Source organism: Neolewinella litorea, assembly GCF_004803465.1.
GTDB lineage: Bacteria > Bacteroidota > Bacteroidia > Chitinophagales > Saprospiraceae > Neolewinella > Neolewinella litorea.
Window position 1 is genome coordinate 1 of sequence record NZ_SRSF01000010.1, and the last position, 109,522, is coordinate 109,522.

The window sequence follows — 109,522 nt, forward strand, 5'->3', positions numbered from 1 at the left end:
TGGCGTCGCCGGTAATCCCCTCCTGCGGCGGTGAGCACCGCAGATTGATAAATCCGTCGCGACCTACTACCGCTGGCTCCGGTTGCGGACTGTCTCGCCGCCGCCGCCGGCGGCGCCAGTAGTGAAAGGTGGCGTAGCTGATACCTTCCGTGGTACAGAAGTCTTTGATGGTCTTTCCCGAAGTCGCTTGCCGGTCCAGCAGGGCGTACATGCGGCTGGCTTTGTCCATGGTTGCTGTTTCCAGCAAAGGTCAGGCCGACCAATCAGCAGAGAAAGACGCGGTTGCTCGGACGCTTACCCTTCTTCCACTTGTAGAAGGTCGCGGCGCTGATCTGGTGCTGTCGGCACAGATCGGCTACGGGAGTGCCGGCGTCGGCCTGGGCCAGGATCTCGAGCCGCTGGGTGGGGGTGAACTTGCTTTTTCGCATGGTGAAACCACTTTGGGAAGATGAACTAATTTAGGGTCAGTTCTACTAAAAAGTGGTTGCGGGGAGGGGGAAGCGTACAATAGCTTTTTCCGGTCCTGCGGGCTCAGAGTGCGCGGCAGCTTTTCTGTGGCTGGGGGTGAGGTAGTTTGCGGTAGCTTTTTCTATTCCTGCGGGCTCAGCAGTGCGCGGTAGCTTTTCTCTGGCGTGCGGCGGGGTAGCTCGCGGCAGCTTTTTCCGGTCCTGCGGGCTCAGTGACGCGCGGTAGCTTTTGTCAGCCCCAGCGTTGGACTGATTGTCGGTTGATTCTGTGTCGGTTCTGGCATTTCCGCCAACGGGTGCGCCCACGCAGCCGGGGCACCGATAAGTTAAAGGTAAAAACTCTAACCCCACCCACGAGGGCGCGGCGCGGCGGCATGGACCGAAACCGACCACCGTGAGCTTTCGGACCATTGACGACGGGACGAACCCGGGCACTGTTAGCACTAACCAGCACATCAGCTACCCAGCCCCGGTTGACGTTGGGCGCGGTGTTGGGCGAATTTCTTTTTCCACTTTGGATTGCTACTATTGCATCTCCACTGCCATTCACTCTACCGCATCATTTCGTCCCACTAGGCACCTTACAATATGGAGCTCGCTAGAGATGGTAATTAATTTAAAGGGAGTCTATCTCATCCATCCTTCTACAATAAAATTTTTCGCGATGATTAATGAATCCTTACCACCTTTATCTGACCGAAACAGAAGTTCAAACCTTGCCCCGTACTTATCACCCCAGGATCCTTCATAGATCGTAAATTCTTTGGCGTAAAGGATTGTGTCACTATGAGATACTACCATCTTGGTGTCCTCAAGGATTGATTGACTAGATAGCCGTTCGTTAGTTTGAATATCGAACACCTTGAGATGTAACTCTCCTTCCTGATAAGGTTTGAAATTAGTGGTATAGTAGTATATGCCAGGCTGGAATGAGTTAACTAGTTGCAGCTGTACGCCCTCCTCATTCGCGAAAGCAGGAAAGGAGTCAATAGGTTCGTAGATATCAATCCCCTCCGGGATTTCTTTGTGTGCACCATAGTAGTCAGGAGTAGCGAACGTCAATATAAATGATACAAGTACAAATAATCCAACTGCCATACATAGACTTAAACCTATTGCTAGCAACTTTCTCTTTGGTGATCTGAGAGCAATTATAAAACTGAGCACTGCATTTATCAAAAACAACCACAATGCTACGTCAATCATCCAGTCATACCTGAACCCAGCTCCAAGAATGAAGACTAGAATTGGAACTGCGTATACTGTGATTGCGATTCTGTATCTGCTCATACTTAATTATCCCTCTTCTCTTCGATCCGCTTCTATCTATATCGACGGTGCTTGAAGTTTACTGCTTACGCTCGGGGAGCGTGATTATTTGTTTAAGGGTTTGTGGTAAATGTAGTGACCGCCTCTGATGGCGGTCATTTCGCCCAACGATTACATCTGCGCCGTGCGTCCCGATAGGGCGCATGGACATCAGATGTGGTGTTGGGCGAATATTCATCTGATAATTTGGTAGGTGCCAGATTGTAGCTTCACATACTCTCTTCCATTTGACTTGAAATAATTCCACAGTGGCTCATCAAATATGTGATCTAAATTTAGGCCTTCGCGTGTAGCATCTAAAGTAAATAGTTTGTTGTTTCCCATATTTGGAATGTACAACATCCCTTCATCATCTATCCACAAAGATTCTGGATATGCTAAAAATTTATTGCTTTGCGAATCAGTATCCTGCCATTCAAATTGACCATAAGTATCTTCGACTACAGAAGTTGATAAATTTATTCTTGCAATCGTATGGCCAGTAGGAAATGTTAACCACAAATGGTCAGGGTTTTCTATTTTTATATCGTAACATGTGTGTCCATTACTGAAATGGATAGGGATTTTATCTATTAATTTTCCGTTGCTATCAAACTTGAATACATCCCACTCCTGATAGAAATGCAAATATAAAAAACCATCAGAACTTCGCTGAATTGAAAAATGCTCAAGCCCAACCGAAAAAAGCTTTTGCATTTCAGTGTAGCTCGGACCAACTAAATCAATCAGTAATTCGTGTGCTTCTATTTCTGTTATGCCATTATCACTGTTTAATACAAATATTTTGGTAATTTCATTGTAATTGCCATACGTACAAACGCAATATACATCTGATTCTTTTTTGTGGACTACAGATAAGCTATCTAAGCCCACAATCTTTTCTAATTTCACAATCCATTGGTTTTGTCCAAGTAAAGGAGACTGACCTTGACCAGGATATTTAATGTACTTCTAGGTCTCTAGATGGACTAGCATGTGTTGTTATGTGCCGGCCTAAATGTCGGCATTTCGCCCAACGAATGCGCCCACGCAGCCGGGGCTCCAATTGCTCGAAGGTATCAATTTTGACTCCACCCACGAGGGGGCGGCGCGGCGGCATGGACCGAAACCGACCGCAGGGAGCTTTCGGTCCATTGACGACGCGACGAACCCGGGTGCCACAAGCACGCACCAGTACTAAACTTACCCCAGCCCCGGTTGACGCTGGGCGCGGTGTTAGGCACAGTATTTTTTTCTATAAATATCCACATTCGTTTGTAGACTTCAGCAATAAATTATTAATGATTTTTATATAAATTAATAAGGAACTAAATTTTACGTTTGGTATAATATGGTGTGATTTCATTTAGAAGAGATTCAATCTCATTAGGAGAATAGTATCCAAATTTTGGATGCCATCCAAACCCAAAATTACTTGGAGTTATAAATGCAGGTATCCTTCCGTTCTCTGTAATGATAATAAGACCTATAGTATAGTTATTAACCCCATTTTGTTTTTTATATTCAAGATCTAAATCGATCAATTTGTCTTCAGGAAATTTATGTGAAACATCAATTATATATATTGATTTGACAGTAGTATTCGTGTCAATAATTTTATACCAGTACTTTGATGAGTCATTCTCAAACTCTATAGCCTCCTCAAGCGCAAAAACTTTGCAATAGTCTATTTCGTCATATTGTGACCTAGCCCCTTCAGGTAATTCAGTACGACATTCCAACTTATAAGTAGCGGTCTGAGTATTGAAATAAAACGCATTAATGTCCCAAACTATCTTTACGCAATTTCCAATCAGACAACGTAATAATGCAACCTGATCTACATTAACTCGTAAATCGATCATTTGGTTTTACTTTAATTTGAATTAGACTATGTTTTTAGTTTTGGCAGCCAGAATAATTATCATTCTTACCAAGTCTGGATTTCCCGCTACATTTGCATCACTCAAAGTAGTTATTCGCAATCATTCCAGCACGTATTAGAGGTCCAACTTGAATCCAGTTAAACTAGCCAGCGGTTTTACAAATAAAACGATCTTTTTTCCATCGCGCTAGTCCTTTTTTGAATTTTGTTGTCTGCCAACGATCCGATATTACAGACTAGTAAGACTGCCGAGATCGATTTTCTCTGTATGAACATCGAGCACAAAATTACTTGACTTCGCAATACGGAGTTTTGATAACTGTTTCAGTGATTGTGCCTAACGTTTAGTACATGCGGCGTGCGACGTCAGGAGCATGACCGTTATGTACATTGTTATCGGTATACCTTTTACTTTTCTACTTTAATTTTGTTTTTTTCAAGTATTCTAATTTGATAGGGGATAATTTGAATCTTTTTTAGACCTAAATGTCCAAATCCTAATTCTTCCTCTGTGTTTTCAATAATACCAATTATTTCTAATTTAAGCGAATATTTCCAATAATTTTCATACAAATGCGAGAACTTTTTGCTTAAATTTACATTTAGACGTTCTTGGTAATTTTCTTCCGTATTCAAATATACTTGATAGTCCAATTCGCACGGTGTTTTAGATGTTAAGCTCCAGTACTCTTCAACTCCCGTATAGTATGCGATTGTTGAGATGTATTCTCCTGATTCTATTCGATATAATTCGCAAAAATCAGTCAATTCAAGTTCCGGTGGTCCATCATAGGGTTTAATTATATAAGTCTTTGAACAGCTCTGAAAAGCGATTAAACTTAACAATACTCCAATAATTTGTAGGTTATCCATTTCTTCTGGTTACCGATAACGGTTGGTGTATGTGGCGTGCCGACCGAATGGGAGGCATGAACATCATACACATTGTTCTGCGTTCGTTTTTATTTTTTCAATTTCTTCCAATCAGGTTTACCTTGTTTCCTGTACTTTTCAATTGCATCATTCCAAAAATCAATCATTCCACTATCTGCAGGTCGTTTTATTCCTGTTCCATTCCAATCCATAGGTTCAGAAGCACTTAGTATATCACTAACATCAAATGTGTTTTCTGATAATTCATAATGTTCTTGCAAGAAGTAGAACATTACCCAAAATGCATCTTCTGATGTTAAATCCTCATTTTTGAATTCAGCCATTTTTATTTTTCAAGTAATTTAAAAGGTTAATCAAATGTTGTTGAGTGTGACTATAAAACATTAGTTCAAAAAACCACCAAGCATCATTTTCACTATTATTTTCACTTCTCCACTTAATTTCCAACAAGTCATAAATTATATCTGATAAATCATCAATTGCATCTCCGGTCCCTGTTTCAGGTTGTTTGAGTATTTCTTCTAAATTTAGAATTGAGTGATACCAACCGAAATCTTTAAAATTGCTTTTTACACTTTCAATTACATTTGGATAAATTTTCTTCTTGTTGAAATCTTCGTATTCATTTTCATCAAATACATAATCTATTTGGAAGTATTTAGAGTATAATTTAACAAGGTTTATTTCTAAATCTTTTTCCTTATCCTCAATTTCAATATTAGGATTTAAACCATATTTGATAATTTCATTTATTATTTCGATTAACTCTTCCACTTTTGGTTTCTTTTATTCTTAATGACGCAGAACATTAATACACCCGCATTGCACTTGCGCACGCAATGGCGGTGAAATTATTGACGGGTGTGCGCCACCCGCCCGCCAATAATACGTAATGTCCCGGGGTTGCGGGGGGCGGAATTGACGGGTGTGCGCGGGTTGACGGGTGTGCGCACCTGGCAACCCCGCCGCGCCACCCCCCGCAGCGCCTCCATTACAACGTTCTGGCCGTCTCTAGCCTATACCCCATCCCGCCTTTAAGGGTTTTCCTCCCCCCCGCCCCCGTCGGTTAGCCGGTCGAGCGGACTGATGATGCGCTGCCGCTCCTTACTGGAGATGTGGGTATAGATTTCGGTGGTCCGACTGCTGTTGTGACCCAGCAATTCCTGGATGTGGCGCAGACTCGTCCCCTGCTCCAACAAGTGGGTGGCGTAGCTGTGGCGCAGGGTGTGTACCGTGGCGTGAGGATTTACCCCGCTCCGCTTCACCGCCCGCTTGAGGATGGCCTGTACGCTGCGGGGGGAATACTGTCCCCCGTGCTGCCCCTCGAACAGCCAGTAGTCCGGTTGGTAAGCTTCCACGTACCGGTTCAGTTCGGCTATCAGCGATTGCGGCAGCGTGGTATACCTGTCCTTGTTTCCCTTGCCGCTGCGGATGTAGATCTGCAAGCGGTCCACGTGTATATCCGCCAGCCGCAATCGGCACACTTCCCCCAGCCGCAATCCGCCGCCGTAAATCACCTTTAATATGCACCTATGCTTCGGATTCTCCACGGCGGCGAACAGCCGGCTCACCTCCTGGGTGCTCAGCACCTGGGGCAGCTTGTGCTCCTTCCGGGGTCGCAGTTCAATAAAGGTCTTCTCCCGCCCCTCAATGTGCTCCATCCAGAATTTCAGGGAATTCAACAGCTGGTGCTGACTACTGGAAGAATACCCACCCGCGCCCGAGCGCCGCAGGATATACTGCTTCACCGTTTCAGTGGTCACGTCCCCTGGCTCCAGATTCGCGCATGCCCGGAAGAAACCGCGCAGGTGCGCCATATATCCCTTCACCGTCCTCCACGAGTACCGCTGCACGCGCAAGGCTTCCTCCGTTCGCAGGAGCCGTTCCTGCCACCGCGCCGGCAGCGTCCTGGTTTCTCCTTCAGAACCACCTTCCCCCCGCCGCTTAGCCCTATCCGGCGCTTCCACTAGCGTATACGTCCATTCCAGTCGATCCCGTCCCACTGCATCACTTAATCCCCGAAGAGTTGCCGCGACCGCGGGTGCCGACCAATACCGTTGTTCCATATGATACCTCACGCCCGCAATGTGCCCGCAAGCCGCCGGGAAGTTTTCAATGTATCCCTTCGGCCGAAATACGTAGCGCGTCCCCGTTCGCCCCACCACCTTCTGAATTAAGACCATATTTCCCATCGTTTTGCTCCAAAGGAAACCGGTCCACCGCAAACCATCCGTTTTTATCCGTATATAATCGAATATATGCGTTTACATACGGCTCCGCCTCCCATGCGTCGCAGCCTTCCGCAACCCGGCATCCATATACCCTGATCGTGGGACGAACCCATGCCTGAATATAAAGTATGTACCCAAACCCATGGGCCTTCGTCCCTTCCCCGGCACCCGCGCCCCGCCGCCCGAATAAGACCGGACACAGAAACCAGGCGCTATTGCCCCCCAACCCCTACCTTCCCCTACCCGAGCGAAGCAAGGGACAAAAGTCGTACCCCGAAACGCCCCTACCCGAGCGAAGCAAGGGATAGGATGCCACCCAGTAACGCCCCCACCCGAGCGAAGCGAGGGACAAATGCCACACCCCATTCACTCCTTCACCCATTCACTCCTTCACCCCTTGACTCACCCGAGCAAAGCGAGGGGCAAATGTCACACCCCATTCACTCCTTCACCCATTCACTCCTTCACCCCTTGATTTCCATAGCCCAAATAGGCCTAGGCGACATAGCCCAAAAAGCCTACCTACCCCTCCTGGCCACCCGCGCCGACGTAGAACCTTGGCTCTGTACCCGGGACACGGCGGTGCTGGAGCAGTTGTCGCGGCAGTACCGGATCGCGAACACCTTCCCCAGTGTCCGGGAAGTCATCGCGCGGCGGCCCGACGCCGCTATGGTGCACAGTGCTACGGAGAGTCACGCCGACATCGTCGGGGCGCTGCTGGACGGGGGGATACCGGTGTTCGTGGACAAGCCCCTTTCCTACTCCCTCATTGAATCGGATCGCTTACTCCAATTGGCGGCCCAACGCGGCGTCCCCCTCATGGTGGGCTTCAACCGGCGGTATGCCCCGCTGGTCAGCGCCCTGCGGCGGCAAACCAACCCGTTACAGGTAACCTGGCACAAGAACCGGGTGGACCTGCCGGGTGAGGTGCGGACTTTCGTCTTCGACGACTTCATCCACGTAGTCGACGGGCTCCGCTTCCTCGCCCCCGGACCGGTGGAAGACCTCAACGTACACGCCCGGCTACGCGACGGACGCCTCACCAACCTGCAAGTCCGCTGGCGCACCGGCGAAACCCTCCTCACCGGCGGTATGAATCGGGTGAGCGGCCGCACGTCTGAAACGATCGACTACCACACCCCGGGGCAACAGTGCACCCTCCACGACCTCCACTCCGGCGTCCACTACCGCGCCGCAGAGCGCACCGACCTCTCCTTTAACCACTGGACGCCCACCCTGGAAAAGCGCGGCTTCGTGGCCATGATCGACGACTGGCTGGAGGTCGTCCGCCGCGGCAACCACGATGCCCCGCGCGCGGCAGACATTCGGGCTACCCACGCGCTCTGCGAAACCATTGTAGAACGTATTGAATTGGGTGATACAATGGGTAGGTAGCGGCTGGCGTCGGCACGCTTCGTATGGCCTTCGATTTACCACGGATGACCACCAATTTTGTCTTACGGATTTACCTAAATACTGCCCACGCGGCGCGTGGGCGATCCGACGTGCGGAGCACATCTCCCAAAAATCCGCGCCCGAATCCGCGTGATCTGCGGTGAAAAAAACGAAAGCTTCCGAAGGAAGCGAAGCTCAGAGTTCCATGCTTTACACGCTTCGCGTGCGGGGTTTTTACCGCAGAGGTACGCAGAGGGGTTTCACAGAGATGCACAGATTCTCCACGGTGAATACCAAATAGCAGGAAGGTCGCCCTTACAGCCGGCCGGATGCCGGGCCGCGGCAGGGCGTATAAAAATACACACTGTATGAGCCGGGACGGAGTCGTGTGGTGTAACGAAACACTATTCGGATCCCCGGCAATGAGGCCTTACCTGGGAACGTGCGAGTTTGTGGATTTTAGCCCTGACGTGGTTTGGCAGCCGATCAAGCCGGATGTAGAGGCTTGATTTTTTGTTTCTTTTTTATCAAGAAAAAAGAAAAAGCACCAGAGCATCAAATGCCCACACGGCGCGTGGGCGGTCCGGGGTGAGCAGCACATAACCAAAAAATCCGCGCCCAAATCCGCGCCCAAATCCGCGCCCAAATCCGCGTGATCTGCGGTGAAAAAAACGAAAGCTTCCGAAGGAAGCGAAGCTCAGAGTTTCATGCTTTACACGCTTCGCGTGCGGGTTTTTTTACCGCAGAGGTACGCAGAGGGGTTTCACCGAGGCACACAGACTTTGCCAATGCGTCGCGGGGGCAGCCCCGGGCCACCCGGAACTTTCACTCGCCGAGTGAAAGTCAGCAATAGACAGGAGAACCCCACGGAAAACACTCTGTGATACCTCTGTGATGCACTCTGAGTACTCTGTGGTAACCTACCTAAAAACATCTTCAAAAACCAAAAAACGGGTGCCGGCTGTAACACAGCCGGCACCCGTCCGAAGCAAAAACAGGCGTCTCTACTCGAAGCCGATCTCCTCCAGCGCGGCGTGGCTGATCTCAATAGCCTCCAGGGGGGTCTCGTCGAAGGTCATGTCCTGCTCCACCAGGTAGAACTCCATGCCGGACTGGTCCTTCGCCGCCAGAATGCGATCGAAGTCGATCGATCCGGTGCCTACGGGAGCAAAGCGGCCCTGATCGTCGATGTCCTTCACGTGCCAGGCCTTGAAGCGGCCGGGGTACTTGTTGAAGTAGTCGACGGGGTCGGCGCCGGCCTTGGTGACCCAGTAAAGGTCCATCTGGAAGTTCAGGTGCTCGGGGTTGCTGTGCTCGATGAAGTAGTCGATGGGGATGATGCCTTCGTTATTGGCCACGAACTCGAAGTCGTGGTTGTGGTAGAGGGTCTGCATCCCCTGGGCCGCGGCTTTGGCGGCGATCTCGTTGATGATGTCGGAAGCTTCGGCCACCGTGCCGCTCATCCCGAGGGTACGCGTCGCGGGGTCAAATTTGAAGCGACCTTCCGGCGGAACCGGAATGACGAAGTACTGGAACCCGGCCTCCTTGGCGGCGGCAATCATCTCGTCGGCGTTCTCTCGGGTGACGTCGCCGTGGTGGCTGCTCATGGGTTTCAGGCCCACTTCGGCGAGGTAATTCTTGAATTCCGTTGGTGTCATGCCGTAGAACTTGCCATCGCTGTAGCCGGCCGCCTCGATGTAGGCGTAGCCCAGATCAGCTACTTCCTGCAATACGGCTTTCGGGTCCTGGGACATGGTATCCCGCAGGGTGTAGAGCGCGAGTCCGCCGAATGCATTTGCGGATTCAGGTACCGCCGTGGCACTGCTGGAGTCGGCCCCCTCCCGGGTGCCGCCGCACGAAATCAGGCCAAACAGGAGGACAAACCCCAGTAAAAAGGAGATGGAACGGAACATAGCGGGTAAATTTTGTACAAGGATACCACATTCGGTGGTGGTGACCCAATCATTTTGTGGGGAATGTGGTGGGTCTGGTAGTTGGTATTTCGAGATAAGCGCTATTCGATCCCCGGGTAGTCGGGCCTGCGTCTCCCGGGTAGTCGGGCCTGTGGCCCGACCGATAAATGACCGACGAGCGGACAGCTACAATTATCCACTATACAGACGTGAAGCTGATGCGCACCCCAGAGAGAATTGCCGGGTAGTCGGGCCTATGGCCCGACCGATAAATGACCGACGAGCGGGCAGCTACAACTATCCACGATTAACATAAATCTGATGCGCACCCCAGGGAGAATTGCCGAAGCAATGAGTACAGTCATAAGCTGGGGCAGCGGTCCAACCCGACTACTCCGAGCCACAAATCCGGAGACCCATTACCCGCTCCGGCACCCGCGCACGCGCCCACAGTCCTACCTACACCTCCTGGGCAATCTGCCAGCCCGTATACGCGATGTAGACCAGCAAAAGCAACCCCGCCTCCCAGCGGTCGAGCCGGCGATGCCCCCCGGAAAACATGGCGACGAACAGAACGAGCGTGCCCCCGATGAGCAGGTAGATCTCCCGGTTAAAGCTCGCGTTGTAGCCGATGGGGTTGACGGTGGCGCTGACCGCAATGATGAAGAGTACGTTGAAGATGTTGGAACCCACTACGTTGCCGATGGCAATGTCGCTGTTCTTCTTGAGGGCCGCCACGGCGGAGGTCACCAGCTCGGGCAGCGAGGTGCCCGCCGCGATGATCGTCAGGCCGATGATCTTTTCACTAACGCCAAGGTTGGTGGCGATGGAGATCGCATGGTCGACCACCAGTTTGCCGCCGAAGACCAGTCCGGCCAGACCGAACAAGATCAGAAAGGTGATCTTGAGCGTCGTGGGTTGATCCCCGGCGACGGTCTCCACGGGCGGAGCCTCGGCCCGCATCTGCCGAAAGACGTACCACAGGAAAGCTGCAAAAAGCAGCAGAAGTACGAAGCCGTCCAGCCGGGAAAGGCTCAGCGCGCCGCCCAGGAAGAAGTTATTCGACAACGACAGCAGTACGGCGGCGGCAGCCAGCGACATCGGGATTTCCTGCCACACCGTGCTGCGCTGCACCGTGATCGGATAGATCAGCCCCGCAATACCCAGAATGAAGAAGAGATTGAAGTTGTTGCTGCCCACCACGTTGCCGTAAACGATGTCGGAATGGCCGTCCAGAGAGGCTATGAGGTTCACGACAAGTTCCGGAGCGGAGGTGCCGAAAGAAACGATCGTGAGGCCGATCACGAGGTCGGAAACCCCGCGTTTGCGCGCCAGGGCGGAGGATCCGTCCACGAGCCAGTTGGCACCGAAGATCAGCAGGACAAAGCCCAGAAGGATGAAGGCAATGGAAAGTAGCATAGGCCAACGGGATTATCGGGGGCGAAGCCGCGGGAAATTCACCGAGTCTTCACCGGGAAATCGTTAGCGAAAGTAGGGTGGCCGCAGAATGGATGGCGATTTATTTTTGGATGTTTGCAAACGGATTACAGGCTATAGATTCCTCAGCCACCGGGCCCGCTAATCATTTCCACATCCTTACCCAAAACGGGCCCGAAGGGCACGCAACCTAGCCAGCGGGGTCAGCAGCGCAACGCGCGAAGGGCCCCGCGAACATTATTCAGCGGGGTCAGCAGCGCAACGTACTCAGACGGGCCCGAAGGGCACGCAACCCAGCCAGCGGGGTCAGCAGCGCAACGCGCGAAGGGCCCCGCGAACGTTATCCAGCGGGGTCAGCAGCGCAACGTACTCAGACGGGCCCGAAGGGCACGCAACCCAGCTAGCGGGGTCAGCAGCGCAACGCGCGGAGGGCCCCGCGAACATTATCCAGCGGGGTAGGCAGCGCAACGTACTCAGACGGGCCCGAAGGGCACTCAACCCAGCCAGCGGGGTCAGCAGCGCAACGCGCGGAGGGCCCCGCGAATGTTATCCACCGAGATAAGCCGGTAGCCGCTGCTGCAAGAAGTATTCCCACCCTCCCCGGCAACTTTCCTCGGTAAATTCCGGGACGTCGTCGGGGAAGGTCTCCAGCCCCTCGTTGAACACGGTTACCCGGGTGCCGCCGTCGGCATCGGCCAGGCGGAAGGTGACGGGACCGGCACCGGGGTACTCCGCGTAGGTCCAGACATAGGTGATCTCTTCCCCGGGCACCACGCAGGTCACCTCCCAGTGGGCGGTGAAGGTGCGTTCCGCCGACTGCATGGGGAACCGGGTGGTAAATCCTACCTCCGGCCGGAAGTCGGGGATGTTTTCGAAGTACCATTCCCGCATTTGCCCGGGTTGGGTGAGGGCAGCCCATACTTCGGAGCGCGGGTGGGGAAGTTCTACGGTGAGGGTGACGGCCATTTCAGGTCAGTTGGGGAGTTTGTGGTTAGTTGCCGTTGTCGGCTTCGGATTGCTCGGAAGACTACGTCCACCGTCGCGGAACCGATCGATCAAGTGAAGTGTAGGCGGTGGCCGGTTACTTCCTCCCTAACTTACGTTTTCCAGTCGGCATTGCCCCCTCAGCCGCGGCGCGCCGTGGTGGAATAGACGATTTCGTAGACCCGCGGCTGGGGACCGTAGGGTCCGATCACGGGCCGGATGTGCTGTTGCTTGTCCTCGTCCTGCCGGAAGGAATCGAAGGCGGCCTTGCTTTCCCACTGGAAGTAGTTGAGCACCTTCTCCCCGTCGGTACTCAGGTGCAGGTGGGAGGAGATGAAGCCCGGCTGCCGACAGACAATGTCGTGCACCAGGCCCTGGATCTTTTCACTCAGTTCCTTCTGCTGCCGTGGCTCCACCTGGAATTCAAAAATTACGGTATGGACATCATAGTCCTTCCCGATGCGTCCCTGTGCCATAGTGTGCGTTTTGCCGGGTAGCGCAGACCGGATCGGCGCACCCGCTCGATAAAAAATTGCCGTCTCCTAAGTTAAGGCGCTGATCCGGAACGTGTCAACTCCACCCTCACCCCGATCTAGTACAATTCTTTGGGCGCGGACGCGGGTGCCACACCCGGTTCGGGATGCAGGGCCCGGCTGGTTGCCACACCCTTACCTGGCCAGGAATACCAGACCGTTGGGTCGGTTGACCCGCCCGAAGGGCGCCACGCTGAAGTCGGACAGGTCGATGCGGCTGAGGTGGTCGTCCATCGCATTGCTCACGAGGGCGTACCGGCCGTCGGGGGTCATCTGTACGTTGATCGGTGCCCGTCCGCATGCAAGCCGGTGTAGGACCTCCCCGGTAGCGGCGTCAATCACCAAAACCACGTTGTCGAAGGGGGCCGGCGCGAAGATCAGGGATTCGTCGGGGCTGAGGGTGGAATACAGGATCTGCCCTACCCCCAGGTCGCTGAAGTGCCGCTCGACGGACAGCGCGGCGGTGTCGATGACGAACAGCTCGTCGCGGCAGCTCACCAGCAACTTGCGGTCGCGGTCCAGCGGAGCTACGCCCCGCACCGGGGTGGGCGTCGCAAAGTGGCCGGTTGAATCGCCGGTGGTGGCCGACAGCCGGTACAGTCCGCCTGCCCCGGCTTGCAGGTACACCGTCTGTCCGTCGGGCGAGAAGGTGAAATTGTGGTTGCCCGTCGGCAGGGGAAATGACCGCACGATGCGCCCGCCCAGTGTATCGTACACGAGCATCGAGTCGCCGTATTCCACGTTGACGTACAGTTCGTTCGGGTGCCCGGGTCGCAGCCGGATGCCGTGCGGGCCGCGGCTGGTATCCACCGCCCCCGGCCGGTAGGTGGGCCACAGACCGGCTGCCGAAAACCCTTCCACGTCGATCACCGATACGGTAGTGCCGGGCGTCCCGATGGTGTAGTCGTAGTCCTCCACCCCGAAGTTGGATACGTAGGCCCGCCGCTGTGCCGGGTCCAGGGCAATCTCGTGGGGATTATAGCCCACCCGCACGCTGTCGAGCACCCGCCCCGCCGTGTCCAGCAGTTTGACCTGACCGCTGCCCTGCTCCACGACGAGCACCCGCCAGTCCGCGCCGCCCGCCGCAGGCACGACCACGTTCGTGCGGCAGGCCACGACCATCAGCAGGAAATACAGCAGGTGAAGGGGGGCAAGACGCATAACGGACCATTGTACCCGGAAGATAACGGCTTTTGCCCTGCGGTTTTCACCCATTCCGCGGGCCGCGATAGCTTAGCCCCGAAACCACAATACCCGGCGGCTAGCCGGTCGGTCCGGTACCTGCGCTCCGCCGCCCGCCCTTGTGCCTCAGCCCTCACGGACCGACCGGTCCCCGGTAAGCAAAGGTTGCCCCGCCTCGCCGCACTCTCAAGGGGCCGTTACCGCCGTATGAAGCGGTACAGGTAGGGGGCCCGGTGTGATCCGCCGGAGTATTTCTTTTCCAGGCGTTCCAGCACGTTCAGGTCCAGGATTTTCTTCTGGAAGTTGTTGCGCGCGAAGGGGCGGTCGTATACGGCTTCGTATAGGTAGCGCAGGTCCTTCATGGTAAATTTCTCCGGCAGCAGGTTGTAGCCGATCAGCTTTTCATCGAGGTAGCGCTGCAGGGTGCGGCGGGCGTGGGCCACGATGTCGTTGTGGTCCATGATCATGGGCGGCAGCTCGTTGACCGGGTACCAATCGACCGAGGCGTCGATCTCGGTGCGGGCGGGCATCACCTTGCGCATGTCCACCAGGGCGTAGTAGCCGATGGACACAAAGCGGCCCGCGAGCCAGTCTGCGTTGGCCCTTATCCACTCGGCGCCCTTCGGACCGTCCGCGGGCAGGGCGGCCAGGTGCTCGATCAGGTAGCGGTTGGTGCGCTCGGCCGCGCCGAAGACGCGGAATTGCTCCAGGTAAATGTTCGTAATGCCCGTGCGGGTCTCCAAGATGCGACGGGCGGCCGCGTCGATATCTTCCTCCTGGCGGATGAAGCCGCCAGGGAGGGCCCAGAAGTCGCCCTCGAACACCAGTTTGGGCACCAACGCGAAGAGCTTCCCGTCGCGGTAACCAAAGATCACGCAGTCGATAGAGAGCTGGCGGAGGTAGTCTTCGGCGGGCGGCAAGGGGCGTGCGGAATCGGGCATGGAAGGAATCGGAGGGCGTGATTTACCCCACAAGGTGCCAATTTTCCCGCAGCGGCGGCGGCTAGGGATAGGGGCACAAAAAAACGCAGGCCCGTACGGATACGGGCCTGCGTCGGTAATTGGGAGGTCTGAGCCTGGTCGGCTTACTGCTTTTCAGCGGCCAGCACCTGCTGGGCCTGGCTGGAAAGGGTTTCGATCTCGGTGCGGTCGGTTACCTCACCAGCACGTACGCCGTCGGTAAGGTCCTCAAGCTGCTGGATGATGGTCTTCAGCTGCTGCTGAGCATCACCCTGCAGGTTAACGGCTTCGGTTTCCAGCGAAGAGATACCTTCCTGCATGTGGTCAGCGGCAACGGCGAATTGCGACTGGTCGAATGCATCAAGTGCCATCTCGAAGTGGGTGGTGAAGGCGGTTTCCTCTTCCGCCATGGTGGTGGCGTCGTCCATTTCCACGGGTTCGGCGGCTACCTCCATTCCGGGGGTGGGGGCCTGCTCGGTACCGTCGACGGTTTCGGGGTTGGTGGTGGAATCGCTGCAGTTAAACATGGCCAGACCAAGGAGGCCGGCGGTCAAAATGTGTTTCATGGTAGTCTGAAAGTTAAATGTAATTACTACCGCCCATCGCCCGCCCTAACTGGGGAACGCTTGTGGGGTAGTTCATGCTGTAGACAGGGTCACCCGCCCTTGGTCACACTTTTCGGGGGCAAAAATGAAAATATTTTTTCCCGACCCTCCGTGACCTGCCCCGCCCCGGAGTATTCAATTTACACACTCACCTTCCGCGCTGGTTACCAATGTTTTACACATGAGAGTTGCGTCGGCGCGCGGGTGCCGCATAAACCGGTAAAAATGCGGGGCTCACAGGTCCACCACGTTCTCTCCGCTGCCGAGCGGGGTGGTGTTGCCCTTCCATACGAAAGTGCCGGTAACGCCGTCCGGCAAGGTAACGGTGGCCCGCGGACTGCCGTCCAGCTCGTAACGGACGGCAATCGTACCCGCCGGGTGTGGCATCTCGCCGCCGATCGACCGGATCTCGCCGAGGTGGGGCGCGATGCGTACCGTTTTGAAGTGGGGGGAGGCACTGTCGATGCCCAGCAGGGTGCGGAAGAACTCAACGTTCGGACTGGAGCCCCAGGCGTGGCAGTCCGACCGCGCGCCGGCCACGTCGGAATCTTCGGCCCAGGTCGTGAGGCCCAGGTCGAGGTTGGTGCGCCATACGTCCAGCCAGTTGAGGTAGTCGTCGCCGAGCCCGGCCCGCACCAGGGCCCGGTGCAGGTAGTAGCGGAAGTAGATCGAGGCGGGGGCAAGACCCTCCCCCACCCGCAGGCGGTTGGCCAGGGCGGTCAGTTCCGCTTCGGGCACGATGCCCGCCAGGATGGCGAGGGCGTTCGCGTGCTGGGAAAAGGAATCGTGATCGGGCGTGTCGGCGTAGAGTTGGCGCCCCGGGCTCCAATATTTCCGCTGGATGGTAGCAGCCAGCTGATCGGCGCGGGCGCGGTACTGCTCCGCGAAGGCCGCCATGCCCAGTTCCCGCTCCAGGGCTTCGGCGTTCTGGTAGGCCAGCAGCAACTGCAGATCGAGGATGGCCGACCGGCCGGTGCTGTCCATAGGCGGAATACCGCGGGGCCACTCGTTCACCCAGTCGGTGAAGGACCAGTTGGGTAAGTCTACCAGGGAACCGTCGGCGGCCTGGAAGTCGGCGAAGTAGTCCAGGACCTGCCGTGCCCCGAAGAGCTTATCCTGCACGAATGCCCGGTCGCTGCCGTACATCATATAATCGCGCAGCATCCCGATGTACCAGAGCGAGAAGGGGGCGATGATCTGTTTGATGTTCGTCGGGTACCGACTCAGCGTGATGCCCTCCGGCTGGCGGGAGTAGTTGATGAGGTTCAGGGCATTTTTGACCAGGCGGTCGTCGCCCGTATTGTACAGGGTGACCATGGCCTGGATGCGGGTATCGCCGATGTACTGCAGCTGCTCCCAGTATGGGCAGTCCATATACGTATCCATCGCGCACAACCGGGCGGTGCGCCAGCCCACGGCCACCATGGTGTCCATCTCGGGCCGGGAGCTTTCGAGTCGCGAGCGTAGCTCGAAGGGAAAGCCAACCGCCACGGCGGCTACGTCCTCCACCGTCAGGGGATCCTCCGCTGTAGTGATCTCCAGTTGCACGTAACGGTAGGTGCGGTAGGAAAGCGGGGTGAAGCTTTGTTGCGGGGATCCGTCGGTGAAGATGCTGTCCTGCCGCCCCAGGATGACCTTCCCCGCCACTTCGTCTCGATTATTCTTGGTACGCAGGTCCGCTTCGTAGAGGGCCTCGGCGTAGGTGAGGACCACCCGCCCCCCGGCCCCGCCGCTGAAGGTGAAGGTGGGAAAGGCGTTGGTGAGGTAGGACTGGTCCAGCAGGATCGTAGCGGTGGTGCGGGCGGCGACGAGCAGGCGCGCCGACCCACGCGGAAAGCCGTCGGGCGGTATGACGCCCTCGGCCCGTCTTACGGCAGCAAAGCGTTCCGGCGTCCGGCCCATGGGCGGTACCAGCGACGGCACGAGCCGCCAGGGCTGTCGCGCATCCATGCCCACGGAGTTTCGGGGTACGCCCCGGGAGATGGCCCGGGCAGCCCGCCATTCCGGCCCGGTGGCCGGTGCCGTTGGCCAGTCTTTCACCCGGCCTGCCATATCGACGCGGTCGCCCGGCCCGGCTACGTAGTATCCGTACATCCCGATCATGTCGGGCCGGGGGCCGTACACGCTTACCGGTACCGGTTGGTAGCCGGGGTCCTGCCGATACCGCCAGCTCGTATCCGTGTTGATGGCGGCGGTCTCGGGCGTCGCCCCCTGGACGATCAGGCCGGTCATGAAGGTGATCTGCGCCTCCTGGCGGTAGGCTCCCGCGTTCCAGACCCGCGCCGTCACGGTATTGCGTCCGGCGGTGAGGAAGGGGGCCAGGTCGAGGCGGTCGTAGTTCCAGTGGTCGAGGTCGCCCTTCGCGGGGCCCCGGGCGGCAAACTCGCCGTTGACGTACAGCTCGTACTGGTTATCGGCCGAAATGTGAACGGGGAAGGTGTCCACCCCGCCGGGCAGCTCGATATCCTTGCGGAAGAGGTATACACCGTAGGCCTCCGGGTCTCCGTCGGAAGCCGTGATCCACTCGGCCGGCCAGGGTTGGTTCAGGAAGCGGGGGGCGACGTCCTGGGCCACACTTCGCTGGGTCGCCAGCAGGAAGCAAAGCGATAATAGGGAGAGAAAAAGTCTGCGCATCGGGTCGGCGGATTGTCTGCTACAATGTAACCCGACGCGGTCTTACTCGGTGGTGAACCGGGAGTTGTCTTTCTGCTCCATGCCCGCAACCCGGAAGGGTTCGATTCGGGAATCCACCGGCGTCAGCGTCTGCAGGTAGGCGTAGATGGCGCGCAGGTCGCGCTCTTCCATGCCGGAGAACATCACCCACGGCATGATGGTCTGGGGGTCGTTGGGGCCCATTTCGGGAGACACGTAGCTGGAATCCTGGTACTGCTTGAAGCGGGCCACGAACTGATCCTCCGTCCAGTTGCCGATCCCGCTGGCGTGGGGGGTGATGTTGGCGGAGGTCACCAGGCGGTTATTGGGCAGGGGAAACTCCATGCCCCCGGCGTAGGCTTCGCCCACGATCTTGCCCTGTTCCTGCTTGGTGTGGCATTCGGTGCAGGCGGCGATCGTCACCAGGTACTCTCCATACGCCACGCGGTCGGCCGGATCGGGCCGGGTGGTGAACTGCGGCTCGGCCGGCAGGGTATTGATGATCAGGTTCATGGGGAAATCCGCACGCGAAGGTTCCGTGGCGTGCTCGATGGCCGGCAGGGTCCGTATGTAGGCAATTACCGAGAGGATGTCTTCCTTGTCCGCCCGGCCGAAGGCCGGATAGGGCATGATGGGAAAGAGGGCACGGCCGTCCTTCCCCACCCCGGAGGTCATGGCGCGGAAGATTTCCCCGTCCGTCCAGTCGCCCAGGTTCGCCGGCGTGATGTTGCTGGCCACGAAGCGGCCGGGAAAGCCCATTTCCTGACCGAAGACCTCGCCGCCCTGGCCCAGGGAATGTTCAACGACGGGCCCGGAGAACTGCGACCAGTCGCGCTCCGAGTGGCAGTCGGTGCACGACATGACGTGGTTGGCCAAATACTTGCCCCGGGCAATGCGCTCCGGGGTGCGCTCGACGGTGAGGTCCGGGGCGGGGCCGACTTTGGGGAGGGCGGTCTTCACGTAAATGATGCCGGCGGCGGCGATCAGCAGGAGGACGGCCACCAGGGCCGCCCCGATCATCAGGATCTTTTTCGACATAGTGTGTTGAGTGTGCGTGAAAATTTAAAACCAGTCGCGCGCTGGATTCCGGGCGCGTGTCCCTTCGGGTCGCAGGTGAGCAAAGGATCGCGGCTTCTTGGGGGGTGGGGCTCCCGCAAATTAGGGGTTTGCCAATACAGAATCAAGGGGTGCCGATACCGACCACTACACCACCCACCACTCGAACAGGTAGATCGTGAGCAGCCCCCACACCGTGCCGGTAGCCATGCTCAGGATCGCTAGCAGTACGGCGTGGGGCATCCAGCGCTTCTCATAGGCGGCGGTCACCGCGGGTGCCGTGGCTATCCCGCCCACGTTGGCCATGCTGGCGATGGGCACCCAGGCCGCGTTCACGTTCAGGGCCCGGGCCACGAGCAACATGAAGGCGAAGTGGCTGATCAGCCAGACGAGCAGAAAAGCGAGCAGTTCCCCCTCAAAGCGCACCAGGTCGAAGCGCAGTCGTAGTCCGAGCACAGCCATCACTACCAGGATCATCACCGCCCCGAGCCGCAGGGCGAAGGTCTGGTTCCACGTCCTCAGCAGGTTGCTCAGCAGCAGGCCTACCGCGGAAAGGACCAGGATACGGGCGACAAACGCATCCACCAGGTAATCGATCGCCAGGACGCTGAATAACAGAAGACCCAGGCAGACCAGCGGGTGCAGGGGTACCCCATCTCGCGGGGGCAGGGGCGCGGGCATGGCGTCGTCCGTGATGCCCAGCCGGGCGTTCAGGCGGTCGCTTCTCTTGATCCCCTGGAACATCAGGATGGTCCAGATATTGACCAGGATGTTGTCGATGACGAGGATCGACAGAAAGATGTGCTCCGGACAGTCCACCACTTCCTTCAGCACCAGCTGACTGGTGCTGCCGCCGATCCAGCTGCCCACGATGGGCGGAATGCCCTTCCAGTAGGCGGCCTCCACCAGGGTTTCGGTCACGAAATGCGTACCGGCGAGGGCCATCGCCAGGACGACGGGAAAGACCGCGATCCACCACGATCCGGCCACGAATACCGCCAGCGGCTTCCAGCCGATGGAACCGAGCTGCCCTACCGACAGACTGCTCATCACCGCCACGATGGCCAGGGGAATGAAGTACGACCGGCTGTAGCCGTGAATGGCGTGGTCGGAAAAATCCGCGCCCAACAGCGCGGAAAGGCCGGCCGGCAGCAGGTAGGCCAGCAGAATGGCCGGCACCCAGGCGAACAGTTTACGCAGCCAGGGGGTGTCCCACCGGTCAAGGAAGTACGTAAGTACCACGGTAAAGCCGGTGATCAGCCAGGGAGTCATTGCGGCGGGTGACGGGCGGCGGATTACCGCCCGGGGAGGTGAAGCTAAGTCCGCCGGTCCGAATAACCGTCCGCACCGAAAGGGAAAGGCACCGTCGTCAACGCTCCCCGAGCCGGAAGCTGGCGTGCCGGATGGTCCGCCGGTCGTAGGTATAGACCACGTGGACGGTCCCGTCCGCCGCCTGGATGATGGCTGGGTAGCTGTATTCTCCCTCCGCGTGGCGTTCGAGGTCGAAGAGCGACTGCCAGGATAGTCCGTCGGTGGACCACTCCACGTCCAGCACGCTGCGTCCGTTCCACCAGTTTTCGCCCCGCGGGAGGGGATTGTTGACGAGCAGGAATTTGCCGGAAGCGAGGGTAACGGCATCGACGCCGGAGTTTGAATTGGGGACGGCCAGGGTGTCCGCCGCCGTCCAGCTGTTGCCCTTGTCGTACGACCAGCTGCCCACGAGACGGTCGTGCTTGCTCCGGCAAAGTATCTGCAGGGTATCGCCGCCGTGCTGCAGGAAGGTGGGCTGGATGATCTCGAACTCCCGCGGGTTCGGTACGGGCACCCTTTCCCAGCTTCCCTCCTCTTCCCGGTACCGTTCCAGGTGGACGCGCCAGGCATCGGTACTGGGGCTTTCGGTGCTGCTGCCGCAGAGCAGCACGCCCGGTTCCGGCTCGATGGGCTTGTTGCGGACGGGCCCGAGGAAGCCGTCCGGCAGGTAGCGGGGGGCGCTCCACTGCACTCCGTCATCGTCCGAGGTCAGCATGGCGCCGAACCATTCCCGGGGGTTCTTCCCAACCTTGTAGAAGAGGTACAGCTTGCCGCTCAGGCTGCGGTACAGCACCGGATTCCAGCACGGCAGGGTGTCGCCATCGGTGACCAGGGGAGCTAACAGTTGCCGGGGGTGCGACCACCGCTCTCCCTCCCGGTGACTGGCGTAGATGCCGACGTCTTTCGCGCCCTCCCGGCTGCCCCCGAACCAGGCGACGAGCAGTCGATCCGGCCCGAGTTCCACGATGGTAGAAGCGTGGCTGTTCTGGGTGACGGGCTTTTTGAAGACGTCGGTCAGCACGAGATTACTGTAGGTCGGAGGCTGGGCGGACATAAGGGCAGGCAGCAGCAGGATAAAAAAGAGGAGGTGCAGGTACATGGAGCGCAGAAATTATACGCGTATCACGGGTCGCGGCCAGGGGCCAGGACAGCGGGTGGCTGACCACCGCCCCGTAATCGTGAAGCTAAGCTCCCTGCGGCAAATGCCCTGTGTCGGCCCTAGAGATTCAGCGAAGCCCGGTTCCGCTCCACCGTCCGGTACTTCTCGGCGTCGAAGCGGTACAGGAAGGAGCCCTTGCGGGAGGAGGTCATGTCTTTCTCGTCGAGCTTCTCGAGGATATCCAGCGAGCGCACTTTACTGATGAAATTGCGCTTATCGAGCGAGACATTCCAGATGGCCTCGTAGAGGTTCTGCAACTGCCGCATGGTGAACTTTTCCGGCAACAGTTCGAAGCCGATGGGCTCCGTCTCCGCCTTGATCTTCAGGCGGTCGAGAGCGTAGCGTACCATCTTGTCGTGGTCGAAGATCAGCGGCGGGGCCTCCTCCACGCTGAACCAGCGGGCGGAGAACTGCCGGTTCAGTTTCTGGCTGTGGTTCTTGATGTTGATCAGGGCGTAGTAGGCCGTGGAGACGGTGCGCTCCTCGGGGTCGCGGTCGATATCGCTGAAGGTGCCCACCTGCTCCATATAGACGTCGTCGAGGCCGGTGTAGAGCGTAAGGATGCGGGTAGCCGCGTCGTGCAGCACTTCGTTCTTCTTCAGGAAGCCGCCCACCAGCGACCACTTGCCCTTTTCGGGCTCGAAACCCCGCTTGATCAACAGGATCTTGAGTTTTTCCCCGTCGAATCCGAAGACGATACAGTCTACCGCCAGCAGGAGTCGCTCTTTGTCGGTGTGTTCGTACATGACGGGCGGGGGGATAAGTGAAGGGGCTTCCAAGAAAGGCAAACCTAGGCATTTTACAGGATTTCCCTTCATAATAAGTGTAAATCGTACACAAAAAATCTTGTTCGGCTTACGCAGTGACATCAAATTTAACCAAAAGAATATTTGATTTTCAAGAAGTAAAATTTTGCAGGATCAAAATATGCGCATACATTTGCAAGTGTACGATTCACACTTATTAAATCCGCAAATACGCCGTTATGATGACACGCGAACAGTCCGAGGCAGCAGGGTTACCTGCCTTCTACCCCGACAAATGGTTACTCTCCTTCGTCATCGCCTGCCTGCTGACGTGCTCGGCGGCCCTGGGCGCGCAGACGGTCACCGGTACGGTTACGGCCGAGGAGGGTGAGCCCCTCATCGGCGTGAGCATCACGGTGGCGGGCAAGAGTACCGGTACGGTGACCGACCTGGACGGCAGCTACAGCCTGACCGTCGCGCCCGAAGACGTACTGCAGTTTTCCTACACCGGCTACCGTCGCGAGGAAGTACCGGTGAACGGCCGCTCGCAGATCGACGTCGTACTTGCGACCGACGTGGCGCTGCTCGATGAGATCGTCGTGGTCGGCTACGGCACCCAGCGCAAGGAGGACCTCACCGGGTCCGTCAGCGTGGTCAACACCGAGGAAATGGCTAAACAGGCCTCCAACGACGTCACCCAGATGATGCAGGGGCGGGTGGCCGGAGTATCCATCACCAGCGACGGGCAGCCCGGTGCGGCCCCCAACGTGCGCATCCGCGGGGTGAGTACCTTCGGACTGGGCGCCGGAGCGGAGCCGCTGTATGTGGTGGACGGATTCCCGCTGGCCGGTGGCATCCGCGACATCAACCCCAACGACATTGAGTCCATCCAGATCCTGAAGGACGCCACCTCCGGAGCCATCTACGGCAACCGGGCCGCCAACGGCGTGGTGATCATCACAACCAAGTCGGGCGCCAAGAACCGCAAGTTCGGCGTCAGTTTCTCGGCCTACGCCGGACTGCAGACCGTGCCCCAGCGGCTGCCGGTGCTCGACCGGGTAGGCTACCAGACCATCAGCAACGAACTGCTCGCCAACGGGGGGCAGGCCGCCGTGCCCGGCAATAACCCCTCCTCGCCGAGCTACATCAACAACATCGATACCGACTGGCAGGACGCCGGCTACAAGGACGGCTCCATCCAGAACTACAACCTGGGGCTGAGCGGGGGGACCTCTAACCTGAACTACTTCGTCAGCCTGGACTACCTCGACAACAAGGGCACCCTGGTCGGCTCCGGGCCGGACTACAAGCGCTACTCCGCCCGCGTGAATTCCGAGCTAGACCTGGGCCGCGTGCGCTTCGGAGAAAATATTTATGCCATGCGCTCCGACGAAAACCCGCTCTTCTTCACCGGGCCCTTCAGCCTCTTCCTGCCCGGTGGCCGCTCCACTCTCGTTAACGACCTGTTGCAGGCCATCCCGACGATCCCCGTCGAGGACCCCAACCGCGAGGGCGGATTCGGCGGTGCCGACGCGGTGATCCACCAGTCCATCACCCTCAACGTTCCCGGCTTCAACACCCTGGTGACCAACTCCAGCAAGGTGAACCGCCTGCTGGCCAACGTCTACGGGGAAGTCGACCTGCTGGACGCCCTGACCTTCAAGACCAGCCTGCAGTACGACAATACCGACATCACGGACGAGCTCTTCGCCCCCCAGTACGACCTCGGCTACTTCTTCCCCCGGCCCATCGCCGAACTGCAGGTTGGTGACCGCTCCGGCAACTCCTTCCTCGTGGAGAATACACTGACCTACCAGAACGTCATTGGCAAGCACGACCTGACGGTGCTGGCCGGACAGAGCTTCCAGGAATTCAACTTCCGTCAGATCACCGCCGTGGGGTCCGGCCTGGAGAAGCCCTACATCCGCAGCCTGTCCAACGCCTCGACCTTCAGCGTGACCGATAACCAGCAACCCGCCACCCTGGCCTCCTTCCTGGGGCGGATTGCCTACGCCTACGACGATACTTACCTGCTGACCTTCAACATCCGCCGCGACGGCTCCTCCCGCTTCCGGGAAGAGGACCGCTTCGCCGTCTTCCCCTCCATCGGACTGGGCTGGAAACTGCACAAGACCCTGCCCTTGCCCGAAGCCGTCACCGGCCTGAAGCTGCGCGGCGGCTACGGCGAACTCGGCAACCAGGAGATCGGCAACTTCCGCTACCAGGCCACCATCAACCGGGCCATCCCCTATGAATTCTCCACGGGACGCGTCTTCGGTGCTGCCACCACCCTGCTGGTGGACCCCGCCATTACCTGGGAGACCCGCGTGACCCGCAACGTGGGCCTGGACTTGGAGCTGATGGACGGACAGGTGGAGTTCACCGCAGAGTACTACAGCAATACTTCCAAGGACGTACTCATCGACCTGCCCATCCCCCTGTCCAATGGTTCGCTCGGCGGACTGACGACCAACGCCGGCTCGATCGAAAATTCGGGGATCGAGCTTTCCGGCAGCTGGCACCCCACCGTGGGGCCTGTACGGCTGAGCATCTCGCCCAACTTCTACACCGTGAAGAACAAGGTGCTGGATATCGGCACCCTCGACCTCATCTCCGGGGCGGGCTCCCGCACCGAGGTGGGGCAGGCCATCGGCCAGCACTACGGATGGGTTTACGAGGGCATCTTCCAGTCGGAGCAGGAAGTGGCCGAGGCGCCCTTCCAGACCGAGGGTACGTCAGCCGGAGACATCCGGTTTGCCGACCTGACCGGCGACGGGGTCGTCGACGAAGCCGACCGTCAATACCTGGGATCGGGTTTGCCCACCTACTATTACGGACTCAATTTCGTAGCTGAGTACCGAAACTTCGACTTCACGGTATTCGGACAGGGCAGCGGGGGCAACCTCATCAACAGCAACCTCTACCGGGGCCTCATGCCTACCACTGGCTACAATAACCGGCACGAGGACATCCTGAACCGCTGGACGCCCACCAACACCACCACCGACGTGCCGCGGGTGGTGATCAACGACCCCAACAACAACCACCGCGACAGCGACCGGCCGGGCTGGCTGCAGGACGGCGACTACTTCCGCATCAACACTCTTTCCCTGGGCTACACCCTGCCCGCCGGACTGCTGCGCAAGGCCCATATGCAGAGCGCCCGCATCTACGCCACCGTACAGAACGTCCACACTTTCGCGGCTTACAAGGGCTACAACCCGGACTTCCAGGCCGGTATCCTTAACCCCGGTTTTGACTTCGGCAGCTTCCCCCGCCCCCGTACCACCATGCTCGGTATCCAAATCAAATTCTAGTCATGCAATTCAGAAACATCACCCTCGGGGCACTTGCGGCTCTCCTGCTTTTCGCCACGGCCTGTACCGACGAGCTGAACATCGCCGACCCCAACCGCCTGTCTACCGGGCAGTACTACGAAAACCAGAGCCAGGCCGTGGCCGCGGTGGACGCCATCTACAATACCCTGATCATCGACGGGATGTACCAGCGCATGACGCCCATCTACCACGACGGGCGCGGCGATGAGATCAGCAGCCGCAGTCCCTGGCCCTTCCTCACCGGACTGAGCGCCTTCACCGTGCCCGGCACCGATGGGGCCCTGGAGATTTTCTGGGCCGGACACTACATCATGATCTCCCGCGCCAACCAGGCCCTGGAAAACATCCCCCAGATCGAGGACGTCGACGCCCAACTGCGCGAGCGGCTGCTGGGACAGGCCTACTTCCTGCGCGGACTGGCCTACTTCAACCTGACCAACGCCCTGAACAACGTGCCCCTGGTACTCACCACCCCCAATGGCGTGGAGTCTTTCTACCCCAGCAACGAGGACGTAACCCAGGAAATGGTCTATGCCCAGGTGAAGTCTGACCTCGAGAACGCCATCAACCGCCTGCCCGTCAACTACGATGCCGTCGGCGGCCCGGACCAGGGACAGGAAGGTCGGGCCACCAAGGGAGCGGCCCAGGCCCTGCTCGGCAAGGTTCACCTCTACGAAGGGGATTACACAGCCGCCACCCCCTTGTTTGCCGCGGTGGTGAACTCCGGGGAATACGCCTTGGCGCCCCGCTACGCCGACCTGTTCTCCCAGGACCCCGGCATCGAAAACGCCAACCCCGGCAAGATCTTCTGGGCCGACTTTACCACCAGCACCAGCTCCGAATTCAACTGGGGGGGCGACCCCAACGTCAACTGGCGGCAGTTTCTGGCCCTGACCCCCACCTACTCCGTGGGCGACTTCTTCGACTTCTACCCCACCCGCTTCCTCTACGACGAAATGAGGAAGGAACGGACGGTGGACGGCAAGCTTGACCCCCGCTACCACGCCACCCTGCTGTCCTACGAACCCGCGGAAGGTTACACCACCGCCTACGGCGTCGACTGGTTTGAGCGCGGCTACGGTGAAAACGACTACTTCATTAAGAAATACACCAACGCCGCCAACGGTACGGATGCCTTTTCCGCCGGCTTCGACTACCACATCATCCGCTACGCCGACGTGCTGCTCATGTACGCCGAATCCCTGGCCCAGACGGGCGACATCGCTGCGGCGGCCGGGTACGTGCAGCAGGTCCGGGACCGGGCCAACCTGCCCGACCGGGAGGCGGAATTCGCCGCTTACTCACTGGAAGAATTCATGGAGCAGCTCGAGCACGAACGGATCATGGAACTGGCCATCGAGGGCGTGCGCTTCTACGACCTGAAGCGGTGGGGTCACCTGCAGGGGGCCGAACTGGAGGAACTGCGGTCCCACGATTTCGAGTTCGCCACCTTCACGCCCGGTGAAGACGAGTTCCTCCCCATTCCTCAGACCGAGATCGACCGCAACCCCAACCTGGTCGGCAACTCCGCCAACTAAACCCCTACTTGTGCGCCACTCCGTCCGGCCGGTCCTGATATCGTTTCACCTCCTGGGAATCCTCTCCCTGGGGTGGATCACGGGGTGCCAACCGGGACGGGCCGAGACGGGAGCGGCCGCCGACCCCCTCTTCGAATTGCTGGACCCTGCCCGTACGGGCATCGGATTCACGAATACGGTAACCCCCACTGACAGCATGAACCTCCTCACCTACGAATACCTCTACAACGGGGGCGGCGTTGGTGTCGGTGATTTCAACCGCGACGGGCGGCCCGATCTGGTGTTCACCGGCAATGCGGTGGGGAGCCGCCTGTACCTGAACGGGGGCGATTTCCGCTTCACCGACGTAACGGATGTGTCGGGTTTTACCACTGCTGGGCGCTGGTGTACGGGAGTGACTATAGTGGATATTAACGGCGACGGATACGACGATATTTACGTGAGCGTAGGCGGGCCCGGAAACCAAAGCACGTACCCCAACCTGCTTTTCGTCAACCGGGGGAATGCCACATTCCGGGAGGCGGCGGCGGAGTACGGACTGGACCACCCCGGCGAATCCAATCACGCCGTATTCTTCGACTACGACCGCGACGGCGACCTCGACCTGTACCTGCTCAACGGTGGCGGCTTCGAGCGTTCGGCGGTGACGATCAAGCCCATCCTTACCGACGGATCGGCGCGCAATACCGATGTCCTGTACGAAAACACCTTCGACGAGCGCCTCGGCCACCCCATCTTTACGGATGTGTCCGCGCGGGCCGGGATTACCATCGAGGGTTTCGGGCTCGGCGTGGCCATTCTGGACGCCAACCGCGACGACTGGCCCGACATCTACGTATCCAACGATTACCTCTCCAAAGACCTGCTTTACGTGAACCAGCACGACGGCACTTTCCGGGAGGAAGCCGACCGCTATTTCGGGCACACGAGCTTCTTCTCTATGGGCAACCGGGTGGGCGACATTAATAACGACGGCTACTTTGACCTCCTCACCCTGGACATGCTCCCGGAGGATCACTTCCGCCGGATGACCATGTTCGGCCCCAACCAGCCCAGCCGCTTCGAGCGAGCGGTAAGCCTGGGCTACGGCTACCAGTACATGCGGAATATGCTGCAACTGGGGTCGGCCGCGGGGCGCTACCAGGAGATCGGGCAGCTGGCGGGCATCGACCGCACCGACTGGAGCTGGTGCCCCCTGCTCGCCGACCTGGACAACGACGGACTGGAAGACCTCTACATCACCAACGGCTACGGGAAGAACATCACGGACCTTGATTTCGTGAAGTTCCGGCAGGAGGCCGTCGACCCCTTTTCCCGCCCGCAGGACGTACAGCAAGAGCTCTACCGCAGCCTGGAAGAACTGCCGGCCATCGTCCTGCCCAATTACGCCTACCACAATCGCGGCGAGGCAACCTTCACCGCCGTGACCGACAGCTGGGGCCTGTCAAAACCCTCCATCTCCAACGGCGCCGTATACGTAGATTTGGACCAGGACGGTGACCTCGAAATCGTCACCAACAACCTGAACGAACCAGCCTTCGTATACCGCAACCACGTGCGGGAAAAACGCCGCGAGACCACCCACTACCTGCAGGTGCAGCTGCGGGGCATCCCCTCAAACGAACCGGGCATCGGCGCACGGGTCATCGCTTACCACGGCCCACATACCCAGCACCGGCTGCAGCAGCCGGCCGGGGGCTACCAGAGCTCCGTCACCTCCGTACTGCACTTTGGCATCGGAACGGATTCCCTGATCGACAGCCTGCGGGTGGTGTGGCCCGACGGACGGGAAAGTGTCTTGCAGGCGATTAAAACGGACCAGGTAGTGACCGTAGCGTACGCATCCGCAACCGCGGCCGTTTCCGGACCCGCGAAGAAATCCCCGTCGCTACTGCTGCGGTCGGCCGCCACACTACCCTACGCCCACCACGAGGCCATCACTCCCAGCGATTTTGCCGTGCAGCCCCTGCTGCCCCACGCCTTCACCCACCAGGGCCCGGGCGTGTCCGTGGGCGACGTTAACGGCGACGGACTGGAAGACCTGTTCTTTAGCGGGGCCTACGGTAGCGACGCCAGCATCCTCCTGCAAGGTCGGGACGGATCGTTCACCCATCGCCCGCTGGCGAGCGAGAAATACGAAGACCTGGGTGGCCTGCTGCTGGACGTGGACAACGACCAGGACCTCGACCTGTACGTCAGCAGCGGCGGCTCGGAACGGCACCCGGCCAGTCCCTACTACCAGGACCGGCTATACCATAACGACGGCCACGGCACCTTCTCCCTGGCCGAAGACGCCCTCCCGGCCATGCTCAGCAGCACCGCCGCGGTGACCGCCGGCGACTTTGACCGAGACGGGGCGCTGGACCTTTTCGTGGGGGGGCGCGTGGTCCCCGGACAGTACCCCGCTACTCCCCGCAGCTACCTGCTCCGCAACACGGGCAGCGGCTTCGAGGACGTGACCGCCCGAATCTGCCCGGCCCTTCAGCAAGTGGGCATGGTCACCTCCGCCCTCTGGACCGACTACAACGACGACCACCTGCCCGACCTCCTGGTGGTCGGCGAAATGATGAACATCCGCCTGTTCGAGAACAACGGAAAGAAGCTGATTGAAGTTAGTGACCCGGTAGGGCTTTCCCATTCCTCCGGAATGTGGAACAGCCTTACTGCGGGTGACTTCGACGACGACGGGGATACCGACTACGTGGTCGGCAACCTGGGTGAGAACACCCCGCATACGCCTACTCCGGGCCACCCCCTGCAACTCCACTACGGAGACTTCGACGGCAACGGCACTACCGACCCCATCCTCTCGATGTACGAGGAAGGGCAGTACTACCCGGCCGCCCCCTTCGACCAACTGGCGGCCCAGCTGCCCCGGATCAAAAAGGACATCCTATACTATCACCGCTACGCCCGGGCCACGACCACGGAGATTCTCGGTCTGCTGGATACCGTGGGCATGCATACCCTAACCTGCGAAATGCAGGAGAGCGTGCTGCTGGAAAACCGCGGTAAAAAAGGCTTCGTGGTGCGCCCCCTGCCCCGCGCCGCCCAGTACGGGCCCGTTCTCGGCGTGGTTGCGGAAGACCTCGACGGCGATGGCTACCTGGATCTCCTGCTGGTCGGCAGCGACTACCACCGCGAGGTCATCGGCGGGAAAATGGACGCCTCCACGGGCACGGTACTGCTGAATGACGGCCGCCTCAACTTTCAGTCCGTATCGGCCGACCGTTCCGGATTTTCCACCACCGGCGATACCCGGGCGGCGGTACGCGTCTCGCGCGGTGGTGGCGACGACCTGGTGGTGGTCACCCGCAATGGAGAAGCCCCGGAAAGTTTCCTACTGGCGGGCACGGGGCGGGGCCTACGAGCCGCCTTCCGATCCGAAGAGGCATCCGCCCACCTGCAATTCACCGACGGCCGGACGAGGAAACTGGAGCCCAATCGCGGCGGGGGATACCTCAGTCAGGGCACCGCCACAATCAATATCCCCGTCGGGGCACGGTACCTCACCTTTTACGACGTGGTGGGGCGCACCACCCGGACCATCACGTTCACCCCCACGGAAGAAAACCTATGAGCCTGACCACGTACGCTCCCACCCTGACGGCCTGCTGCTTTGCATGGCTCCTTGCGCTGGCCGCCCCCGGATGCGCCAAGGAGGAACCCGCCGCGTTGATCGACCCGCCGGTCACGACTCCGGTCGACACGACTACCCTGTCGGACGGACCCGTGGATTTTTCAGCCTTTTCTGATACCTACGCTGACGTGGCTTCGGCGGACCAGACGAGCCAGTGGGCGCACTACAACGTGCACGATCCCAGCTACCTGGTCGACGGCGATTTCACCTACAGCTTCAATACCGACGTGGCCTTCGGGCACGAGATCCGGCCAGGCATTCAGATACGCCGCAGCCTGAATCTGGTGGAATGGGAATTCCTGGGCTGGGCCTTCCCGGGCCTGCCTACACAGGGCGCCAATTTCATCCGCCGCAACGGCGGCGAACCCTTCGGCTCCCTCTGGGCCCCGTACAGCATGAAGGTGGGGAACGAATACCGCCTGTACTACTCACTTTCCTCGGCCGTCCCCCGACTGAGCGTCATCGGGCTGGCCACCGCCACCTCCCCGCGCGGGCCCTACCGGGAAACCGGACTGGTGGTGACTTCGCTGGACGACGGAACCGTACAGACCAACGCCATCGACCCGACGGTGGTCGTGGATCCCTCCTCCGGGGCCCACTGGATGTACTACGGCTCGGCCTGGGACGGCATCTACCGCCTCGAACTGGACCCGGCCACGGGCCTGGCGCGCTACAACAACGACAAGGGCGAGCGCGTGGCGCAGCGGGGGTTCACGGGCAACACCATCAACGGAAACATCGAAGGGCCGGAAATAATTTACCACCCGGAATTTGATAAGTACTACCTCTTCATCGCCTACGACTGGCTGCAAACCAAGTACAACGTGCGCGTCGGACGGGCGGACCGTCCCGAAGGACCCTTCTACGACATCGCCGGCCGCAATATGAACGAGCCCATCGACGACCTGCCGATGATTCTGGCGCCCTACCGTTTTAAGAGCCATAGTGGCTGGCAGGGCGTGTCACATCCCGGCGTCTTCGCCCGCGACGGCGCCTTCTACATGGGCCACCAGGGCCGGCCGGGTGTCAACTCCTACTTCATGGTGATGCACGTACGCCAGCTGTTCTGGACCGAGGACGGCTGGCCGCTGGTGAGCAGCCAGCGCTTCGCCACCGAGACGGAAACCCCGGTGGAAGCCGCGGAACTGGCCGGCGACTGGGAACTGATCGTCTTCGACTACCGCGTAGTGCCCGGCTACGCCGAGGAACAGGTTGCCGCCGATTTCAATGATGCACGGGACATCCAACTGGGTGCCGACGGAACCGTGAGCGGGGCCGTCACGGGCAGCTGGACCTACGAGGCGCCGTGGCTGAACCTCGACTACGAGAACGGCCGCGCCCGCGTGCGCGTGGAACGCGGTCGCGACTGGGAAAATGAAGTAGCCACAACCATCCTTTTCACCGGCCTGAACGAAAATCATACCACCCTCTGGGGAAAGAAGATTCCCTAGCTTAGGTCCCCTGTACCATTACCAAGATCCAAATCCGATATCATGCAATCAATCCTTTACGCTACCCTGCTCACCCTCCTGCTGGGCGGATCCCTCGGGGCCCAACCAGTCGCCATGCGCGCCGCGCCCCAGGAGGATGCCCCGACGATCAGTCGCCACATCTACGGCCACTTTGCCGAGCACCTGGGCCGCAACATTTACGGAGGCTTCTACGTCGGTGAGGACAGCCCTATCCCGAACACCAAGGGGGTGCGCAACGACATCATCGAAGCTCTCCGCGAACTGAAGATCCCCAACCTGCGCTGGCCGGGCGGCTGCTTCGCCGACACCTACCACTGGAAGGACGGCATCGGCCCCAAGGCGGACCGCCCCTCCATCCTTAACGTCTGGTGGGGCAACGTGAAGGAAGACAACAGCTTTGGCACCCACGAATTCCTGAACATGTGCGAACTGCTCAATACCGAGCCCTACCTCTCCGCCAACGTCGGCAGCGGCACCCCCCAGGAATTCGCCGACTGGATCAAGTATACCAACCACCCGGCCGGCACCAGCCCGATGCCGAACCTGCGGGCGGAGAACGGCCGCGAGGAACCCTGGTCGGTCAAGTACTGGGGCATCGGCAACGAAGCCTGGGGCTGCGGCGGCAACATGCGCCCGGAATACTACGCCGACCTCTACCGCCGCTTCGCCACCTACGCCAGCGACTGGAACAACTCGGACGGCATCTACAAGATTGCTTCGGGGGCCAGTAGCAGCGACTACAAGTGGACGGAGGTGCTCATGCAGAACATCCCCAAGAATCTGATCGACGCCATCGCCTTGCACCACTACTCGGTCATCGATTGGGGCAATAAGGGCCCCGCGAAGGACTTTACCGAGGAGCACTACTTCGCCATCATGCGCGAAGCCCTGCGGATGGACGAACTTGTGACCAAGCACGTGGCCATCATGGACGAGCACGACCCGGAAAAAAAGGTCGACCTCTTCGTCGATGAATGGGGCGGATGGTACGACGTGGAGCCCGGAACCAATCCCGGCTTCCTCTTCCAGCAGAATACCATGCGCGACGCCATGGTCGCCGGCGCCACCCTTAATATCTTCAACAACCACGCCGACCGCGTCAAGATGGCCAACCTGGCCCAGGCTGTGAACGTGCTGCAGGCCGTCATCCTGACCGACGAGGAGAAGATGCTCCTCACCCCCACCTACCACGTGATGAAGATGTACAACGCGCACCACGACGCTACCCTCATCCCCCTGGAATTTGACTCCCCCAGCTACACCTTTGAAGGGGAAGAACTGCCGGCGATCTCCGCTTCGGCTTCCCGCGATTCGCTCGGCGAGGTACACATCTCTCTGGTGAATATCGACAGCCGCAAGGCCCACACCATCCAGCTCGACGTGTCGGCCCTCGACCTGAGCAAGTTGAGCGGTGAGATTCTCACCTCCGCCGCCCTGCAGGACCACAACAGCTTCGAGGACCCCGAAAAAGTGCAGCCCGCTGCCTTCACCGGAGCCCGCCTCGACCAAGGCACCATTACCCTGGAGGTACCGCCCTTCTCTGTCGTCGTACTGTCGGCCGGCCAGCAAGCCCGTTAACCCCGCCCGTCCATGAACCGTCTCGTCCTGCTTCCCCTCCTGATCCTCGCGTGCTGTCCTCCGCTGCGTGCCCAGGCCCCCGCGTCCGGTGGGGAAGCACCCGCCATCAACAACCCCGTGATCCGCGACAAATACACCGCCGACCCCGCCGCGCTGGTGTACCGCGATACGGTATTCCTTTATGCCGGTCACGATGAGGCGCCGCTCGACTTCCACTTTTACAAGATGAACGAGTGGCTGGTGTACTCCTCCACCGACCTGGTGAACTGGCAAGAGCACCCCGTCCCGCTACGGGTCAGCGACTTCGCCTGGGCCAAGGCCGACGCCTGGGCCGCCCAGGTAGCGGAGCGCGACGGCAGGTTCTACTTCTACGTCACGGTGGAGCACGCCACGGTGCCCGGCAAGGCCATCGGGGTGGCCGTCGCCGATCACCCCACGGGTCCTTTCCGCGACGCGATCGGCCGGGCGCTCATCACCAACGACATGACCAAAGCCACCGACATCAGCTGGGACGATATAGACCCAACCGTCTATACCGACAACGACGGGCAGGCCTACCTCTTCTGGGGCAATACGGCCTGCTACTACGCCCCCCTGAAGGAGAATATGGTGGAACTCGCCGGGGATATCCAAGTGGTGGAGGGCCTGGAAGGCTTCACGGAGGCCCCCTGGATCCATAAGCGCGGCGACTGGTACTACCTCTCCTACGCCCAGCACTTCCCCGAGAAGACCGCCTACGCCATGTCGCGCTCCATCCACGGCCCCTGGCAGTACCGCGGCATCCTGAACGAGATTGCCGGCAACTCTAACACAAACCACCAGTCAATCATCGAGTACCGCGGGGTACCCTACTTCATCTACCACACCGGCGCCATCTCGCCCCACGGGGGCAGTTTTCGTCGTTCGGTGAGCATTGACCGGCTGTACTACCGCCCCGACAGCACGCTGCAACGGGTAATTATGACCTCCGAAGGCATCCAAAAACAACCCTGACATGCTTGGGTCACTACACCGCTTTTTACTGGGCGCCGGATTCGGTCTGGCGTTACTTTCTGGCGCGGCCGCGGGTGCCCAGGGCGTCGGCGAAATCCGTGTCCACGACCCGGTGGTCATCCGGGAAGCCGGTACCTACCACCTGTTCTCGACGGGTCGTGGTATCGCCCACTTCACCTCGCCGGACCTGGAGGAATGGACGGAGGTCGCCCCGGTCTTTCCCGAAAAGCCCGACTGGGCCGACGGCGTGGTGGCCGACTTCGGCAACCACATCTGGGCGCCTGACGTGGTGCGGCACGACGGGCGGTACTACCTCTACTACTCCGTTTCCGCCTTTGGTAAAAATACCTCCGCCATCGGGGTGGCTACGAGCACTACCCTGGATCCTAACGCACCGGATTACGGCTGGACGGACCACGGCATCGTGATCCGCTCCTACCCCAACCGCGACCTATGGAACGCCATCGACCCCAACCTGATCTTCGACGAAGGGGGGGTGCCGTGGCTTTCGTTCGGCTCCTTCTGGAACGGACTGAAGCTGACGCGCCTGGACTCCTCCCTGACCCGGCTGTCTACGGAAGAGGAGTGGCACACCCTGGCCCGCCGGGAGCGGAGTTTCGAGCTCGCGGACGAGAACCCCGGCGATGCGGCACTGGAAGCGCCCTTCCTCTTCCGTAAGGGCGACTGGTACTACCTGTTCCTTTCCTGGGACCTCTGCTGCCGCGGTGTCGAAAGCACCTACAAGGTGGTGGTGGGCCGGTCGGCCCGCATGGAAGGCCCCTACTTCGACCGCGACGGGAAGAACCTTTTCCACGGCGGCGGCAGCCTGGTGCTCAAGGGCAACGAGAACTGGTACGGGGCCGGGCACTGCAGTGTCTACGACTTCGACGGTACGGACTACCTGTTCTTCCACGCCTACGACGCCGCCGACAACGGGCGGCCGAAGCTGGGCGTCCGAACCATAAACTGGACCGCCGACGGCTGGCCTACCGTGGAACCCCTGGACCGATGATGCGCCTCCACCCGCCCGGCACCCTGGGAACCGAACACGGCACCCGCGGCCGCGCCCAAAAGAAACACTCCGGATTCGCCCCGGCGAACCCGACTACAAGAACCGTAAACCACACCTTTATGAAACCGATCTTCACCGCCCTCTCCCTGCTGCTCCTGCTGAGCGGGTGCAGTCCGAAAGTCCTGCACGGGCAAACCGCCGCCCGCACCCTGGAGCTGGACGCCGGCACCTCGCGGGCCCCAATACAGCCGACGATGTACGGCATATTCTTTGAGGACATCAACTTCGCCGCCGACGGGGGGCTATACGCCGAAATGGTGAAGAACCGGAGCTTCGAATTCACCCTGCCCAAGACCGGCTGGCTGGAACCGAATACCGACCCCTTCTCCCTGAATGCCCGCTCCGGCAAAAGCGACATCATCAAGACGGCCCGGGACCAAGCGAACGTGAACTTCCTGCGCGTGACCGTGAAGGGACCCGACTACGTGCTGCTGAACGAAGGATTCCGCGGCATGGGCGTGAAGGCCGGCGCCGACTACGACCTGACCTTCGACGCCGCCGTGGGCGCGGGGGATATTCGCCAGGCTACCTTTGCCCTGATCGATACCGCGGGCAACGTACTCGGCCAGACCACCGTGGACCTGGCGGGCGCCGAGCGGAAGGAATACGCGGGCACCATCCGGTCGCGGGCCACGGCCGCCAAGGCCCGCCTGCGCGTCACCTTCACGGGGACCGGCGTGGTCGACCTGGACATGGTATCGCTCTTCCCGCGCGACACCTGGAAGGGGCGCAAGAAAGGCCTGCGCAAGGACCTCGTGCAACTGCTCGACGACATGGACCCCGGCTTCCTGCGCTTCCCCGGTGGCTGCATCGTGGAGGGGCGTACCCTGGCCCGGCGCTACCAGTGGAAGAAAACGGTGGGCCCGGTAGCCGACCGGGAGTACCTGGTGAACCGCTGGAACACGGAATTTGACCACCGCCCCACCCCGGATTACTACCAGAGTTTTGGACTGGGCTTCTTCGAATACTTCCAACTGGCCGAGGACATGGGTGCCGAGCCCCTGCCCATCCTGAGCTGCGGCATGGCCTGCCAGTTCAACACCGGAGAACTCGTGCCCATGGACGAGCTGGACCCCTACGTGCAGGACGCCCTGGACCTCATCGAATTTGCCAATGGCGACGTGACCACCCCCTGGGGCAAGGTGCGCCGCGACATGGGCCACCCGGAACCCTTCAACCTGAAGTACATCGGCGTGGGCAACGAACAGTGGGGCGAGGAATACATCGAGCGGTACAAGGTATTCAACGAGGCGATCAGCGCGGCGTACCCCGACATCGTGATCGTTTCCGGCAGCGGTCCCTTCCCCGACGGGGAATTCTTTGAGTACGGCATGCAACAGCTCACCGATCTTGGCGCCGAACTCGTGGACGAGCACTACTACCGGTCACCGGAGTGGTTCCGGGAAAACGCCACGCGCTACGACGACTACCCCCGCGACGGGCCCAAGATCTTCGCCGGGGAGTACGCCGCCCAGAGCGTGGCCATCGCCAGTCCGGACAACAAGAACAACTGGAACACGGCCCTCTCGGAGGCGGCCTACATGACCGGCATGGAACGCAACGCCGACCTGGTCGTGATGACCTCTTACGCCCCCCTCATGGCCCACGCCGAAGCCTGGCAGTGGACGCCCGACATGATCTGGTTCGACAACCTGGAATCCTACGGCACGGCGAACTACTACGTGCAGAAAATGTACGCCAACCACGCTGGCACCGACCTGCTGAGCGTCACCGAAGGGGGCGAGCCCCTGACCGGCCGGGAGGACCTCTACGCCTCGGCCGTAAAGGATACCGAACGGAAAGAACTCTACCTGAAGGTGGCCAACACCGGGAGGGAGCCGCAGCGGCTGTCCGTCGACCTGAAGGGTGCCCGGGCGGGAGCCTCGGTGCGCGTACTTACCATGGCTTCGGACGACCTGGAAGCCGTAAATTCATTCTCTGCTCCGACCCGGTTGAGCCCGGTGGAAAGCACCGTAAGCCTGCAGGGGAACACCCTCGACGTAACGGTACCATCGCACGCCTTCGTGGTGTATACATTCACCCTCCAATAAGTCACGCATGACCCAAGAAAAGAACTACGTGATCGGCCTCGACTACGGCTCCGACTCCGTGCGGGCAGTACTGATTGATGCGGCCAACGGGACGGAGATTGCCTCCGAAGTGTACTGGTACCCCCGCTGGAAAGCGGGCAAGTACTGCGCACCCGCCGCGAATCAGTTTCGGCAACACCCGCTGGACCACCTGGAAGGACTGGAGCATACCATCCGGGGCGTCGTTGCCGCCGGCGGCGTACCCCCCGAGCGGGTGCGGGGCATATGCGTGGACACCACCGGCAGCTCCCCGGTACCCGTTACGCGAAGCGGGACGCCCCTGTGCTTCGAGCCGGGAATGGAAGAGAACCCCAACGCCATGATGGTCCTTTGGAAGGACCATACCGCCATCGCGGAAGCCGAGGAGATTAACGAGCTGGCCCGCAGCTGGGGGGGTGAAGACTTCACCCGCTACGAAGGGGGCATCTACTCTTCCGAATGGTTCTGGGCCAAGATCCTGCACGTGGTCCGGGAGGACGAAGCCGTGCGCGAACACGCCTACTCCTGGGTGGAGCACTGCGACTTGATGACTCACCTCCTGACCGGCCAGACGGACATCCACGACCTCAAGCGGAGCCGCTGCGCCGCCGGGCACAAGGCCATGTGGCACGAGGACTGGGACGGGCTGCCGCCGGAAGCCTTCCTGGGCCGGCTGCACCCCTATCTCGCCCAACTGCGCGGCCGCCTCTACCGGGAAACGTACACGTCGGACGTAGTAGCCGGCCACTTGAGCGAGCAATGGGCACGAAAACTCGGCCTCACCACGGCCACCGTAGTGGCGGTAGGCACCTTCGACGCCCACGCCGGTGCCATCGGGGCAGGCATCACGGAAAACTGCCTGGTGCGGGTGATGGGCACCTCCACCTGCGACATGATGGTGGCCTCGCGGGAGGTGATCGGCGAACACGCCGTGCGGGGCATCTGCGGGCAGGTCGACGGATCCATTATACCCGGCATGGTCGGGTTGGAAGCCGGTCAATCGGCCTTCGGCGACGTACTGGCGTGGTTCAAGTCGGTGCTCCTGTGGCCCACCAAGGAACTGCTCGCTGGCAGCCGCCTCCTCACCGAGGAACAGAAGCGGCAGCTGATGGAGGAGATGGACACGGAATTGATCGGAGTCCTCAGCGAGCGGGCGCGGGACATTCCCCTTTCGGACAACCTTCCCACGGCCCTCGACTGGGTGAACGGTCGGCGCACGCCGGATGCCGACCAGTCGCTCAAGAGCGCCATCACCAACATTTCCCTGGGCACGGGAGCTCCCGAACTGTTTAAGGCGCTGGTGCACGCCATTTGCTTCGGCTCCCGCAAGATCGTGGAGCGCTTTGAAGCGGAGGGGGTGCGGATCGACCGCGTCATCGGCATCGGGGGCGTGGCGCGCAAGTCGCCCTACATCATGCAGACGCTGGCCGATGTACTCGACCGGCCCATCATTGTGGCCACCTCCGATTACGCCCCCGCCCTGGGGGCAGCCATTTACGCCGCGGTGGCGGCCGGACTCTACCCCGACATTCTCACCACCAGCCGGCAACTCGCGAGCAGCTACGAGGCAGAGTACCAGCCCGATCCGGAAGCGGTGCGGCAACTCCTCCCCCTGCTGCGCCGGTACGAGGCCCTCGGCCAATTCGTGGAAGAACAGACCGCCTCGACTATCAAGGAGCAATCCCTGGCCGATTAGCAGCCACCCCAGATACCCAATTTACCCCAACATGGCTTACCAAGAACTGAAACGCGCGTGCTACGAGGCCAACCTCGAACTGAACGCCCTGGGCCTAGTGATCTACACCTTCGGGAACGTGAGCGCGGTGGACCGCGACCGCGGCGTCTTCGCCATCAAACCCAGCGGCGTGGATTACGACGCCCTGCGGCCGGAGGACATCGTTATCGTCGACTTCGACAACCAGATCGTTGAGGGCAACCTGCGTCCCTCCTCGGATACCAAGACCCACGCCTGGCTGTACCGCAATTGGGAAGAGATCGGGGGAATCGCCCATACCCACGCCACCTACTCCGTCGCTTGGGCGCAGGCGCAGATGGACATTCCCATCATGGGCACCACCCACGCCGACCACCTCACCGAAGACGTGCCCTGCGCCGCGCCGATGCGCGACGAACTGATCCAGGGCAACTACGAGCACAATACGGGTATCCAGATCACCGACTGCTTTGCCGAGCGCGGACTCGACTACCGGGAAGTGCCGATGGTACTGCTCGGCAACCACGGTCCCTTCACCTGGGGCGACAGCGCCACCAAAGCCGTTTACCACAGCCGCGTGCTGGAGGAAGTAGCCCGGATGGCCTACCTGGCCCGGCAGATCAACCCCGCTGCCCCCCGCTTGAAGGAGGCTCTCATCCGCAAACATTACGAAAGAAAACACGGCCGCAACGCCTACTACGGCCAATAACCCCGCCAACTGAATTATGAATAAGAACAGTCAAGAACTCTGGTTCATCACCGGAAGTCAACACCTCTACGGTGCCGAAACCCTGCAGCAAGTAGCGCGCCACGCCACCACCATGGTGGCCGGCATCAACGACCGGGCCGAGCTGCCGGTGAACCTCGTGGCACAACCGGTAGTGACCACCTCCGACGAAATCCTGAACGTTTGCCAACGCGCCAACACCGCCCCCGACTGCATCGGCGTGGTGGTCTGGATGCACACCTTTTCCCCGGCCAAGATGTGGATCCGCGGACTGTCGAGTCTCACCCGCCCCCTCTGTCACCTGCACACGCAGTTCAACGCCGAGATCCCCTGGGAGAACATCGACATGGACTTCATGAACCTCAACCAGTCGGCCCACGGCGACCGGGAATTCGGCTTCCTCATGTCTCGGATGCGGAAGAAGCGGAAGGTCATCGTCGGTCACTGGCGAAATCCCGCGGTCCTCAAAAAATTGAACGTATGGTCGCGGGTAGCCCGCGGCTGGGCGGAACTCCAGCGGCTGCAGGTGGCCCGCATCGGCGACAATATGCGACAGGTGGCGGTTACGGAAGGCAACAAGGTATCGGCCGAAATGCGCTTCGGCTTCAGCGTGAACGGCTACGCGGTAGCGGACGTCCTGGCGCACCGGTCGGCGGCCGGCAACGGGGCTGCGGACCGTCTTGTCGAAGCGTACGAAAACGCCTACCAGCTCTCTCCGGCCCTGCAAGCCGGCGGAGAGCAGCGGGAGTCCCTGCTCGAAGCCGCGCGGATCGAGCTTACGCTGAAGTCCTTTCTGGACGAAAACAACTTCGGGGCCTTCACCAATACCTTCGAGAACCTGGGAGAATTCAGTCAGTTGCCGGGCATCGCCGTGCAGCGTCTGATGGAACAGGGCTACGGTTTCGGTGCGGAGGGTGACTGGAAGACGGCCGCCCTCCTGCGGTGCATGAAGGTGATGGGCGAGGGACTTGCCGGCGGAACTTCCTTTATGGAAGACTACACCTACCACTTTACGCCCGAACGCTCGTACGTCCTGGGCTCCCACATGCTGGAGATTTGTCCGTCGATCGCCGCCCAACAGCCCAGCTGCGAGATTCATCCGCTGGGCATTGGCGGCAAGAGCGACCCGGTCCGGCTGGTGTTCGACGGTCAGCCCGGCAGCGCGCTCAACGCCTCCCTGATCGACATGGGCAACCGTTTTCGCCTGCTGGTCAATGAAGTGGAAAGCGTGGCACCACTGCAGAAACTGCCCAAATTGCCGGTGGCCCGGGTGCTTTGGGATCCCAAGCCGAACCTTGACGTGGCCGCCACTTCCTGGATACTCGCCGGGGGCGCGCACCATACGGTTTACACTCAATCAATTACTACTGAATACCTCGAAGATCTGGCCGACATTGCAGGCATCGAACTGCTCGTGATCGACGACCGTACCCGGGTCCGCGACTTCAAGAACGATCTCAACGCCAACGAGGCCTACTACCACCTTTTCCAGCACGGCTTCTGAGCCGCCAAACCAAGATCATGACACTCCCCAACGCCCTACCGCTTTTTTGCCTGTTGCTCCTGTCGCTGCTGCTTCCAGCCTGCGGGGATGATAATAACGACCGCCCGGTAGAAGAACCAGCCGACACCCCGGCCGCCTCCATTACCAAAAGCAGCTACGGCACAACGGCCGGGGGTGAGACCGTAGACAAGTACATCCTCCGCAACGCGGCGGGTATGGAGGTCGAGGTGATCACCTATGGAGGCATCATAACTTCGCTGACCGCCCCCGACTCAACTGGCAACTTCGAGAACGTCGTGCTGGGGTACGACAGCCTATCCCAGTACGAGGCCAGCAACCCCTACTTCGGTGCCTTGATCGGCCGCTACGGCAATCGGATCGCGGGCGGTAGGTTCTCGCTGAACGACCAGACCTACACCCTGGAAACCAACGATGGACCGAACCACCTCCACGGCGGCGTAACCGGCTTCGACAAGGTGGTCTGGACCGCCACGGAAGTACCATCGGACACGGAACCTGCACTACGCCTTACCTACCTGAGCCCGGACGGGGAAGGCGGTTACCCCGGCAACCTCAACACAACGGTCACCTATACCCTGCACGACGATAACCGTCTGGAAATAGCCTATTCGGCCACCACCGACCAGCCTACCGTAGTCAACCTGACCCAGCACACCTACTTCAACCTGTCGGGCGACCCTTCCGGCGACATCCTCGACCACGTGCTGATGATCGACGCAGACCAATACCTGCCGGTAGACGGCACCCTGATCCCCACGGGCGAAGTGCAAGCGGTAGAGGGTACGCCTTTCGACTTTACCGAACCCAAACCCATCGGCCGGAATATCGGGGACGACAATGAGCAGCTCCTCCGGGGCAAAGGCTTTGACCATTGCTGGGTACTTAACGAGCCGGGGGGTTCCGCGCCGGTGGCCACGGTTCACCACCCCGCCAGCGGCCGGTTTATGGAGGTGTTTACCGACGAGCCCGGCATTCAATTTTACAGCGGCAACTTCCTCGACGGCACCCTGCCCGCCCCGGGCGGCGGCACCTACGGTCACCGATCCGGCCTCTGTCTGGAAACCCAGCACTTCCCCGATTCTCCCAACCAGCCCTCCTTCCCTTCGGTGGTATTGGAGCCGGGCGATACCTACGCCACCACGACTACCTACTCCTTTTCCACTAAATAATCCCTTAACGCAATGTCCGTACTGGCCACTCTCGATTGGGTGATCATCACCCTGTACTTCGTTCTGATTCTCGGCATTGCCTGGTGGGTGATCCGGCAAAAGAACGACACCTCCGACGATTACTTCCTGGCCGGGCGCAACCTCGGCTGGTTCGTCATCGGTTCCTCCATTTTCGCCTCCAACATCGGCTCGGAGCACATCGTCGGGCTCGCCGGATCGGGTGCCACGGACGGCGTGGCCATGGCGCATTACGAGCTGCACGCCTGGTGCCTGCTGGTGCTGGGCTGGGTGCTGGCCCCGTTCTACATGCGGTCCAAGATCTACACCATGCCGGAATTCCTGGAGAAGCGCTTCAGTCCGGCCTCCCGCTGGGTGTTGTCGATCATCTCCCTGATAGCCTACGTACTGACCAAGGTGGCCGTGGGCATCTTCGCCGGGGGCATCGTATTCGGGGTGCTGCTGCCGGACGTCAACGTCATGGGACTGGACAGTTTCTGGGTGGGCTCCATTCTAATGATATTGCTGACCGGCGCGTACACCATCCTGGGTGGCCTCAAGGCCGTGGCCTACACGGAAGCCATCCAGACCGTCATCCTGATTTTCGGTGCGGTAACGGTCACCGTGTACGGTTTGGACGCCCTGGGCGGCTGGGGCGAGCTGAAGCGCATCGCCGGATCCGAGATGTTCAACCTCTGGAAACCCCTCGTCCCGGAGGGCGTGGAGGGCACCTGGGCGCCCGTCAAGACCGAAACCCGGATGGCGTGGTACTTTAATACCAATTACCCCTGGATCGGCATGTTGTTCTGCGCGCCGATCATCGGGCTGTGGTACTGGTGTACGGATCAGTACATCGTGCAGCGGATGCTGGGGGCGGCAAATCTTACGGAAGCTCGCCGGGGTACCATCGCGGCGGCCTTTTTCAAGCTGCTCCCGGTCTTCATTTTCATCGTTCCCGGCATCATAACCTTTGCCCTCGCGGCCAGCGGCAAGATGCCCCAATTGGCCGAGACCCTGCTCGACGCCGACGGCAACATCATCAACGCCAACGCCCAACAGGTCTTCCCCCTGCTCGTTGCGAAGGTACTTCCCGCCGGTATCCGGGGCCTGGTGGTCGCCGGACTGCTGGCCGCGCTGATGTCTTCCCTGGCCGGGGTATTCAACGCTTCGTCCACGCTGTTCACCATGGACCTCTACTCCAAATTCCGGCCCAACGTAAGCGAGGCCCAGCTGGTACGGGTAGGCCGCATTGCCACCGCCGTGATGGTCGTGATCGGCCTGCTGTGGATCCCGGTGATCCAGGGAAGCCGGGGGTTATATGACTACCTCCAAAGCGTACAGGGTTATCTGGCCCCGCCCATTTTCGTGGTCTTCTTCTTCGGGGTGTTTAACCGGCGCCTCAACGCCAAGGGGGCACTGGCGGCCATGCTGGTGGGCTTCGCCCTCGGCCTCTTCCGACTGATGATCGATACCCCGGTCATGCTCAACGAAGGCTTTGCCTACGCCGAGGGATCGTTCTTCTGGATCGTCAATAACACCTTCTTCCAGTACTACAGCCTGTTCATTTTCCTTGTTTCCGCTGCTACCATGGTGGGCGTGAGTTACGCTACCGAAGCCCCCCCGCTGATCAAGGTGCAGGGCCTCACCATGTCAACGGTATCCGACGAGCAGCGCGCCGAAACCCGCGCTAGTGTCCGGACGATCGATATCGTGTTCTCGGTATTGGTGGTCGTGCTGATCCTGGTGGCTTACCTGTATTTCACTGGGTAAGGTGAGGGCTCCACGGGCCTAACGGGTGGAGGGCCTCCAGGCCCGACTTTCCAAGGCCAGAGGGGTAATCAACAATCCAGGATGGGGCAACACTATACGCCGGGGCCCTGTTGCCGAGCGGGTGGAGGGCCTCCAAGCCCGACTTCCCAAGGCCAGAGGGGTAATCAACAATCCAGGATGGGGTAACACTATAGGCCGAGGCCCTGTTGCCGAGCGGGTGGAGGGCCTCCAGGCCCGAATCTTTATAAACGCGGAGCCCATTCCTCCATGCCCCCATAATCGATTCTACCCCAAAGGCGGTTTACACTAGCAGTACCTCCGACCGTCCAGTTCCAGCCCCTAGTATAGCCCCTCAAATGCTTCCATCCAGGCCCGGGCCATGACGTAGCTTCCGGCCAGACTGGGGTGCACACCGTCGTGGCTCCAATGTGCGGCGGGGGCCTCTTCCAGGGCTTCGTCGAATACCCGCTGGTAGGGGATCCACGCCGCGTCAAATTCGGCGGCCACGGCCCGCGCGGCCGACTGGTAGGTGGGGAATTCATTCTTCCACCGATCGTCCCCGACCGCTGAGCCGCCCCGGATAATGAAGGGTTCGCCGATGATGAACTTCACCTCAGGCAGGGCTTCGCGCGTGCGGTTGAGCAGGGCGGCAAAGTCCTTGCGGTACACATCTACCGTGCCGTCGTAGTTGCCGTTGAGCATGTGCCAGAAGTCGTTGACGCCGATCAGGATACTGACCACGTCGGGCTGCAGCGACAGGGCGTCGGCCTCCCATCTCTCGTCGAGTTGGTAGACCTTGTTGCCGCTGATTCCACGGTTGTAGTAGGTAAGGTCGGTTTCGGGATGCTCACCCAGCAGCATCGCCGCGACCAGGAGAGAATAGCCCACCCCCATTTTTCCGTAGTCGTTGGGTTCGGTCCGTTCGCGGTCGCGGCCGGCATCGGTGATGGAATCCCCCTGGAATACTACCGTAAGTTGATCGGGCAGATGATCGGACATTTTGCTTGGGCGCGTCAGGGCCGAACTCCCCGCCAGGGCGGCGGGCAGCAGGGCGGCGTTTTTGATAAAGTCTCTGCGATTGTTCGGCATGCTCATTGATTTACCGCCTAATGTACAAAGCGGCCTCCGGCCGCGCCAGTAAAATGCGGCCTCGGGCCGCGCCAGCAAAATGCGGCCTCAGGCCGCGAGAGCAAAATGCGGCCTCGGGCCGCGAAAGTAAAATGCGGCCTCAGGCCGCGAAAGAAAGATGCGGCCTCAGGCCGCGCACCCCTCTCCTACTCCAGCCGCACCGTCTCCCCCGTCCGGGCACTGCGTACCGCCGCGTCCAGTATCTCCACCACCGTCATATTATTCTCCAAGGCCGAAAGATCCGCCGGTGCCACCTCCACTTCCCCAGCGATCACCGCCGCCAGGTAGGCGAAGGGGTCGTCGTAGGGGGCCGGGCGTTCTTCCAGTGCCTGTTCCATTTCCGAGAAGCCATCGTACCCTTCGGGGATCCGCACCCGCAGGTCGTGGCGGTTGTCGGCGTAGATCACGCCGTCCAGCCCGTAAATTTCCATATCCTTACGACCAATGGTCCAGTTCCACGAGGCCTGGATCAGGGCCACAGCGTCCGGGTAGGTGAGGATGATCAGGGCTTCGTCGTCAACGTCCGGATTGTTCTCGGGCTGCAGTTGCTGGGTCACCGCCGTGACGGTCAGGGGGCGTTGGCCCTGCATCAGCCACGTCATGAGGTTGGCCCCATAGCACCCGAAGTCGGTGATGGCCCCGCCGCCGTTCTGCACCGGATCGGTGAGCCATTCCAGGAATTCCGGGTCGACGCCGATATTCTTCGGGCCGCGGTGGCCGTCGCGAATGACCACTTTGCGGATCTCCCCGACCAGGCTATCCTGCACCAACGCGTAAGCCCGGTGGTTGGTCGGGTACCAGGTGGTCTCGTAGTTGGTGAGCAGGTGGATGTCGTGCGCTTCGGCGAGGGCCTCCATCTTGCGGGCGTGGTCCATACTTACGGCCAGCGGCTTTTCCACCATTATATGGATCCCGCGCGGCGCGCACGCCTCAACCACCTCCAGGTGCTCGAAGATCGAACCAAAGGCCGTTACGGCTGCCGGCTGCTGCGCCTCGATCAGAGCCTCCAGGTCATCGTACACCCTTTCCATCGGGAAGTCGTACTGCTCGGCGTAGCGGCGGGCGAGGTCCCGGTTGGGTTCCGCGATGCCGACGATCTCGATCTCCCCCCGGCTTTCGCTGTTGAAGATGCCGTGGACGTGGGTATGCGTGAGCCCCGCTACCCCCACGCGAAGGGGTTCCCGCTGGGCGTAGAGGGCGGAGGTGAGCATGAGCAGCAAGGTAAGACAGGTAAGAATTCGGTACATAAGGCAGTGCGTTCGGTCCGCTACAAGGTAATCCAAGCCTTCCGTTTTTTTGGGCGGTGCACGCGGGTGCCGCGCCGGGTCGTGGCCCGGCCTACTTACCTTGCCGGAAAACCCCCGTCACATGTACCAAGGATGCTTACTCCTGCTCTGGCTCTTCCTCCCCATCCTGGTCCGGGCGCAGGATGCGGTGGAGAGCCGAGTGGTGGTCGACTCGATCTATTCAGCGAGCCTGGAAAACGACTATGGCGAAAACCCGACGCGCGCCGTGTCGGTCTACCTGCCACCGGGCTACGACGCCGGCACGCAACGCTACCCCGTGGTCTACTACCTGCACGGATTCCTGAACGACCACACGCTGACGCGGGAAATGATCGACGCCCTCGACTACGCCATCGCCCACCGGAAAGTGCGACCGTTCATTCTAGTGACGGCCGATAACCGCACCCGCATCGACGGCAGCTTCTACAGCAATTCGGAACTGTTCGGCAACTGGGAAGACTTCATGGCCTATGACCTGGTCCGCTACGCCGACAAAAATTACCGAACCATGCCCCGGCGAGAAAGCCGTGGCGTCACCGGTCACAGCATGGGCGGCTTCGGCGCGCTGAAACTCGCGATGCGGCATCCGGACATCTTCAGCAGCGTCTATGCCCTGAGCCCCGGCGGCCTCACGGTGGTCGGTGAGTACGGCCCCAACAGCAACACCTACCGGGAACTGGCCGCGATCGATAACATGGACGAACTCATGCGCTCCTACTTTCCCAAGGTGATCGTGGCCTTCGGACGGGCCTGGTCGCCCAACCCGGACAAGCCCCCCTTCTACGTCGACGTACCCTTTGCCTACGCGGGCGACAGCCTGGTAGTGCACCCTGAAGTACTCGAAAAGTGGTACGCGGAAATGCCGCTGCACCTCATCGACGACCACTTGCCGGCCCTGCAATCCCTGACCGCCATCGCCCTCGACTGGGGCCGCAACGCGGGCGACCGCTTCGTTCGCCAGTGTGAAATGTTCAGCCAGCGCCTCGAGAACGTAGGCATCCAACATTCAGCGGAAGAGTACATCGGCACCCACACCAGCGGGATCTTTACCCGCGACGGGCGCGTACCGAACGACATGCTACCCTTCTTCGATACGCACCTGACCTTCGCACCGGAAGGCGGACGATGAGGTTAGATGGCGGACCGAATCCAGCCCGCAGCGGACAATCCCCGATCAAAGCTTCCCCGTAGGTGTTGGGTAACCATAACCCCCGACCGACCATGTATCGCCTGCTCCTGCTTCTTCCTTTCCTGCTCCTGACCTGTAGCCGCTACCAGGCCGCGGGCGACTTCTCCGCCGAACAACTACAGCCCTCGCCGAACGAACTGAGCCAGGACTTTCTCCGGGGCCTCCGGGCCGGCACCGACGTTTCGGACATCGTAGACCAACTCGCGGGCTATGAGCCCGGCGAACTGGCCGCCGCGCTGGATACCCGCGATCAGCGACTGGCCTTCTGGGTCAACGTCTACAACGGCATGGTGCAGTACCTGCTTACCCAAAAGCCAGAGCTCTACGACGACCGGTCCGACTTCTTCAGTACCCCCCGGTTTACGGTGGCCGGGCAGGAACTGAGTCCGAACGAAATCGAGCACGGCATCATCCGCGGCGGGGAAAACCGCTTCGGACTGGGCTTCGTTCCCCAGCTGTTCTCCAGCAAGTTTGAACGCACCTTCCGGGTCAAGGGCGGCGATTCCCGCGTGCACTTTGCCCTCAACTGCGGGGCCAGCGACTGCCCCCCCGTAGAGATATACGCACCGGAGACTTACGACCAGCAGATCAACGCCCGCGTGCGCAGCTACCTGGCCGAGCACTCTGAAATCCAGGAGCGCGACGGCAAGCGGGTACTGGTGACCTCCCCACTCTTCTCCTGGTTCAAGGGGGACTTCCGCGACCACGATGGCGTGGACGACTTCCTGGTGGAATACGGCGTGCTGGAAGAGAACGAGAAGGACATCAAGCGCGAGTACGAGAATTACGACTGGACCCTGGAAACCGGCATTTGGGCGAAGTAGGCTCCGCCTAATTGTTTACCTAATCCGGGCCCCTGCGCGTTCTTTGATTACCTTACCTTTGGTACTATGCGTACCCAATCAGCCCGATCGGTCTCCGCCTTCAACACCGAACTCAAGCTGCGTGGCTTCAAGGCGTTCCAGATTGAGGAAGACGGCGCGGCTACCCGCGTGTACAGCAGAAAGGATTTTTACAAGATTTGCCTGACCACCGGTCGTAGCGTCATCCACTACGCCAGCCGCAGCTTTGAGCAAGAAGGCACGGTACTCTTTTTCGGCAACCCCCACATTCCCTATTCCTGGGAAACAAAGTCCCGGACCTATACCGGGTATACCTGTCTGTTTTCGGAACATTTCCTGCAACTGGCGGAGCGTTCCGAGGCCATACTGCAATCCCCCCTCTTCCGGCTTGGGGGCACCCCGGTCCTGACCATTGATCCCGAGCGGCGAGAATTCCTTACCGCCATCTTTCAAAAAATGATTGATGAGCAGCAAACGGACTATCAATAATAAAGACGAGTTGATCCGGAATTACATCCAGCTCATCGTCCACGAAGCGCTCAAGCTGCAACCGGCGGCCGAGCACACCGAATCGTCCGGTACCGCCGCATCCCGGCTAACTGCCGTCTTCCTGGAACTCCTCGAACGGCAGTTTCCGGTTGAGACTCCCGACCGGCCGCTGGAACTCAAAAGCGCGCAGGACTACGCCCGCCAATTGTCTGTCCACGTCAATCACCTGAACAGTTCGGTAAAGTCCGTAACCGGCAAGACCACGTCTGCCCACATTTCCGACCGTATCGTCGCGGAAGCCCGCGCCCTGCTCGAGCATACCGACTGGAACATCAGCGCGATTGCCTACGCCCTGGGCTTTGAGTACCCCACCTACTTCAGTAATTATTTCAAGAAGGTTACCGGCCAGTCGCCGCGGGCCGTGCGTCAATCGTCGCTTTGAATGTTATATGTTTTCCTTTGGCGACCGTAAGTCGGCAAAGCAGAGCCACCCTAATTTTGCGGGTAAATTAATCGCGGTTCCAGCAATACTCGCGTGGATAACAATTCTCCCGGGGCGAGTTGTATATCAGCCAATCCGTTCCGCAGCCGCCCGACACCGCCAGCCAAACGATCAAGCATGCTTACTAAATCACGGCTCTCCCTGTCACCGGCATTCATTCTGCTGTGCGGCCTGCTCACCTGCGGGGGTGCCGCAGCGTGCGGCCAGCCAACCGAAAGCCCTCTACCCGGGGCCCCCGCGCCGGAGGCCCCGCCGCTCAATCCTTCCAGTATGAATATCAAAATTGGCACCGACTCTTTTACGGTTAGCCTGACAGAATCGGCAACCGTCGCCGAATGGCTATCCCTCCTGCCCCTGACGCTCGACATGAAGGACCTGAACGCCAACGAAAAGCACGCGGAATTGCCCCGTGCCCTGCCCACCTCTCCCGTCGACCCGGGCAGGGTTCAGGCCGGGGACGTCATGCTCTACGGCAGTTCCACCCTGGTTATCATTTACGAGTCATTCCCCACCTCCTACCGCTACACCAAACTCGGCCGGATACAGGAGGCTACCGGCCTTAAGGCGGCCCTCGGTAAGGGGTCCGTGTCGGTACGGTTTGAGGCGGGTCAGTAAGCCACGCAGTTCCGTCCAACTCCGTTACCCGATACCCCTTGCCGGAATGCCGACACCCCCGACGGCGGGTCAATCACCGTATTATCATGCTCAAGAAAATACCACTGCTTGTCCTCTGCCTGTCGGGCCTGATGGCTCCGGCAGGTGCCCAGACCGCCGACAGCACCGCACGCGTCGGTACGATTTCGGGGGCGGCGGGCGTCACCCACATCGGGATTTCCCTCATTCCCAGCTTCTCGCTGGAGCAGCCGGCCGCCATCTTCAACCTTGCCCTGACCCGGGGCCGGTTCAGTTTCGAACCGGAGTTCACCTTCTCCTGGGAGGGGAAACCCTGGTATGCCCTGTTCTGGTTCCGGTATCGGCTACCGCAGGCCGGCCGGTTCAGGATGGGCGTCGGTACCCACCTCGGCCTGAACCACATCAGCGCCACCTGGCCCGGCAACCGCAATCCCAGCGATGTCATTCTTACCGAGCGCTATCTGGTGGGTGAGCTCAGTCCTTCTTACGCCCTGAGCGAAAGGGTGAGCTTAGGCGCGTACATGTTATTCGCCCGCGGATTCAATGTGGGCACCGACCAGCTAACCCAGTTCATTACCCTGAATTCGGTAATATCCGACATCCCTCTCTCCGGAAAATACCGGCTTACCGTGGTGCCACAGGTCTATTACTTGAAGCTGTATGGCGACCGCGGGTTCTACGCCACTTCCTCCTTTACGGTCCGCCGGCGGGGCAGCCCACTTTCCCTGTCTTCACTTATCAATAAGGTGATCCAGACCGATATCGCGGGCAGCAAGGATTTTCTGTGGAACCTCACGCTCACCTACTCCTTCGGGCGCGGGGAGGTGGTGCGGACCTTCCCTTCGCCCGCCGTGCCGGCCGAATGAACCGGTGCCTTTTGGTACCGTCGTGCCAACCAATTTCGTGGCGCGGCCGCGGGTGCAAAGTTCCCGCCCAAATGCTACGCTGATGGGTTTGTGGATTTTACCTTTGGCGTTTCTTCCGGAAAACCACCCGGTACGGTGTTTACTAAATGTACAATTTACACTAAGTGCCGTACCTTTGAACATTCAGGCGGGCTAACCTTTATGTAGTCGCCGTAACCACCCGCCACGGCACCCGCGTTCCCGCCCAATAATGGCGGGAAGGTCAGTAAAAGACAAAATCACTTCCCCCCTATGGCAAAGATTGCAATTAATGGCTTCGGCCGCATCGGACGTATCACGCTACGCACCCTCCTGGAAAAGGGACTGGACGTCGTAGCCATCAACGACCTTACCGACAACGCCACCCTGGCGCACCTCTTCAAGTACGACAGCGTACAGGGCAACTACCCCGGCGAGGTAACCTCCGACGACGACTTCATCTACATCGACGGCAAGAAGATCGATGCCCTGAGCCAGCGCGATCCGAGCAAACTGCCCTGGGGCGACATGGACATCGACGTGGTGCTGGAGTGCACCGGTCGCTTCGTTGACAAGGAAAGCGCGAGCCAGCACCTGCAGGCCGGCGCCAAGAAGGTGCTCATCTCCGCTCCCGCGAAGGGCGACGTAGCTACCGTCGTGCTGGGCGTCAACGAGGACGTCATCAACGCCGAGACCAAGATATACAGCAACGCCAGCTGCACCACCAACTGTCTGGCCCCCATGGTGAAAGTACTGGACGATGCCTTCGGCGTCGAAAAGGGCTTCATCACCACGGTACACGCTTACACCTCCGACCAGAACCTGCAGGACGGCCCCCACAAGGACCTGCGCCGTGCCCGCGCCGCCGCCCTGAACATCGTACCCACCACCACCGGTGCCGCCAAGGCCGTCGGACTGGTGCTGCCCCACCTCAACGGTAAACTCGACGGCGGTGCCATGCGGGTACCCGTCCCGACCGGATCGCTGACCGACCTCACGGCCATCGTGAAGCGCGACGTGACCCTGGAAGAAGTGGACAATGCCTTTAAACAGGCCGCCGAAGGTGGACTGAAGGGTATCCTGGCCTACGTCGACGCGCCCTATGTGAGCAGCGACATCGTGGGCAGCAAGTACAGCAGCCTCTACGATAAGGACCAGACCATCGTGTCCGGCTCGCTCGTGAAGGTGGTAGCCTGGTACGACAACGAAGCCGGCTACAGCGCCCGCCTGGCCGACCTGTGCGAGCGTATCGCCAGCCTGTAACAATATCTCCAATGGGGGGCGCGCCATCTCGGCGCGCCCCCTTTTACTTTCCGATAAGACCCAACGCTATGAAACTCGAAGATTTAGATGTCAAAGACAAAACCGTACTCGTACGGGTAGACTTCAACGTGCCCGTCGATGAAGACGGTAAGGTCACCGATGCCACCCGCATCGAAAAGGCCGCACCGACGATCCGCCACCTACTCGAGCAGGGTGCCGCCGTGGTGCTGATGTCGCACCTTGGTCGCCCCCAACAGGAAAAGCTGGAGGACGGCAAGGTGGACAAGGAAGCCTTCACCCTGGCCCCCGTGGTGTCGACCCTGGAAGACAACGTGGGCTGTCAGGTACAATTTGTCGAAGACACCATCGGAGAGGATGCCCAGGCCGCCGTCGCGAAACTGGAGCCCGGTCAGGTCTTGCTACTCGAGAATACCCGGTTCTACGCCGGTGAAGAGAAGGGCGACCAGGACCTTGCCAAGGCCATGGCCGCGCTGGGCGACGTATACGTTAACGATGCCTTCGGTACCGCCCACCGCGAACACGCCTCCACCGCTACGGTGGCCAAGTTTTTCCCGGCCGACAAGAAAAGTTTTGGCTTCCTCATGGGGGCCGAACTCGACGGTGCCGAACGGCTGCTCAACAACCCCGCCCGCCCGGTAACGGCAATCGTCGGCGGCGCGAAGGTGAGCGACAAGATCCTGCTGCTGGAAAAGCTGCTGGACTTTGCCGACAACATTATCATCGGCGGCGCCATGGCCTACACCTTCAGCCTGGCCCAGGGTGGCAAGGTGGGCAAGTCGCTAGTCGAGCGGAACAAAACGGACAACGCACTGGAGCTGATGAAGAAAGCCGAGGCCCAGGGAACCAAGATCTACCTGCCGGTAGACACCGTCGTAGGCAAGGAATTCAGCAACGAAACGCCCTCTGACGTGGTGCCCGCCGGGGAGATCGGCGACGAGTGGCAGGGGCTGGACATCGGCCCCGAGTCGGTGAAACGCTTCAGTGAGGTTATCGCGAAGAGCAAATCCATCCTCTGGAACGGCCCCATGGGGGTATTTGAAATGAAGAACTTCGCCAAGGGTACTAATGCCATCGCCGAGGCCGTAGCCGCGGCTACGCGCGACAACGGTGCCTACAGTCTGATCGGCGGCGGCGACTCGGTTTCGGCCATTAATCAGGCCGGACTGGCCGATGAGGTGAGCTTCGTCTCCACCGGCGGCGGCGCCATGTTGGAGCTGTTGGAAGGAAAGGAACTACCGGGTATCAAGGCGATTAGGGCCTGAAGCCAACCCTTCCCCCCTGCCGGGGTGTTTCCCAGGTATGGAATTGGAGATCGTAGTTGACGAACGCGAAAAGGAAGCCGGCGTACCGCTGCAGTTTCGGGATTCCGAGCGCGGCAGGGCTCCGTTCGATCCCTTCCGGGTACCGTACGACAGCGTGCTCTCCTTTGACGTTCTGCTGCGCGAGATCCGGCGGCTGAAAGAAGGCGGCAACGCCGCGACTCGCTTCCTGGCCGATGCCATCCTGACCCGTATGGACGCGGTGCCGGAACTGCACGGCCCGATCCACGACCTTTGCCTGCTTGAGAAGCACCGCGAGGTGGTCGATATGCTCATGCTGTTCGTGACCTCCCCGGTAGATCGTGCTAACCAGCTGTTCAAGGTTTCCCTGCCCTTTCACTTCCGGCCGCTGTTGACCAGTGATTCCCTGCGGGCGATGATGGTCAAGCAGAACGTCTGCTATACTTTCAATGACTGTGCCGGAGAGGTGCTGCAAAAGCACCTGATCACCATTGGCTGTACGATCTTAAAGGAGTGTTACGGCGTGGAGGTGGACATCCACGTGCAGGCCATGCTGACGGTCCCAGATCCGACCACGGGCCTGGAACGCTTTTACAAGCCCCTTATCAATCAGGATTACGCCGAGGTGGTGGTGAACGGGGACCTGCCCGAATTGTCGGACAGCGACATCCGCCGGTTGCTCAACAACCTGCATGATACCGAGCTGTGGTTGCAGTTGCTTCCCCCGGACCGCTTCAGTTTTCACGGCTTTTCCATTGCCGAGCTGTACGAAGTGACCGCCGAGGAAAGCCTCAGCCGCCTGAAGCATCGCCTGATCAGTCGCGACGCCGTGCTCGACGTGGAGCGGGTCAAGGAATTGGCCAACCTGGTTCGCCTGCACTTCCAGCGTCCTCACCTGCAGTTGGGCCTTACAGCCCTGGACTATCCCATCGATCGCGCCATCGATCACGAGTACCGCATCCGGTATAACCTGTTGTCGGACGAGGTAGACCGCCTCACCGACCGCAGCTACGCGGGCAGTATCTACGATCAGGTATTCAAGTCGGGCGAAATGATGGTCATTCAGGACCTGAGGGAACTCACCACCACCACCCTGCTGGAGGAAAAGCTGATCGACCTGGGCTACCGTAGCATGCTGCTCGCGCCGCTGCTGAGTCAGGAGAAGAACGTAATCGGACTCGTGGAGCTGGCCAGTCCGGTGCCGTACGCCCTCAATGCGTTCATGGAGCAAAAATTCGAGGAGATTCGCGGTCTGTTCCGCACCGCAGTCGAGCGCAGCCGGGAGTACATAAACAACCTCATTGAGGTGATCATGCGCGAGCAGTTCACCAGTCTGCACCCTACGGTAGAATGGCGGTTCACCGAAGCGGCCTTCAACATCCTCAAGCGGCAGGAGGAGGGATTGCCGCAGGTCAACGAAGAGATCCGATTCAAGAAAGTCTTTCCTTTATATGGTCAGGCCGACATCGTGGGCAGCAGCAACCTGCGCAACGCGGCCATCTACCAGGATCTGATCGACAACCTGCGGGCCGGCCGCCTCTTTCTCGTGCGCGCGCTGGATTTTGCCGTCTTCCCCATTATTGATCAAGTGGTGATGTCCCTCGACGGTCACTTGCGGACCACCATGGAGGCTTTCGACAACAGCCACGAAATACGGATCAGCGACTTTATTCAGAAACAGCTGACCCCGCTGGTCCGCCAGCTCGGCGAGCAACTCCCCGAACTGGCGGAGCTCTACACCCAGTACAAAGAACAACTCAACCCGGAACTAGGCCTCTTTTACCGGGTTCGGCGGGACTACGAACGCAGCGTCGGGAGCCTTAACCGCATGATCAGTGACTTTCTGACCGAGCGGAATCAGGCGGCCCAGCGTATTCTGCCGCACTACTTCGAAAAATACAAGACCGACGGTGTGGAATACGAGATCTACGCCGGGCAAAGCTTGCTCAAGCGCCAGAAGTTCTCCAGTATTCACCTGAAGAACCTGCGGCTCAGCCAACTGGTCGATCTCTGTGAACTGACACGCCGGGTGGCGGCCCATAGTGATACCCTGCCGATGCCGCTGCGAACGGCCCAATTGGTTTTTGCCTACACCTCCCCCCTCAACATCCGTTTCCGGATGGATGAAAAGCGGTTTGACGTGGACGGTGATTACAACGTCCGGTACGAGATCCTGAAAAAACGGATCGACAAGGCCACCATCCGACAGGGTACCGAGCGGCTGACCCAGCCCGGCATGGTGAGCATCGTTTATCTGCAGGATCGCGACCGCGAGGAGTACGACGAGTACCTGCGGTACCTGCACCAGGCCGGCTACCTCGAGGGGGAAGTGGAGCACCTGGTCCTCGACGCCCTGCAGTCGGTTAACGGTCTGAGGGCGTTACGTTTCAGGGTACGCAGTTGAGGCGTTTCTGAAACTTTGGACTTACAATTTCAGTTTAGTAAGCCAGTTGCCGTGACATTTTCTCACGGCCAAACTTTCTACGTTTGAGCGAAATTGTAATGTCCATTAACGGGGTAGACCCCGTAGAGCTTCTTGGAGAGAACAACAAGAAGCTGAACCTGATTCGTGCCGCTTATCCACAGGCAACGGTTACCCAGCGGGGAACCAACGTCAAAATCAAGGCGGAAAAGCCGGAAGCTCAGGAGATCAAACACCACCTGGAACTCATGATGCGCCTGCTACAGGACAACCGCGAGTTGAGTACCCATACCGTGGAGGATCTGCTGGCCGGAGAAAATCCGTTTCAAACGCGGCTCGGTACAGGGAATAAGAACAAGACCATTGTCTTCGGCAGGAACGGCAAGCCAATAAAGGCCCGTACGCCCAACCAGATGGTTATGATCGAGGCCGCAGAAGCCAACGACATCGTCTTTGCGGTGGGTCCGGCGGGTACGGGCAAGACCTATACCGCGGTGGCCCTGGCCATCCGGGCGCTGAAGAACAAGCTGGTCAAGAAGATCATCCTCACCCGCCCCGCGGTGGAAGCCGGCGAAAGCCTGGGCTTCCTGCCGGGCGACCTGCAGGACAAGATCGACCCCTACCTCCGCCCCCTCTACGACGCCCTGGATGACATGCTGCCCCGGGAGAGGTTGGACAAATTTCGGGAAGACGGTACAATAGAAATTGCTCCGCTGGCGTACATGAGAGGACGAACGCTGGATAATTGCTTCGTAATCATGGATGAGGCGCAGAACACCACGACCTCCCAGATTAAGATGTTTCTGACCCGTTTGGGTCCATCCGCGAAGTGTATCGTCACCGGTGACCTCAGCCAGGTTGACCTTCCCCGCAATCAGGTTTCGGGCCTTCGGCGCGCAATCAACCTGCTTGCACCCATCAAGGGAATTGCCGTCATCCGACTTACCGCAGAGGACGTCGTCCGCCACCGACTGGTGAAGGCCATCATCAAGGCCTACGATGCGGACGATGAAGCCGAGGGCCGTGGACGGTTTGGTCCGCCGCCAGAAAGCACGTTTGAGCGCCTCGGCCCCCCCGGCCGGAGCAGAAAGGCGGAAACTTTCCAAGAAAATTTCCCGGAAGAGGAAATATAAACCCGCTTGCTACGTTACGGATGCCGCGAAAGCCAATGGTGCAAACCATTGGCTTTCAGTGTTTTATGCAAAAAAGATCCGTTTTAGCCCCCGTTTTTATGTGAAGGCACGCCAATTTCTGCCGCTTTTTAGGGGCACAAGCCGTGACATCTTTGAGTCAGCGATAACAACCAGTTATTCTGCACCTCATGAAAAACCCGAAAGAATCCACAATCATCCGGTCCGCCAGGATCACAAATTTTTCGAATCATGGTAGAAGATATCATTCTCTAGAGGTATAGGCTACTCCGCTTACCTCGATACCACTCGCCCGGCAAGGGCAACCACAACTCTCTCATTCCTAATTTCCATTCTCATGACCTTCCTTAACGAATTCCTCTCCCCCGAAGTCCTCCAAACCGCCCAAGCCGCTGTTGATTACCTGGGTAGCCTTTCCAGCCACATCGTCGTCGAAGACATCATCATGCGCGGTGCCGAGCTGGCCAAGCACAACATCGTCGTCGAGGACATCATCATGCGCGGCGCCGAAGTAGCCAGCAATAACATCGTTGTCGAGGACATCATCATGCGCGGTGCCGAAGTAGCCAGCAACAACATCGTCGTCGAGGACATCATCATGCGCGGTGCCGAAGTGGCCAGCAACAACATCGTCGTYGAGGACATCATCATGCGCGGTGCCGAAGTAGCCAGCAATAACATCGTTGTCGAAGACATCATCATGCGCGGTGCTGAAGTAGCCAGCAATAACATCGTTGTCGAAGACATCATCATGCGCGGTGCCGAAGTAGCCAGCAACAACATCGTCGTCGAGGACATCATCATGCGCGGTGCCGAAGTAGCCAGCAACAACATCGTCGTCGAAGACATCATCATGCGCGGTGCTGAAGTAGCCAGCAACAACATCGTTGTCGAGGACATCATCATGCGCGGTACCAAAATGGCCTAAGCCAAGCGCTTAAAAAATCACGTTTAGCGTTGTGATTTCGAAAATCCGCGTGATCACAAAATCCTGTTCTTCCGGTTTTGCCGTAGATAAGGCATCCTGACAAGAATAGAACTGTACGCGAACCAATGTTCTTCGGCCCGGTCCCTGGGGCCATCCGTTTGAACATTCATTTTTGCCTCAGCTTCGAACACGAAAGCAACTGGGCAATTTTACCGGATTAAGGCATCATTGCCACCTTTAGTAACCCAAACACCTACACCAGTGACCCTTCGGGTCATCAAAACCCAAAATCATGGTTGAAGACATCATCTTCTAGATTTGCCTGAGGGCCCGTCCCGACGCAGCTGCCTTATTCTTACTTCGCCCTCGCCCGCAGCTTTCTTCCGTCGGTACTCGTCGTTTCCAGATTTTCCAGGACGACCTCCCACAGGGTCTCATACCGTACGATCTCCGTACTGTTGGCCCGACCCAGAAGCTTTGCCTGCGGGCTTGTCATCTTCTGGTAGGTTTTATTCGACTTCCTGATCGTAGCCGCGCGGTGGAAGTTGCACTTTTCAGCGGTAAGCAGCAGCTTAAAGAAGCAGTTGTTTCTCAGGTTCTCGTTGTTCATCAGGTAGCGGCTGCCGTAACGTACCAGGGCATCCGTACGATCGATGATCTTTCCGTACTGCTCCTGTATGATGAAGTAAATCACCTGCAGGATCAGGATCTGGATGTTCATTCCCTGCTTGTCCTTGGAATAGGAGGGAACGTTGTTGACGAACTTGTAGAGCTTGAAATCCGGCAGTTTGCCGTTCATCTTCTCCGGGTCGATCTTTCCGGCCAGTACGAGAATGTTGATGTAGGCTTCCAGGATGAGCCAGTATTCGACGTGTTGCTGTTTCAGCAGGCGCCGCAGTGCTCGCCGGTCCACCTGCGCCAACTGTTCGTAGGCGTAGTCGAAGTGGCCGGTCTGCAGCCCTAGGGTAATGGCGTACTCCGCCAGTTTGAGGTCGTTGATCGAATTTTCGGCGATCATCGTTTTGGCCCGCTTCACCTGCAGGTAGCCTTCCTTGAAGTCTCGCAGTTTGACGGAGCACTCTACCCGCGTAAGGGCCATCAGCGAAAGCGACTGGTACCCCGCCCCTTTACAACCCCGCAGAACCATCTCCGCCCGGTTGGCCGTCTGGATTGCTTCCAGGTAGCTTCCTAGCAGAGTAAGTCCGTGCACCTTCATGATATAGAAGGTTGCTTGCATAGCGGACACCTTTGGGTACTTGATCACCAGCGGCTCGCACTCGGCAACGAATTCCGCCACCTTGCTGCCGATTTCGTTGGGGAGGAGTTTATGGGCGTAGATCAGCCGACGCATCTCCCGGTAGTAGCTCGTTACCTTATTCAGTACCTGCTCGGCTTCGGCGTAGTAATCCGCCTGCTCCTGGTATTTAAGAAATTGCTTCTCATCGAAGCCAACCCCCAGATACAGACCCGCAAGAATGGAAGTAAGGCGGCTGTTGATCGGCAGAATCTCGTAATCCTGCACCCGCCGCAGCGTAAGGTGTGCCAGGTACTTCACGCTCTGCCAGGCCCGACGGTTCATCAGCAGGGTGATCAGGTTCAGCTGCTGGTAACCATTGACCAGGGCGCTATCGTAAGTACGGTAGTTGGACGAATACACATCATCATCCATAATGGCTGTGGTGATGAGGTCTCGTAGGCGGCTTTTCAGCGCGCGATAGGCGGGATGACTGGGGGAATACCCCTTGCCGTACAGGCGTTCAACGATCTCTTCTTCGGTAAGGTCGCCCTTATTTACCAGTCCGTGCAACTCGCCGATCATCGACGGTTTGCCCTTGGATTGGGTGATTTTTAGAAGTTTTCCCACTTTTTTCATGGGAGCAACATCTAAAAGCTCTCTTATATCTTCCATCGGGATGTTCCGAAAGTGGTTGTTTGTGGCAAATTTCGGAGTCTCTAAGGTAAAGCAAATCAGTCAATTAGCAAAAGTACCTATCAAAAAGGGCCGAAATTTTATGCTGCAAAAGAGCCAATTTTGCTTGTTTTTCGTGCCCTACCCCACTCTATATTTGTATCAACGAAAACGGAAAAACACCTAAAACTACCCTTTTAAAGATCTAATTCTTGAGTTTTATGAAATTGTGTTTGTTCATAGTGTCTCTTTAGTTATAATTCGCAACCCTTGAATGTGGGGTTCTAATTTCATCAAAGGAGTGGTTGACATAACTAGCCTCGTGTCAGCTTACCGGTTTAGCGAAATTATAACGACAGCGCCAACCGCACTTCGGTTGGCGCTTTTTTTATTTTTTGATGTCGCCAACCGATGATTCGCCAAATGTAGGCATTACATGCGGTTTCTCCGAATTTGTTTCAAACAGTTCTAGCGAAACATGCCCAAACAATCATTGTAGCGGTCGGCATAGCGCCTGCGCTGCAATTCTGCGCTGTTTCCGAAGTCGATAGCAAAGCTGAGTTCAAAGGTGGCACCGAGTCCGCCGGGTACGTCCCGCAGTCCGGAGATGACGCTATCGTAGCTCAGTCCGATCTTCAAAATATCTTCCCGAAACGTTACCGCGGCGATGAATCCGTCTGGGTTCCCGAAGGCGTGGCGATACCACCCCCCCAGGGAAAACAGGCCATAGCCGAAGTATGCCCCCACGTTGAGTTGCTGAAAGCTGGCCTGACTGGTGAAGAGCAGGTTGGGCGTAACGTAAGAGGGGCGGCGGGGGTTACTGTACCGTTTGATCTCAAACTGGGCCCCCGTATGGACGCTCAGCCGCTGCGGCCTGCCGGCGTAAAGATTGTTATCGAGGGCCAGCAGCCCCTCATCCGGTCGGTTGAGGTGCTCGATGCTAAGTCCGCCGTAAAGATTCTGCGCGTAGAAGAGGACGCCGGCCCCGATATCAACCGAGGTTTTCGATACCCCGGCCAGTTCTTCTTCCGTGACGCCACCCGCGCCGTTGGCCGGATCGATGATGTCGCCGAAGATCAGCCCCCCGAAATTCAGTCGGCTGCTCAGTAGTCCACCGCTCAGTCCCATCCGGACGAACACCTCTTGGTTGACGCGCACCTCGTAGGCATAGATGAAGGCGAACTGACTGTTGCGGTAAAGCCCCTCCAGCTGGCTGTCGGTTAACATCCGGAAGCCGAAGTTGGAGGGCGTGTTATGGATGGGTTGCTCGTAGCTCGCCGCGAAGGTGGTAAAAGCGCTCGGGTAGCTGGTGTGCTGGCTGCGGTAGTTGAGGGTGATGCGGGGTGCCGCGCTCACGCCCGTGAAGGCAGGGTTCAGCTGCAGGGGGGAGGCATAGAATTGGGAGAACACGGCATCCTGCGCTCCGCCGCGACCGCAAAAGCAGAAAAGCCAGACCAGAACGATACAGAGGGTGCGCATGCCTAAAACTAATCGCTGCTCCGTCGCTTTCCAAATTTCCGCACCCGGTGGTCGGCGCTGCGACAGCCGCCCCCCGCTACCCCGCAATCTCAGCCGATAAAACAACGTTTCGGGCCCGGCAGTGTATCTTAATTTCAGGTCCAAGGCCGAACTATGCTGAAGCACTTTCTTTTCCTCTTTTTCCTGGCGTTGTCCCTGACGATCGCGGCTCAGCAAAGCATTCGGCAGGACCTGTATTGGAACCCGCCCACCATCATTGAATGGGAAGGCAGCCGCCGGGTGATTCTTTCCTTTACCCTTGGACCAGACGGTGCCGGCACGGAGAAATCGGGTGAGTTGCCCGCCTTCGTTCACGTTTTCCCCGGGGGATCCGGGGCGCCCTATGACGTGGAGATCGTCAGCCTGAAAAGTGAGCCCTTCCCCACACCTCCCGGCTTCTCGGCCGAGCCGGTCACGGATTTCTCCTTCGCTTACTCACCCGTCCGCCAACCGCAAGGCTGGCTGGGGAAAATCAGTGGCCCCGCGATCATTCGCACCCCCGTGGGGCTGGAACGATTGCTGTCCGTAGAACTGCGGCTGGTACCATCGGTTGCCGCGAGCAGCAACACCGGAAGATCGACTTTTGCTGCCAACTCCGTGCTCCGCGAAGGTGATATCTACCGCGTTGCCGTTACGGCTACAGGCGTGCACAAAATCAGCCGCGCCTTCCTGGCCGACCAATTGAAAGTGACCAACCTGAACGGGATCGATCCCCGGGACATCAAGATCTTTGGGCAGCCCGGTGGAATGCTACCCGAAACGGTGAATGATATGCCGCCGGATGACCTGTACGAGCAGGCCATATATATAGAGGGTGAAGGTGACGGCTCTTTTGACGGCGGGGATTATATCCTCTTCCACGCGGAGGGCCCGGACGAGCGGCGCTACGACCCCCTGACCGATCGCTTTGTCTACACCAACAACATCTACACCGACCGCAGCTATTACTACCTGCAGATCGGCACACCCGGGCGGGGCCGGCGGGTCTCTCCACTGCCCAACGCAACCAACGGTGCCGTCACGGATACCTACGACGCGCTCTTCCGCTACGAGGAAGACAAGTACAACGTGCTGCACGAGCTGGGCGGCAACAACCATGGGTCGGGACAGACCTGGTTCGGAGAATTCTTCAAGGTATCGCGGCAAAAAGACTTTCCCAACCTGGTCACGTTCCCCGACCTGGTCACCGACCAGCCCCTGTGGGTGCGAAGCCGCATGGGGCTGCGCTCCGCGGCCAGCAGTCGCTTCTTTCTGGAAGTGAACGGAGCCCAGATCAGCAGTACCAACGCCGCGGCGGTGGTCTTCGGAGCGGAAGAGCAGCGCTCGGCCGTGATCCCGACCGAACTCGTGGGCACTGCACCCGCCGCGGGCGATCGCGTAAACGTCTCGGTAGTTTATCCGGTGCCCGCCGGAACGGACCGGAGTGAGGGGTGGTTGGACTGGATCGACATTCGGGGCCGGCGTCGGCTGACCTTTGCCAACCAGGACCAATTTTCCTTCCGGGATACCAAAACCGTGGACGGCGCGGCTGTTACCTTCAAATTTGGTGGTTCCCTGCCCACCGACGCAAGGGTGTGGCGGATCGACGGACTGGACGTACGCGAGGCCACCCTGGCCGGAGCGGCCTTCACGGCACCGGCCGGTGGCAAGCTCTACGAATACGTCGCCTTCCGGGCGGGCAGCAACTTGTTGATACCCGAAGCTATAGGCAAAATCCCGAACCAGAACCTTCACGCCACTCGGGAGGCGGACATGATTATCGTTACCCACCCGGATTTTCTGGCGCAAGCGGAAAAGCTTGCCGAACACCGGCGCGCTCACAACGGGTTTACTGTGCCCCTGGTCACTACCCAGCAGATATACCATGAGTTCAGCGGCGGACGTGACGACCCCGCCGCGATACGCAACTTCGCACGCATGGTGTATGAACGCGACCCGAGTTTACGCTATTTGCTGTTGTTTGGCGATGGCAGCTTTGATCACCGCAACATTTACCAGCTGGGCACCAATTTTATTCCGGTCTACGAGCATGAGGGTGCCTTCACTCAGGTTAAGAGCTTTCCCGCCGACGACTTCTACGGCATCATGACCCCGGCCGTCGACGGCCAGCCCCTCGCTCCGGACCTCAGCATTGCCGTAGGCCGTTTGCCCATCAAGTCGGCGGACGAGGCCGGCCCCGTGGTGGAAAAGTTGATCCGTTACGACACCGACCCCTCCGCATTCGGCGACTGGCGTACGCGCATGGTCTTCGTGGGTGACGACGAAGACGGCGGCAAGCATACCATTGATGTGAATCGGGTAGCCAACGCCGTGGAGCAGCGGAAGCCCGACCTTAATTTCGATAAGCTCTACTTCGACCTGTTCCCGCAGCAAAGCCTGTCTTCCGGCGACCGTTACCCCGATATCACCGAGGGGCTGGACCGGGCCGTCTTCCGGGGGGCGCTGGCAGTGACCTATCTGGGCCACGGCGGGCCGCGGGGCTGGGCACAGGAGCGGGTGCTGACCATCCCCCAGATCCGAAACTGGACCCGGCCGGCCGGTTCACCGGATCCGATTCAGCCGCCCGTTTTCATAACGGCCACCTGCACCTTCAGCAATTACGACGATGCCTCTTTTGTAAGCGCCGGGGAAGAAGCGCTCCTGACGCCGCGCGGCGGCGTGATCGCCCTGATGACCACTACCCGTCCGGTTTTTGCCACCCGCAACTACGAGCTCACCAACAATACGGTGCAGGCCATGCTCGACCGCCCGGATGGAGAATGGCGAAGTCTCGGCGACATCATCCGGATCGCGAAGAACGAGACCACTCCGGTAGACCGTGGTTCTTTCCTTTCCGGCGATACCGAGAACGCGCGCAAGTACACCCTGCTGGGTGATCCTGCTACGGTAATTGCCTTTCCGCGCCATGGGGTACGGACCACGTTCATCGACACCCTGGCCGTCGACTCCATGCGCACCGATACCGTACGTGCCCTGCAAAAGATGCGTATCAGTGGAGAGATCGTTGACGTAACCGGCAACCTGCTCAGTAATTTTAACGGGCAGGTCTACCCTACGATCTACGACAAGGAGCAGACGGTGCCTACGCTTCAGCAAGACAGCGACAGTCCGCTGCTACAGATCGGCGTACAACGCAACATCGTCTTCCGCGGCCGGGCAACGGTAACGAACGGCAAGTTCTCTTTTGAATTCGTGGTACCCAGCGATATCGACTACGATTTCGGTCCGGCGAAGATCAGCTACTATGCTGCCGATCGTACCCAACGCACCGACGCAGCCGGCTACTACGACCAACTCATCATCGGAGGCACCGGCACAGACACCAACGCCAACGATGAGGGACCCACGGTCGACGTCTACCTGGACGATACGGATTTCGTGGCCGGCGGACAGGTCGGTGAAGACCCCGTATTGCTGCTCCACCTCTCCGATGATCTCGGCATCAACGTCACCGGCAACAGCATCGGGCATGACCTGGAAGCCGTACTCGACGAGGACTCGCGGAATGCTATCGTGTTGAACGACTACTATGAGGCAGACGTAGACGATTTTCGCAGCGGCAAGGTGCGCTACCCCCTTTTCGACCTCAAGCCGGGCCTGCATACGGTGACCGTACGGGCCTGGGACGTGGCCAACAACAGCTCCGTTGCGACCACCGAATTCCTGGTGGCGACGGATATCGGCGATGCGCTGAGTCACGTGCTCAATTACCCCAACCCCTTCACCACCTCCACCTGCTTCCAGTTCGACCATACCTTGGTGGGCCAGGAAGTAACCGCCATCGTCCAGATCTTCACCGTGAGCGGGAAGCTCGTTAAAACCCTGGAAGCCGGCTTCCCCTTCAGCGACGGCTCCGTGCGGCAGGACGACTGCATCGCCTGGGATGGTCTCGACGATTACGGCGATCCCCTGGCCCGGGGGGTATACCTCTACCAGGTCCGCCTCCTGGGCGACGGCAACAACGTCGTGAACGGTGAGCTGGAAAAGCTGGTGATACTGCGGTAGTCGGGGAAATTCCCTCGAGGGCGGAGGGCTTCCAGGCCCGATCACTTCTAAATACCTCAGGGACTACAACAGAAGGACCCACGTACTCACGTGGTTCTCCAGGCTACAATTATCGGGTCTGGAGACCCTCAACCCTACAGCAATGGGCGGAGGGCCTCCAGGCCCGATCACAACTAAGTACCTCGGGAACTACAGCTGAAGGGCCCACATGCTACACGTGGGTCTCCAGCCTACAATCATCGGGTCTGGAGCCCCTCAACCCGACAGCAAACGGGCGGAGGGCCTCCAGGCCCGATCACCACTAAGGACCTCAGGAACTACAGCTGAAGGGCCCACATGCTCAACGTGAGCCTCTTGCCTTCAATTATCGGGTCTGAAGACCCTCAACCCGACAGCAAATGGGCGGAGGGCCTCCCGGCCCGATCTCCACTAAGTACCTCAGGGACTATAGCTGAAGGGCCCAATACTACACGTGGTTCTCCAGCCTTCAATCATCGGGTTTGGAGCCCCTCAACCCGACAGCAAACGGGCGGAGGGCCTCCAGGCCCGATCACCACTAAGTACCTCAGGTACTATAGCAGAAGGCCCCACATGCTCAACGTGAGCCTCCTGCCTACAACTATCGGGTCTGGAGACCCTCAACCCGACATCAAACGGGCGGAGTTCCTCCAAGCCCGATCACCACTAAGTACCTCAGGAACTACAGTTGAAGGGCCCACATGCTCAACGTGAGCCTTTTGCCTTCAATTATCGGGTCTGGAGACCCTCAACCCGACAGCAAATGGGCAGAGGGCCTCCTGGCCCGATTAATTGTAAACATCCAAGGGGTTCGGATCGCTCGACCCACAGGGCCTAGACCTGGCCTGGCATCAACGGATATAGACTGTGCGCTCTATCACCTCCGACCAAGCAGCTACCCAAGTGCTACAGGGCACCTCAATAAAGGCAAAATAAAAGCGGCCAAGATCCTGGTGGATCCTGGCCGCTTGTGTTTAAGGTGATGGAGTGCTTACTCGTAGCCGGGGTTCTGACCCAGCACTTCGAAGCCTTGCAGGTCGATCTGCCCCTGGGGAATCGGGTAGTACAGGTCCTGGGGGGCCCGGAATTCGGCGCCACCAAACTGCACGGGCAGGTACTGCTCCTCGTAGTTGATGTATCCGTTCAGGAAGGACTCGGCAATGCCCCAGCGACGCAGGTCGAAGAAGCGGTGGCCTTCACCGGACAGCTCCAGCTTGCGCTCGAACTGCAGGATATTGCGGGCGTTGTCCTGGCTGCCCAGGTCATCGTAGAGGGAAATTTCGTAGTTGGCGGGGGAGTCGGCCAGTACGGAATTGGCAGCACGCTCACGGACCATGTTGATCAGTTCCAGGGCGCGATCCAGGTTACCGAGTTCGATCTCGGCTTCGGCCAGCATCAGCAGTACGTCGGCGTAGCGGATGATGATGTAGTTCACGGCGGGGTAACCGCGGGTCCAGCTGGTACCGTCAGAGAAGGTGTTCTCCTGAGATTTGTAGTAGACGAACTTCTTGGGAGAGTAAGGACCGGCGTGGGCCTGGTCACGGATCCAGTCGCGGCCGGGGAAGATGCCCCAGTCGAGGTAGGGGATACCGCGGCGTCCGACGGAGTGGTCGAGGCGGGGGTCAACCGGCTTGGTGTCTACGGTGAAGGGATCAGCGGAGGCGATACCGAAGTCGGTGGTCAGTTCTTCACTGTCGGAACGGTAGCTGCCGTCCAGGAGGGGCTTACCATCCTCGGTACGGAAGGAGTTCACCAGATCAAAGCTCGGCTGGAAAAATCCACAGCAGTTGCCGGGTCCACTGGAGCCGGTGTTATGTGGAAAGTTAAGCGCGAAATCAGGGTTGGCGTTGTTGGTTGTACCCGTGTTGGCGGCCGCCTGGATGGCGAAGATCGACTCCTTATGGTTGTCGAACTCGGCGTTGAATACGTCGGAGTAGTTCTCCATCAGACCAACATCCTGACCATTAGCGGTTACGCCCTGGTTAACAACGTAGTCAAACATTTCCTTGGCCTGTCCCCATTTGCCCTGGAAGAGGTAGGTTTTACCAAGGTAAGCGGCAGCGGCGGTCTTGTTGGCACGACCGGCCTGGCTCTGGGTTTCGGGCAGGTTGTCGAAAGCGGCCTTGAAGTCCTCCTCAATGTGCGGCCAGAGGTCGCTGGAGGCTACTAGAACGGCATCCTCCGAAGTCATATCTTCGGTAATGTAGGGCGCCTTGTCATAGGAGATTTCAAGTTGGAAGTAATAATGACCCCGGAGGAATCGGCCTTCGCCGATGGCACGGGTACGGAAGGCATCGGTTACGGTTGGGTCTTCCGAGGTGGTAGCCACTTTCAGGGCGGCATTCGAGCGAGCGACTCCCTCGTAAAGTGCCCTCCAGCGATCGCTGGGTACTTGAGAGGTGGGCGAGAGCTGGTACTCTACCACCTCGTTGATGGCAGTAAAGTCACCGGTTTCCGTACCCTTGTTGGCGTCGCCGCCCTGGATGGAACCGTGTACCCAGTTGGAGGCGCCACCGAACCAGTTACCGCGGCCACCCAATTGGGCGTAAGCCCCAATGAGGAGACCATCGATGCCCGCGGGGGTACTTAGTACGGATTCGTTAAGGGAGCCTGTAGGGGCCACTTCCAAGAAGTCCTCGGAGCAACTGTTGAAACCCAGTCCCAGCGACGCTATCGCGGCTAGTATATAGGTGAGACGTTTAGTAGTCTGCATGATTGATTGTTGTAAAGTTGTGTTGATAACTCCCACCGGGAAATCCGGGAGAATTTCCCGGTGGGAGGATGGGGTTGGCTTAGAATCCTACGTGTACGCTCAGGTTGTAAGCGCGGGTAACGGGGTAGTTGCCTACGTCAACGCCAAACTTGGTGTCAGCGGCACCACCCACGGCGGGGTCGAGGCCATCGTAGCCGGAAATGGTAAAGACGTTGTTGGCGGCCAGGGCTACGCGAACATTCTGCAGGGCACCGCCGAAGGCGTTCTCCGAGAAGTTGTAACCGAGGGCGAGGTACTGCAGGCGCAGGTAGTCACCGCTCTCCACGTAGTAGCTGTTCGACTGGGTGGAGGTGCTGAAATTAGAGATGTTCTCGTAGATCGGCACGTCGGTGTCGGTGTTAGTCGGCGACCAGCTGTCCAGTACTCGAGTGGATACCGCAGCTCCGACGAAGGTGCCATAGAAATCGGTGAACCACTTGGAGTTGTTGTAGATCTCTCCACCCAGCGAGGTGTAGAAGAAGCTGGTCAGGTCAAAGCCTTTGTAGTTCAGCTTCAGGTTCAGGCCACCGGTAAAGTCGGGAACGGCGCTGCCAAGGAAGGTACGGTCGGCCTCGGTGATCTGCCCGTCGGGCATACCGGTAAGGTCGCCGTTCTCATCGCGGCTGTTGTTGTCCTCAAAGCGGAAGCGGCCGGGACCAGCACCTTCCTGGGTAGGGGCGCTGTTAACTTCCTGCTCGCTCTGAAAGAGTCCGACCACCTTGTATCCAAAGAATGAAGACAGGGGCATGCCCACCTGGTTGCGTACAATCGTGCCCGAGATGCGGGTACCACCTACATCGAAGAAGTCAACGTCATCGGTGAACTTGGTGATTTCGTTCTTGAGGAAGGCACCGTTGAGGGTGGTCTCGATCGAGAAGTCACTGCCGATCTTGGCGCGGTAGATAAGCGAGGCATCAAGACCCTGGTTGAGCATGCTGCCGATGTTGACTACCGGGGGGGTAGCGCTGGGGCCGAGCACGTTAGGGATGGGCAGCTGTACCAGCAGGTCGTTGGTTTCTTTGCGCCACAGGTCCACAATGATGTCGAAGTTTCCGCCGATCAGGGTAGCGTCGAAGCCTATGTTCGAGGTAACGGAGGTTTCCCAGCGGGCGGTTTCCGTTCCGATCCGGCTGCGGAAGAATCCGGTAGCGGCACTGGAGTTTGAACCCGTAATGTCGTAGCTGGAAGCACCCAGGCTGGTTCCGAACAGCGAGAAGCGGTTGTCGCCGGATACGTTGTTGGAGTTACCCATTTGTCCCCATCCACCACGTACTTTCAGGTCGGTGAAGAAGCTCTGGTTTTCCATGAAGGGCTCGCTCGTAACGCGCCAAGCGGCGGAGATAGCGGGGAAGGTACCAAAGCGGTTCTCCGCACCAAAGCGGCTGGAACCGTCGCGGCGCAGCACACCGGTGAGGTAGTACTTGTCGTTCCAGTTGTAGTTCACCTGGCCGAAGACCGAGTAGAAGCGGCTACCGTTGGTGAAGTCAGAGAATACCTGGCGGCTCTCCACGTTGTTCAGCGATACGAAGTTGACGTTCTGGCTGAAGGGGTTAATGCCCGATCCGCTGCTGTTGCGGAACTTGCCGGCTTCCAGCGCTTCCACACCTACAAGAACATTAACGTCGTGGCCACCGAAGTCGCGCTGGTAGTTGGCCGTGTTGGTCCAAATCCAGTCCGTACCGTAACCCTGGAACTCACCGTAGCCGAAGCTGGCGTTGTTCTCCGCATTCTCGTAGGTCTGACGGCTGTAGAAACGGCCGTTATAGCCAATGTACTTTCCGCCGAAGCTGGAGCGCAGGGTCAGATCCTCAATGGGATCAAACTCGAGGTACATGTTACCGAAGGCAATGTTGTCGAAGTTCTGGTTGTTGGCGAGACCGTCACGGGCGGCGACGGGGTTACGGGGGTTACCAAAGCCGGGGGCCTTGGTACCGGCGTATCCACCGAACTCATCGTAAACGGGGATGAGGGGGTTGAGGCGGAAGGCAGAGAGGATCTCGTTTTCGTCGTCCGAACTACCGGCACCTGCTCCGTCGCCCGTCAGGCCAAGGGCTTTGCGGTGGGTGAATTGCAGGTTTTGTCCGAAGCGAACGCGGCTACCAAGGTCAAATTCGGTGTTGATGCGCGAGGTGTAGCGCTCATAGCTGTTGTTCAGCAGGATACCCTCCTGAATTTGGGCACCGAGGCTGACGTAGTAGCGGGCGTTCTCGGTTGAGCCGGTGAAACCCAGGGTGTGGCGGTTGGTCATCGCCGTGCGGGTGATGGCGTCGTACCAGTCGGTACCCTCCTTATTGGCACGTACTACCTGGTAGAGCGGACCGGCGCTGGGGTCGATGTTGTACTTTTCGCGCTCGGCCTCAAGGTCAACCGTTCCGCGTACGCCGCCAATGCTACCTACAAGGATGTAGTCGGGCAGCACGGGCGTTTCACCGCTACCGTACTGGGGGTGGTCAAACACGGGCGTAGTGCCGTTGGCCGCGGCAGTGTTGCGGATGGCCTCCCACGTTTTCATGGCGTCCTGCTCGGGCGAAAGAATGGGCTGGCCTTTTCCTGGATCGGTGAAACCGGTCAATCCGTCGTAGGTCACCTGCAGGGGAGAAGGCTCGCGCTTGCCCCGCTTGGTCTGGATTACAACTACGCCGTTTGCGGCACGCGCACCGTAAATCGAGGCGGAAGCCGCATCCTTCAGGATAGAGGTGTTCTGAATGTCGTCGGGCGACAGGAAGTTGATGTTGGTCTGAGGCACACCGTCCACGACGTAGAGGGGGTTGTTGCCGCCGAAAGAGCCAAAACCGCGAACGCGGATGATCGATTCGGTACCGGGCTGTCCGTTGGTGATAACCGTCACACCCGCGGCGCGTCCCTGCAGCTGCTGCTCGACGTTACCCGAAGGTACGGCCGTCAGTTCCTCGGTACTTACCGTGGAAATGGCACCGGTGGTCTGCCGCTTGCTGGTCACGGCGTAGCCCGTAACGACGACCTCGTCCAGGGCAACCCCTTCGGTCATCACTACGTCGACGATGGTCTGGCCGCTCAGGACAAGCGTCTGCGTTTCGTAGCCGGTATAGGAAAAGATGAGTTCTGTAACGTTAGCGGGGACCGTCAGTTCGTATTGTCCGTCCAGATCCGCCACCGTTCCTGCGGTGGTGCCCTTCGCCAGTACCGTTGCCCCGACGAGGGGGAATCCATCTGGATCGGTAATGGTTCCGGTCACGGTTGTTTGCCCGTAGACGGCTGCTGAGCACAGCAACGCCATCAGCAGGCTTAGTAATTGTTTCATGATCGAGATTAAGTTAGTGAGTTCAAATGGATATGGGGAACTGCCACAGTGACGGTTCTCATTGTTCGAATCAAGGCGCTAACATACCATTTTTTAAATAGAACAATGGATTGTTTAAACAACTTACGCCGGCTGGTTTACAGCTTGCAATGTCCAGGGGGCCGGCCAGCGTTGCTATCTTGCAACCTCCATAATTGTTAGCATGAAAATTCTGGTTTCCCTTGTCCTATTATTCAGTGTGTTAGCCATGGTTGGTTGCCGCGAAGAAACTCCGCCGACGCTCTTCCAACGCATAAGCACCCCAGAAAGCGGCCTGACCTTCGCAAATCGGATCACCGAAAACGACACTTTTAACATTCTTGACTTCGAATACGTCTACAACGGCGGTGGTGTCGGAGCCGCCGACTTCAACGGCGACGGGCTTACTGACCTCTATTTTACCGGAAATACGACGGAAAACCGCCTCTTCATCAATCTGGGAGACATGAGGTTTCAGGACGTAACCGAACTCGCCGGCGTAGGCGGGCGCGGCCGCTGGTGCAGTGGAATCGCCGTAACGGATATCAATGCAGATGGCTTGCCCGACCTGTACGTTAGTGCCACTATTTATGAGCCCGGCAGCCGGAGAGCTAACCTGCTTTACCTGAACGAAGGCAGTGAAGTGTCGGCCGACGGTATTGCGGTACCCCGTTTCCGGGAAGTAGCCGCCACCTGCGGCATCGCCGACACCTCCCATACCACACAGTCCGCATTCTTCGATTACGACCGCGATGGCGACCTCGATCTCTACATCCTGGTCAATGAAATGGACAACCGCGCCCTCCCCAACCGTTACCTGCCCAAGATCACCGACGGCACCGGTCGCAAAAACGACAAGCTCTATCGCAACGACGGCCCCGGCGAAGACGGCCTCCCCCGATTTACGGATGTTACCCTGGAAGCTGGAATCCTTAAAGAAGGCTTCGGGCTCGGCATCAGCGTCTGCGACATCAATCTGGACGGCTGGCCCGACCTGTACATCACCAACGATTACGTCAGTAACGACCTGCTGTGGATCAACAACCAGGACGGCACCTTCACCGATCGCGCTTCCGACTACCTCAAGCACACCAGCTATTCCGCCATGGGCAACGACGTGGCCGACCTCAATAACGACGGACGCGACGATGTTTTTTCCGTCGACATGTTCCCCGAGGACAACCTGCGGCGCAAGACCATGATGCCCCCCAACAATTATAACGCCTACCTCAACAACGCCCGCTTCGGCTACCAGCCACAGTTCACCCGTAACGTGCTGCAACTGAACCGCCCGGTCAACGACAGCAGCTTTGTACTGACCGAAGTAGGCATGATGGCGGGCGTGGCGGCCACCGACTGGAGCTGGAGCCCCCTGGCTGCGGACGTAGACAACGACGGCGACCGCGACCTGCTGATAACCAACGGCTTCCCGCGGGATATTACGGACCGGGATTTCATGGACTACAATGTGCAAGTCAGTAACCTTGCCAGCCGGGAAACGCGCCTGGCCCAGATCCCCTCGGTGAAGATCGCCAACTACGCCTACGAGAACGACGGCCACGCCCTGCCGCACTTTACCAAACGTACCGTCGAGTGGGGGCTCAACTATCCCTCATTCAGCAATGGCGCAGCCTACGCCGACCTGGACAACGACGGCGACCTGGACTACGTGGTCAATAACATCAACGACAGCTGCTTCCTGTTTCGGAACGACCTGATCGGATCCAAAGACCAGCCGTACGCGGGTCACTGGCTGCAGGTCCGGCTCCAGGGGGAGGGACGCAACCCGGAAGCTATCGGCGCACGCGTGACCGTATACACCGACTCCACTACGCAGACCATGTACAATCACCCGGTGCGGGGATTCCTCTCGAGCGTTGCCGACGTGCTGCATTTCGGTTTTCGGGCTGGCGATTCCCTGCGGTCGGTACGCGTCGATTGGCCCGATGGTACGTCCTTTATATATAAGGATACCGGGTGGGACCAGCGGATCATGCTCAACAAGGCCGGCGGACAACTGGCACCCCCTACCAACGGTGGAAACAATAAAGACGGGATGCTCATCGCCGATGCTTCATTGCTGAGCGCCCTGCCTGAGCACCGCGACAGTCTGTTCATTGACTTCAACGTGCAGCCACTGATTCCCCACAAACTCTCCGAATACGGACCCGGCCTGGCGGTCGCCGACGTGAACGGGGACGGGCTGGAAGACCTTTACCGGTCGGGATCCCACTTCTTCCATGGTGAGATGCTGCTGCAGGGCCGAGACGGCGCCGGGCAACCAACTTTCAATCGGGTCCCACTGACGGTTACCGAGGCCGGTGCCGAAGAACTCGGGTCACTTTTCTTTGACGCGGACGGCGACGGCGACCAGGATCTTTACCTGGTCAGTGGGGGAAGCGAATACGCCCTCAACCGCCCCGAACTGTTGGACCAATTGCTGCTCAACGACGGCCGGGGCAACTTCACCCCCCACCCCACCGGGTTGCCCGGCATCGCCTCTAGCGGATCCTGCGTGCGGGCCGCTGACTTTGACCGCGACGGTGACCTCGACCTCTTCGTCGGAGCTCGCCTTCACCCCGGCCGGTTCCCGGAGCCGGTAGACAGCTACCTGCTGATCAACGATGGACGGGGTTCCTTTGCACCCGCGTCCCCGCCCGAATTTACCGCGCTCGGACTGGTTACGGATGCCCTCTGGACGGACTACAACAACGACGGGTGGGTAGACCTCCTGATTGCCGGACAAGGCATGGGGCTACGGCTCTTCGAGAACCGCGAAGGACAATTGACCGACAACACGCCCCCAGCATTCTCCGCCCACGTGGGATGGTGGAATGGCCTGGCGGCGGCGGACTTTGACCGCGACGGCGATCTCGATTACGCAGCGGGTAATTTTGGGAGCAACCACCTCTACGCGGGTTCCGGAAAGGACTACGTGGGTCTGTACGGCGGCGACTTCGATGGCAACGGGGGCTACGACGTAGTGGTGGCCGACTACGTGCTGGCCGAAGACGGCAGCTACCGCGAATTTCCCCACAATCAGCGCAACGATACCGAAAAGCAGATCATCAGCGTGAAACGGCGCTATCCCCGCCACGAAGAGTTCGGCAGGGCCACGATCGAGGATATTCTGAAGGGTTATCCGGAGGCCAAGATCACTGCCCTGCGGTCGAACTACCTGCGGTCGGCCTGGATAGAGAACCTGGGCGACGGCACCTTTGCCTTCCACGAGCTACCCCGCGACGCCCAGGTGGCGCCCATCTTCGGTATGCAACCCCTGGACGTGAACGCCGACGGTCATCCCGATCTCGTAGCCATCGGAAACGATTACGGTACCGAAACCGGCATGGGGATGCTGGACGCCCTGAACGGACTGGTACTACTCTTCGATCCCGCCACCAAGACCTTCTCCGCCCGTCCCAGCGCGCTGCACGTACCGGGGAACGGCCGGAGCCTGACCGTGATCACGGTTGACGACGTTCCCACCCTCGTAGCCTCGGAGAACCAGGGGGCCACCACCGCCTACCGCACTACCCAGCCCGGACAAATGGTGCAGGTGCCGGCGGATGCGCAGCGGGTGACTTACTCGGTGGGCGGGCGCCCTACCCTTGAGGAAGTATACTACGGTAGCGGCTACCTGAGCCAGCGGAGCCGCAACCTCTGGCTGCCGGCGGGGGCCAGCGATATTCGGATCATCACCTTCTCGGGCACTACGGCCGAGCCGAGCCGTTAGCTTAAATTCATCGGAACTTCGAGGGCAAGGATCCTGGCTCCGTCGGGACCGATCGCGACGGGGAATTCGTCTGCTTCCGTAATGCCCAGCGCGTCACGGCGGCCCAACGTTTGTCCGGCCACCTCGGCGGCACCCTCCAGTACGAAGAGATAGACGCCATTGCCCGGTCGGTGCACCTTGTATTGCGTGTTGCCATCGGCGGTGAAGCGCCCGATACTGAAGTAGGCGTCCTGGTGCACCCAGACCGCGCCTTCGCGGGGTTCCGGGGTAACTATCTCCTGCCAGCGATCGGCCTCCCCGGCCGGATCGATCCTGACCTGGTCGTAGCGGGGTTCCACGTTGCGCTCCCGGGGGAAAACCCATATCTGGAGGAATTTGACGGGACGATCCGGGTGGTGATTCTTTTCGGAGTGGACCACCCCGGTACCGGCGCTCATGACCTGAACGTCGCCTTCCCGGATGACCGTTGTGTTGCCCATACTGTCCTTGTGCTCCAAATCGCCTTCCAGGGGGATGGATACGATCTCCATATTATCGTGCGGGTGACTGCCGAACCCGCGGCCGCCGAGAACCTCATCGTCGTTCAGCACCCGGAGTACTCCGAACCGCATCCGCTGGGGATTCTGGTATCCGGCAAAGCTGAAGGAGTGGTGGGTCGACAACCAGCCGTGGTTGGCGTGTCCGCGGGAGTCGGCGGGGTGATAAATGGTCTTCATGGCTATTTTATTGTATGTACATTAGTTACGAACGTATAACACTCCGCTGTGTCTTTGGTTGCCTACGGCGGGGGTCGGTCATCCGGTCAGGAGAGTGGTGGTGTCCGGGTCAATAAGTTACCTTCGCCCGCATGGATCAGCTTATCGTACACCACGCCATAGTTCACGAACTGAAGAAGCAGCCGGAGATGGCCGAAGCCGACCTGTTGCTGAGTGAGGACGCCCTGCCCATTACCGAGCAGGCCATCGAACTTATTGGTCGCCTTGATGAGACCTTTGAACGAAAGACCGACCTACTGCAGGGCTACCTGGTGCAGCCCGACGAAGGACTTTTTCCCGCCTATTATCAGAACTGGCTGGAAGAGGGCCGGGGACGGTCCCCCTTCATCGCCTTCAGCCAGAACGCCATGGCGGTGCTGAAGGACAGTCTGCAGGGTGTGGTCGGCGCCAAGGGGGGCTACCTCCTGTTCGCCGACTATACCATGGACGAGCACCGGATGCTCGGCATCTACATGATCCGGAATACGGAGGGGATGATCTTCGTCGACGATGATGAGGTAGCCCAGCAGCGCCTCAAACTTCAGACCACCGCCTACCTGGACATACAGAACATGGCCATGGCCGCCCGCCTGCTGGCCGGCAAGGGCCGCAACGTGCAGATGATCCGTCACGCGCGGACGCAGAGCAGCATCAGCCAGTATTTCACGGATTGGGTGGGCATCGACCGCCCGGAGACCAGTGCCGAACTGACCCAGAGTTTCCTGGAAATGGTGGATGAACTGCCCGTGCCGAAGGACCGGGAAACGGGATTCGCGATGAACGAGGGCGACTTCGAAAAGGCCCTGGTCAAGTACGCTTCCAAGGCACCCCAGCATACCATTCGGGTGCAGGACTTCGACGAGCACTTCTACGGTAACGAAAAGCCCCTTCAGGAAATGCTGGCGGAGAACGGCAGCACGCTCGATGAGGGATTCCGTGTCGACCGCAAGGCCCTGCGCAACCGTTTCTACCTGCGCGCCGGTGTCGGGGGTATAAGCCTGACCTGCACCAAGGACCATTTTCGCAACGGACAGGTCCACATCGACGAGGCCACCGGCAAGATTACCATCAACAGCGAGGAGCTGGCTTCGCTCCTATTGGATCAATACGGGGAGTAGGAGTGTCTTCGGGCATTGCTTCGTGGGCCGAAAACAAACCGAACGGTAGAGCCCAAAACAAGCTCAGCCCCTAAAAATCGGCTCAAACGAACATATACCGCGTAGGATTTGGTTGTAGGAATACACTTGCAACCAAAACCTACTACATTATGGCAACGTCCGATCCAACAACATCCAAGTCTTCCGAATCCGCCAGCACCCAGGGCGGTGGAGAGAACCTTCCGGCAAAGAACAGCCCCTCCGGCAAACAGGAGCAAGCTGACGCCCTCATCAGAAAGTACGCCCTGTTCGGCACCGCGGCCGGCCTGATTCCCAGTTTCGGACTGGACGTGATCGCCCTGACCGCCCTGCAGGTAAAGATGATCAAGGAACTGGCCAATATCTACGAATACGACGTCGAGGACCAGATGATCCGCATGACCATCACCACCGGCATAACCTCCCTGGGAGGCCGCCTCATCACCAGTGTGGCCACCAGCATCACCAAGGCCTTCAGCCCGCTGAAATTCCTCATCGGTGGAGCCACTCAGGCTGCCCTGAGCGGTTTCCTTACCGCCGAGATCGGCAAGATCTACCAGGCCCGGCTCGCCAGCGGTGAGAACCCGGCCGACGTAACGGTAAGCGAGATCGTCAACCACGTGGTGGCGCAGATCCAGCAGGGAGAATGGAACCCTACCAAGGTCGCCGGCTTCCGCGGCAACTTCGGTTACTTGTTGAACAAGTAAACGGGCCTTCTACCGAAAGCCAAAACCAGAAAGCCCCGCAACACCAGGTGTGTTGCGGGGCTTTCTGTTTAGAAGTTGTAGTTGATGCCGCTGCGGATCTCGTAGGGAGCGTCGTTGAGTCGCTCCGGCTGGCTGACCCGGAATAGAATCAGGATCTCGAAGCCCGTAGCGCCCGGCCCGCCGCCCTGGCTGAGCCCGGCCCCAAGAAAGGGTATCGCACGGGTGATCCGGCGATCGTCCAGGGTGTTGGTGCCCGGCACCTGGTAGAACTCCTTCTCGCTAAGCAGGCTATACTCGCCATGAACGAAGAAGCCGCGGTAAATCTTGGCCCTGGTGAACAGACCGGCCGACCAGGTCATGGACTTGTCCTTGAACTCCGACTGGTTGAAGCCGTAATCGTAGCGAAAGGAGTTATAGATCAGACTGACCCGCGGTCCCACGCTCAGGAAGTTATTCACCTTATAGCCCGCCATCGGAGCCACCCCGATCCGGAAGGAACTGGAATAGGAGTTGGCCTGGAACCCGATGGTGGCCCCGGCGCCGTACCAGATGTCGCCTCCCTGGTTATCCGGGGCGCGGCGGGAGCCCGAATAATCCAGATCGTCCCGCGCTTCATCCTCCCGCGTCTGGGCGTAAGCGAAGTCGGTCATGAACAGAAGGCTCAACAAGATAAGGAGGGTATAGCGCATGGAATTTGGGGTTATGGATGGGTAAAGATAACAGCGGGGGCAGGCAGTTGCTCAGCCCAAACGACAACAAGTACTAGTTTTGCCCCATGACGGACCGTAAGAAGACGGGTGAGCAGGGAGAAGCGTTGGCCCGGCAGTATCTGATCGGGCACGGTTATACGATTGAGGCAACAAATTACCGGTACCGACGCACGGAAATCGACATCGTTGCCCGCAAGGACGGCATCCTGGTCTTCGTGGAAGTGAAAACCAGAAGCTCAGTGGCCTACGGTCACCCCAGCACCTTCTTCCGCCCGGAGCAGCAGCGTCGGATGAGCCGTGCCGCTTCCATGTACATGGAGGAAGTGAACCACGAATGGGAAATACGCTTCGACCTGATCGCTATCCACTACCGCTCGCCTTCCGTCTATCAGCTCGACCACTATCCGGACGTATTTTTCCCCGGCCTGCATTAAAGGCCCCGCCCCTTCAGTTCCAGGTACTGCCGGATCACGGTACCCGTGAGGTCCGCGGGCTGCGTAAGTACCACCTGGATGCCGTGGCGCCGCATCCGCAGGGCCATCAATTCCCGCTCCTGCAGGTACCGCCGGGCGGTGGCTTTCCGATAGACGCTCGCGGCGTCGCTGGTCGGCGCGTCAAGGAGTGACGCGACCTCGGTATTTTCGAAAAGGACCACGACAAGGCTGTGATCGCGACCCAGCTTTCGCAGGACCGGCATGACGCGGTCCAGGGCGTAGTTGCTCTCGAAATTAGCGAAGAGTACGATCATACTGCGCACCGGCACCAAACGCCGTACCGCCCGCAACAACAAATCGTAATCGCTCTCCCCCGTACGCTCCCGTTGGCGGTACAGCAACTTTAGCGCGCGGCGCAACTGATCCGGCCGGTTCTCGGCCGCCAGGAAATCCCCGAGTTTGTCGGAGAAGGTGAGCAGTCCCGCCCGGTCGCCCCGGCGGAGGATGAGGTTGGTCAGGGCCAGGGAGGCGTTGATGGCGTGGTCCAGAAGGCTGAGCCCGTCAAACGGCATCAGCATACTGCGCCCCTTATCGAGCAAGCAGTAAATGGCCTGGGCCCGCTCGGTGGTGTAGGTATTGACCATAAGGCTGCCGCGTCGGGCCGTGGCTTTCCAGTTCACGGTACGGCGGTCGTCGCCCGGAACGTAGGACTTGATCTGATCGAACTCATAACTGCGGGTCACGGGGAGAGGTCTCCGGCGTTTGCCAGACTCCACGGGACGGGTGACGGGGAAAGTGAATTTCTGCATCTGAACCAGACTGGGGTACACGGTAACTTCCTGCTCCTGTGGAATGCGCCGTCGCCACACGGCCAGGCCCCAACCGCTGCGGAGGAACAGGTTGATGCAGCCGAAGCGGTACAGGCCGCGCGAAGTGGGCCGCACGGGGTAGGTAAGGGTACGCCGTTCGCCGGCCTCCGCCACCGTGCTGAGCCGGTGGTCGCGCAACTGCAACTGCTGCGGCCACTCGTCGATAATCAGCAGGTGCAGCGGCATTTTCGCGCCGTTGTGGATTTCCAGGGCCACGTTCAGGGGATCTCCGAGTGACAATACCCGGGGTGGTCGGCGGATGGCGGTTACCGCCGGTGCCGCCCGGTGCAGCAGGTACCCGTCGTACAGCACCGCCAGAAAAAGGATTAGCAGTCCCCCGACCGCCACCCAGAAAAGCGGTGAAAGCCAGAAACCCAGCGCGGAAATCACGGCTACCCCACCAAGCAGGTAAAAGAAGCGTCCGCCCAGGTAGAGGTCGGTCAGGATGGAACGAAGTGAGGGGAAAAGACGGATCACGTTGTGAAAGCTAAACTAAATTCGCGACAGGGGGCGTTCCCCCTTCACAACCGCCCCGCTTGAAGCTATCGACCACCATAATCCTCCTCCTCAGTCTGGTCTTTACCAGTTGTAATTCTTTCCGTCCGGTCACGAGTGTCCGCAACCCCTCCCGCGCGGGCAGCTCCACCGCTACCGCCGATCGCGCTCGGCCCCGCCCCGCACCCGCCGAGGCAGCCACGCCGCGCCGGAACAAAAACGACCGTGCCCGGCGACCCGCGGCACCCGCCCCCCTGGAAGGTCCGACGGGTATAATTCGCAACAGCCTCGTTTCCCACGCCGAACAGTACCTCGGCCTGCGCTACAAATACGGTGGCAATACCCCCAAGGAAGGCTTTGACTGTTCGGGCTTCGTGAAGTACCTCTACGAGGACCAGGGCATCAGCATCCACCGCGTTTCCCGCGATCAGGCGCGGCAGGGACAAGAGATCGATCCGGACCGTGCACAGCCAGGCGATCTGGTCTTTTTCCGGCGTGGACCCAGTCAGCCCGTTTTTCACGTTTCGATGATCGTCGATGCCTCGCCCGGTGAGCTTTGGGTGATCCACCCCACCAGCAGTCGGGGCGTGATCCGGGAAAATATCCTGGCCTCATCGTACTGGCGACCCAAGATTTCGGAGGTGAAGACCTTTATCCGCTAGCTTATTCCAAGGGGTCAGTACACAGTATTGGCTTGGGCAGCGTTCCTTTATTCGAAAAATGCAGGCACCGGCCGGACCACCCAAGTGGCGCGTGGGACAAGTCCCAAACCAACCCGCGTGACGTAATTATCCACCCGGCGGGTGGAGGAACCATTATGAACGCCCTGATCAGTGCTTGCGCCCGTCGGGAATGTCCTTGGTGGGGTCTTTGGCGTTAATCGAGGTCTTATTACCGAACCCCTGCCGCAACTGCCGTTGTCGCATGGGCATGCTGTCGATCAGTTCCAGGACGACCGAAACGGGCGTGACCTGGTTCTTGGCGCGAAATTTCTCCGATCCGTCCAGTCCGACCAGGGCCATTTCGAACTGATAGTCTTCCGCACCAAAGTAATCGTAGAAATATTCCGAACTGCTTTCCGGCATAAAGAGGCCGGTATTCTCGTGGTCTCCCTCGGGCGTGGCCATGAGTACCACTACTTCGCGTTCGCGCAGCTCCTCCGAGGCGGCCGACAGGAGTGCCTGCTGTTTCAGGAAGAGGGGATCGTCAATATCGGGGGCGAAAAGAATGAGCACCCGGGACGTCCACCGGTATTCGGGCAGGCTTTGGGCGGCAATCGTAAAAGGCAGGGCCATAAGTAATAGCAGGGGCAACAAGGGTTTCATACCCTTGAAACACAAGCCATTAGTCCTGTGTTCCGGCGATGGCTACCATCAGGGCGCGGAAGGTTTCCGGTTCGTTGTAGAGCGCGTCCTGGTAGGTAGTGGCCCGCAGGCGCAGGTTCCAGGGCTGGTCGTTGCGCAGTTCCAGCTCTACGGTGATGTTGCCGAATTTCTGGTCGAGCTCTCCGCGCTGCGGCGGTCCGGCCTCGCGCTGGTGGCGGGTCCGCGGCTTTAGGTAGTGTCGCTCCTGGGTTTCCACCCAGTCTTCGCGGCTGAAGACCCGGCGGTCGCTGATCTGCGTGCGGTAGTTGAGCTCGAGGATGCGTTCCTTAAGATAGTGGAAGAAATGGCCGATCTCCTCGCGTGAGTAGTGGGTATCGTTGAAATGGATCACGAAGCCCTTGCTGCTCGGCGTATCGAGGAAACTGATGGCCTGGTCGGTGGGCCGACCGGTCTGGAAGATGGCGTACTGATCGGTCAACCAGTCGAACAGCCGGCGGCGGGCCAGGGTCTTCTTCCAGCGCTCGTACTGCTCGAGTTCAGCTGGGTCGCGCTCGATCATTTCGTGGACGGCGGGCTCGGTGGGCGAACTGTTTTCCGCGGCGTCGAAGAGGGAACTTATTCTTTGCCAGAAGTTGGCCATTGGTTTCGGTTTGTGGGGGTCAATTCGCCGCGGTATTTCAGCTCCCGCTCCTTGGTGTAGCCGAATTCCGCGTGGGGTAGCAGCCGATTCAGGGTTTTGGTCACTAGCAGCAACTGCTCGGCCCGCAGGTTGAAGTCGTGCACGCGGCCGTCGTCTACGTAGAGGTAAAGCGTTCCGCTGCGCATCAGGTTCAGCCCGAAGGGCATGCGTTCGGTCACTACGCTGTACACCCATACGATCCGTTCGGGCTGTTCGCGTAGGTCTTCGCGCAGGGCGTCCAGCGGCTGCTCGCTGAGCAGGCGGTACAGCCAGAACAGGCCCAGACTGGCGGCCAGGGCCCCGGCGAAGGGCAGCCATACGCTGTAGGGGATGCTCAGCAGGCACACCAGCAGGCCAACCGTCACCACCCCCACGGCCGTAAGTTGCTTGGCGCGGTGTTCGCGCGCCACGCTTCTCCACAGGGGCTCCAGGCCCGGGTGCCGGATGAGTCGCTCATTGGGTCGCATACGTAGTAATAGGTGGAAAGCGACAAACTGGTTTACCGCCCGGCAGTTTTTATCGGGGCAGCAAACAAGGCTGCCGGGCCAAACGCTTTAACAAATAAGTACATTCCCTCAGTTTCCGGAACGGACCGCCCCCGCGTATGCCTTCAGATTTATACATACAACCTCACTCCAGCGTCGTCATCCTTTCCCCCGAATGGCGGATTCGGGCCCTGAGCGACAACCTTGCCGACTTGTTGGGCGCGGACGCGGGTGCCATGATCGACGCGCCCGCTAGCCGGCTTTTTTCGGCACCCACAATCGACAAGATCCGCAACACCAAGTCCAACGGCGTAACCTATCCGATTGCCCTGACCGCGGAAGAGCCCATCAACTGGGGCCACCGACAATGCCTGCCCCGCCGCCGCCCGGAAGGCATCCTGATCGAGATCGAGCGGTGCGCGCCCGACCCCGAGCCGATTTTCGTTCCCGAGATCAACCTCCGTGACCTGAATGAGACCATCTTGGCGGCACCTACTACCCGGAGCCTGCTCCAAACCGTCTGTAACCGATTGGCTACCCTGTTTGGATTCAGCCGGGTGATCGTTTTTGAGTTGGATACGGAGGGCAATGGTTTCATAAGCACTGAATTCAACGACGGTTCCTTTCCCCTACTGCTCGGCGTTCACTACCGGCCCGAGGATTTTGCCCAGGTGGCGCTCAGCACCTACGCTGAGGAATCCGTGCTGGTCACGAATTATGAGTCCCGGAATTCGGCGGCGCTTATCGGGGACGTCTCCGGTTTTGAATCCTTGATCCAACTGGGACTTGGTTGCCGGATGCCCTACCCCCTGCTGCTTGACTTCATGCGGGAAATGGAGATCCAGACGGTCCTGAGCGTAGCCCTGTATAATAAGGACAAGCTCTGGGGTATGGTATTTGCCCACGCCCACCAGACAATTGTGCTCGACTACCAGTTGCGGACCTTCGTACACCTGGTCGGCAACCTGACCAGTCAGGCCCTCACCTACCGCGTATTCGACCAGACCCACCGCAACCTGGTGGCATCCGACCACCTCCGGGCCCGGCTCCGGGAAAATATCGCCAGGGCTTCCACCCTGGTGGATGGCCTTCAGCACTCCGACCCCTCCTTGCTGGACGTGGTGCCCGAGACCAGTGGCGCGGCAATCCTGCTGGAAAACCAGTTCGTAACTATAGGCTCTACGCCTACCGAGGAGCAGATACTGGATATTCTGGCCTGGGCCGGGGAGGAGATCAGCAGCAAGGAGGTTTACCATACTGCCCACCTCGAAGCGGTCTACCCCCCGGCGGCCGACTTCACCGATACCGCCTCCGGGCTGCTCCTCGTTCCCCTTAACGCCCGCTGCACCGACTGGATCGTGTGGTTCCGGCCGGAAAGCGTGGAAGAGGTCACGTACGGCAGTCTGAGCGCCGAACTGGAGCCAGATGAAAAATCGCGCTTTCAGCTCAAGGCTGAGGTCCGCCGCGGTTATTCCCGCGTCTGGTCACCGGCGGATATCGACGCCGCCCGCAACCTGCAATCCTACATCCGGGACGTGGTGATGGAGAAGTACAGTCAACTCAGTCGGGTCAACCACCAACTGCAAATGGCCTACGAGGAGATGCAGTCGTTCAGTTACACGGTGAGCCACGACCTGCGCGCGCCGCTGCGGGGCATCGATGGCTTCGCCGAAATTTTCATCGAGGACTACGGCACCAAGATCGATGCCCAGGGTCAGGCCCTAATCCAGACCATCCAGCAGAACGCGGCCCGCATGAACCAGTACATTGCCGACATCCTGGAACTCAGCCGGGTAGGTCGGGCCAGTATGGTCATCACGGACTGCCGGGTGGAAGAACTCGTCCAGTCGGCCATGGAGAACCTCAACAAGGGGCGGGCTACCCCCGTCACGGTCTCCGTCGCGGAAAATCTTCCCCCCATACGCGGTGATGCGCAACAACTGGGGATCGTGTTTCACCACCTGCTCTCCAACGCCATCAAATACAGCCCGAAGACCAAGCCGCCGGAGATCACCGTGGGCTTCCGCCGGATCAATCAATTTGGCGACGGCGAATTTTTCGTGGCCGACAAGGGTATCGGCATTTCACCCATCCATCAAGACCGGGTATTCGGGATGTTCAACCGGCTGGTCACCCAGGATGATTACGCGGGCAACGGGGTTGGGCTGGCCATCGTCCGCAGCATCATCATTCGGCACGGGGGAGAAATTCGCATCGAAAGTCAGGTAGGACGCGGAACCACTTTTCTGTTCCATACCGACCCCCACGAATTGAAAGCAGGGAAAACTAACTGATAGTTATTGCGTTATAGAGGTGCCTGAATAGCTGTTGCTACAGCTGATTTTTATATTTGTACTTTAGGCGATTGCTCTATCCCGTAAAACGATGTATACCAATCAAATACTACTGGCCGAAGACGACACAACCGACGCTGAGTTCTTTCAGCGGGCGCTGAGTCGGCTCGATTCACCCCCTGAGCTGGTGTGGTGCAAGAACGGCGTGGAAGCGTTGGAGGGCCTCGCTTCTTACACCGAAGCCGCCAGCCTGCCCCGTCTGGCCATCCTCGACATAAAGATGCCTGGCATGAGCGGGCTCGAGGTGCTGGAAAAGCTGAAAAGCGACGCCCGTACCAAGGACATGCCCGTGATCATTATGTCCAGCAGCGATGAACCACAAGACATTGCCCGTGCCTACGACTACGGCGCCAACGGCTACCTGGTTAAGCCCAGTCGCTTCCAGGACCTGCGCGAACTCGTAGGATCCATTAACTATTTCTGGATCAAAACCAACCGCCTCCGCCCGGCCGATTCCTAGATCGCGCCCCGACGGCTGATTCCCCCACTCCGAACTGCTGTCCGGCTGGAACCCTATGTAGCCCTTCGTCTTGTACAAGACAGCATAGTTTTTCCGGCAGAATTGTATAATGGCATAAATCCCGGCAGCAGACCTTCCCCTATGCACGCACATGAAGACCTTGTAGCCCAGCAATTACGAAACCTTTACCCTTTCAAGGTAAACCTGGAGAACTGTGATGAGGAACCAATCCGCTACATCCAGAGCATCCAGGCACACGCCTGTCTGGTAGCGGTGGAACTGGATACGCTGACCGTGCGCTTCGCCAGCGAGAACACGATGCAGCACATGGGAAAGTCGTGGAAGTCCATCCTGGATCGCCCGATCCAGGAGGTGTTCAGCTTTGAAGTAACGGCCCAGATTCCGGTGGGACTCAACCGGGAGGACGGCTTTGAGACCCTAAACCCCATCCAGGCATTCTTTACGATCGGCAGTGAGCGGGTGCTGAAGAACGTCATCATCAACCGGTCCGACGATTACCTGCTCATCGAAGTTGAGGCGGCATCCCAGTTCCTGCATGCCTCGCGTTACCAGCAACTGCTTTCGCGGGCGATCACCAAGATCCAGCGGCTGCGGGAATACGACAACCTGTTTACCGAAACGGCGGCGGTGCTGCGTCAGGTTACTGGTTATGATCGGGTCATGATCTACAAATTTGACGAGGAGTACAACGGCGAGGTCATCGCCGAGGCCCGCCGTGAAGGACTGGAGCCTTTCGAAGGATTGCGTTATCCCCACACCGACATTCCCAAACAGGCGCGGGAGCTCTACCTCAAAAATCGGGTGCGCCTCATCAGCGATACCTCCACGCCCTCTTCCCCCCTCCGTCGCAGCGACAATGTAGGCGATCACTACCTGGACCTGACGGCCGCGGGTAGCCGCGGAGTATCGCCCGTACACGTTGAGTACCTGGGGTACCTGAACGTCAACAACTCGCTCAGCGTAGCCATCGTGCAGGAGGGCAAACTGTGGGGCCTGTTTGCGATGCACCACTATTCCCCACGCTTCGTGGACGTCAGCATCCGCAATATGCTGCTCTTTGTCGGTCAGATCTTCAGCGGCCACCTTTCCCTGCAGATGGCCAACCGCTACCGGCAGGAAAGTTTGAACCGCAACCTTGCCCGCCTGGCCATCGGGGAAATGATCACCAAGACGCGGGACATTTTCGAAGGCCTCACCGCCGGCACCCACAACGTGCTGAACATGTTCCAGGGGACCAGCGGGGCCGCCATACAGTTTGATGGCCGGTACCAGCAATTCCGGAGCGCGCCGCCGCAGGAAAAGATCAATGATCTGATTGCCCTTGTCCGGGAGAACAACGGGCCGGAGAATAACCTCATTTTCCACCACGACCGGGCAGGTAAGACCTACCCCGACCTTCAGCAGTATTCTGATTCGGCGGCCGGCATCATGATCATATTTCTTAACGCCGAGTTCACGGATTGGGTAGCCTGGTTCCGACCCGGCATCTCCCACACCATCACTTGGGCGGGTAAGCCCGAAAAGGAAATGGTGGACTCCGGAGATGGCGTCCGCCGGCTGGGTCCGCGAAAAAGTTTCCAGCGATACGTAGAAACGGTGGACGGATGCAGCGCCCCCTGGACCAAGGAAGAGATTGACCTGGCTCTTTCCCTGCGGATCACGATCATCAACAGTCTGATGCAGCGGTATTCCGAAGTCAAGCAGGTGAACGATCAACTGCGGAAAGCGCTCGAGGACCTGGAAACCTTCAGCTATACGGTTTCCCACGACCTGCGCGCGCCCCTGCGCGCCATCAACGGTTATACGGAAATCCTGGCCGAGGATTACGGCCAGCACCTGGACGATGATGCGCGGCTGATCATTCAAAAGATCCACAGCGGTGTGGAACAGATGAACAACTTCATCACCGACATCCTGGAATTGAGCCGGGTGGGCAGCGGGGGTATGCAACTGGATGAAGTTGCGCCCGCTCCCCTGGCCGCCGAGGTGATCTCGGAACTCCAGGGCGTCTACCCCAACGCCGAACGGGTGGCGGTCAACATCCAGCGGAACCTGCCAGTGGTACGTGCCGACAAGCGCCTGATGCGCCAGTTGTACCTCAATCTCATTTCAAACGCTTTCAAGTACCTGGAACCGGATGCTTCCGGCAAACTCGCCCTGAGCATAGGCGCGCGCCCCGCATCGGAGGGTGAACCGACCACCTACTACGTCACCAATACCGGTCCGGCCATTCCCGAGGAATACACCCGCACCATTTTTGAAATGTTCAGCCGACTGTCTTCCCAGACCAAAGCCGAGGGCACGGGGGTCGGCCTGGCCATCGTAGACCGCATCGTGCAACGCCACAACGGTAAGGTCTGGGTGACCAATGACCACCTCGGCGTGACTTTCAATTTCTTTCTCAGCCCCGAGAACACCGCTCGATGACTGACCCCCATGCTCCAGCACATCCTCAGCCACTGGGCGGCAGCGCGGGGGTCCCCCGTCCGGGAGGAAGCGGGTACATCCTGTACGCCGAAGACAACCTGACGGATGCCACCTTTTTCATCCGTGCGCTCTCCCGTTTCTCCCCCTCTACGGTCTGCCACCACCTGGAGAATGGAGCCCTGGCTTACCGTTTTTTGCAGGATTGCGTACGGAACCAGAAAGAGCTTCCGCAGCTTGTGGTTCTTGACATCAAGATGCCCGGACTGACCGGACTCGACCTGCTGGAACACATCCGCCGAACCCCGGAAACGGCGCGATTGCCCGTGGTCATCCTCAGCGCCTCGGCGGAAGTCCGCGACCTGAACCGGGCATACGACTGCGACATCAACGCCTACCTGGTCAAGCCGAACCGCTACCGGCAACTGACCGATCTGGTCAAAGCCCTGGTTACCTTCTGGATTCTCAACAATCAGGTGCCCTCTTGAGCGATTCCAATACCCTCCTAACGGCCCTGCGGCAGTCTACCCGGGCGGACCACGAGGCCCTCGAGGAACTGACCCTCGGGGAAAAGATCATGGACGGCTCGCTTACCGCAGCCGAGTATCGTCGCATCATCGATTGGCAGCGAAGGAGCCACCTTAAGCTGGAGCCCCGGGTGATCGGCTTCCGGGCCGGGGATTATGCCTACCGCCCCCGATTCGTGGCACCCGCCGCTCCGCCGCAATCCGAAACCCGAAAAACGGATAAGGCTACGGCCGTGGGCATCCTTTACGTCCTGGAGGGGGCCAGCCTCGGCGGCAGCCTGATCTACCGCAAGTTGCAGGGCAATGCCTCCCTCGCCTCGGAAGCTCCTTTCGACTTTTACCGGGAACAGGCCGAATGGGGGCTGCAGCAGTGGCGTAATTTCGTGGCCTATCTCAACGGAGAAAGCTTTACCACCGACGCAACCGAGCGCGCCGCCGACGCCGCCCGGGAAGCCTTTGCCACCTTCCGCCGGGAATGGATCGCCGTGCCGTAGCTTTGCGGCATGGCGAAGATGTACCAACTGAGCAGCTGCTCGACCTGTCAACGGATCAGGAAAGAACTGGGCGAAGGGCCCGACCTGGAGATCATCAACATCAAGGAGCGCGCGATCACGCCGGAAGAACTGGCCTTCCTGGCCGAACGCGCGGGCAGCTACGAGGCCCTGTTCAGCCGTCGCGCCATGAAGTACCGCAGCCTCGGGCTGGCCGATCAACAGCTCACTGAAGCCGATTACCGACGGCTCATCCTGGAGGAATACACCTTTCTCAAGCGTCCGGTCACCGTGGTAGGCGACCAGGTATTCGTAGGGAGCGCCAAGAAAACCACCGCCGCCGCCAAAGAAGCCCTCAACCGCTGATGCCGGACCGCCACCTCATTACTGAATACTTCCGCCAGTTGCAGGATAGCATCTGCGGCAGCCTTTCCGCGGCGGACAGGGCCGACTTTACGGAGGACGAGTGGGACCGTCCCGGGGGCGGTGGCGGCCGCGCCCGCGTGTTGCTCGGTAACGCGATCGAGAAGGGGGGTGTAAACTTCAGCGCGGTACACGGGGAATTGCCACCCGCCGCGGCCCTGAGCCTGCAAACGGAGCAGGAGGAGGCTGGCTTCTACGCTACGGGGGTAAGCATCGTCTTGCACCCCCGCAATCCACATGTTCCCATCATTCACATGAACGTCCGCTACTTCGAGCTCGACGGCGGGCGCTTCTGGTTCGGCGGCGGGATCGACCTGACGCCGCACTACGTCGACCGCGAGCAGGCAGCGTGGTTCCACCGGCAATTGCGGAATACCTGTGAGGGATTCGATCCGGACTACTACCCCCGCTTCAAGAAGTGGGCGGACGACTATTTCTACATCCCGCACCGGGAGGAAACCCGCGGGGTGGGCGGCATCTTCTACGACCGGCTGGAACCGCAAACCGAAGGCAAGACAAAGTCTGAATTGTTCGACTTCACCGCGGCAGTCGGTGAGACCTTCGTACCCACCTACCTACACCTGCTGGAGCTTAACCGCGATAAGCCGGTGACCGAGACGGAACGTCGGTGGCAGGAACTGAGGCGGGGCCGGTACGTGGAGTTCAATCTGGTGTGGGACCGCGGCACCAAGTTCGGACTCACCACGAACGGGCGCACGGAAAGCATCCTGATGAGCCTGCCCCCGCTGGCGGGATGGGCCTACGATCACCAACCCGAGCCCGGCAGTCGGGAGGCCGAAACGCTGAGCCTGCTGCGCAAGGGCATTAACTGGTAACGCCAATGGCACCCGCTTACGAAGCATTCCGCAACCGGCTGCGCAAGATGGCCCGTCACTACGACAAGTGGGCCCGGCGCCGGGGACTGGAAGCGTACCGCATTTACGACGCGGACCTGGATGAATTCCCGGTGACCGTTGACCGCTACGCCGACCGGCTGTACGTCGCTGTATACGCCCGGGCCGGTGAAGAGGTACCGGAAGAAGAATACCTGGTCCACCTTACGGAAACCCTGGAGGTGCCGGCGAAACAGGTCTTCTTCAAGGTGCGTCAGCGGCAATCGGGCAAGGCCCAATATGAAAAACTGGACGCCCGGCAGCAGGAGTTCGCGGTGCGGGAGTACGGACGCACCCTGCTGGTCAACCTGACCGATTACCTAGACACCGGTCTCTTTCTCGACCACCGGGAGACCCGCCGCATGGTCGGCGAAGCGGCTGCGGGCAAGCGCGTCCTCAATCTCTTCGCCTATACCTGCTCGTTCGGGGTGTACGCCGCTACCGCAGGTGCCGAGCGGGTCGACAACCTGGACCTCAGCAATACCTACCTCGACTGGGGCCGGCGCAACTTCGCCGCCAACGGACTTGATCCCGATCGGTACGGATTTCTGAGGGCCGATGCCCTGCAGTGGTTGCAGCAGCCGGCAGATAGGGAGTACGACCTTATCGTGCTCGACCCGCCTACCTTCTCCAACTCCAAGATGATGTACGACGTGCTCGACACCCAGCGCGATCACGTACAATTGATCAACGATTCCCTGCGCCGCCTGCGGCCGGACGGGATCCTCTACTTCAGCACCAACTACCGGAAATTCAAGCTCGAAGAGTCGGCCATCACGGGAACCGCGCGGGAAATCACGGCGCAGACCCTCCCCCAGGATTTCCGGAAGAAGAACCTGCACCGTTGTTGGATGATTACCCCTCCCGGAGCGGAGTAGCTGACTACTGGTAGTTGGCGCGGAACCAATCGGCGTAGCCGGCAATGGAGCGTGCCTTCAGTATCTCCCGGTAGTTGGTCTGGGAAACGGGCAGCACCTGGAAACCTTCTCCGCTATTAGCGAGGAAATCCTGGCTGTTCTGCTGGGTACTGCGGTAGTATTCCATGGCGGTATTGCCGTCGCGGAAGCGCCGCATCACCAGCATGGGCGTCTCGTTATTACGGCCGATATAGATGGGCGTGGACTTGAGCCGGTCCAGCTTGTTGTACTGCTGGTTGAAGTTTTCCAGCTCGATCTTCAGGTCGTTGAGGCGTGCATCGGTATTTTCAAAGACGATAAGGACGTAGTGGATCTCGTCCATACTGGCCTGAAAGCTGGTACCGGCCGTTGTTTCGGTACGGCCGGGTACGCGTGCGGCGGACTCCCCGAGCAGGCGCAGGATCTCGCGGGCACGGGTTTGCTCGGGAGTATTGTTGTACTGGTTCACCACCTGCTGCAGGGCACTGACGTAAGCGGCACGGCCTTCCAGTTTTCCGGAGACCATGGCGTTGAGCAGGTCGTAGCGGGCGCGCAGGGCGTGGTCTTCGGGCAGGCTGCCGACGGAAGCCAGAATGCGGCGGCGGGCATCGGCGTAGTCGCGGTTTTCAAAGGCGGCGTAGGCGGCCTCGTAGGCACGGTTACGGCCGGACTCCTCGTCGGCGAGCTCATTCACGAAATTAGGGTCGTTGGCCAGCCGGGCAAATTTGGTCTCTCCGTAGCGTTGGGCCAGACGGTCGGCGTAAGTCCTGGCTTCGGCGGTGTTGCCCTCGGCTTTGTGCAGCAGGTACAGGTAGTACCAGCTTTCGGGCTCGAAGGCCGTGCCGGGGAACCGCTCGTCGAGGGTTTCGAAGGCGTCGATGGCCTTGGCGTTGTTGTTTACCCGGTCGCGGTACTCCCGGCCGAGGTTGAAGTAGGCTTCCGCCAGTTCGGCGCGGGTGGCAGCCTGTGTGGCCTCGTCGGTGGGCACGTCGGCCAGGATGCGGTTGATCTCGTCCTCGGTCACCAGCGTGACGGACTCGGCGGCGGGGTCGGCGACTCCGGCATCACCGGCGTCGGTGAAGAGGCTCACGTCGGTGCGGGAGCTGCGGCGCCAGTTGTCTTCCAGCGGGCGGTCGCCCCAGCGGCGGGCGAAATCGCGGCGGCCGCGGCGGATGGCTTGGTTATCGTATCCCCAGAAGCTGCTACCGGTCACGGCCACGGTCGCCGAAGCGTTGGTGACGGGCAGGCTGCCGCGGGTCACCGGTGTACTGAAATTGGCGGCGGAGCTGGTAGCCCGGCGTAGTTCGAAAACCTCCTCGGCCCAGTTGCGCCGGTCGGCGTCCGGCAGCATGCCGATGCGGAGAAGACTGTCCTTTACGGTGATGGCCTGCAGGTTATCGGAAACTCCGGTAAGCCGGTCGCGCCGACCGCTTGTTTCGGGGAAACGTACGTCGGTCTCGGCCATGACCTGCAGGGTGCTGTCGTAATAATTTTTGGCCGTCAGGTAGTCCTCCTGGGTGTAGGCCATATCGCCCAGCAGCTGGTAGGCTTCCACGCGGGTATTGCTGCCGCCGTAGGGACTGTCGAGGGCGCGGCGGAGGTACTCGGCGCCGGCGGCTTCGTCGCCGCTGTTGAGGGCGATTCCGGCCATGGCGTAGAGGATCTGGCTTTCGTATTCGCGGTTCTTTTCCTCCCCGGCCATGCGTTCGAGGTCGCGCAGGGCTTCGGCGGGGCTTCCACTGCCGCTCAAGTAGGCGTTCTGGGCCATATTGATCCGGGCGCCGAGTTCGAGTTCGTAGGCGGGCTTGGCGGCCACAACGGCGCGGAAGGCGTCGATGGCTGAACCGGGCTGTCCGAGTTCCTGGTACAGTTGGCCGGCGATGTAGGAGTAGCGGGCCTGTTCGTTGCGCTCTTCGGCCACTTCGGCGGCCGCTTCCAGGTAGGGAATGGCCTCCTCGAGCCGGTCCTGCTCCAGGTAGAGGTAGGCCTGCACGGCGATGGCCTTGCGGCGTACGTCGGCGTAGGTGCCGCGGTCATTGCGCAGGTCTTCAAGGATAATCTGGGCGCGGTCAAAATCGTCGCGCTTGATGAGGGTCCAGGCCAACCACAGGCGGATTTCCTGGTAGGCGGGGCGGTGCTTCAGCAGGTAGCTGCCGGGGTTGGAGCCGTACTCGCCGCTGCCGGCCTCGTCGGCGCTGCGGTTGCTGAAGATGGAGATCATGCCGATGGGTCCTTCCTCCATTTCAGCCTCCGTTTCCGGGGTGTCGGGTTCGTTTTCCAGTCCGGCCAGGGCGGTGGAATCCGCGGCGGCGGGGCGGGAAGAGGGCAGGCGGATGCCCTTTTTGCGGGCCCGGATTTTGGCCCTGCGTTCGCGTTCCCGCTGTTTCTGGGCCACTTTCTGTTCTTTCTGGCGCTGTTTGATGGTGCGTTCCCGTTCCCGCTGGGCTTCGCGGCGGGCCCGGAGACGGTCGCGGCGCGTCTGCGTCTTACTGGCCTCTACCTCGCGGCGGCTTTCGAACTCCTCTTCACCTTCGTCGTCGGAGGTGCTTTTTGACTTGCCGCGCTTGGGGCGGGGCCGGAATTCGCTGAGGGCAAAGTCGAGAGTGCGTTCGGCGCTTTCGTAGTCTTGCTTCAGTAATTGGGCCTGTCCGACGAGCAGGTAGCTGTCGTCCGTCCAGTTGCTGAAGGGGTGTTTCTTGACTACGATGGCCACCTTTTCGATGGCGCGGTCGAGTTCACCGGCGGCGGTACTGGGGTTGTCGACCGCCAGGAAAGGGAACATCTCCAGACGCTGGTTGTAGTTGTCCTCGTGCTGCTCGTTGAGGGCCAGCAGGGTCTCATCCATGATCTCCCGGGCATTGAAGTAGCCGTTGAAGTGGGCGTTGGTATTGTGCCAGGCCTTGGCTACGATGCCCTGATCTTCCCGCCGCTTGGTGGGCGAACACGCCGAAACCAGCACCTGCAGGGCCAATAGGATCAAAAAGAGCTGCGTTAATCTCAAATCTTATGCTTTAGTGTTTGCCGGCCGGTCCGCCCTTATCTTTGCCGGCGCTCCCCGAGCAAACGTTCGCAAGGTACCGTAAAGTGTGACTGCGGGAACCAGTATCCACGGCTCGGCGGGTTTTGTCGTTGCACCTGCGTCCGCGCCCACCCTTGCGGCTGCCCCGACAGAGAAACTTAAGGAGAAAAAATGGAGGAAAGGAGCGAAAATCAAAGCCGCTGGGCCCGCTTGAAAAGCACCTTCCGGGAAGGGTACCAACTGGTGGTGCGCGGGGCCCACGATTACCAGGAGCTGGCGACGTACAACCTCACGCCGCTGAACATTTACATCGGCCTGTCGACCCTGTTCCTGCTGGCCGGGGGACTGGTCTTTCTGCTCATTGTATTCACCCCGCTGAAGGAGTACGTGCCCGGCTACGGCGACGTCATCGAACGGCGCGAGATGGCGGAACTCGAGGAGAATGTAGCGGAATTGATGGACCTGGTGGAGGGCCAGAACCTCTACATCGAGAACCTGAAGCGGACGGTGCTGGGCGAGGCGGTCACGGCGGACAGTATCGAGGCGCAGTCTGCCGCAGGTGGCATCGCAGGTGACGTCGCTCCCCTACCCCCTTCGGCGGAGGAGCTACGGCTGCGGGAGGAATTGGAACGGCAGCGGGCCGGCCAGCGGGAAGCCAGCGTGGCGGCCGCCCCCCCGCCTACTTCCGGCAGTAATGCCGTATCGCTGGCGCAGGTCTACCTGGTAGCCCCCGTACACGGGGAGGTGAGCGCGGGCTTCAACCTGGCCACCGACCACACCGGCGTCGACATCCTGGCCCCACAGAATACGGCCATCAAGGCCACGCGGGCGGGTATCGTATTCCTGTCGGAATTCAGCAATGCCAACGGCAACGTCATCGGCATCCAGCACGACAACAACCTGATCAGTTTCTACAAGCACAACTCCAGTCTGCTCAAGCAAGTCGGTGACCGCGTACAGGCCGGGGAAGCCATCGCCATCATCGGCAATACCGGAACGCAGAGCACGGGCCCTCACCTGCATTTCGAGCTCTGGCACGAGGGGCGGGCGGTGGATCCTACTGCGTTTGTTAGTTTTTAGTTTTTTGGGTTGCCTTCGTTGCTTGACCTTCGGTCAGAGTTTGAGGGCAGACAGTAGTTCCCTAAAGCAATGGTGAGTGAGCCCCCATTCACCCATTCACTCCTTCACCCATTCACTCCTTCACCTATTCACTCCTTCACCTATTCACTCCTTGCTCAACTAAGCAAGCTATAAAGCAGTTGCACCGCCAGAATCTTCCCGATGAGCACCACGGGAAGCATGCGCGTGTAGCCGATGGTGGGATACTTGTTGCCGGCCTGTTCCACGGCGAATTCCAGGACGGCGGGCTGACTGCCGACCATGCCACCCAGAAAACTGAAGGGGATGCGCAGCAGGCGGTAGCCGATGACGATGGTCGCTACGGTGGTGATGATGGCGATAGCACCACCGGCGAGGAAGAGCTTGAGGCCGAGATCGGTCTGGAGGGTCTGGTAGAAGGTTTGTCCGGAGCGGATGCCGATGCCGGCCAGCAGGAAGATGAGGCCGAGCTGGCGCAGGGTGAGGTTGGCGCCGTAGGGAAGCGTCCATACGATAGGACCGGTGCGGCGCAGTTGGCCGAGGAGTAGGGCCACGATGAGCGGTCCACCGGCGAAGCCCAGACTGAAAGAGTAGCCGCCCGGCAGGGCAAAAGTGATCATGCCGAGGAGCAGACCGAGGGTGATGCCGAGTCCGAAAGAGAGCAGATTGACCCGCGAGAGCGCCTCGTAGCTGTTGCCGAATACGCGGAATACCTCCGGCAGGTCGTTGCGGTGGGCTACCAGCAGGATGCGGTCGCCGAGCTCCAGTACGGTATCGCCGCTGGCGAGAAGATCCATGTCGCCCCGCTGCACCCGGGTGATGAGGACGTTGAAGCGCTCCTGCAGGTTCAGGGAGGCGATGGTCTTGCCGGCAATCTCCTCGTTCGAGACGAAGATGCGGCGCACGTCAAAGACGGAGCGGTCGTGGTTCAGCTGACCCTCCGCCGGTGGGCCCACGAAGACCGCTGCCTCATCAATGGCTTCCCGTGGTCCGACCAGCACGATATGGTCGCCGGCCTGCGGCTGACTGTCCCAGGTGGTCAGGGTCGTTTGCCCGTCGTGCAGCATGCGTCCGAAGGCCACGCCCAGGTGGTGTTCGCGCCGGAAGGTCCGCAGCGTCTTCCCGATCATTTCGGGCGATTCCACCCGGAAGGTCTGGCTCACGAGCTTCTCGCCCATCGGGTAGTCCTTCTGCAGGCTTTTGAATTCGGCACCGTAGTCGATGCGGTAGAGTCGCTGCAGCACGAAGATGCCCAGCATCACCCCGAGCACGCCCAGCGGATAAGCCAGGGAGTACCCTACGACGGCCTGCTGGCTGATGGCGTCCTGGGTGCCGGCCGGGGCGTTTTTCTGGATGGCATCGAGGAGGCCCGCCAGGGCCGGGGTATTGGTGCTGGCTCCCGCGTAGAGTCCGCCGGTAGTCGCCGCGTCAAAATCGAGCCACTCCCCTATCCCGTAGGCCAGCAGGGCGGAAAGGACAACCGTGCCCGTAGCAAAATAAATATCGCGAAAGCCGTTGCGCTGAAAGCTCGCGAAGAAGGCCGGCGCGGAGGTCAGTCCTACCGTATAGACGAATATCGCCAGGCCGAGCAGGGTGATGAACTGCGGCACCTCCAGTCCCGGGTCAAGGGCTCCGAAGGCCAGTCCGACGAACAGCACCGCCGCCACGCCCAGTTTGAAGCCGCGGATGCGCACCTCTCCGAGGCCATAGCCGATGGCCATGACGGTGAACAGGAGCAGCAAAGGGGAGCGGATGAAGATCTCGACCATGGGCGGGGCAGGTTGTCGGAAACAGTACCGCGGTCGAAGGGTTCACCCCCGCTGGGAAAGCCCGCGAAAGTAGCCGGCCGCCTTGGCGATCCGGTAGCGGTGGCCCGGGTGACCCGGCTGCAGGGGCAGCAGCAGACTGCTGTACGTCAATTTGGCCAGCATGCCGAGGGTGTGGACGACGCTCGGGTGGGCCCGCCCCTTATAGATGCTGGCGTGGAAGATGCGGTCGGCGGCGTAATCGGCCGTCACCATCCGGGCGTTGACGTGGTGGTCTACGGCGGCGCCGCGCACGAAGACGGGCCTCGCCCCATTATTCCGCAGGCGTTGCTGGGCGTCGGTTTCCTGACCACGTGCCCCGCTGGCGGCTCCCGGCCCAAATTCCCCGCTGAAGTTGCCGGCGGCGCGCAGGTCCCGGGCAAAGCATGCCCAGCAGGCGCCCATGAAGTAGGTAAAGGAATCGAGCACCCGCAGGTCTTTTCCGGCCGACAGATCGATGAGTCGGGCGGAGGGGGGCAGGTAGGGCACCACGGCCGGCTCCGGTTCCCGTTCGTAGTCGGGATGCATCACGCCACCAAAGAAATGCCCGTGCCCGTAAGCGAGGGCAGCTTCCCGGAAGGCATCGACGGTGCCGGCGCGCACCGCCACGTCATCGTCGAGGAAGATCAGAAAGGCGTCCGCGTCGATCGTCGCGAGGGCCGCGTTGAGGGCCAGGCTTTTGTTGCCGGGCTCGAAGTGGTGGTAGCGCAGCGGAAAACGGGAAGCGTAGCCGAGCGACAGTTCCTCCGCTACGCGGGATCCGTTCTCGATGATGTGTACCGTGCAAGCTTGTAGTTCTTCGCGCAAGGCCGCGAGGCTGTCCAGGCAGCGGCGCAGCAGGTCCACGCGCTGGTGCGTGGGGATCAGGATATGGATCAGCGGATCGGCAGGCATTCGCTCTAATACGCTAAGTGAAGCCCGAAGTGGCGCTCACCAACTGGCTCGCTGTCGTCCACGATGACGATGCCCAGTTTCCAGAGGTCGATCGAATAGGTCACCGCGGGGTGGTTCCGGATGGTATCCCAGGCCTTCACCATTCCCGGGGTCCAGTTGATGTCGTCGAAAACCCACACCGACGGGCGCCGCACGGTAGGCAACAGACCATGAAAGTACTGCAGGGTAGGATCGTGGCGGTGGTTGCCGTCGATAAAGAGCAGGTCGAAGTCGGGTTGCCGCTCGAGCAGGCGGGGGAAGGTATGATCGTAGTTGCCCTCGATGATCTCGAATTGATCCGGTGAGGTGATGCGCGCGAACTGCCGCCCGGAAATCGCTACGTATTTCGGTACGCCGTCCATAGTGGTGAGGGTCGCTCCGGGACGCTGTTTAAGGGCTTCCAGCAGGTAGGAGCCCGAAACGCCCAGATTGGTTCCCATTTCCAGCACGCGCTCGGCAGCCAGGCCGTCGGCCAGCAAGTACAGGAAGCGGGCCCAGGTCGGCGGAGACGATGCCTGTTGGCAAACGCTGCTTACGGTGGCGGTTTCGGAGAGGTTGAATACCGTGTAGTCCACGGTTTCGTGGTTGCCCAGCAGTTCGGCGCGGTAGGCCTCGCAGCGGTCGAAGGCTGCTTGCCTTGCGGGGGGCTGTTCGGTGCGGGGGGCAGCCTCCAGACTGTCCAGCACGACGTCCATGACGGGGTGACGCAACGCACGCATCCGGCGCAGGGTGGCAGGTTGGCCCATTCGCCGCTGCAGAATCGTAGCGTGCTTGTGCAGTTTGTGGATCATGACAAAAGGGACTTAACGGCGATCTTACCGTAGTAACGTGGATTAACCGACAGGGCCGGCCAAAGCTGGTGCAGGGGGTTCATTTGCCGGCGCCCGGAGCGAATGGCGGAACGGTCGAAAGCGGGGTCGGGCGTGTTGCCCACGACGAGGTTGATGCAGGGGGTCTTTTCCGACTGGGTGACGTACTGCCAGTCGGTAGAGACGTGGCAGGGATAGAGTCCGGCCTGCTCGGCGGCCTCCACCACCGACTGCTCGCTGAAGAAATTTATGTGCGTCAGGGGCTCGCGCAGGTGGGCCCATTCCAGCCAGGCGCCGAGGGGGACTTCCACGTAGATCTTGCCCGTGGGCGTGAGGAGTTCGCCCAGGGACTGCAGCAGTTCCACGGGGTGCGTGACGTGCTCGAGCGTGTGGAGCAGAAGAATGAGGTCGTACGGGCCGCAGTTGGTCACTTCCTCGCTTATTTGCTGGCCGAGGTACCGGACGCGGTCGTCTTCCCGTGCGTAATCGATGTAGTCGGCCACGTAGCCGCGGTGCCCGGCGTCGATCAGCGGGGAGAGCAGGTAGCCTTCGGCGCCTCCGTAATCCAGTATACTGGCGGAAGTATGGGGCAGCAGATCCAGCAGGAAGGGGGTGGTGCGCCGGCGGCGTTCCTCGAGGTGAGGCGGGCGACCGCGTTTGCGGCGGTGGGCCAGGTCGAAGGAGGCGATTTCAGCGTACTTCCGGTCGAGGTCGGCGGGCGTGAGGCGGGGGTTGGTGAAGAGGAAGCTGCAGTTGGCGCAGCGGTCCACCGCAACGGCGGCCTGTCCGTCGGGTGCCTCGGCGATCAGGTCCAGATAGATGCGGATGAGCTCAGCGGTACGGTCGTCTCCCCCCGCTCCGTCGGACTTGCGGAAGGTGAATTGCTTTTGGGTGTGCAAATGATCATCTTTGCAGACCGGGCACTGAGTAAATCGCTCCAATAAACTATCGTTTGTGGCCAAAGGTATGACTTCCAGCAAACTACGCCAACGTATCCTTTTAGTGAGTTTCAGGTGGTGTCCGCAGGGAGGCGTAGGCACCCGGCGCTGGAGCAAATTCGCCAAGTACCTTAGTCGCCGCGGGGTGGTCACCGAGGTGGTGTGTGCCGATTATCCGCATCGCGACCGCGTCAACTGGTGCGCCGACGTGAATGGCAACGACCACATCATCCGCCACGCCACGCCGTCCGGTTACCCCGACTGGCTCAGGAACCCCCGCCGCGGTTTTCTGGTAAAGGCCGGTTCGCGGTTATTGCAGCGCACTTCCCACCCGATGGATACCGCCCAGGGCTGGGGGAAATACTTTGTCGGGGCGTGCCGCAGGTTGCTGGAGGACGGGGAGCCCTTCGACGCCGTAATCCTTACGGTGCCTTCCTTTTCCGCCCTGCCGCCCTTTGGGGAATTGGCCGGGGATTACCCGAACGTCCGCTTTATCGTCGATTACCGGGACCCGTGGACGTACTTCCTGCCGGATTACGGCCGCAGCGAAAGTGCGCAGCGGGAGCAGTACACCGCCCTGGAGCGGGAAGCCCTGGCGGCCGTCGACCAGGTCTGGGTGACCACGGAAGAGCACCGCCGGGAATATTCCCGGCGGTTTCCGGAAGCGGACCTCAAATTCAGGGTGCTGCACAACGGCTATGACCCCGAGGACTTCCCCGCCGCCACGCCGGAGCGCCTGATCCGCAACAACATGATAGCGGTGTGCCCCGGCACCCTGATACGGGAGCGGCTGGATACACTGGTAACCCTCCTGCGCGCTTTGCTGCGGGTGGACGACCCCGTGCTGAACCAGCAATTCCGCGTCCACCTCTATACCAACGATCGGCCGGACCTCGACGGCTACGAAGGGGAAGTGAAGCAAGCGTACAAGCGTTTCGTGCGCCTGCACGCGGTGGTGCCGCCGGCGGTCATGGCCCGTATCCTGACCGATTCCCGCTTCGGCCTGGTCCTCCACGAGGCCAACTACGCTCAGACCGTGCCGATCAAGGTCTACGATTTCCTGGCCGCCGGATCTGAGGTCATTTACCTCGGTCCGCCCACGGAGGTAAGCCGGCAGCTGGAGGAGAAGGGGCATTTCTGCGCGACCGACGAGGTGGATGCCATGGTACCCCTGCTCCACCGCCTCGCGGCCCGGCACCCGCGCACCGCCGCCCCGGCGGATGCCTTTCCGGAGTACGCTATACCGGCGTTGACGGATCGGTTGCTGCTGTTACTTACTCAGTAAGGATGAGTATAGGGCAGCCAGTTTTTTACCGCTGTTTGCCACGTTGTACTCGGACCGAACGTGCTCGATGGCCGCCGCGGAAAACCGTTGGTAGGTTTCTGTCGGCATATTATAGAACTCGACAATAGATTCCGCCAGACTTTCCGTGTCCTTTTCCGCTGACAGCAGTCCGGTTACTTTATCCACGACTTCGTCGGGAATATCGCAGTGGTGGGTACTGATGACGGGCAGCCCTGCCGCCTGAGCATCCAGAATTACGACCGGCGCCCCGCCTTCACAATCGTAATTTCTGGCGTAACAACTGGGGTGGATAAATACGTCGAAATCTTGCAGATAGGTAGATAGCCGAGCATAATCTATGCTGCTGACCAACTCTACGGCATTACCGAGTTGCAGGTCTTTAACGGTTTGAAACACCTCTTCCGCAACCGCCTGGTCTTCTGGTCTTTTCGCGCTTCCCACCAGCGTCAGCCTGAGCCCGGGGCAACGGGGCAACGCCTTGGCGAAAGCACGGAGCGTATATATATGTCCCTTTTTCTCGGTGTAGTTGGCGATTTGAATCAACCTGAGTTGCCCGGCTTCTTTCTGCCTGGTCAGGGGCGTAATTTTTCCCGGTTCGATACCCAATTTAACCACGTGGATTTTGGATTTGGGGCATCCATAGTCTGCCAATATCCGCGCTCCATTATTGCCTTCACACACGAAGGCATCCGCCTCGGCAAACAGCTGCCGGTAGGCCGACATGATCGTTGGATCTGCTTTGGGTGCCATCTCATAGTCGTAGCCGTAAAACGAGACGACGTGCTTGCACCCCGAACGATTGATCAGGTTTTTCTTTCCGATCGCAACCGTGGCAAAATGGGAGTGGATGACGTTTACCTCGTGTTGCTTCAATGCTTGGAGGTACACGCTCTGGTGGTGGGCCAGCAACAGTTTTTCCACCGCGCTGAGTGCGGCGTACAACAGGCGCTCCCGCAAGGTTTTGCCGGAGACATACCTCCGCATTGCGTCGTTCACCCCCGGCAATCCGTCGTTCAGGTACGTCACCCCATCGAGGTAAAAATTGGTCTTGCGGTATATACTGGCGTACACCAGCACGCGCTCTACCGGGGTATGCTTTATCAGATTGTACGCCCAATTTTGTGAGGTGGGCAAGTACGCAAAGAAGTTGTGCAGGACGGTCATAGGCTGGCGATCATTGTAATACCCTTGAGCTAGCGCTCCTGCAGGATACGTTTCAGGTACCGTAGTTCGTCAATGCCCAAAAGGTAGGATAAGAGCAGGTAAATTCCGGCGCCGCTAGACACCAGCAGCAACAAACGCGACAGGTCCGGCCAACTGTTCAAGAAGATGCGGTCCAACAGCCAAACGGATACCGCCATCGTAACCGCCGCCAGCAATACGGTGAAGAGGTTTTCACAGATTTCGTAAAGGGAGAGATCGATCAGCTTGCCCATGTAGTGAAACATGAAAAAGGCTACGGTGGTGGAACTCAGCAGGTAGGCCCAGGCGATTCCGGTCAATCCGCCCAGGTAAAGCCCAACTGCCATGGCCCCTACCATAACCACTTTGCTGATGATACCGGTCACAAACTGCAGGCGCGTAGCCCCCTGCGACAGGAAAATGTTGCCTTCGAGCGTGGAGATCGATTGCACCGCACCGAGGGGGGCCAGGATTTCAATGACGGGAACCACGCCCATCCACTGGGGTCCCAGGAGCAATGCGATGAACGGCTCGGCAACCACGCACAGCCCGAACATCATGGGGAAGGTGAGGTACCCGATCACCCGGGTAATACGAAGGTAGATTCGTTTGATGCGCTCCTTTTCGTCCTGGATCTGGGAATAGGCGGGAAACATCACCCCGGAGATTACATTGGAGATGTTGTTGAGCGGCAGCAGCATCAGGGTGTAGGCCCGGGAGTACACGCCCAGCGCATTTTCACCCAGGACTTTGCCGACCATCAGATTGTCCGCGTTCCTTGTCCAGTAGTTCAGGGTCTGCGACCCCATCAGCGGCAGGGAAAAGCTGACCATTTCGCGGATGGCCGATTTTTCGAGTATCCACCCGGGACGCCAGGAAGAGATGTACCAGATGCCGACATTGGTACATAGAATCGTCGCGTATTCCTTCACTACCAGACTCCAGTACGACATTCCAATCAACGCCGCGTAGATGCCTGCTCCACCCCCGACCAGTTGAGCTACGATACGAATGATCGTCAATTGCTTGAACTCCATCCGTTTGCGAAGTAGCGCCTCCTGCACCAGGTTGAAGGACTGGAAGACAAACGTCCAGGCAATAACGATGGTGACTAGCCGCAGCTCCGCTTCGTTGTAGAAATCGGCGATGTAGGGGGCGGAAAAGCAAAGCACTACCGCGATAAGAATGCTCACCGACAGGTTAAGCCAGAATACACTTGACCAGTGTCGTTGATCCGATGATTTGTTCTGGATGATCGCACTGGTGAATCCGAAATCGACGAAGACGCTACCGAAACCCGTAAGTACGGTCACCATAGCGATGAGCCCGAACTCCGCCGGCGACAAGAGACGCGCCAGAACGATTCCCAGAACGATGGTGCTTACCTGCACTACCCCCCGGCTGACCGCGTTCCACTTCAGGCCACTAATGGTTTTCTTCCGGAAAGAATTACTCATTGGGTAATTTTTCGGGCACCAGTGCTACTTGCCTGGCAAGGGGTATCGTGCCTCCAGTCCACCCTCAAGACTCAGCCGGTGGCGTTGCTTGCGGTACCACGTAGGACTGATGCAGTTCGGGGTGGCGTTCGAGGAACGGGCGATCCTGGTCGGCGACATCTCCGACCACCTTGGCCGGACAGCCGGCCACGACCTTACCGGAAGGAACATCCTGGGTGACAATGGCACCCGCGGCAACAACCGCGAAGTCGCCAATGGACACACCCGGTAATACTTTGCAACCGGAACCCAAATAGGCGTACTTGCCAATGGCGACCGCATCTTTGAAGTACCCCAATTTCTGGTCTTCGGGTACACGGATGTATTCTTTTCCGTACAGACGGATTGCACAGTGACTGCTGTGCGTAAACACGCCGCTCATCGCCGCAATCTGGGTCCCCTCACCAATCGTCAGGCCGCCGGTACCGTCTAACAGGCAATAATGCCCGATATACACGAAATCGCTCAGCCGGATCTTTTCCTCGTGGTAAAGCACGGTGGTATTGCTTATCCGGGTGTTATGGTAGGTAATACCGTTCAGGGCATCACGGTATGGACGCACCATGCGCGGCTTCGCTCGGTGATCGATGAGTTTGTATACTCCCGATAAGGAGAGTAGCCGTTGCAGGAATCTTTTAATCGGGCTGCCCATAGTACGATTCGATGGCACTACAAACCCGGTTAATATCATCCTCGCCAAGGCCCACCCAAAGGGGCAATCTCAGCAATCGCTCGCTCTCCTTGGTGGTGTGAATATCCTGACCGTGAAACGTTCCGGTCGCGTGTCCGGCAATGGCGGAATGCAGGGGTATATAATGAAATACGGTATGAATGTCCTGCTGCTTGAGGTAATCGATCAGGTTCTGGCGGTCCTCAATGTCCTGACACTTGATGAAGAAGAGGTGACCGTTGTGGCTGCCTGCGGTTAAGTCGGCCAGTGCGATCCGTCCGGCTTCGGCCAGTGGTTCCAGTCGCTCACGATACTGCTCCCAAAGGTCCCTGCGGGTCGACGTCACCCGTTTCACTTCCTGCAACTGCCCGTACAGGAAAGCGGCGTTCAATTCACTGGGCAGGTAGCTGGATCCCATATCGACCCAGGTGTATTTGTCTATTTCTCCCCGCAAAAACTTGGTCCGGTTGGTGCCTTTTTCCCTGATGATCTCCGCCCGTTGGATGAAGGCCGGATCGTTGATAAGTAACGCGCCTCCCTCACCACAGTGAAGGTTTTTCGTGTCGTGAAAGCTTATTGCCCCCAGATGGCCCAGGGTGCCGAGCGCCTTTCCTTTGTAGCTGGATCCGATACACTGAGCGGCGTCCTCGACCACGTAGAGGTTGTGTCGCTGCGCGATGTCGAGGATGACCTCCATATTGCACCCTACCCCTCCGTAATGTACGGGAACTATGGCCTTGGTTCTTGGCGTGATGGCCGCTTCGATCAGCCGCTCATCGATATTCATCGTACCGGGATGAATATCTACGTAGATAACGGTTGCTCCGCGTAGCACGAACGGATTGGCCGTAGATACAAAGGTGTAGGACGGCATGATTACCTCATCCCCTGCCTGAATATTGAACAGCAAGGCCGCCAGTTCAAGGGCGTGGGTGCACGAGGTGGTAAGCAGAACCTTTCGGGCCCCCGTCTGACCTTCCAGCAACTGGTTCGTCAACTTGGTATACTTCCCGTCCCCGCTCAATTTTCCACTTTCAATCGCGTCCTGCATGTAAGCGATCTCCGTTCCGGCAGTGAAGGGTACGTTGAAGGGGATCTTGTTCATGGTAGAAGCGCGGATGTGCCGATGAGTACGGAAGTAAGCCTGAAGGCACGCAAAGATGGGGAAAAACCGGGAGCTCCCGGTTCATGTCCGAGCTGCTAGCCTATCACGCCAGAGACGACCAGTCTGCCGCGCCGCGGACTGGACCGCAACGAGCTCATTCGTCGAGATTGGCCGGTCGGGCAAGGATTTGCCCCAGAGATCGGCCCCACAATCGTAGGTATAGTTGGTTTGGATGGCTGGGAGATCACCTCTTGGGTCCGGTATAATCCCGGTGGCAAGGGTGTGCGGCGCGGAAATTCCGGATCTCGCTATTTGCCCGGGTTGACTACCATCACCTCCCCCCGAAAGATTTCTGTCCGCCCGTTCCCGCTCAGCACTTCAATGGAATACACGTAGGGACCAACATTCACCGATTTGCCGCGGAATCTACCGTCCCACCACCTATCGGTGTCGGAAAATTCAAAATCCCGGGCCTCGTATACCAATTCTCCCCAACGGCTGTAGATGCGGTAATCCGCAATACGTGCTACTACTTCACTGTTCTTGAACAGCTCAAATACGTCGTTTACGTCATCACCATTAGGTGAAAACGAACTGGGGATGTAGATGCTTTCCTGACAGGTGTAGGAGAACTCCGGGTCATCCGGCTCCAGACAACGTCCGCAATCATCGATCATGGCGATTCCGTTCGGCGTGCCCCCACAATCCACGCAGGATTGGTTGAAGGTGGAATCTCTGGGCTCAAGACAAACGCCACACGCGTCGACGACGGCCGTACCATCCACCGTTCCGGCACAGTCCGTACAACCCACATTAAAGGCCGGATCTGTAGGTTCAAGGCATTTTCCGCAATCGTCCACTACCGCACTGCCGTTCACCGTGCCGGCGCAGTCGCTGCAGCTCTGGTTAAAGCCGGGATCACTGGGCAGTAGGCATACGCCGCAGTCGTCCACTACCGCAGTACCGTTCACGGTTCCGGCACAGTCGGTACACGTCTGATTAAAAGCCGGATCGCCCGGTTCCAGGCACACGCCGCACTCGTCGGTGACGGCGGTACCGTTCACCGTGCCGGCGCAGTCTACTTCTACCAGCACCAGGTTGTCGATTGCCGGTCCGCAGTGACCCGGATTCTGGCTGGTAAAGGTCACGGTAGTTTGACCGGAAGTGGCTACGAACGAAAAGATTTCCGCACGCCATCCCATGTTCTGAGATGCTTTCCCGGTGACGTCAAAGCGATACACCCGTGAGGAATCGTTTGCGGTGACCTTGAGTTCCTTCACGGGTGGGCCGTCGCAGTTGGGGTTTCCCGCGAAGGCGAACTGCAGATAATATTGCTCGCCGGCAGTGGTATTGATGAAGGTGGATACCGCCCCCGGTTCGGTGCCATTCATGTCGAAGCTCCGCCTGCCGTCCGCCGCCGTCCAGTAGGTTCCGATGTAGTCGATGCTACCGGATTCGACCCTCCAGTTGGTCACGATTTGATCGCCGGCAAAAAGTCGGATAAATGAATTACCGGGATTCTGAGTGGCTTGCTCTACGCTGCCGTTTGGGATCGCTTGGCCGGCAAGTGTCGCTGACATGCACCATAGTACCAAACAATTAAAGATATTCCATTTCATTTGCAGAACCGCTGGCGAAAAAACACATTAAGAATACGGGGAATATATGCCAACATTCTAGCATTTCGGCACTGAACGCAAAAAGCATTCATAGATATGCCCCGGTTTATCAGTCTTGATTGAAGGATAATTGGGATTTCGCCCGAACGAGTTGTACGCTTCCCCCTCCCCGCAACCACTTTTTAGTAGAACTGACCCGAAATTAGTTCACCTTTCCAAAGTGGTTTCACCATGCGAAAAAGCAAGTTCACCCCCACCCAGCGGCTCGAGATCCTGGCCCAGGCCGACGCCGGCGCTCCCGTAGCCGATCTGTGCCGCCAGCACCAGATCAGTGCCGCGACCTTCTACAAGTGGAAGAAGGAGCAGGCCGACGAGGCCGACGAAAGCAAACGGCGGATCAAGGAGCTCGAGACGGAGAATGCCCGCTTGAAGAAAATGTACGCCGAGCTGAGCATTGATCATGGCATACTTTCCGACGGTTATGCAATGCTAAAAAAGTGTAAGCGTCCGAGCAACCCCGTCTTGTTTAGGGGTATAGTGGGCAAGAGTTTTGCGGGCAAAAGCAATCGTGGATAAAGCAAAGAGAATACAGGCCCTGGTGGAGCGCCAGGCCAGTTCGGGCCAGTCGATTAAGGATTTCTGCGCCGAGGCGGGGATCAGCTACGCTACCTTTCATTATTGGCGTCGCAAGTCCCGGACTCTCAGGCAGGCGCCTTCGGCCGACGTGGGCTTCATTAGTCTAAAATGTTCGCCGCCGCCCCCAGAGCCAGCAGCGGCGGCCGCCGCTACCCTGGAAGTCAGCCTGCCGGGAGGTTTACGCCTGTCCATCTCGGGTATTGACCCGGAGCGGCTGACCGACTTGTTGCACCGTCTGGATCAGCGGTATGC

83 protein-coding genes and 2 pseudogenes are annotated in these 109,522 nt (G+C 59.4%); 42 read left to right on the forward strand and 43 right to left on the reverse strand.

What is annotated here, in order from left to right; genetic code table 11:
- The 9 genes and pseudogenes from tnpA (E4021_RS15380) to E4021_RS18195 form a co-directional block, all read right to left on the reverse strand.
- On the reverse strand, positions 1-229 hold a 229-nt coding region (gene tnpA, locus E4021_RS15380), incomplete at its 3' end, for an IS66 family insertion sequence element accessory protein TnpA (RefSeq protein WP_262712780.1).
- Between the two features lie 73 nt (positions 230-302).
- Positions 303-428, reverse strand: a pseudogene (locus E4021_RS15385) (transposase); the annotation flags it as partial.
- 666 nt (positions 429-1,094) lie between these two features.
- Positions 1,095-1,757 carry a hypothetical protein gene (locus tag E4021_RS15390; RefSeq protein WP_136460271.1) on the reverse strand — a complete coding sequence of 221 codons (663 nt, stop codon included), beginning with the start codon at positions 1,755-1,757 and terminating at the stop codon, positions 1,095-1,097.
- Between the two features lie 213 nt (positions 1,758-1,970).
- A complete protein-coding gene (locus tag E4021_RS15395; protein ID WP_136460272.1) occupies positions 1,971-2,687 on the reverse strand; it encodes an NHL repeat-containing protein in 717 nt (238 codons plus the stop codon).
- Between the two features lie 416 nt (positions 2,688-3,103).
- Complete coding sequence (locus E4021_RS15400; RefSeq protein ID WP_136460273.1) at positions 3,104-3,640, reverse strand: hypothetical protein; 537 nt, start codon at positions 3,638-3,640, stop codon at positions 3,104-3,106.
- A gap of 428 nt (positions 3,641-4,068) precedes the next feature.
- On the reverse strand, positions 4,069-4,533 hold the full coding sequence (locus tag E4021_RS15405; RefSeq protein WP_136460274.1) for a hypothetical protein: 465 nt from the start codon (positions 4,531-4,533) through the stop codon (positions 4,069-4,071).
- Between the two features lie 89 nt (positions 4,534-4,622).
- On the reverse strand, positions 4,623-4,877 hold the full coding sequence (locus E4021_RS15410) for a hypothetical protein (RefSeq protein WP_136460275.1): 255 nt from the start codon (positions 4,875-4,877) through the stop codon (positions 4,623-4,625).
- A complete protein-coding gene (locus E4021_RS15415; RefSeq protein ID WP_136460276.1) occupies positions 4,870-5,328 on the reverse strand; it encodes a DUF5063 domain-containing protein in 459 nt (152 codons plus the stop codon). Before E4021_RS15415 ends, E4021_RS15410 begins: the two co-directional genes overlap by 8 nt.
- 260 nt (positions 5,329-5,588) lie before the next feature.
- Positions 5,589-6,746, reverse strand: a complete 1,158-nt coding sequence (locus E4021_RS18195) for a tyrosine-type recombinase/integrase (RefSeq protein ID WP_320055147.1) — start codon at positions 6,744-6,746, stop codon at positions 5,589-5,591.
- A gap of 465 nt (positions 6,747-7,211) precedes the next feature.
- Between E4021_RS18195 and E4021_RS15425 the strand changes: the two genes are divergently transcribed.
- The gene (locus E4021_RS15425) at positions 7,212-8,180 is read left to right on the forward strand and encodes a Gfo/Idh/MocA family protein (RefSeq protein WP_168797640.1); all 969 of its coding nucleotides are present in this window, start codon (positions 7,212-7,214) and stop codon (positions 8,178-8,180) included.
- 1,004 nt (positions 8,181-9,184) lie between these two features.
- Here the strand turns inward: E4021_RS15425 and E4021_RS15430 are convergent.
- From E4021_RS15430 to E4021_RS15485, 12 genes are all read right to left on the reverse strand, one after another.
- Positions 9,185-10,093: a sugar phosphate isomerase/epimerase family protein gene (locus tag E4021_RS15430; protein ID WP_136460279.1), complete on the reverse strand. Its 909-nt coding sequence runs from the start codon at positions 10,091-10,093 to the stop codon at positions 9,185-9,187.
- 459 nt (positions 10,094-10,552) lie between these two features.
- A complete protein-coding gene (locus E4021_RS15435; RefSeq protein ID WP_136460280.1) occupies positions 10,553-11,512 on the reverse strand; it encodes a calcium/sodium antiporter in 960 nt (319 codons plus the stop codon).
- A gap of 564 nt (positions 11,513-12,076) precedes the next feature.
- Positions 12,077-12,496: an SRPBCC family protein gene (locus E4021_RS15440; protein ID WP_136460281.1), complete on the reverse strand. Its 420-nt coding sequence runs from the start codon at positions 12,494-12,496 to the stop codon at positions 12,077-12,079.
- Between the two features lie 158 nt (positions 12,497-12,654).
- Positions 12,655-12,990 (reverse strand): antibiotic biosynthesis monooxygenase family protein, encoded by a 336-nt coding sequence (locus E4021_RS15445; RefSeq protein WP_136460282.1) that lies wholly within the window; start codon positions 12,988-12,990, stop codon positions 12,655-12,657.
- A 192-nt stretch (positions 12,991-13,182) separates the two neighbouring features.
- Entirely contained in the window at positions 13,183-14,208 is a 1,026-nt protein-coding gene (locus E4021_RS15450) for a YncE family protein (protein WP_136460283.1), read from the reverse strand.
- Between the two features lie 218 nt (positions 14,209-14,426).
- The gene (locus tag E4021_RS15455) at positions 14,427-15,170 is read right to left on the reverse strand and encodes an NUDIX hydrolase (RefSeq protein WP_136460284.1); all 744 of its coding nucleotides are present in this window, start codon (positions 15,168-15,170) and stop codon (positions 14,427-14,429) included.
- Positions 15,171-15,313: 143 nt separating this feature from the next.
- On the reverse strand, positions 15,314-15,754 hold the full coding sequence (locus E4021_RS15460; protein ID WP_136460285.1) for a hypothetical protein: 441 nt from the start codon (positions 15,752-15,754) through the stop codon (positions 15,314-15,316).
- Positions 15,755-16,027: 273 nt separating this feature from the next.
- Positions 16,028-18,427 carry a family 78 glycoside hydrolase catalytic domain gene (locus tag E4021_RS15465; RefSeq protein ID WP_136460286.1) on the reverse strand — a complete coding sequence of 800 codons (2,400 nt, stop codon included), beginning with the start codon at positions 18,425-18,427 and terminating at the stop codon, positions 16,028-16,030.
- Positions 18,428-18,469: 42 nt separating this feature from the next.
- Positions 18,470-19,483 carry a c-type cytochrome gene (locus E4021_RS15470; protein WP_136460287.1) on the reverse strand — a complete coding sequence of 338 codons (1,014 nt, stop codon included), beginning with the start codon at positions 19,481-19,483 and terminating at the stop codon, positions 18,470-18,472.
- A 165-nt stretch (positions 19,484-19,648) separates the two neighbouring features.
- Positions 19,649-20,773, reverse strand: coding sequence for a DUF819 family protein (locus tag E4021_RS15475; RefSeq protein ID WP_136460288.1), 1,125 nt, complete (start codon positions 20,771-20,773; stop codon positions 19,649-19,651).
- Positions 20,774-20,870: 97 nt separating this feature from the next.
- A complete protein-coding gene (locus E4021_RS15480; protein WP_136460289.1) occupies positions 20,871-21,911 on the reverse strand; it encodes a sialidase family protein in 1,041 nt (346 codons plus the stop codon).
- A gap of 119 nt (positions 21,912-22,030) precedes the next feature.
- The gene (locus E4021_RS15485) at positions 22,031-22,717 is read right to left on the reverse strand and encodes an NUDIX hydrolase (protein WP_211097039.1); all 687 of its coding nucleotides are present in this window, start codon (positions 22,715-22,717) and stop codon (positions 22,031-22,033) included.
- Positions 22,718-22,956: 239 nt separating this feature from the next.
- Here E4021_RS15485 and E4021_RS15490 point away from each other — a divergent pair, with 239 nt between their 5' ends.
- The 13 genes from E4021_RS15490 to E4021_RS15550 all read left to right on the forward strand — a co-directional run bounded on the left by E4021_RS15490 (position 22,957) and on the right by E4021_RS15550 (position 45,319).
- Positions 22,957-26,034, forward strand: a complete 3,078-nt coding sequence (locus E4021_RS15490; RefSeq protein ID WP_136460291.1) for a SusC/RagA family TonB-linked outer membrane protein — start codon at positions 22,957-22,959, stop codon at positions 26,032-26,034.
- Between the two features lie 2 nt (positions 26,035-26,036).
- A complete protein-coding gene (locus E4021_RS15495) occupies positions 26,037-27,593 on the forward strand; it encodes a RagB/SusD family nutrient uptake outer membrane protein (RefSeq protein WP_136460292.1) in 1,557 nt (518 codons plus the stop codon).
- A 10-nt stretch (positions 27,594-27,603) separates the two neighbouring features.
- Entirely contained in the window at positions 27,604-31,173 is a 3,570-nt protein-coding gene (locus tag E4021_RS15500) for a VCBS repeat-containing protein (RefSeq protein WP_136460293.1), read from the forward strand.
- Positions 31,170-32,684 carry an arabinan endo-1,5-alpha-L-arabinosidase gene (locus E4021_RS15505; RefSeq protein WP_136460294.1) on the forward strand — a complete coding sequence of 505 codons (1,515 nt, stop codon included), beginning with the start codon at positions 31,170-31,172 and terminating at the stop codon, positions 32,682-32,684. Before E4021_RS15500 ends, E4021_RS15505 begins: the two co-directional genes overlap by 4 nt.
- 42 nt (positions 32,685-32,726) lie before the next feature.
- Positions 32,727-34,283 carry an alpha-N-arabinofuranosidase gene (locus E4021_RS15510; RefSeq protein ID WP_136460295.1) on the forward strand — a complete coding sequence of 519 codons (1,557 nt, stop codon included), beginning with the start codon at positions 32,727-32,729 and terminating at the stop codon, positions 34,281-34,283.
- 12 nt (positions 34,284-34,295) lie between these two features.
- Positions 34,296-35,276: a glycoside hydrolase family 43 protein gene (locus tag E4021_RS15515; RefSeq protein WP_136460296.1), complete on the forward strand. Its 981-nt coding sequence runs from the start codon at positions 34,296-34,298 to the stop codon at positions 35,274-35,276.
- Between the two features lies 1 nt (position 35,277).
- Positions 35,278-36,288: an arabinan endo-1,5-alpha-L-arabinosidase gene (locus E4021_RS15520; protein ID WP_136460297.1), complete on the forward strand. Its 1,011-nt coding sequence runs from the start codon at positions 35,278-35,280 to the stop codon at positions 36,286-36,288.
- A gap of 119 nt (positions 36,289-36,407) precedes the next feature.
- Positions 36,408-38,399, forward strand: a complete 1,992-nt coding sequence (locus E4021_RS15525; protein WP_136460298.1) for an alpha-L-arabinofuranosidase C-terminal domain-containing protein — start codon at positions 36,408-36,410, stop codon at positions 38,397-38,399.
- A 7-nt stretch (positions 38,400-38,406) separates the two neighbouring features.
- Complete coding sequence (locus E4021_RS15530; RefSeq protein WP_136460299.1) at positions 38,407-40,113, forward strand: ribulokinase; 1,707 nt, start codon at positions 38,407-38,409, stop codon at positions 40,111-40,113.
- Positions 40,114-40,144: 31 nt separating this feature from the next.
- Entirely contained in the window at positions 40,145-40,840 is a 696-nt protein-coding gene (locus E4021_RS15535) for an L-ribulose-5-phosphate 4-epimerase (protein ID WP_136460300.1), read from the forward strand.
- A gap of 16 nt (positions 40,841-40,856) precedes the next feature.
- Complete coding sequence (gene araA, locus E4021_RS15540) at positions 40,857-42,362, forward strand: L-arabinose isomerase (RefSeq protein WP_211097040.1); 1,506 nt, start codon at positions 40,857-40,859, stop codon at positions 42,360-42,362.
- Between the two features lie 17 nt (positions 42,363-42,379).
- Positions 42,380-43,552, forward strand: a complete 1,173-nt coding sequence (locus E4021_RS15545; RefSeq protein ID WP_136460302.1) for an aldose epimerase family protein — start codon at positions 42,380-42,382, stop codon at positions 43,550-43,552.
- 12 nt (positions 43,553-43,564) lie between these two features.
- Positions 43,565-45,319, forward strand: coding sequence for a sodium:solute symporter (locus E4021_RS15550; RefSeq protein ID WP_211097041.1), 1,755 nt, complete (start codon positions 43,565-43,567; stop codon positions 45,317-45,319).
- A 339-nt stretch (positions 45,320-45,658) separates the two neighbouring features.
- Here the strand turns inward: E4021_RS15550 and E4021_RS15555 are convergent, their stop codons facing one another.
- Together E4021_RS15555 and E4021_RS15560 are read right to left on the reverse strand one after the other, a co-directional pair.
- Positions 45,659-46,408, reverse strand: coding sequence for an SGNH/GDSL hydrolase family protein (locus E4021_RS15555; protein ID WP_136460303.1), 750 nt, complete (start codon positions 46,406-46,408; stop codon positions 45,659-45,661).
- Positions 46,409-46,593: 185 nt separating this feature from the next.
- On the reverse strand, positions 46,594-47,694 hold the full coding sequence (locus E4021_RS15560; RefSeq protein ID WP_136460304.1) for a Gfo/Idh/MocA family protein: 1,101 nt from the start codon (positions 47,692-47,694) through the stop codon (positions 46,594-46,596).
- A gap of 121 nt (positions 47,695-47,815) precedes the next feature.
- Here E4021_RS15560 and E4021_RS15565 point away from each other — a divergent pair, with 121 nt between their 5' ends.
- From E4021_RS15565 to E4021_RS15610, 10 genes and pseudogenes are all read left to right on the forward strand, one after another.
- A complete protein-coding gene (locus E4021_RS15565) occupies positions 47,816-48,862 on the forward strand; it encodes an alpha/beta hydrolase (RefSeq protein WP_136460305.1) in 1,047 nt (348 codons plus the stop codon).
- Between the two features lie 92 nt (positions 48,863-48,954).
- On the forward strand, positions 48,955-49,746 hold the full coding sequence (locus tag E4021_RS15570) for a DUF547 domain-containing protein (protein ID WP_136460306.1): 792 nt from the start codon (positions 48,955-48,957) through the stop codon (positions 49,744-49,746).
- A 66-nt stretch (positions 49,747-49,812) separates the two neighbouring features.
- A pseudogene (locus E4021_RS18620) lies at positions 49,813-50,695 on the forward strand (helix-turn-helix domain-containing protein).
- 330 nt (positions 50,696-51,025) lie between these two features.
- Entirely contained in the window at positions 51,026-51,370 is a 345-nt protein-coding gene (locus tag E4021_RS15580) for a cyclophilin-like fold protein (RefSeq protein ID WP_136460307.1), read from the forward strand.
- A gap of 86 nt (positions 51,371-51,456) precedes the next feature.
- Positions 51,457-52,254 carry a hypothetical protein gene (locus E4021_RS15585; protein WP_136460308.1) on the forward strand — a complete coding sequence of 266 codons (798 nt, stop codon included), beginning with the start codon at positions 51,457-51,459 and terminating at the stop codon, positions 52,252-52,254.
- Between the two features lie 291 nt (positions 52,255-52,545).
- Entirely contained in the window at positions 52,546-53,535 is a 990-nt protein-coding gene (gap, locus tag E4021_RS15590; RefSeq protein WP_136460309.1) for a type I glyceraldehyde-3-phosphate dehydrogenase, read from the forward strand.
- A gap of 68 nt (positions 53,536-53,603) precedes the next feature.
- Positions 53,604-54,818, forward strand: a complete 1,215-nt coding sequence (locus E4021_RS15595) for a phosphoglycerate kinase (RefSeq protein WP_136460310.1) — start codon at positions 53,604-53,606, stop codon at positions 54,816-54,818.
- 37 nt (positions 54,819-54,855) lie between these two features.
- Entirely contained in the window at positions 54,856-57,240 is a 2,385-nt protein-coding gene (locus E4021_RS15600; RefSeq protein WP_136460311.1) for a hypothetical protein, read from the forward strand.
- An 83-nt stretch (positions 57,241-57,323) separates the two neighbouring features.
- Positions 57,324-58,391, forward strand: a complete 1,068-nt coding sequence (locus tag E4021_RS15605) for a PhoH family protein (RefSeq protein ID WP_246050314.1) — start codon at positions 57,324-57,326, stop codon at positions 58,389-58,391.
- 355 nt (positions 58,392-58,746) lie between these two features.
- Complete coding sequence (locus E4021_RS15610) at positions 58,747-59,337, forward strand: glucose-1-phosphate adenylyltransferase (protein WP_136460312.1); 591 nt, start codon at positions 58,747-58,749, stop codon at positions 59,335-59,337.
- Between the two features lie 355 nt (positions 59,338-59,692).
- Here the strand turns inward: E4021_RS15610 and E4021_RS15615 are convergent, their stop codons facing one another.
- The gene (locus E4021_RS15615; protein WP_136460313.1) at positions 59,693-61,201 is read right to left on the reverse strand and encodes a hypothetical protein; all 1,509 of its coding nucleotides are present in this window, start codon (positions 61,199-61,201) and stop codon (positions 59,693-59,695) included.
- Between the two features lie 513 nt (positions 61,202-61,714).
- Positions 61,715-62,725 carry a PorP/SprF family type IX secretion system membrane protein gene (locus E4021_RS15620; RefSeq protein ID WP_136460314.1) on the reverse strand — a complete coding sequence of 337 codons (1,011 nt, stop codon included), beginning with the start codon at positions 62,723-62,725 and terminating at the stop codon, positions 61,715-61,717.
- 153 nt (positions 62,726-62,878) lie between these two features.
- Between E4021_RS15620 and porU the strand changes: the two genes are divergently transcribed.
- Positions 62,879-66,769 (forward strand): type IX secretion system sortase PorU, encoded by a 3,891-nt coding sequence (gene porU, locus E4021_RS15625; RefSeq protein ID WP_136460315.1) that lies wholly within the window; start codon positions 62,879-62,881, stop codon positions 66,767-66,769.
- A 1,009-nt stretch (positions 66,770-67,778) separates the two neighbouring features.
- On the opposite strand, the gene E4021_RS15630 is transcribed toward porU, so the two are convergent.
- Positions 67,779-69,500, reverse strand: a complete 1,722-nt coding sequence (locus E4021_RS15630; protein WP_136460316.1) for a RagB/SusD family nutrient uptake outer membrane protein — start codon at positions 69,498-69,500, stop codon at positions 67,779-67,781.
- 79 nt (positions 69,501-69,579) lie between these two features.
- Positions 69,580-72,819, reverse strand: a complete 3,240-nt coding sequence (locus tag E4021_RS15635; RefSeq protein WP_211097044.1) for a SusC/RagA family TonB-linked outer membrane protein — start codon at positions 72,817-72,819, stop codon at positions 69,580-69,582.
- 202 nt (positions 72,820-73,021) lie between these two features.
- Between E4021_RS15635 and E4021_RS15640 the strand changes: the two genes are divergently transcribed.
- Positions 73,022-76,570: a VCBS repeat-containing protein gene (locus tag E4021_RS15640; protein ID WP_136460317.1), complete on the forward strand. Its 3,549-nt coding sequence runs from the start codon at positions 73,022-73,024 to the stop codon at positions 76,568-76,570.
- Here the strand turns inward: E4021_RS15640 and E4021_RS15645 are convergent.
- Positions 76,567-77,286, reverse strand: coding sequence for a pirin family protein (locus E4021_RS15645; protein WP_136460318.1), 720 nt, complete (start codon positions 77,284-77,286; stop codon positions 76,567-76,569). The two genes, E4021_RS15640 and E4021_RS15645, sit on opposite strands and share 4 nt — an antisense overlap.
- A 131-nt stretch (positions 77,287-77,417) precedes the next feature.
- On the opposite strand from E4021_RS15645, the gene E4021_RS15650 reads away from it, so the two are divergent.
- Together E4021_RS15650 and E4021_RS15655 are read left to right on the forward strand one after the other, a co-directional pair.
- Positions 77,418-78,443: a nucleoid-associated protein gene (locus E4021_RS15650; protein WP_136460319.1), complete on the forward strand. Its 1,026-nt coding sequence runs from the start codon at positions 77,418-77,420 to the stop codon at positions 78,441-78,443.
- Between the two features lie 149 nt (positions 78,444-78,592).
- Entirely contained in the window at positions 78,593-79,168 is a 576-nt protein-coding gene (locus E4021_RS15655; protein WP_136460320.1) for a DUF697 domain-containing protein, read from the forward strand.
- A gap of 68 nt (positions 79,169-79,236) precedes the next feature.
- Here E4021_RS15655 and E4021_RS15660 read toward each other — a convergent pair whose 3' ends face one another.
- Positions 79,237-79,857 carry a hypothetical protein gene (locus E4021_RS15660; RefSeq protein ID WP_136460321.1) on the reverse strand — a complete coding sequence of 207 codons (621 nt, stop codon included), beginning with the start codon at positions 79,855-79,857 and terminating at the stop codon, positions 79,237-79,239.
- Positions 79,858-79,943: 86 nt separating this feature from the next.
- On the opposite strand from E4021_RS15660, the gene E4021_RS15665 reads away from it, so the two are divergent.
- Positions 79,944-80,312: a YraN family protein gene (locus tag E4021_RS15665; RefSeq protein WP_136460322.1), complete on the forward strand. Its 369-nt coding sequence runs from the start codon at positions 79,944-79,946 to the stop codon at positions 80,310-80,312.
- Here the strand turns inward: E4021_RS15665 and E4021_RS15670 are convergent.
- Positions 80,309-81,658 (reverse strand): DUF58 domain-containing protein, encoded by a 1,350-nt coding sequence (locus E4021_RS15670; RefSeq protein ID WP_136460323.1) that lies wholly within the window; start codon positions 81,656-81,658, stop codon positions 80,309-80,311. The two genes, E4021_RS15665 and E4021_RS15670, sit on opposite strands and share 4 nt — an antisense overlap.
- Positions 81,659-81,717: 59 nt before the next feature.
- On the opposite strand from E4021_RS15670, the gene E4021_RS15675 reads away from it, so the two are divergent.
- Positions 81,718-82,338: a C40 family peptidase gene (locus E4021_RS15675; RefSeq protein WP_136460324.1), complete on the forward strand. Its 621-nt coding sequence runs from the start codon at positions 81,718-81,720 to the stop codon at positions 82,336-82,338.
- 168 nt (positions 82,339-82,506) lie between these two features.
- Here E4021_RS15675 and E4021_RS15680 read toward each other — a convergent pair whose 3' ends face one another.
- The 3 genes from E4021_RS15680 to E4021_RS15690 are packed head-to-tail and all read right to left on the reverse strand — an operon-like array spanning position 82,507 to position 84,147.
- On the reverse strand, positions 82,507-82,971 hold the full coding sequence (locus tag E4021_RS15680) for a DUF4174 domain-containing protein (protein WP_168797641.1): 465 nt from the start codon (positions 82,969-82,971) through the stop codon (positions 82,507-82,509).
- A 49-nt stretch (positions 82,972-83,020) separates the two neighbouring features.
- On the reverse strand, positions 83,021-83,641 hold the full coding sequence (locus E4021_RS15685) for a hypothetical protein (protein ID WP_136460326.1): 621 nt from the start codon (positions 83,639-83,641) through the stop codon (positions 83,021-83,023).
- Positions 83,617-84,147, reverse strand: coding sequence for a hypothetical protein (locus tag E4021_RS15690; protein ID WP_136460327.1), 531 nt, complete (start codon positions 84,145-84,147; stop codon positions 83,617-83,619). Before E4021_RS15690 ends, E4021_RS15685 begins: the two co-directional genes overlap by 25 nt.
- 137 nt (positions 84,148-84,284) lie before the next feature.
- Here E4021_RS15690 and E4021_RS15695 point away from each other — a divergent pair, with 137 nt between their 5' ends.
- The 8 genes from E4021_RS15695 (at position 84,285) to E4021_RS15730 (ending at position 92,636) form a co-directional block, all read left to right on the forward strand.
- Complete coding sequence (locus tag E4021_RS15695) at positions 84,285-86,459, forward strand: ATP-binding protein (protein ID WP_136460328.1); 2,175 nt, start codon at positions 84,285-84,287, stop codon at positions 86,457-86,459.
- Positions 86,460-86,550: 91 nt separating this feature from the next.
- Entirely contained in the window at positions 86,551-86,979 is a 429-nt protein-coding gene (locus tag E4021_RS15700) for a response regulator (RefSeq protein WP_136460329.1), read from the forward strand.
- Between the two features lie 141 nt (positions 86,980-87,120).
- Positions 87,121-89,427: an ATP-binding protein gene (locus tag E4021_RS15705; RefSeq protein ID WP_136460330.1), complete on the forward strand. Its 2,307-nt coding sequence runs from the start codon at positions 87,121-87,123 to the stop codon at positions 89,425-89,427.
- Positions 89,424-89,912, forward strand: coding sequence for a response regulator (locus E4021_RS15710; RefSeq protein WP_136460331.1), 489 nt, complete (start codon positions 89,424-89,426; stop codon positions 89,910-89,912). The genes E4021_RS15705 and E4021_RS15710 overlap by 4 nt, the downstream gene beginning before the upstream one ends.
- A complete protein-coding gene (locus E4021_RS15715; RefSeq protein ID WP_136460332.1) occupies positions 89,909-90,445 on the forward strand; it encodes a biliverdin-producing heme oxygenase in 537 nt (178 codons plus the stop codon). Before E4021_RS15710 ends, E4021_RS15715 begins: the two co-directional genes overlap by 4 nt.
- Before the next feature lie 9 nt (positions 90,446-90,454).
- Positions 90,455-90,808, forward strand: coding sequence for an arsenate reductase family protein (locus E4021_RS15720; RefSeq protein ID WP_136460333.1), 354 nt, complete (start codon positions 90,455-90,457; stop codon positions 90,806-90,808).
- Entirely contained in the window at positions 90,808-91,701 is an 894-nt protein-coding gene (gene hemF, locus E4021_RS15725) for an oxygen-dependent coproporphyrinogen oxidase (protein WP_136460334.1), read from the forward strand. Before E4021_RS15720 ends, hemF begins: the two co-directional genes overlap by 1 nt.
- Positions 91,702-91,706: 5 nt before the next feature.
- Positions 91,707-92,636 carry a class I SAM-dependent methyltransferase gene (locus E4021_RS15730; RefSeq protein WP_136460335.1) on the forward strand — a complete coding sequence of 310 codons (930 nt, stop codon included), beginning with the start codon at positions 91,707-91,709 and terminating at the stop codon, positions 92,634-92,636.
- A gap of 4 nt (positions 92,637-92,640) precedes the next feature.
- On the opposite strand, the gene porW is transcribed toward E4021_RS15730, so the two are convergent.
- A complete protein-coding gene (porW, locus tag E4021_RS15735) occupies positions 92,641-95,655 on the reverse strand; it encodes a type IX secretion system periplasmic lipoprotein PorW/SprE (protein WP_136460336.1) in 3,015 nt (1,004 codons plus the stop codon).
- A gap of 228 nt (positions 95,656-95,883) precedes the next feature.
- Here porW and E4021_RS15740 point away from each other — a divergent pair, with 228 nt between their 5' ends.
- Entirely contained in the window at positions 95,884-96,753 is an 870-nt protein-coding gene (locus E4021_RS15740; RefSeq protein WP_136460337.1) for a M23 family metallopeptidase, read from the forward strand.
- Positions 96,754-96,908: 155 nt separating this feature from the next.
- Here the strand turns inward: E4021_RS15740 and E4021_RS15745 are convergent, their stop codons facing one another.
- Genes E4021_RS15745 through E4021_RS15760 form a run of 4 tightly spaced genes read right to left on the reverse strand, consistent with a single transcriptional unit; the run spans position 96,909 to position 101,217 of the window.
- Positions 96,909-98,540 carry an aspartate:alanine exchanger family transporter gene (locus E4021_RS15745; RefSeq protein ID WP_136460338.1) on the reverse strand — a complete coding sequence of 544 codons (1,632 nt, stop codon included), beginning with the start codon at positions 98,538-98,540 and terminating at the stop codon, positions 96,909-96,911.
- Positions 98,541-98,582: 42 nt separating this feature from the next.
- On the reverse strand, positions 98,583-99,470 hold the full coding sequence (locus E4021_RS15750; protein WP_136460339.1) for a glycosyltransferase family A protein: 888 nt from the start codon (positions 99,468-99,470) through the stop codon (positions 98,583-98,585).
- A gap of 5 nt (positions 99,471-99,475) precedes the next feature.
- Positions 99,476-100,300: an O-methyltransferase gene (locus tag E4021_RS15755; protein WP_136460340.1), complete on the reverse strand. Its 825-nt coding sequence runs from the start codon at positions 100,298-100,300 to the stop codon at positions 99,476-99,478.
- Positions 100,297-101,217, reverse strand: coding sequence for a class I SAM-dependent methyltransferase (locus E4021_RS15760; protein ID WP_168797642.1), 921 nt, complete (start codon positions 101,215-101,217; stop codon positions 100,297-100,299). The genes E4021_RS15755 and E4021_RS15760 overlap by 4 nt, the downstream gene beginning before the upstream one ends.
- Positions 101,218-101,320: 103 nt before the next feature.
- Here E4021_RS15760 and E4021_RS15765 point away from each other — a divergent pair, with 103 nt between their 5' ends.
- Positions 101,321-102,541 (forward strand): glycosyltransferase family 4 protein, encoded by a 1,221-nt coding sequence (locus E4021_RS15765; RefSeq protein ID WP_168797643.1) that lies wholly within the window; start codon positions 101,321-101,323, stop codon positions 102,539-102,541.
- Here E4021_RS15765 and E4021_RS15770 read toward each other — a convergent pair.
- The 5 genes from E4021_RS15770 to E4021_RS15790 form a co-directional block, all read right to left on the reverse strand.
- Entirely contained in the window at positions 102,527-103,726 is a 1,200-nt protein-coding gene (locus E4021_RS15770; protein ID WP_136460343.1) for a glycosyltransferase family 4 protein, read from the reverse strand. The two genes, E4021_RS15765 and E4021_RS15770, sit on opposite strands and share 15 nt — an antisense overlap.
- Before the next feature lie 29 nt (positions 103,727-103,755).
- Positions 103,756-105,201: an MOP flippase family protein gene (locus E4021_RS15775; RefSeq protein WP_136460344.1), complete on the reverse strand. Its 1,446-nt coding sequence runs from the start codon at positions 105,199-105,201 to the stop codon at positions 103,756-103,758.
- 64 nt (positions 105,202-105,265) lie between these two features.
- Positions 105,266-105,892 (reverse strand): acyltransferase, encoded by a 627-nt coding sequence (locus E4021_RS15780; protein ID WP_168797644.1) that lies wholly within the window; start codon positions 105,890-105,892, stop codon positions 105,266-105,268.
- Positions 105,876-107,015, reverse strand: a complete 1,140-nt coding sequence (rffA, locus tag E4021_RS15785; protein ID WP_136460346.1) for a dTDP-4-amino-4,6-dideoxygalactose transaminase — start codon at positions 107,013-107,015, stop codon at positions 105,876-105,878. The genes E4021_RS15780 and rffA overlap by 17 nt, the downstream gene beginning before the upstream one ends.
- Positions 107,016-107,323: 308 nt before the next feature.
- Positions 107,324-108,595, reverse strand: a complete 1,272-nt coding sequence (locus E4021_RS15790; protein WP_168797645.1) for a choice-of-anchor C family protein — start codon at positions 108,593-108,595, stop codon at positions 107,324-107,326.
- A gap of 270 nt (positions 108,596-108,865) precedes the next feature.
- Between E4021_RS15790 and tnpA (E4021_RS15795) the strand changes: the two genes are divergently transcribed.
- Together tnpA (E4021_RS15795) and tnpA (E4021_RS15800) are read left to right on the forward strand one after the other, a co-directional pair.
- Entirely contained in the window at positions 108,866-109,210 is a 345-nt protein-coding gene (tnpA, locus tag E4021_RS15795; RefSeq protein ID WP_136460348.1) for an IS66 family insertion sequence element accessory protein TnpA, read from the forward strand.
- Positions 109,203-109,522: IS66 family insertion sequence element accessory protein TnpA (tnpA, locus tag E4021_RS15800; protein ID WP_168797646.1), on the forward strand; the 320-nt coding region annotated here is incomplete at its 3' end. The genes tnpA (E4021_RS15795) and tnpA (E4021_RS15800), both read left to right, overlap by 8 nt.

Excerpts from the sequence above, each read along its gene's own strand:
- E4021_RS15640 (WP_136460317.1), top strand. The coding sequence starts at position 73,022 with ATGAAAATTCTGGTTTCCCTTGTCCTATTATTCAGTGTGTTAGCCATG.
- E4021_RS15510 (WP_136460295.1), top strand. The coding sequence starts at position 32,727 with ATGCAATCAATCCTTTACGCTACCCTGCTCACCCTCCTGCTGGGCGGA.
- E4021_RS15660 (WP_136460321.1), bottom strand. The coding sequence starts at position 79,857 with ATGCGCTATACCCTCCTTATCTTGTTGAGCCTTCTGTTCATGACCGAC.
- E4021_RS15585 (WP_136460308.1), top strand. The coding sequence starts at position 51,457 with ATGCTCAAGAAAATACCACTGCTTGTCCTCTGCCTGTCGGGCCTGATG.
- E4021_RS15555 (WP_136460303.1), bottom strand. The coding sequence starts at position 46,408 with ATGCCGAACAATCGCAGAGACTTTATCAAAAACGCCGCCCTGCTGCCC.
- E4021_RS15755 (WP_136460340.1), bottom strand. The coding sequence starts at position 100,300 with ATGATCCACAAACTGCACAAGCACGCTACGATTCTGCAGCGGCGAATG.
- E4021_RS15680 (WP_168797641.1), bottom strand. The coding sequence starts at position 82,971 with ATGGCCCTGCCTTTTACGATTGCCGCCCAAAGCCTGCCCGAATACCGG.
- E4021_RS15525 (WP_136460298.1), top strand. The coding sequence starts at position 36,408 with ATGAAACCGATCTTCACCGCCCTCTCCCTGCTGCTCCTGCTGAGCGGG.
- E4021_RS15685 (WP_136460326.1), bottom strand. The coding sequence starts at position 83,641 with ATGGCCAACTTCTGGCAAAGAATAAGTTCCCTCTTCGACGCCGCGGAA.
- E4021_RS15455 (WP_136460284.1), bottom strand. The coding sequence starts at position 15,170 with ATGCCCGATTCCGCACGCCCCTTGCCGCCCGCCGAAGACTACCTCCGC.
- E4021_RS15560 (WP_136460304.1), bottom strand. The coding sequence starts at position 47,694 with ATGTACCGAATTCTTACCTGTCTTACCTTGCTGCTCATGCTCACCTCC.
- E4021_RS15665 (WP_136460322.1), top strand. The coding sequence starts at position 79,944 with ATGACGGACCGTAAGAAGACGGGTGAGCAGGGAGAAGCGTTGGCCCGG.
- E4021_RS15545 (WP_136460302.1), top strand. The coding sequence starts at position 42,380 with ATGACACTCCCCAACGCCCTACCGCTTTTTTGCCTGTTGCTCCTGTCG.
- E4021_RS15480 (WP_136460289.1), bottom strand. The coding sequence starts at position 21,911 with ATGTACCTGCACCTCCTCTTTTTTATCCTGCTGCTGCCTGCCCTTATG.
- E4021_RS15485 (WP_211097039.1), bottom strand. The coding sequence starts at position 22,717 with ATGTACGAACACACCGACAAAGAGCGACTCCTGCTGGCGGTAGACTGT.
- E4021_RS15570 (WP_136460306.1), top strand. The coding sequence starts at position 48,955 with ATGTATCGCCTGCTCCTGCTTCTTCCTTTCCTGCTCCTGACCTGTAGC.
- E4021_RS15400 (WP_136460273.1), bottom strand. The coding sequence starts at position 3,640 with ATGATCGATTTACGAGTTAATGTAGATCAGGTTGCATTATTACGTTGT.
- E4021_RS15580 (WP_136460307.1), top strand. The coding sequence starts at position 51,026 with ATGAATATCAAAATTGGCACCGACTCTTTTACGGTTAGCCTGACAGAA.
- E4021_RS15405 (WP_136460274.1), bottom strand. The coding sequence starts at position 4,533 with ATGGATAACCTACAAATTATTGGAGTATTGTTAAGTTTAATCGCTTTT.
- E4021_RS15425 (WP_168797640.1), top strand. The coding sequence starts at position 7,212 with ATGTCACACCCCATTCACTCCTTCACCCATTCACTCCTTCACCCCTTG.
- E4021_RS15550 (WP_211097041.1), top strand. The coding sequence starts at position 43,565 with ATGTCCGTACTGGCCACTCTCGATTGGGTGATCATCACCCTGTACTTC.
- rffA (WP_136460346.1), bottom strand. The coding sequence starts at position 107,015 with ATGAACAAGATCCCCTTCAACGTACCCTTCACTGCCGGAACGGAGATC.
- E4021_RS15645 (WP_136460318.1), bottom strand. The coding sequence starts at position 77,286 with ATGAAGACCATTTATCACCCCGCCGACTCCCGCGGACACGCCAACCAC.
- E4021_RS15475 (WP_136460288.1), bottom strand. The coding sequence starts at position 20,773 with ATGACTCCCTGGCTGATCACCGGCTTTACCGTGGTACTTACGTACTTC.
- E4021_RS15745 (WP_136460338.1), bottom strand. The coding sequence starts at position 98,540 with ATGGTCGAGATCTTCATCCGCTCCCCTTTGCTGCTCCTGTTCACCGTC.
- E4021_RS15515 (WP_136460296.1), top strand. The coding sequence starts at position 34,296 with ATGAACCGTCTCGTCCTGCTTCCCCTCCTGATCCTCGCGTGCTGTCCT.
- gap (WP_136460309.1), top strand. The coding sequence starts at position 52,546 with ATGGCAAAGATTGCAATTAATGGCTTCGGCCGCATCGGACGTATCACG.
- E4021_RS15530 (WP_136460299.1), top strand. The coding sequence starts at position 38,407 with ATGACCCAAGAAAAGAACTACGTGATCGGCCTCGACTACGGCTCCGAC.
- E4021_RS15650 (WP_136460319.1), top strand. The coding sequence starts at position 77,418 with ATGGATCAGCTTATCGTACACCACGCCATAGTTCACGAACTGAAGAAG.
- E4021_RS15600 (WP_136460311.1), top strand. The coding sequence starts at position 54,856 with ATGGAATTGGAGATCGTAGTTGACGAACGCGAAAAGGAAGCCGGCGTA.
- E4021_RS15495 (WP_136460292.1), top strand. The coding sequence starts at position 26,037 with ATGCAATTCAGAAACATCACCCTCGGGGCACTTGCGGCTCTCCTGCTT.
- araA (WP_211097040.1), top strand. The coding sequence starts at position 40,857 with ATGAATAAGAACAGTCAAGAACTCTGGTTCATCACCGGAAGTCAACAC.
- E4021_RS18195 (WP_320055147.1), bottom strand. The coding sequence starts at position 6,746 with ATGGGAAATATGGTCTTAATTCAGAAGGTGGTGGGGCGAACGGGGACG.
- E4021_RS15635 (WP_211097044.1), bottom strand. The coding sequence starts at position 72,819 with ATGAAACAATTACTAAGCCTGCTGATGGCGTTGCTGTGCTCAGCAGCC.
- E4021_RS15790 (WP_168797645.1), bottom strand. The coding sequence starts at position 108,595 with ATGTCAGCGACACTTGCCGGCCAAGCGATCCCAAACGGCAGCGTAGAG.
- E4021_RS15700 (WP_136460329.1), top strand. The coding sequence starts at position 86,551 with ATGTATACCAATCAAATACTACTGGCCGAAGACGACACAACCGACGCT.
- E4021_RS15535 (WP_136460300.1), top strand. The coding sequence starts at position 40,145 with ATGGCTTACCAAGAACTGAAACGCGCGTGCTACGAGGCCAACCTCGAA.
- porU (WP_136460315.1), top strand. The coding sequence starts at position 62,879 with ATGCTGAAGCACTTTCTTTTCCTCTTTTTCCTGGCGTTGTCCCTGACG.
- E4021_RS15430 (WP_136460279.1), bottom strand. The coding sequence starts at position 10,093 with ATGTTCCGTTCCATCTCCTTTTTACTGGGGTTTGTCCTCCTGTTTGGC.
- E4021_RS15470 (WP_136460287.1), bottom strand. The coding sequence starts at position 19,483 with ATGTCGAAAAAGATCCTGATGATCGGGGCGGCCCTGGTGGCCGTCCTC.
- E4021_RS15690 (WP_136460327.1), bottom strand. The coding sequence starts at position 84,147 with ATGCGACCCAATGAGCGACTCATCCGGCACCCGGGCCTGGAGCCCCTG.
- E4021_RS15780 (WP_168797644.1), bottom strand. The coding sequence starts at position 105,892 with ATGGGCAGCCCGATTAAAAGATTCCTGCAACGGCTACTCTCCTTATCG.
- E4021_RS15775 (WP_136460344.1), bottom strand. The coding sequence starts at position 105,201 with ATGAGTAATTCTTTCCGGAAGAAAACCATTAGTGGCCTGAAGTGGAAC.
- E4021_RS15705 (WP_136460330.1), top strand. The coding sequence starts at position 87,121 with ATGCACGCACATGAAGACCTTGTAGCCCAGCAATTACGAAACCTTTAC.
- E4021_RS15620 (WP_136460314.1), bottom strand. The coding sequence starts at position 62,725 with ATGCGCACCCTCTGTATCGTTCTGGTCTGGCTTTTCTGCTTTTGCGGT.
- E4021_RS15630 (WP_136460316.1), bottom strand. The coding sequence starts at position 69,500 with ATGCAGACTACTAAACGTCTCACCTATATACTAGCCGCGATAGCGTCG.
- hemF (WP_136460334.1), top strand. The coding sequence starts at position 90,808 with ATGCCGGACCGCCACCTCATTACTGAATACTTCCGCCAGTTGCAGGAT.
- E4021_RS15445 (WP_136460282.1), bottom strand. The coding sequence starts at position 12,990 with ATGGCACAGGGACGCATCGGGAAGGACTATGATGTCCATACCGTAATT.
- E4021_RS15390 (WP_136460271.1), bottom strand. The coding sequence starts at position 1,757 with ATGAGCAGATACAGAATCGCAATCACAGTATACGCAGTTCCAATTCTA.
- E4021_RS15730 (WP_136460335.1), top strand. The coding sequence starts at position 91,707 with ATGGCACCCGCTTACGAAGCATTCCGCAACCGGCTGCGCAAGATGGCC.
- E4021_RS15440 (WP_136460281.1), bottom strand. The coding sequence starts at position 12,496 with ATGGCCGTCACCCTCACCGTAGAACTTCCCCACCCGCGCTCCGAAGTA.
- E4021_RS15450 (WP_136460283.1), bottom strand. The coding sequence starts at position 14,208 with ATGCGTCTTGCCCCCCTTCACCTGCTGTATTTCCTGCTGATGGTCGTG.
- E4021_RS15505 (WP_136460294.1), top strand. The coding sequence starts at position 31,170 with ATGAGCCTGACCACGTACGCTCCCACCCTGACGGCCTGCTGCTTTGCA.
- E4021_RS15710 (WP_136460331.1), top strand. The coding sequence starts at position 89,424 with ATGACTGACCCCCATGCTCCAGCACATCCTCAGCCACTGGGCGGCAGC.
- E4021_RS15460 (WP_136460285.1), bottom strand. The coding sequence starts at position 15,754 with ATGAAACACATTTTGACCGCCGGCCTCCTTGGTCTGGCCATGTTTAAC.
- E4021_RS15520 (WP_136460297.1), top strand. The coding sequence starts at position 35,278 with ATGCTTGGGTCACTACACCGCTTTTTACTGGGCGCCGGATTCGGTCTG.
- tnpA (WP_136460348.1), top strand. The coding sequence starts at position 108,866 with ATGCGAAAAAGCAAGTTCACCCCCACCCAGCGGCTCGAGATCCTGGCC.
- E4021_RS15750 (WP_136460339.1), bottom strand. The coding sequence starts at position 99,470 with ATGCCTGCCGATCCGCTGATCCATATCCTGATCCCCACGCACCAGCGC.
- E4021_RS15770 (WP_136460343.1), bottom strand. The coding sequence starts at position 103,726 with ATGACCGTCCTGCACAACTTCTTTGCGTACTTGCCCACCTCACAAAAT.
- E4021_RS15410 (WP_136460275.1), bottom strand. The coding sequence starts at position 4,877 with ATGGCTGAATTCAAAAATGAGGATTTAACATCAGAAGATGCATTTTGG.
- E4021_RS15565 (WP_136460305.1), top strand. The coding sequence starts at position 47,816 with ATGTACCAAGGATGCTTACTCCTGCTCTGGCTCTTCCTCCCCATCCTG.
- E4021_RS15655 (WP_136460320.1), top strand. The coding sequence starts at position 78,593 with ATGGCAACGTCCGATCCAACAACATCCAAGTCTTCCGAATCCGCCAGC.
- E4021_RS15435 (WP_136460280.1), bottom strand. The coding sequence starts at position 11,512 with ATGCTACTTTCCATTGCCTTCATCCTTCTGGGCTTTGTCCTGCTGATC.
- E4021_RS15720 (WP_136460333.1), top strand. The coding sequence starts at position 90,455 with ATGGCGAAGATGTACCAACTGAGCAGCTGCTCGACCTGTCAACGGATC.
- E4021_RS15465 (WP_136460286.1), bottom strand. The coding sequence starts at position 18,427 with ATGCGCAGACTTTTTCTCTCCCTATTATCGCTTTGCTTCCTGCTGGCG.
- E4021_RS15490 (WP_136460291.1), top strand. The coding sequence starts at position 22,957 with ATGATGACACGCGAACAGTCCGAGGCAGCAGGGTTACCTGCCTTCTAC.
- E4021_RS15595 (WP_136460310.1), top strand. The coding sequence starts at position 53,604 with ATGAAACTCGAAGATTTAGATGTCAAAGACAAAACCGTACTCGTACGG.
- E4021_RS15695 (WP_136460328.1), top strand. The coding sequence starts at position 84,285 with ATGCCTTCAGATTTATACATACAACCTCACTCCAGCGTCGTCATCCTT.